Below are 109,919 nucleotides of genomic sequence, written 5' to 3'. Positions count from 1 at the left end.
GAGAACGCCAACCTGCTGATCGTCGCCGGCAACCGTGACGACATCGCCGACCTGGACAAGGGCGCGCGGGATGTCCTGACCGACCTGCTCCTGCGTATCGACCGCCACGACCTTTACGGCCAGGTGGCGTATCCCAAGCACCACGACTCCGAGGACGTGCCCGACCTCTACCGCCTGGTGGCCTCCAGCAAGGGGGTGTTCGTGAACCCGGCGCTGACCGAGCCCTTCGGCCTGACCCTGATCGAGGCGGCCGCCAGCGGCGCCCCGATCGTGGCCACCAACGACGGCGGGCCGGAGGAGATCATCTCGCGCTGCCACAACGGCCAGCTGATCGACCCGCTGGACCCGGAGGGGATTGCCGACGCCATCCAGGGCATCCTGGCCGACCGGCCACGCTGGCAGCGCTACTCGCGCGCCGGGCTCAAGGGCGTGCGCCAGCACTATTCCTGGGACGGCCACGCCGAGAAATACGTGAAGCTGGTGAAATCTCTGACCCGCGAGGTGCGCCAGGCGCGCCATCACGAGCGCCGGGTCTCCGGGCATCTGGCGCAGATGGATCGGGCCGTGATCACCGACATCGACAACACCCTGCTGGGCGACGACAAGGCCACCCGCGCGTTTGTCGCCTGGCTCAAGCGCAACCGCAAGCGGGTCGCCTTCGGCGTGGCCACCGGGCGGCGCATCGATTCCGCCGCGGCGATCCTCGAGGAGCACGGCGTGCCGACGCCGGATGTCTGGATTACCTCGGTGGGGAGCGAGATCCATTACGGCACCAAGCAGACCGAGGATCGCGGCTGGGCGCGTCACATCAGCCATCGCTGGGAGCCGGACCGGCTGCGCGACTGCCTGCGCCAGGAGAAGAATCTGGTCCTGCAGCCGGATGTGGACCAGCGGGCGTTCAAGGTCAGCTTCTTTGCCGAACCCCCCGGGAGTCTGGACGCGGAGACCGTGGCGACGCGGCTCTACCGCGAGGACCTGCACGCGCGGGTGATCTACTCCCACGACCGGTTCCTCGACCTGCTGCCGGTGCGGGCGTCGAAGGGACTGGCGGTGCGCTACCTGTCCGACAAGTGGGGCATTCCGCTGGAGCACGTGCTGGTCGCCGGCGATTCGGGAAACGACGAGGATATGCTGCGCGGCCGGCTGCTCGGCGTGGTGGTGGGCAATCACCAGCCCGAACTCGAGAGCCTGCGCGGCTTCCAGCGCATCTACTTCGCCGGGGCCACCCACGCCCGCGGCATCCTCGAGGGGATCGAACACTTCGATCTGCTCAACCGCTGCGAAATCCCCGGCGCCACCGAGCCCGACGAATAGACCGGCTTTTTCACCACGAAGCACACGAAGGCACGAAGAAGAGCAAGGTCAAAGGCTAGTTACCACAGAGGACACGGAGTTCACGGAGAAAATCGAAAGGCCGCCAGCAGCATAGATGACTTCAGCGGCATTCAACCCCGTTCCAGCGTGTGGCCGTGTCGCAGCGAATGTTTCGCCCGAACCATCCTTTCTCTGTGTCCTCTGTGTCCCCCGTGGTGATAAAGGTTTTTCGCCCTTGACCTTCTTCGTGCCTTCGTGTGCTTCGTGGTGATATTGATCAGGGGACCGGGAGGAGCAGGGCGATGCCGGTGAGGACGGTGACGACTTCGAAGGCGCGCTTGACCAGGCGGTTGCCGTAGCGCTGGGCCGCCCAGGCGCCGAGGTAGCCGCCGACGAAGCTCCCCACCAGAAGGGCCGGCAGCCAGTCCCACTGCACGGTGCCCAGCGTCCCGAGCATCAACGCCCCGGCGCCGTTCCAGACGAGGCCCACCAGGACCATGGTGTAGGCCACCGCCTGGGTGTAGCTCATGCCGTACCAGCGCACCAGCCACAGGGTGACCATCAGTCCGGTGCCCGAGGCGAGGGATCCGTTCAGCACGCCGATCAGGAACAGCCCGGCGGCCCCGATCAGGGCGTGGCCCCAGGAAAAGCCGATGGTGCGCACCGTCTGCCCCAGTTGCGGGCGGCGCCAGGAGTACCAGCCGAGGCCGATGGTCAGCAGGCCCAGGGCGATCTCGCCGGCCCGTGGCGGGATGCCGAGCACCAGCCAGGCACCGATTAACACCCCAGGCAGACCGGCCAGCAGGATAATGCCTAGGCGCGCGGGCTCGAATGTGCTTTTCTTGAGGTGGCGCAGACCGGCGCCGGCGCCCAGCGCCACCGAGGCGATCTTGTGGGTGGCCAGCGCCACGGGGTAGGGAAGCCCCAGAAAAATCAGGGCGGGCAGCTGCAGCAGGCCCGCCCCGCCACCCGCCAGGGCGGAGAAGCCGTTGGCGACGATGGCGATCAATGCGAGTCCGAGGTGTTCGAGAATGGTCATTTGGGGTGCGTGCAACCGGAAGCGGGAAGGCCTGTGGCAATCGTGGGTGGCCGCGGTGCTGCTGCTGGGGCTGGCGGTTCCGGTACAGGCCGACATCTACCGCTGGGTGGATGATGACGGGACCGTACACTACTCCAGCACCCCGCAGCCGGAGACCAGCCAGCGCGAGCGCCGGATTTACGACTCCGAGGGCCGCATGCGCGAGATCCTGCCGGCCCCGATGAGCGCCGAGGAACGAGCGCAGGCCGCCGCCGAGCGCGAGCAGGCGGAACGCGACCTGGAGGCGACCCAGCGCGCGCGCCAGGACCGTGCCGCGCGCGAGCAGCAGCTGCGCCGTGCCTATGCCTCGCTGGACGAGATCGAGGAGCTGCGCGAACGCCGCGAGCGCTCGATTGCCGGGAATATCCAGCGCAGCGAGGCGCAGGAAAAGACGCTGTTGCGCGAGCGCGAGCGTATCCGGCGGCAGCTGGACGGCGCGAACGAGGGTTCTCCGCTGGCCGACCGTTACCGCGCGGAACTGGAGGAGCTGGACGCCCGTATCGCCCGGGAGCGCCAGTACCGCCGAGGCCAGCGCGACCGGCTGTCCGCGATCCACGAACGCCTGGACCTGGATCGCCGCGACTTCCAGCAGCTGGTCATGAACGGCCGCGAATAGCGGTCGCAGGCATTAATCGTTCTCCTAGCGGCTGATCAGCGTTCCCACACCCTGGTCGGTCAGCAGCTCCAGCAGGACCGCGTGTTCCACGCGGCCGTCGACGATATGCGTGGCGTTCACCCCGCTGCGCACGGCATCCAGCGCGCAGCGGATCTTCGGGATCATCCCGCCGTGGATGGTCCCGTCGCGGATCATCTCGTCCACCTGCGGGGCCGACAGCTTGGGCAGGAGTTCCCCGTTGCCGTCCAGCACGCCCGGGGTGTTGGTCAGCAGGAAGAGCTTTTCCGCATCCAGCACCACCGCGAGCTTTTCCGCTGCGGTGTCGGCATTGATGTTGTAGGCCTTGCCCTCGCGGTCGAAGCCAATCGGCGCGATCACCGGGATGAAATCGCTCTCGTCCAGGGTATGCACGATCGCCGGGTCCACGCCTTCGACCTCGCCCACATGGCCGAGGTCCACGGTCGGCTGGCCCTCGGCCGCGCCATAGTCGCGTAGCGGGGTGGCGCGGATCATCTGGCCGTCCTTGCCGGTCAGCCCCACCGCGCGCCCGCCGAAGCGGTTGATCAGCGAGACGATCTCCTGGTTCACGATCCCGCCGAGCACCATCTGCACCACGTCCATGGTCTCGCGGTCGGTCACCCGCAGGCCGTTGACGAACTCCGTCTCCTTGCCCAGACGCTTGAGCAGCTCGCCGATCTGCGGGCCTCCGCCGTGGACGACCACCGGGTTCACGCCGACCTGCTTGAGCAGCACAACATCGCGCGCGAACGAGGCCTTCAGGTGGTCCTCGGTCATGGCGTTGCCGCCGTACTTGATCACGATGGTCTTGCCCGCGAAGCGCTGGATATAGGGCAGCGCCTCGATCAGGACATGGGCTACGGAATGGGCCGTTTGGGTATCCATGCTGGGTCCGGTTGTCGATCTTTGCAGCGCGGCAGTTTAGCACTGTGCCCAAGAACCGCGGAGGGCGCGCCTTAAAAGATCCGTACCATCAGTATGATTTGACCGGCCGCTAGTACGAGGGTATAAAGCTGCGCGTCATATATATCAACTGAGGCGACACATGCTATCCACCGAGCAAAAAGCGATCATTCAGCAGACCGTACCCATTCTGGAGGCCGGAGGTGAGGCCCTGACCGGGCACTTCTACCGGATCATGCTGCGCGACCACCCGGAGGTTCGGCCCCTGTTCAATCAGGCCCATCAGGCCAGTGGCGAACAGTCCCGTGCGCTGGCGAATGCCGTCTTGAACTATGCCCGCCACATCGATCAGCTGGAGTCGCTGGGCCCGCTGGTGGGGCAGATCGTCAACAAGCATGTATCGCTGCAGGTGCAGCCGGAGCACTATCCGATCGTTGGCGGCTGCCTGCTGCAGGCGATGCGCGAGGTGCTGGGCGAAGCGGTGGCGACCGATGCCGTGCTGGACGCCTGGGCCGCGGCGTACCAGCAGCTGGCGGATATCCTGATCGCCGCGGAGGAGCAGGCCAACGCCGCGAACGAACAGCAGCCCGGGGGCTGGCGTGGCGCGCGCCCGTTCCGTGTCCAGCGCAAGGTTCCGGAGAGCGAGGAGATCACCTCGTTCTATCTGCAGCCGGTCGACGGGCAACCGGTTCCGCCGCACCAGGCGGGACAGTATCTCGGCCTGCGTCTGATGATCGAGGGCGAGGAGCTCCGGCGGAACTACTCGCTGTCGGCCGCCGCGAATGGCGAGACCCTGCGCATCAGCGTCAAGCGCGAGCCGGGCGGCGTCGCCTCGACCTTCCTGCATGACCGGGTGGATGCGGGCGACATCCTTGACGTGTTCCCGCCTGCCGGAGACTTCGTGCTGCGGCCCGCGGACCGGCCGGTGGCCTTCGTGACCGCGGGCGTGGGTATCACCCCGGCGGTCGCGATGACCGAGGCGGCGCTGGCACAGGGCCGCGAAGTCCACTTCGTGCACTGCGCGCGCCACGGCGGCGTGCACGCGTTTCGTGACTGGCTGAATGCTCAGGCCGAGCGCACCGCGAAGCTGACGCAGCGCTACTGCTATAGCGAGCCGCGCCCCAGCGATGCACCGCACGCGGAGGGCTTTCTAAGCCGCGAGCAGCTCGCCGAGTGGCTGCCGGACAGCCGCGAGGTAGACGTGTATTTCCTTGGGCCCAGACCCTTCATGCAGCAGGTGCGCGCCCATCTGCGCAGGATGGGTATTCCCGACGCGCAGCTGAACTACGAGTTCTTCGGCCCCGCCTCGGCCCTGGAGTAGCGCCTCCGTCAGCCCCGGCCCGAGGAGCCGAAGCCGCCCGCGCCGCGGGCGGTCGCCTCGAAGTCCTCGACGACGCGGAATTTCGGTTGGGCGACCGGGACGATGACCAGCTGCGCCAGGCGTTCGCCGACCTCCAGGGTGTAGGCGTTCGCGCCCCGGTTCCAGCAGGAGACCATCAGCGGCCCCTGGTAGTCGGCGTCGATCAGGCCGACCAGGTTGCCCAGCACCAGGCCGTGCTTGTGGCCCAGCCCGGAGCGCGGGAGGATCATCCCGGCATAGCCCGGGTCCTCGATATGGATCGCGAGCCCGGTCGGGATCAGTTCGGCGGCGCCCGGCTCCAGCGTCAGCGGGGCCTCGATCATCGCACGCAGGTCGACGCCGGCCGAGCCGTCGGTGGCCGGGGCGGGCAGCGGGAAGTCCGCGCCCATGCGCGGGTCCAGGATCTTCAGGTCAATCTCGGGGACGGGCATGCGGGGTTCCTTGTCCGTTTCGCATTCGATCAGCGGTGTTCCAGGCGCTCGACGATCAGGTCGATCAGCGCCCGGGCCAGCTGGGTCTTCGGCTGGCTGGGGAGTTGGCGCTCGCCGCCCTCCCAGAGACACAGCAGTTCGTTGTCGGGCGTGCCGAAGGCGCGGCCCTCGCCGACCCGGTTGGCGGCGATCAGGTCGAGCCCCTTGGCGCGGCGCTTGGCCTCCGCATGTTCGCGCAGGTGTTCGGTCTCGGCCGCGAAGCCGACCAGGAACGGGCGTCGGGGGAGCGAGGCCGCCTGTGTTGCCGCCTCGGCCAGGATGTCCCGGGTGCGCTCCAGCGCCAGGTGCATCACCGGATCGGATTTCTTGATCTTCTGTGCTTGCGGTTCGGCCGGGCGGTAGTCGGCCACGGCCGCAGCCGCGATCAGGATGTCGGCCTCGGGCAGGCGTTCCATCACCGCGGCGTGCATGGCGGCGGCCGTCTCCGTGGCGATGCCCGCGACGCCCGTGGGTACGGCCTCGGCTGTCGGGCCATGCACCAGAGTCACGTGTGCGCCCGCGTCGCGCGCCGCCGCGGCTAGGGCAAAGCCCATCCGCCCGGAGCTGCGGTTGCCGATAAAGCGCACGGGATCGATCGGCTCGAAGGTGGGACCGGCGGTGATCAGTACGTGGCGCCCGGCCAGCGGGGCGTGTGCCGGTTGCAGCAGCTCCCGCGCGATCGCGGCGGGCTCGCGCATGCGGCCCTCGCCCTGCTCGCCACAGGCCTGGTCGCCGCTGTCCGGCCCGATCAGGGCCACGCCACGCTCGATCAGGGTTGAGACGTTCGCCTGCGTGGCCGGGTGGGCCCACATCCGATGGTTCATCGCCGGTGCCAGCGCGACCGGCGCGGTGGTGGCCAGCAGCAGCGTACTCAGCAGCTCGTCCGCCAGGCCCTGGGCGTAGCGGGCGATCAGGCTGGCGCTGGCCGGGGCGACCACGATGCGGTCGGCCCAGCGCGCCAGGGCGATGTGGTCCATGCCGGATTCCGCCTCGGCGTCCAGCAGCTCGGTGCGTACCGGCGCGCCGGAGAGGGCCTGGAAGGTCAGCGGGGTTACGAAGGCGCGGGCGCCGGCCGTCATCACCACGCGCACCTCGCAGTCGGCGCGCTTCAGCTCGCGCACCAGCTCGCAGGCCTTGTAGGCGGCGATGCCGCCACTGACACCGACGAGGATCCTTGGCTTGGAATCGTGTTCCGTCATGCGGCGGATTCTACCCGTTCAGCTCTTTTCCTGGCGCGCGGAGACGCCGGCGGTCAGGGCATAGCGCATCGCGTCCTCCAGCGACAGCTCCAGCGGTTCGATGCGTTCGCGCGGGAGCATCAGGGTGTAGCCGCCGATCTGGTAACTCATGGGCATGTAGACCGCGACTGTGTCGGGGCCGCCGAGACTATCCGGAAGACCCGCGAAATCTTCGCGGGTGACGAAGCCGACCAGCTTGAAGTCGGTGCCGGGCAGCTGCACCAGCACGGCCTGGCCGAATTGCTCGTGGATGTCGCCGGAGACCAGGCGCGTGACGTCGCGCACGGTCCCGTGGATGGTCTTGACCACCGGGATGCGCTGCATCAGCCCTTCCAGCCAGTCGAACAGCCAGCGGACCACGTAGGCCTGGAGCAGTACCCCCACGCCGAAGAGCAGGCCGATGCCGGCCAGGATCCCCATGCCCGGGAAGTACAGCAGATCGGGCAGGATGGCCTGCAACAGTCCTCCCAGCACCTCCTCGGCGGTGCTCCCCAGCCACCACAGCAAGGCCAGCGTGATGGCGGCCGGGAGGATGGCGGCCAGGCCGGTCAGGAAGGTGCGAGAGATTCGGCGCACAGCGGGCTCCGTGCAGGGGTATGCTCGGATGCTAACGCATTCGTGCTCGTGGCACGTCGACGACGGGAGCGGGGCGGGGGCGGCACTTTGGCACGTCCGCGCAGTCTATCGAGCGAGGCCGCCGGCACGTCGCCGGGTATGGGGAGTGACGAGATGCAGCGATGGAAGGGAATGAGCCTTTGGCCCCTGGTCCTGGCGATGATGGTGATGCCGCAGGTGGGGCTCGCCGGGTCCTCGGCCGCGGCTGCACCCGGGGACTACGCGATGACCCCGGAGGAGGTGGCGCCCGGGGTCTATGCGGTGATGACGCCGGCGCGGGATTTCCCCAGTCGCGAGAACCTGGGCTGGAACGCGAACATGGCGTTCGTGGTGACCGGTGACGGGGTGCTGGTGTTCGACACCGGCTCCTCCGAGACGATGGGTGTGGCCCTGCGCGAAGCGATCGCCGGGGTCACCGACGAGCCGGTGCGCTGGATCGTGAACAGCCACAGCCATGGCGACCACTGGCTGGGCAATGCGGCCTTTGCCGCGGAGGCGGAGATCATGGCCGGCTCGGCGGCGATTGCGCGCATGGAGGACGAAGGCGAGGGCTGGGTCGAGAACTTCCGCGAGATGACCGAAGGGGCGACTGGCGATACCACGCTGCGGTTGCCCGATACCGCAGTCGATGAGCGCATTACCCGCGACCTCGGCGGGACCGAGGTCGAGATCATCCCGTCCGGGGGCGCCCATTCGCCGGGTGATCTGAGTGTCTGGCTGCCACGGCAGCGCGTCCTGCTGGCCGGGGATGTGGTCTACAGTGATCGCGCGCCTTCTGTGTGGGATGGCGATGTCGCGCAGTGGATCGATCTTCTGGACGAGCTGATCGCACTGGAACCCGCCGTGGTCGTCCCCGGGCATGGCCGTCTCGAGGATGCCGCGACCCTGGAGCGGCTGCAGCGCTATCTGGTCACGCTGTGGGATGCCATTGAGGAAGGCGTGGAACAGGGACTGGCCGACTTCGAGACCGTGCCCCTGGTGCGCGAGCGGATGGGCGATCTGGTCGAGGCCTATCCGGGGTTCGAGGACAAGATCGACCGTTCGGTGGCGACCACCTACCCGGATGTCGAGGCGGCGGTGTTCTGAGACTGCCCGCGGGCGGCTTCAGAACTGCCAGGTGGCATGCAGCGACCCGAACTCGGCCGCGCCCTTGGCCTGGCCGCTGAATTCGCGCGAACGCCACACGTGGGTGTAGCCGATCCGCACGCCGCCCACATGAAAGACCGCGCCGGCGGTGAGTTCGCCAACCAGCGGGTGCTTGTCCACCGAGGGGCCGTCGCGGAACAGCGGGCCGTCGAGGAACAGGTCGTAGGCCATCAGGCGGGTGTCGACCCCGGCGAAGAAATAGCCGCCAAGCCTGCCGGTCGGTTCGAAGGTATGCGACCCGGACAGGGCGGGGTTGATCCGTGTCGGGCCGTAGTCGCGCGGGAGGTTGCGCCCGGCCCGCATGATCGCCCCGGCGTTGGCGAAGGTGAACGGGCTGCCGACGGTTGCGCCCCAGTGCGGGGTCAGATCCCAGCCCCAACCGCTCGCGGCATGCCGCGTGTAGCCCCGTAGCTGACGCTCGTAGCCCACCATCAGGGTCGGTTCGTTGCCAATCTGGTCGTCCCAGCCCCGGGGTTGCGGAGCGCTGGACCAGCTGTGGACCTCTTTCTGGGTGCGATCCGCCAGGGAGGCCGGCCCCACGGTGCCGAGGGTGACCTGCAGTCGGTCCAGGCGGTCGCCGTGCTCCTCGGCCAGGCTGAAGTTCAGGTACAGCCAGCCCGCGTAGGGGCGGTCTTCCGGGTCCGCGGGCGAGCGTTCGATGTCCTCCGGTGTGTACATGTTCTGGCCCAGGTGGATGGCGGATTTCAGCCTTCCACGCTCCTCGCGCTCCACAAAATAGGGCAGGAAGTCGGCCACGCTTCGCAGCCACGAGGGGACCTTTTCCCCGCTGCGGGTCCAGCCGATGCGCACGCCGTTGGTGTAGTAGCGGTCCTCGCCGGCAAACAGGTCGTTCTCGAACTCGAAGTGCAGCGCATCCACGCCGGTTTCCGCGCCGGCGGTCGGGCCTGCGGCCGCCAAGCCAAGAGCCGTCGCAGCCAGCAACGCCCGCATACTGCGGTCGGGTGACCGTCCTCGAGGGGCAATGGCGTTCCGGTATGATTGGCGCATGGACCTCTCCAACCAGATCATCTTCCTGGCCGCGATCGTGTTGCTGGGGAGCATCCTGTCGAGCGTGATCACCTCGCGGCTGGGGGTGCCCCTGCTGCTGGTGTTCCTCGTGATCGGGATGCTGCTGGGCCCGGAAGGCCCGGGCGGTCTGGTCTTCGAGAATATCACCCTTGCGTATCTGGTCGGCTCGGCCGCCCTGGCGATCATCCTGTTCGACGGCGGGATGCGCACACCGGCCCGCAATTTCCGGATCGGGCTGAAGCCGGCGCTGGGGCTGGCCACCGTCGGAGTGCTCGTGACCTCCGGCCTGACCGGGCTGTTCGCCGTGTGGTGGCTGGGCCTGTCCTGGCTGGAGGGCCTGCTGCTGGGGGCGATCGTGGGCTCCACCGATGCCGCCGCCGTGTTCTCCCTGCTGCGCTCGCGCGGGCTGGAGCTGAAAAGCCGCGTCGGGGCCACGCTGGAGATCGAGTCCGGCTCCAACGATCCGATGGCGATCTTCCTGACCATCGTGCTGATCGAACTGCTGCTGATGCCCGATCAGCAGTTCGGTCTGGTGGTACTGGTCGAGTTCATCCAGCAGATGGGCCTGGGTGCGGTGCTCGGCGTCGGGGGCGGCCTGGCCCTGCTGGCCCTGATCAACCGGGTGCCCATGGCCGCCGGGCTTTATCCGCTGTTCGCGATGGCCGGGGCGCTGGCCATCTTCGGGCTTACCGGCCTGGTCGGCGGCTCCGGGTTCCTCGCGGTGTACCTCGCCGGCCTGCTGCTGGGTAACCGCCCGCTGGAGGCCTCGCAGAACATCAAGCGCTTCCACGACGGCATCGCCTCGCTGGCGCAGATCGGCATGTTCCTGATGCTGGGCATGCTGGTGACCCCCTCGGGGCTGCCGCCGGTGGCGCTGGACGCGGGGCTGGTGGCGGCCGTGCTCATCCTGGTCGCGCGCCCGCTGGCGGTCTGGATCTGCCTGTATCCATTCCACTTTCCCTGGCGCGAGCAGGTCTTCATCGCCTGGGTCGGCCTGCGCGGGGCGGTGCCCATCATCCTCGCCCTGTTCCCGTTGCTGGCCGGGCTGGAACTGGCCGGCCACTTCTTCCATGTCGTCTTCTTCGTGGTGCTGATCTCGCTGCTGGTGCAGGGCTGGACCGTCGCGCCCTCGGCGCGCTGGCTGGGCCTGGAGCTGCCACCCACCACGGCGCGGGTGCAGCGTACCGAGCTGGATATTCCCGGCCAGCAGGAGATGGAACTGGTTGGTTATCGCCTGGCAGAGACCACGCCGGTGGTGCGCGAGGCGTGGTCGAACTTCCGCCTGCCGGGCACCGCGCGGGTGGTGGCCCACCTGCGTGACGGCAAGCTGCTGGAGACGCTCGAGTTGCTGGACCTGCACGCCGGTGACCACCTCTACATCATGGTCGCGCCGGCGGACCTGCCGGACCTCGACCGCCTGTTCGTGCCCAAGGACGAGGTGCCGGAGCGTCTCACCGAGCGCAGCGTGTTCGGCGAGTTCGCGCTCAATGGCGATGCCCAGCTGGGCGCGGTGGGCATGGCCTACGGCGCCCCGGTCCCGCCCGAGCGCCAGGGCGACACCCTCGAGGCCTATCTGCGCCGTGAACTCCAGGCCGAGCCGGTCGTCGGCGACGCCGTCGATCTCGGCCCGATGCGCCTGGTCATCCGCGAAATGGACGGCCCCCGCATTACCCGCGTTGGCCTGAAACTGCTGAAGTAAGCAGGGCCCGGGTGGGCTACTTCTCCAGCATGGCCTTGAGGCCGGCGAGGTGGGCACGGGCGGTGAGTTGCTGGGTCTCGGGGTCCGGTGGCTTGGCGTCCGGCCAGTCGAGGTGTTCCTCGGGGAGTTCGTCGAGGAAGCGCGAGGGTTCGCAGTCGATGGTCTCGCCGTAACGGCTGCGTTGCTGGGCGTAGGTGATCAGCAGGGTCTGCTGGGCGCGGGTCAGGCCGACGTAGGCGAGCCGCCGTTCCTCCTCGATGGAGTCGTCCTCGACGCTGACCCGGTGCGGCAGCAGTTCTTCCTCGAAGCCGACCAGGCAGACATGCGGAAACTCCAGGCCCTTGGCGGTGTGCAGGGTCAGGAGCTGCACGGATTCGTTACCGTCCTGGGAATCGCGGTTGCGGTCGAGGATGTCCATCAGGCTGATGCGGTTGACGATATCGGCCAGGTCCATGGTCCGCTCATCTTCGGCCTCGTCGTCACCGTATTCGGCGCTGGTGTTGCCGCCGCCCATGCGCCCGACCCAGTCGATGAATTCGCGCACGTTGTCCATGCGCCGGGTGGCGGCACGCGGGTTGGGGCTGTTCTCCAGTAGCCAGGACTCGTAGTCGATATCCTCGATCAGGGCGCGCAGCAGGGCGTCCGGGGCCTCCTCCGCGCCACGGCGCTGGAAGCCGTCCACCCAGTCGGTGAAGCGTTCCAGCCGCGCCTGTGCGCGGGCATCCATGTATTCGGACAGACCGGCGCCGCGTGCGGCCTGCAGCAGCGAGGCCCCGCGCTGGTTGGCGTAGTGGCCGAGCTTTTCCAGGGTCGCCGGGCCGATCTCGCGGCGCGGCACGTTGACCACGCGCAGGAAGGCGGTGTTGTCGTCCGGGTTGGCCAGCAGGCGCAGGTAGGCGACCAGGTCCTTGATCTCGGCCTTCTCGAAGAACGACTGCCCGCCGCTCAGGCGGTAGGGGATGCCCTGTTCGCGCAGGAGCTTCTCGAACAGCCTGGACTGGTGGTTGCTGCGGTAGAGGATGGCGAAGTCGCCCCAGGTCGCATTCAGGCGAAAGCGCCGGCGCATCAGTTCGGAGACCACGCGCGCGGCCTCGGTGTCGGCGTCGGAGCAGCCGATCACCTCGATCTTCTCGCCCTCGCCCAGCGCGCTCCACAGGCGCTTCTCGAACACGTGCGGGTTGTTGCCGATCAGCGCGTTCGCGGTATGCAGGATGCGGTTGGTGGAGCGGTAGTTCTGCTCCAGCTTGATCACCTCCAGGCGCGGGAAGTCCTGCTGCAGGCGCGCGAGGTTCTCCGGGCGCGCGCCGCGCCAGGCGTAGATCGACTGGTCGTCGTCACCGACCACCGTCAGGCCGTCACTGACCCCGATCAGCAGGCGCACCAGCTGGTACTGCGCGGAGTTGGTGTCCTGGTATTCGTCCACCAGCAGGTGGCGGATGCGGTCCTGCCAGCGGTTGCGCAGTTCCGGGTCGTCGCGCAGGCAGTCCACCGGGCGCTTGATCAGGTCGTCGAAGTCCACTGCGTTGTAGGCGCGCAGGGCGTCTTCGTAGCGCGGGTAGAGGTTGGCCGCGGCGATCGCCTCCGGGGCGTCGCTCATCTGGCTGGCTTCATGCAGTGCCTCTTCCGGCGTCATCAGGTCGTTCTTCCAGCGGCTGATGTGGCCAATCAGGGCGTCGACCTCGGAGCCGGTATCGTCGCGGTAGGTAATCTCGCGCAGCAGCTGCCGGCAGTCACCGGGGTCGAGGATGGAGAAGCCGGGGCGCAGCCCCGCCGCCTGCAGCTCGCGACGCAGGAAGTTGAGCCCGAAGGTGTGGAAGGTGGAGACGTTCAAGCCCCGGGCCTGTTCGCGTGACAGTCGCCCCTGGACACGTTCGCGCATCTCGCGCGCGGCCTTGTTGGTAAAGGTGATCGCCACGATCTGGCGTGCGGCGAGGCCGCGCCGCTCGATCAAGTGAGCGATCTTCTCGGTGATCACGCGGGTCTTGCCGGAACCCGCCCCGGCCAGGACCAGCAGGGGGCGGTCCGTGGTGGTCACGGCGGCCTGTTGTTGGGGATTCAGTTCGGACACCGGGGCGGTCGATTCCTTCGCAGCGGGGCGCGTAAACTAACCCACGATCCCCGATTCATAAAGACAGCAGCGGTGAGGGTAATCCATTGACCAACGGACCGCGTGCCGCGGCATCCGCCGCGGGCCGGGAGTCGCTCCCGATATTGACCCAGTTCGACTTTCATCAGCACCTGATGGATGTCCCGGGGCCGGCGGTCATCCTGTTCACGCGCCAGGGCTGCGGGGCCTGCAAGGTCATGGGGCGGGTCCTGGCGGAATGGCAGGCGGCGGGGGATGCGCCGGCGCTGTTCGAGGTGGATGCCGAGACCGATACCGCCCTGGTGCGGGAGTTCGAGGTCTTCCATCTGCCGGCACTGTTCGTGTTTCAGGCGGGGGCCTATCACGGTCGCCTGGAAGCCCCGCCGCGCCTGCCCCTGTTGCGCGAGGGGCTGGCGGCCGTACTGGCCCAACCGCCCGAGGAGGCGCCGTGAAATCCCCGCACGCCGAAACCGTCACGCCGGACCGGGACTGGTACCCGCCAGCGCAGCGCCTCGACAGCCCGAACCAGGATGAGCGTCCCCCCGGTCAGCAACCGGAACTGATCGTGGTGCACGCGATCAGCCTGCCGCCGGGCGAGTTCGGTGGAGGGCACGTCGCCGAGCTGTTCCAGAATCGTCTGGATCCGGATGCCCACCCCTACTTTGCCGAGGTCGGCGGCCTGCGCGTCTCCGCCCATGTGCTGATCGACCGCGAGGGCCAGGCGACCCAGTTCGTGCCGTTCTCCCGACGCGCCTGGCATGCCGGGGTGTCGCGGTGGCAGGGGCGCGAGCGCTGCAACGACTTCTCCATCGGGATCGAACTGGAGGGGACCGACGAGGACCCCTTTACCCCGGCGCAGTACGCCGCGCTTGCGCAAATGATTGGCTGGGTCCGCGCCCGCTGGCCGGGTATCGGGCCGCATGCGCTGGCCGGCCACAGCGATATCGCCCCGGGACGCAAGACGGATCCGGGCCCCCATTTCGACTGGGCGCGCCTGCGGCAGGAACTGCACGAGGTGAGCGCATGATTGTGGACCTGCTGCGTCACGGCGAGCCGGAGGGCGGCCAGCGTTACCGCGGCCATGGCTGCGACGACCCGCTGAGCGCGCGCGGCTGGAGCCAGATGGAGCGGGCGGTCCGGGGCGAGGAGGAGTGGCAGTATGTGGTCAGCTCGCCAATGCAGCGCTGCCGCGCGTTTGCCGAGCACTACGCCTCCACACAGGACCTTCCGTTGATCCTGGAGCCGCACCTGCGCGAGATCGGTTTTGGCGACTGGGAGGGGCGTACGCGGGTCGACCTGCAGAGGGATCGACCGGAGGAATACCGCGCCTTCTATGCCGACCCGGTGCACGCGCGCCCGGCCGGTGCGGAGCCGCTAACGGCCTTTCGCCGCCGGGTCGAGGCCGGTTTCGATGGGGCCTTGCGGCCGCTGCAGTCGGAACGGGTGCTGATGGTGGTGCATGCGGGGGTGATACGCGCGCTGGTCGGCTGGGTGCTGGGCGTGCCGGACGACCGCCTGTACCAGCTAGAGTGCGACTACGCCAGCCGCACCCGCCTGCATCGGCATCCGACCCGGGGCTGGCGGCTGCTTTACGCCAACCGGGTCTAAGCCCGGTTGTTAGCCGGCCTGGCTGCCGCGCTTGGGGACGGCCTTCACCGACAGGTAGTAGTCGTTGTTCAGGACGTCGATCAGCCGGTCGATGTTCGGATGCTTGCCCGGGTTGGCGCGGGCGTCGTCGGCGTGGCTGCCGTACAGCAGCAGGCCCGAGTTGGCCGCCTTGGGCCCGATGCCGCCGTAATCCAGCGCCAGCTGGTAGTAGATCTGCAGCGACAGACTCTGGCCGTCCACGTTCTCGATGGTCGCGGTGGGGTTGTAGTCCTCGCCAAACAACTCCAGGCGTTCGATATTGCTGACGTCGGGCAGCTTCTTGGACATGTTCCGGCTCCTCGAAAGAATCGCGGCATTATCGGGGCATGACCCGGCGGCGACAACCAACCCGCGAAGGCGGCAGGGTCGCCCCGGGTCAGCGGCGAATAGGGCGCATGTTAAGCTATGGCCTTTTTTCGAGGGGACACGAACATGTCGCGAAGCGCGTTCATGGAGGCCGCCCAGGCCGCCGCTGATGCCGCCGAGAAGGTGATCCGCCACTACTACGAGGCGGGTGTCGACGTCGAAACCAAACCCGACGACACCCCGGTGACTCGGGCCGACGTGGAGAGCGAAAAGGCGATCCGCCAGGTGATCCGCGAGCACTTTCCGGACCACGGCTTCTATGGCGAGGAGACCGGGCAGTCGGACATGGACTCCGACTATGTCTGGCTGATCGACCCGATCGACGGGACCAAGAGCTTCGTGCGGCGCTACCCGTTCTTCTCAACCCAGATTGCGCTCATGTACAAGGGCGAGCTGATCCTGGGGCTGTCCAACGGCATCCAGTTCGGCGAACGGGCCTGGGCGGAGAAGGGCCAGGGCGCCTTCCTGAACGGCAACCCGATCGCGGTCGAGAAGACCGTCGATCTCGGGCGCGCCTCGCTGTCCACCGGCAACCTCAAGTCCCTGGCGCAGAGCCCCGAGGGGTGGACCGCGCTGGGCGGCATTATGGCCGAGGTCAACCGCACCCGCGGCTACGGGGATTTCTACCACTACCACCTGCTGGCACGTGGCAGCATCGACCTGATCATCGAGTCCGACGTCAACATCCTGGACATCGCCGCATTGGCGGTGATCGTGCGCGAGGCGGGCGGCGTGTTCACCAACCTCTCCGGTGGCGAGCTCGACCTGAAGACCGCGAACGTCCTGGCCGCGGCCACTTCGGAATTGCACCGGACGGCCCTGAACCGTCTCGCCTGGAAGGACTAGCGGCGGGCTGATTGAACCACTGAGGACACAGGGGACACCGAGAAGGGCGGTCTACAGGAAGACGGGAAGATTGGAAGGGGAAAGCAGCGATTGGCTGCAGGCTGGCTGGTGATGCCGCGTATTTCGGGGCGATCATTGGCCAGGCCCTGCATCAGTAACCTGTTGGTTTTTCCAGCTGGCCGTAAATGGTATCCGTCTCGGAAACCGAAGTCATTCTTCCGGCCTTCCTGGCTTCCTGTGACCAGAACCGAACGTCAGGTCGCGGCGCCGTTCCCGTTGCCGTTCCCGTTGGCCTCCACCAGCCCGTGGGCGCGCAGCTTCTTGCGCAGGGTGGCGCGGTTGAGCCCGAGCAGGGCGGCGGCGCGGCTCTGGTTGCCCCCGCAGCGCTCCAGCACACTGGCCAGCAGGGGGCGCTCCACCTCGTTCATGACCAGTGCGTAAAGGTCGTGGCTGCTTTGCCCGTCCAGGGTCTCGAAATACTGATCCAGCGCTCGCCGGACCGAGTCCGCCAGCACACAGTCGGACGGGAGTGTGGCCGCAACCGATGCTTCCTGGACGTCCGGGTCCTGTTCGAGTGGCATGTTCACGCTCATGCAGCCTCGCTTGCGATTCCCGTCAGGTGGGCGCGCAGGCGCCGCAGTTGTTCGCTGGCCGTGGGGGCGGCGAGAAGGTCAGCCCGGGCCGCCCGGGTGCGGGCCTCGTCGAGACCCAGACCAAGAAGATACCAGCCCAGGTGCTTGCGCGCGATACGCACACCCTGCGGTTCGCCGTACTGGGTGTGCAGGCCGGTGACGTGTTCCTCGATCAGGGCCAGGCGCGCGGCCAGGGCCGGTGCCGGCGGGATCGCTTCGCCGGCCAGCGCGGCGCGGATCTGACCCGGCAGCCAGGGCTGACCCTGGGCGGCGCGTCCGATCATCACCCCCGCCGCGCCGGTGGTATCCAGTACCCGCATCGCCGTGTCCGGGTCCGTGATGTCGCCATTGGCGAGCACCGGGATGGAGACCGACCGGACGATGCGCGCGATCGCGGTATGGTCCGCCTGCCCGCGGTAGGCATCGGCCCGGGTGCGTCCGTGCACGGTCAGCATCGCGATGCCGCAGGCCTCGGCAATGGATGCGATCTCTTCGCCGTTCATTCGCTCGCGGTCCAGGCCCAGGCGCATCTTCAGCGTGACCGGCACGGTGACGGCCTCCGTGAGCGCCTGGAGCAGTTCGCGCACCCGCTCCGGCTCGCCCAGCAGGGCCGATCCCGCGGCCTTGCTGCAGACCTTCTTCGCGGGGCAGCCCAGGTTCAGGTCGATCACGTCGGCGCCCCGGCGCACGTTCTCCCGCGCCGCCTCGGCCAGCGGCTCGGGTTCGTTGCCCAGCAGCTGGACGATGCGCGGGCGCGGCTCCTGACGGTGGTCCAGCCGGTGGCGGCTCTTGTCGCTGGCCCACAGCCGGGTGTTGGAGGTGACCATCTCGGATACCGCCGCGCTGGCGCCCAGGCGGCGGGCCAGCAACCGGAACGGGCGATCGCTCACGCCGGCCATGGGGGCCAGGAACACGACGGGGTCCGCGAAGTGATGGATTCCGAGCTGCATCTGGGGCTGACGATTGAATCGGGGAAGCCGGGGAGTCTAGCACCTCGAGGCGCCCGCCGCCGGTGGTCAGCGTGCTCGCGCCCCCGGGGTGTGCATGAATCCGTGCTGCCCTTGAACGAGTTGCGGGTCCGGGGTGTCGGGCATAGGTCAGCGGGGCTGGATCTGGATGCCCGTGATGCGGGCATGGGGGCTGGCGAGGCTCAGGCGCAGGGTGGCGGGTTTGTGGGGGGGCATCGGGGCGTCCGCGTCGGTGTAGTCGTTCGGGGTCAGGCGCAGAGCGCCATGGCGCGTGTCCAGCTGGTCGCTCAGATGGATGTCGAGGACGGGCCAGGCCTGCCGCACCGGGCTTTCCAGCTGGAACTGGACGTGCAATGTGCCATCGATACTGGCGAAGAAGTCCGGTGTCGATACCCGGATGCGCTCGGGCGCGCGCAGCGGGTTCCAGACCGGGCAGGGGAGGGTGGCGCACAGCTGGGCGCGAGTCTGGTCCAGGTAATGGTTATGACCCGGTGCCACGGGCGGGAAGGCCAGCAGTTGTGCGCCCAGCAGAACGCTCAGGCCGGCGGCCACGAACACCCCTGGCCAGACACGGCGTCGGGCGGTGGCGGCCAGGTCCAGAGGGCACGGGTGGCGTTCGATGTCGATGGCGGTGGCGATGACCGGAGCACTCTCGATCGCGGGGGTGCGAACGGGCTGCGCGGGAAGGAGCCCCTCCCCCAGGACGCGTTCGCCGGCGCCGCCGATCTCGAGGGCCGGGAACAGATCGAACTCGGCGCCGCAGTGGGTGCAGTGCACCCGCCGCTGGCGGATCTTGGACCCGCGGGCGAGGGCGTGGGTGACGCCGCATTGCGGGCAGCGGGCGAGCATGTCAGCGTCCGGATGGCCGTAGCTGCGTCCGGTCGAGCGAGAAGGACGGTACCGGCGCGACGATGCCCATGGGTTGGCGTGTTCCTAGGGAAACACTGATCAATGTACACATTCGCGCTCGAGTCGCTTTTGCGTGCGAACAAGGCGCGGTGACTGCCGTGCAGTCATTCTGCACAAGGGAGCCGCAACGCTGTGCGCGCGCAAAAGCGGCCGAGCCCCTGCTTTCAATGGCTTGTGGGGTTGGCACCCCAGGTTCCCCGATCCTGCGTTGCGCCGCTTGCGGGTAGAACCACTACCCGCTGCACGACGCGCCTTGTCTCGGAAAACCTGGGGTGCCAACGCGAGTGTGTACATTGATCAGTGTTTCCCTAGCGCCGGCGCCCGCCGAGCAGGGCCCAGCCTTCGCGGCAGTCCTCGACGCCAATGTCAAAGGCATCGGAATAGGCCGCGATGACCTCGTCCGCCTGGCGTTCCAGCAGACCGGCCAGCAGGATACGCGCGCCGGGTTTCGCGGCCCGCGCGAGCTCCGGGGCCAGGTCGATCAGCGGCTTGGCCAGGATGTTGGCCAGCACCAGATCGTATTCCGCCGTCGGGACCGGGTGGTCCGTCAGACCGGTTTCCAGTCGCTCGGGCGGGATGGCGTTGGCATCGGCATTGCTGCGCGTGGCCTGCACCGCCTGCTCGTCGATGTCGATGCCCAGCGCATGCCGGGCGCCCAGCTTCAGGGCCGCGATGGCGAGGATGCCGGAGCCACAGCCGTAGTCCAGCACCTCCTGATCCCGCGGCGGCTGCTGGGCCAGCGCGGCCAGGCACATCGCGGTGGTCGGGTGGTTGCCGGTGCCGAAGGCGAGGCCGGGGTCCAGGCGCACGAAGGTGCCCTCCTCGATGGCCGGCTCGTCCTCCCAGGACGGCACGATCCACAGCGAACTGCCGCAGTGAATGGCGCCGAGGCCGTCGAGGCCGGCGCGCACCCAGTCCTGGTCTTCGATGGGCTGGACCTGGATCGCCTCGGGGGCCTGTGCCTGGCGCTCCAGCGCGGCGGCGGCGAGGTCCGCCTGGGTGGTGTCCGGGAATACCGCCTTCAGGCGCACAGTGGACCACAGTGGGTGGGTGCCCAGTGGGGGTTCGAACAGCGGCTCGTCGGCGGCGTCGAACAGCTCGACGCTGACCGCGCCGAGTTCAAACAGCGTGTCCTCCAGCGGCTCGGCCTGTTCCGGGCTGATCTGGCATTCGAGTTCGGCAAGGCTCATGGCGTCAGGCTCGTGGCGCGAGGGGGAAGGGTCAGGCCTGCGCCTTCAGCTTCTTCTCGAGGTAGTGGATGTCGGTCTCGCCGCGCTGGAAGTTGGCGTCGATCATCAGGTCGTGATGCAGGGCGACGTTGGTCTGGATGCCGTCTACGACGATCTCGCCCAGGGCCCCGCGCATGCGGGCCAGCGCGATCTCGCGGCTGTTCCCGTGGGCGATCAGCTTGCCGATCATCGAGTCGTAGTAGGGCGGCACGGCGTACCCGTTGTAGATGTGGGTATCCATGCGGATGCCCGGCCCGCCCGGGGCGTGGTACTGCTGGATGGTGCCGGGGCTGGGCATGAAGGTGCCGGGGTCTTCGGCATTGATGCGGCACTCGATCGCATGGCCGCTGATGTGCACATCGTCCTGGGTGTAGCCCAGTGGCTCGCCGGCGGCGATGCGGATCTGCTCGCGCACCAGGTCGATGCCGGTGACCTGCTCGGTGACCGTGTGTTCGACCTGCAGGCGGGTATTCATCTCGATGAAGTAGAACGCCCCGTTCTCGTACAGGAACTCGAAGGTGCCGGCGCCGCGGTAGCCGATGTCCTGGCAGGCGCGGATCAGGCGTTCCGCCATGGTCTGGCGCTGTTCGTCGCTGATCCCGGGGGCCGGGGCCTCCTCGATTACCTTCTGGTGGCGGCGCTGCATGGAGCAGTCGCGCTCGCCCAGGCATACGGCGTTGCCGTGGGTGTCGGCCAGGATCTGGAACTCCACGTGGCGCGGGTGTTCCAGGTATTTCTCCATATACAGGGTGTCGTTGCCGAAGCCCTGCTGGGCCTCGTTGCGGGTCAGCGAGATCGCGTTCAGCAGCGCGCCCTCGGTATGCACCACGCGCATGCCGCGACCGCCGCCACCGGCGGCGGCCTTGATGATGACCGGGTAGCCGATCTCGCGCGCCAGGGCCAGGTTGGTGTCCGGGTCGTCGCCCAGGGCGCCGCCGGAGCCGGGTACGCAGGGCACGTTGGCCTCCAGCATTGCCTGCTTGGCGGAGACCTTGTCGCCCATCAGGCGGATGGTCTCGGCGCGCGGACCGATGAAGGAGAAGCCGGAGGACTCCACCCGCTCGGCGAAGTCCGCGTTCTCCGACAGGAAGCCGTAGCCGGGGTGGATCGCGCCGGCATCGGTGACTTCGGCCGCGGCGATCAACGCGGGGATGTTCAGGTAGCTTTCGCCGGAGGCCGCGGGGCCGATGCAGACGGATTCGTCCGCCAGGCGGACATGCTTCAGGTCGCGATCGGCGCTGGAGTGTGCGGCGACGGTGGCGATACCCATCTCGCGGCAGGCGCGCAGGACCCGCAGGGCGATCTCGCCGCGGTTGGCGATCAGAATCTTTTCAAACATGCTCGGACCTGTTGGCAGGGAATCGGAGGGTTCAGCCGATGATGAACAGCGGCTGGCCGTATTCCACCGGGTTGCCGTTCTCGACCAGGATGTCGCGGACCGTCCCCGCCTGGTCGGCCTCGATCGGGTTGAGCATCTTCATCGCCTCGATGATGCACAGGGTCTCGCCGACCTCCACGGTCTGCCCGACCTCGACGAACGGCTTCGAGCCCGGGCTGGGTGCGCGGTAGAAGGTGCCGACCATGGGGGCGGTGACCCGGTGACCGTCCATCTCCGGGGTCGCGTCCGCCGCGTCGGCCGGGGCGGCTGCGGGCGGTGCGCCGGCTGGTGCCGGTGCCGCGGCGGGCAGAGGGGCCGGGGCCGGTGCGGCGACGGCGGTGCCGCTGGCCGAGCGGGTGATGCGGACCGACTCCTCGCCTTCGTGGATCTCGATCTCGTGGATGCCGCTCTCGTCGAGCAGGTCGATCAGTTTCTTGACCTTGCGAATGTCCATGGAAGCCTCTTATTCCTTGATAGCCGCGAGCGCCGCATCGAGCGCCAGCCGGTAGCCAATGACGCCGAAGCCACTGACCAGACCGGCGGCGACATCGCTCAGACGCGAGGTCTGGCGAAAGGGCTCGCGGGCGTGGATGTTGCTGATATGGATCTCGTAGAACGGGATGGCAACACCCAGCAGGGCATCGCGCAGGCTGACACTGGTGTGGGTCAGGCCACCCGGATTGATCAGGATGCGTTGCACGCCCTCGCCGGGGGCGGCATGGATGCGGTCGATCAGGTCGCCTTCATGGTTGCTCTGGAAGCAGTCGAAGGAGGTGTCGGCCTGTTCCGCCCGAGCCCTCAGGTCGGTCTCGATATCCGCCAGGGTCTGCGCGCCGTAGCGCTCCGGCTCCCGCTGTCCCAGCAGGTTCAGATTGGGGCCGTTGAGCAGCAGTATGGACGCCATGGCAGGGGGAATCGGTAGCGATCCTGTCGAGAATGGACGCGATTGCACCGAAAAATGACGGTGCGACGAATGTTCGGGATTTTGCCGCAGGAGGGGTGGGGGTGTCCAGCGCGGAGGGTGCCTTGGGCGCGCCGGTACCGCGCCCGGCGCGGTGCCGGCGTGCGGGTTTCGATCAGTCGGCGGTCAGCGGGAACAGGGTCAGTTCCACCCGGCGGTTCTGCTGGCGGCCCGCCTCGGTGTCGTTGGTGGCGACCGGCTGGTGCGGTCCGAAGCCGATGGTGTGCACGCGCACCGGCTGCACACCGCGGCGGATCAGGGCCTGCCCCACGCTCTGGGCGCGGCGCTCGGAGAGGTCCATGTTGTATTCGACGCGACCGGTGCTGTCGGTGTGGCCGGCGACTTCGATGCCGGTCTGGTCGAACTCCTCCAGGACCAGGGCCACCGAGTCCAGTACATCCTGGAATTCCGGCTTGATGTCGCTGCGGTCGAAATCGAAGGTGATGTTGCTCGGCATGTTGAGGATGATGTTGTCGCCGTCGCGGGTCACGCTGACGCCGGTCCCGCGCAGCTGCTCGCGCAGGGCATCCTCCTGACGATCCATGTAGTTGCCGATGGCGCCGCCGGCCAGGGCGCCGATGCCGGCCCCGATCATCGCGCGCTGGGTGCGGTTGCGGCTGCTGGTGACGCTGCCGAGCACGGCACCGGTGGCCGCGCCGATGCCGGCCCCGATGGTGGCGCGCGAGACGCGTTCTTCCCCGGTGTATGGATCGGTGGTGGTGCAGCCCATCACCAGGACCAGGGCACTGGTGGCGGCCAGGGCGAGGATGCGTTGCATGGCGGTTCTCCCGTGTTCGTGTGATCCGCAAGGCAGCGGACGTGATGAATCCCAGCTTGCGGTCCGCGGGGTGAACCGTCCATGAATCCGGAGAATGGGTGGGCTATTGGCCGTCGATTTCGTGACGCAGTTCGCGGAGCACCGGGGCGGTTTCGGGGTGCACCCCGCGCCAGATCGCGAAGGCCTCGGCCGCCTGTTCCACCAGCATGCCGAGCCCGTCGCTGCCGTTGCTGCAGCCCGCCGCCTCGGCCCAGCCAAGGAAGCGCTGGGCGCCGGCCCCATAGACCAGGTCATAGGCCAGGCTGTCCGCTTGAACCAGATGGGCGGGGAGGTCCAGCGCGTCCTCGCCGAGGCCGGTGGCCGTGGCGTTGACCACCAGATCGAAGGGGCCCTGCGGCAGCGTGTCCAGGCCGCAGGCGGCCAGCCGGGTGGCCGGGGCGATATCGCGAAAGGCCTCGACCAGCCCCTCCGCGCGGGCGACGGTGCGGTTGGCGATGACCAGGGCCTCGGGCCCCCCCTCCAGCAGTGGCTGCAGCAGGCCGCGGGTGGCGCCCCCGGCACCCAGGATCAGGATGCGGCGGCTGCGCACGTTGAAGTTCAGGCGGTCGAGGTCACGGCAGAAGCCGACGCCGTCCGTGTTGTCGCCATGGATGCGGCGCTCGTCGTCGCGCCACAGGGTGTTCACGGCACCGGCGTGTCGGGCGCGATCCGTGAGGACACGGGCCAGGGCGAAGGCCTCTTCCTTGAACGGGACGGTCACGTTCAGGCCCCGGAACCCGGAGGAGAGCCACGCCCAGACCTCCTCGGCGAACTGACCCGGGGTGCCCAGCAGGGCCTCGTAGGTCAGGTGCTGCCCGGTTTGTTCGGCGAACAGGGCATGGATGCGCGGCGACAGCGAATGGCGGATCGGGTTGCCGACCACCGCGTAGCGATCCGGGCGCGGCTCGCTCATCGGGCCGCGTCCTCCGCCAGCCATTCGGCCACGGTGCGGGCGTAGTAGGTGAGAATGCCGTCGGCCCCGGCGCGCTTCATGCCGGTCAGGGCCTCCAGCACGCAGGCGCGCTCGTCCAGCCAGCCGCGTTCGGCGGCGGCCTTGAGCATCGCGTACTCGCCGGAGACGTGATAGACGAAGGTCGGGCGCTGGAACTCGTCGCGGATGCGGCGGACCACATCCAGATACGGCATCCCCGGTTTGACCATCACCATGTCGGCGCCTTCGGCCAGGTCGAGCGCGACCTCGTGCAGGGCCTCGTCGCCGTTGGCCGGGTCCATCTGGTAGGTCTCCTTGCCGCCCTTGCCCAGATTGCCGGCCGAGCCCACCGCATCGCGGAACGGCCCGTAGAAGGCCGAGGCGTACTTGGCGGAGTAGGCGAGGATGCGCGTGTGCACGTGCCCGCCGTCCTCCAGCACGGTGCGGATCGCGCCGATGCGTCCGTCCATCATGTCGGAGGGGGCGACCACGTCGGCGCCGGCCGCGGCATGCGACAGCGCCTGCTTCACCAGGGCCTCGACGGTGATGTCGTTCACAACAAAGCCGTCGTCGTCGATGATGCCGTCCTGGCCGTGGGTGGTGAACGGGTCCAGGGCGACATCGGTGATCACGCCGAGCTCGGGGTGGGCCTGCTTCAGTGCGCGTACCGCGCGCTGGGCCAGGCCCTCGGGGTTCCAGGCCTCGGCGGCATCCAGGCTCTTCTTCTCGCCCGGGACCACCGGGAACAGGGCCAGGGCCGGGATGCCGAGGCGCACGGCCGCGGCCGCCTCCTCCAGCAGCAGGTCGATGCTGACGCGCTCCACGCCGGGCATCGACGGCACCGCCTCGCGTACCCCCTCGCCCTCGGTGACGAAGACCGGCAGGATCAGGTCGTCCGCGCGCAGGTGGTGCTCGCGCATCAGGCGGCGGGAGAAGGCGTCGCGGCGCATGCGGCGCGGGCGGCCGGCGGGATAGGGGGCGATCGGTGCGGTCATGCGGGTCATCCTTGTTGGCGTAGTCAGCCAGCGGACTCGGTCAGCCAGTCGCGCGGCTTCAGATAGCGCTCGTAGAGTTCGGCCTCGGGCGTACCGGCTTCCGGCTGGTAGTTGTATTCCCAGCGCACCAGCGGCGGCAGCGACATCAGGATCGACTCGGTGCGCCCGCCCGACTGCAGGCCGAACAGGGTACCGCGGTCGTAGACCAGGTTGAACTCGACATAGCGCCCGCGCCGGTAGAGCTGGAACTGGCGCTCGCGCTCGCCGTATTCGGTCGCGTGGCGGCGTTCGACGATCGGGCCATAGGCATCCAGGTAGGCGTTGCCGACGCTCTGCATGTAACCGAAGGCGTGCTCGAAGCCGCCCTCGCTGAAGTCGTCGAAGAACAGCCCGCCGACGCCGCGCGGCTCGTCACGGTGCTTGAGGTGGAAGTACTCGTCGCACCACTTCTTGTGCGCCGGGTAGAGGTGCTCGCCAAACGGGCGACAGGCAGCCTCGGCCGTGCGGTGCCAGTGGATGCAGTCCTCGTCAAAACCGTAGTACGGGGTCAGGTCGAAGCCGCCGCCGAACCACCAGATCGGCGCCTCGCCGGGCTTCTCCGCGATGAAGAAGCGCACGTTCGCGTGCGAGGTCGGTACATACGGGTTGTGCGGGTGGATTACCAGCGACACGCCGGTGGCCTGGAACGAGCGCCCGGCCATCTCCGGACGGTGCGCGGTGGCCGAGGCCGGGAGGTTGTCGCCCATCACATGGGAGAAGTTGACCCCGGCCTGTTCGAAGACCCGCCCCTCGCGCAGCACGCGGGTACGGCCGCCGCCGCCGGCGGGGCGCTTCCAGGCGTCCTCTTCGAAGCGGGCCTGGCCGTCCAGGCCCTCGAGGCCCTGGCAGATGCGGTCCTGCAGGCCCTGCAGGTAGTCGATCACGCGGTCGATGGAGACGTTGTCCTGGCTCATGCTGCGTCCCGGTTGATCAGTTGTCGGTATGGGTGTCGGGTTCCGGCGCGCCCCGGAGCCAGGCCCCGGTGCGGGCGTCGCGGATCGCGCTGGGTGCGGTGCGCCCGCCACATTCTGCCTGCAGGATTGCATCGATGCCGGCCCCGAGTTGTGAGGCAACGCAATCCCAGCTGCGGCAGGGCTCCGCGCCCGCGCGGTTGGCGCTGGTGGAGACCAGCGCGCTTTCGGCGGCCGCGCACAGCGCGCGCGTCCCCGGATGGGCGGTGACGCGTACCGCGAGGCTGTCGTGTTCACCGCGCAGTAGCGGCGGGCAGGCATCGGTGACGGGCAGCAGCCAGGTGGTCGGCCCCGGCCAGCTGGCGTCGATCTCGGCGTGGTGCTCGGCCGGCAGCGGCGCCAGCCAGGGCGCGAGGCGCTCCAGCCGGTCGGTGATCACGATCAGCCCCTTGGCGGCCGGGCGGCCCTTGATCTCGAGGATGCGATCGATCGCCCGGGGGTCATCCGGGCGGCAACCGAGGCCGAAGACCGCCTCGGTGGGGTAGGCGATCACGCCGCCGTCGCGCACGCACTGCGCGACGGGTTCGATCTCGGTGCTGAGCAGTGGGGCCTTATTCGGATCCACGGTCGCCGGAGGGCTGGGCACTCAGGCGGCTGTCGCCATCGCCGGATTTCGCGCTGCCGGATTTGGCGGTCGAAGCCTTCTTCGCCGGGGCCTTCTTCGATGTGCTCTTCTTGGCGGCGGTCTTTTTCGTGCCCGTCTTGCTGGCGGCCTTCTTGGTGGTGGCCGCCTTTTTCGTGGTCGTCTTCTTCGCGGTCGACGATTTGGATGCGGTCTTCCCGGAAGATTTGGCGGTCGACTTGGACGCCCCCTTGCGGCCGCGGCCCTTGCGTTCCGGGGCGGCGGCGATCAGTTCCTGGCACTGCGCAAGTGTCAGGGACTTGGGATCGGTTTCCTTGGGGATCTTGGCGTTCTTGTTGCCGTCGGTCACATACGGTCCGTAGCGGCCGTTGAGGACCTGGATGCCTTCCTCGTCGAAGCTCTTGATGAAGCGCTCGGCGTCCTTTCGCTTCTTCTCGGCGACGATCTCCAGCGCGCGCGGCAGCTCGATGGTCCAGACGTCGTCGTCCGGGCCGAGGGAGGCGTACTTGGAGCCGTACTTCACGTACGGTCCGAAGCGGCCGATGTTCACCATCACCGGCTCGCCCTCGGGCGTCTCGCCGAGGTCGCGCGGCAGCTTGAACAGCTCCAGGGCCTCATCGAGAGTGATCTTGTCCATCTTCTGCCCGGGCAGCAGGCCGGCGAAGCGCGGCTTCTCCTCGTCGTCCTTGGTACCGATCTGCACGATCGGGCCGAAACGACCCAGGCGCACGCTGACCGGGCGCCCGCTCTGCGGATCGGGGCCCAGCTCGCGTGACTGCACGGCCTCGGCGCGGGTGACGTTCTCTTCCTTTTCCTTCACCCGGTCGCGGAAGTCGCCCCAGAAATCCTCCAGCACCGGGACCCAGTCCTTCTCGCCGCGCGAGATGGCGTCCAGCTCGTCCTCGAGCTTCGCGGTGAAGTCGTAGTCCACGTAGCGGTCGAAGTGCTGGGTCAGGAAGCTGTTCACGATCCGGCCGGTGTCGGTCGGGATGAAGCGCTTGCCGTCCATCTCCACGTACTCGCGTGACTGCAGCGTGGAGATGATGCTGGCGTAGGTCGACGGACGGCCGATGCCGTATTCCTCCAGCGTCTTCACCAGGCTGGCCTCGGTATAGCGCGGCGGCGGCTCGGTGAAGTGCTGGTCGGCGGTGACCTCTTCGAGTTGGACCGTGTCGCCCTCGGCCATTTCCGGCAGGCGCTTGTCCTCGTCGTCATCCTGCGCGTCGTCGCGGCCCTCCTGGTAGACCGCGATGAAGCCGGGGTCGACCAGGGTGGAGCCGGTGGCGCGGAACTGGTGCTGGCTGTCGCCCGGGACCAGGTCGGCGGCCACGGTGTCGAAGGTCGCGTGGATCATCTGGCAGGCGACGGTGCGCTTCCAGATCAGGTCGTACAGCCGGGCCTGGTCGCTGCTCAGGCGCTCGCGGACCTCGTTCGGCAGACGGCGCACAGAGGTTGGGCGGATGGCCTCGTGGGCCTCCTGCGCGTTCTTCGACTTGGTCTTGTACTGGCGCGGGCTGTCGGGGACGTTGTTGGCCCCGTAGCGCTCCTCGATCAGGCCGCGGATCTCGCCGATCGCCTCGCCGGCCAGGGCCACCGAGTCGGTACGCATGTAGGTGATCAGGCCGATCGCGCCGGATCCCAGATCGATGCCTTCATATAGTTGCTGCGCGGTGCGCATGGTGCGCGATGCGGTGAAGCCCAGCTTGCGCGAGGCCTCCTGCTGCAGGGTCGAGGTGGTGAACGGCGCCGCCGGGTTGCGGCGGCGCTGCTTCTTTTCGACCTTGGCGACGCGCAGCTCGCCATTCGCGGCGTCGGTCAGACGCTTCTGGGCATCGTGCGCGAGCTCGGCGCTGTTCAGGTCGAACTGGTCCAGCTTGTTGCCGTCCAGGTGGGTCAGGCGCGCGGTGAACGGCTGGCTCTGGCGCTCGACCTTCGCATCCAGGGTCCAGTATTCGCGAGGGACGAAGGCCTCGATCTCGTTCTCGCGCTCGCAGATCATGCGCAGCGCCGGGCTCTGCACGCGCCCGGCGGACAGGCCGCGCTTGATCTTGCGCCACAGCAGCGGGGAGAGGTTGAAGCCGACCAGGTAGTCCAGCGCGCGGCGCGCCTGCTGGGCATCGATCAGTGGCTTGGCCAGGTCGCGCGGTTCCTCGATCGCCTGCTGGATCGCCTTCTTGGTGATCTCGTGAAACACGACGCGATGCACGCCGCGATCGTCCAGCAGGCCGCGGTCACGCAACACCTCGTAGAGATGCCAGGAGATCGCCTCGCCTTCACGGTCAGGGTCAGTCGCAAGGATCAGGTCGTCGGATTTCTTCAGCGCCTTGGCGATCGCCTCGATCTGTTTCTCGCTGCGCTCGATCACGTCGTACTTCATGCGGAACCCGTTCTCCGGGTCCACCGCGCCCTCCTTGGGCACCAGGTCGCGCACATGGCCATAGGAGGCCATGACCTGGTAGTCCGGGCCGAGATACTTCTCGATGGTCTTGCCCTTGGCGGGCGACTCTACGATGACGAGGTGCTTGCTCATGTCGCTCGGGACCGTCTCCGTGGCAGCGGGTTCCGTATCGGGGCGATCGCGGTCGCATGGCAGCGACCGGGTTCACGGGCGCTAAAGACTAGAGGAGGAAATGCCCGTTGGCTACCGCGCGCCTTTCGCAAGACGGAGAAATCAGTGCAGATAATCCACGGCCGCGGGGCCGGCATCGTCGCGCATGACCTCTTCCAGGCGGGAATAGGCGATCGCGTCGTCGGGCTGGTTGAACAGCACCATCAGCACCACCCAGCGCAGCTGGTCGAGGTCGATCTCCTCGGCGTCCAGCTCCATTACGCGGTCCAGCACCAGCTCGCGGGTGCCGGCGGTCAGCAGGCCGTTTTGCTCCAGGTGCAGCAGGAAGCCATGGGCCTCGGTATCCAGGCGTTTTTGCTCTTCCGGGGCATAGATCCGCTGGGCGGCGCCGTCGCCGCCGCGCCCGGCCAGGGGGGCCTCGCTCATCAGGCGGTCCAGCCAGCCCAGAGCGCGGTCGATCTCGCGGCGGGCAAAGCCGGCCTCCACCAGGTGGCGTTCCAGCTCCGAGCGGTCCGGCTCCTCGTCGGATTCCTCGTCGATGGTGTGCTCGAAGAGATACATGAGCACATCCAGCACATTCTCGTTCATGATTCGGGGGATCCTGCGTCGAGGCGCTGGTAACGCCCGTGGTCGAGGGCGGCCACACGGCCATGGAGTTCAAGCAAAACCAGCATGGATGAAAGCTGTTCGATGGTCAATTTGGTGCGTTCGCGCAGGGTTTCCAGCGGGACCGGGTCGAATCCCATCGCGTTCAGTACGCGTTCCTGCTCCGGATCCAGCGGGTCGGAGGCGGGTTCGGCCGCGGCCGGAGGCGCATCGGGCGCGACGCCCAGCCAGTCCGCGAGGTCATCCAGGATCTCCTCGGCCGACTCCACCAGCTGGGCGCCATCGCGGATCAGCCGGTGGCAGCCGCGGCTGGTCGGGCTCAGCACCGAACCGGGGACGGCATAGACCTGGCGCCCCTGTTCGGCAGCCAGCCGTGCGGTGATCAGGGATCCGCTCTTCAGCGCCGCCTCGACGACCAGGGTCGCCAGTGACAGGCCGCTGATCACGCGGTTGCGCTGCGGGAAGTTCCGCGCCAGCGGCCGGGTATCGGTGGGCCACAGCGAGACCACCAAGCCATGGTCCGCGATGCGGTGCGCCAGGCGCCGGTGCTGGGCGGGGTAGATGCGGTCGGGCCCGGTGGCCACGACCGCGATGGTGCGCCCGCCGGGCGCGGCCAGGGCGCCTTCGTGGGCGGCGCCGTCGATGCCCCGGGCCAGGCCGCTGGTGACCGTCAGCCCGGCCCCGGCCAGCTCGCGGGCGAATTCCGTGGCGAGGCGCTCGCCCTGCGGGGTGGCCTCGCGGCTGCCGACGATGCCCACCTGCGGGCTGCGCAGCAGCTCGCGCGCGCCGTTCAGGTACAGCACCGGGGGCGGGTCGGGGAGTTCCGCCAGCAGGGGCGGGTAGTCGGGGTCGTCCAGACACAGCAATGTGTGCCGGGGGTCGGCATCCAGCCAGGCCTGGTCGGCCTGCGCCCCGGCCTCGCGGGCTTTATGGGCGGTGGTGTCCAGCTTGAGGTCGACGCCCGCGCGCTGCCATTCGGCCGCGGGGGCGGCCAGGGCGTTGCCCGGGGAGCCGAAGGCCTCGACCAGTTGCAGCAGGCGCCGCGGGCCGAGGCCTGGGGTGTTGATCAGTTGCAGCCAGTCCTCGTGCGGGGCGGCTGTCGCGCCGGCATCACGCATGCAGCCTGGCCGCAGGCCCGGTCAGGGGGTGCGAACCTTGTCGCCCTCGCGCAGGGTGCGCTCGGCCTCGGTCACCAGCACGTAGGACACCTTCTCGAAGGTCTGGAAGACCATGACGGTGCCGACTTCCTCTTCCGGCAGGGTGACCACCTCGTTGGCGCGATCGCTGATCGGGTCGCGGACCTCGCGCCCGGCGGTAAAGGCGGTCAAGACCTGGCCGTTTTCGATGCCGTCGCGTTCACCACGGTTGATGATGGCGGCCTGCAGCTGGCCGATCTGGCTGAGGGCGTCGAACAGCGAGATGATCGTGCCCTCGGTACCAGCCGGCGGGCGCCCGATGTCGAACAGCATGTCCTGCTCTTCGGCGTAGGGGACCAGGCGGTCACCGCGGATGGCCTCGCGCTCGCCCTTGCGGATGTCGGCGCGGGCGACGTTGCCCGGCTCGATGATCTCGGCCTCGCCCACCGGCAGGGTGGCGACGCCCAGGTCCTCTCCGGTGTCCGGATCGGTCAGTGCGCCGTCGTGGCGAACGATGTGATAGAGCTCGTAGCGTTCGGTGTCCTCGGCGTTGCGCACATACACCCGGTCGCCTGGGCCGAAGATCACGCGCTCGTCCTGCGAGGCGAGGATGTAGGGGGCGTTTTCCAGGGTTTCCTCGTCCAGCACCTGTGGACGGAACATGAACGACTGCAGGGTGGAGATCGGGGAGACGTCCTCGTCGCGCTCCACCACCCGTGCTTCCGGTGACAGGCGATGCGTCGGGCGCACCCGCGGCCCGCCGTCGACCGTGATGCGCGGCCGGCCGTCCACGTAGTGGATGCTCAGCACGTCACCCGGATAGATCAGGTGGGGGTTCTCGATCTCCGGGTTGACCAGCCAGATCTCCGGCCAGTACCACGGGTCCTGCAGGAACATCGCGGAGATGTCCCAGAGGGTGTCGCCTTTCTTCACGACGTAGCGTTCGGGCGCGGATTCGCGGATCTCCGGCTCGGCCTCGGGGGGCGAGCGTTCATCCTGGGCTTCGCGCGCCGGGCGGGCTTCGGCCTGCGCCGTGCCGGAATCGGAGGCGGTCGTTTCGCCGCCGCCGTTCTCGGGTGTGGCCGCGCAGGCGCCCAGCAACAGCGTTACACTGAACAGAATGCCCGGCAGAACGAAGGTCGTGGTGGCCCTGGTCTTGTACATTTGGTGTCCCCTGTCAGGTCCGCGCGCTCCCCGAGCCTTCCTGTGGCCCGGCCCCCAATCGGATGACGCAATTCCGCGGATATTGCGGTCCAACGTTAGCAGAATTGCGACATCTGTACAGTACAAAGTTTGAGGTTTTTTCATGGCCAAGCGTGAAATCCTGCACTTCCCCGACCCCCGGCTGCGGCTGAAGGCCGAGCCGGTCGCCGAGGTGGACGACGAAATCCGCACCCTGGTGGACGACATGTTCGAGACCATGTACGCCGCGCCCGGCATTGGTCTGGCCGCCACCCAGATCAACGTGCAAAAGCGTGTGCTGGTCGCGGATGTCTCCGAGGACCAGAGCGAGCCGCATGCCTTGATCAACCCGGAGATCCTCGAGACCTCCGGTGAGGAGGAAATGGACGAGGGCTGTCTGTCCGTGCCCGGCTTCTACGAGAAGGTGCAGCGCGCCGACCGGATTCGCGTGCGTGCCCTGGGGCGTGACGGCCAGCCCTTCGAGCTGGACATCGATGGCCTGCTGGCGGTGTGCATCCAGCACGAGATTGACCACCTCGACGGCAAGCTGTTTGTCGATTACCTGTCCAGCCTGAAGCGCAGCCGCATCCGAAAGAAGCTGGAGAAGCAGGGCGGGCGCTCCGGAGCCGGTGACAAGACCGCGGTCCCCGCGGTCTGATGGGAGTGGCCGACACGGACGTCGAGTCCCTGCGCATTGTCTATGCCGGGACGCCGGATTTCGCGGTTCCCGCGCTGCAGGCCCTGATCGACGGCGGGCATGCCCCGGTCGCGGTCTATACCCAGCCGGACCGACCGGCGGGGCGTGGGCGCAAGCTGCGTCCGGGCCCGGTCAAGCAGGTCGCCGAGGCCGCCGGCCTGCCGGTGGTGCAGCCGGAGAGCCTGAAGTCCGCCGAGGCCCAAGCCGAACTTGCCGCCTGGCGCCCGGACATCCTGATTGTCGCAGCCTACGGGCTGATCCTGCCCCGCGCCGTACTCGCGATCCCGCCGCTGGGCGGGCTCAATATCCATGCCTCGCTGCTGCCGCGCTGGCGCGGCGCGGCGCCGATCCATCGCGCGATTCTCGCGGGGGACGAAGAGACCGGTGTCTGCCTGATGCAGATGGCCCCGGGGCTGGATGCCGGCCCGGTGCACGCCTGCCGTCGCGTCCCGATTACACCGGAGACCACCACCGGTGAGCTGCACGATGTCCTCGCCCGCGAGGGGGCGGAGCTGCTGGTGGAGCAGCTCCCGACGATTGCCGCGGGTGCCTCCGCACCGTGGCCCCAGGATGATGCGCAGGCCAGCTACGCCCGAAAACTGGAGAAACAGGAGGCCTGGATGGACTGGTCGCAGCCGGCCGCGGCCCTGGATCGACAGGTGCGGGCCTTCAACCCCTGGCCGGTGGCGCAGGCCGGCTGGCAGGGGCAGGCGCTGCGGGTCTACGCGGCGACCCCGCTGGAGGTCGCGGCGAATGCAACGCCCGGAACGATCATGGATGCCTGCCCGGAGGGCGTGGATGTGGCCACCGGCGACGGCATCCTGCGCCTGCGGACCGTTCAGCTGCCCGGCCGCCGCCCGGTCGCGGCGGCGGACTGGGCCCGCAATGCGGACCTGCCCGGCCAAACCCTGACCGGGGCGGTCTGATGGCGGGCAAGCCGAAACGCGTGGTGCCCTCGCGGGTGGATTCGCGCTCGCCGCGTCAGCGCGCGCTGGAGGCGGTGGAGCGCGTAGTGCTGCAGGGGCAGTCGCTGACCCGGGCGGTGGAGCTGGTGACCGAAGGGCTGGCGGCGCGCGATGCCGCCTGGGTGCAGGCGCTCGCCTACACCACCTTGCGCTGGTACCCGCAGCTGGCGGGGCTGGTCGATGGCTTTCTGGATCGGCCGCTGCGCAAGAAGGATGCCGTGATTGGTGTGCTGCTGGCGCAGGGACTGGCCGAGGTGCTGCATTTCGGGACGCGCGATCACGCGGCGGTGCGGGAGACCGCCGAGCTGGCGCGCGAGATCCATCGCCCTGGCGCGGTGGGCCTGATCAACGCGGTACTGCGCCGCGCCCTGCGCGAGCAGGACGAACTGGCGAGCCGGATCGAGGGCGACCCGGTGCTGCGCTATGCGGTCCCGGAATGGCTGCTGGAGGCGATTCGCGATGCCTGGCCGGAGGACTGGGAGACGCTGCTGGAGGCCTCGACCCGCCCCGCGCCGATGACCCTGCGGGTCAACCTGCACCGTGGCAGTCGCGAAGCGGCGCTGGAGGCCCTGTCCGCCGCCGGTATCCCGGGGCGCGCGTACCCGGCGCTGGCCAGCGCGCTGACGCTGGATGACCCGGTCGATGTGGCCGCCCTGCCGGGGTTCGCTGACGGGGCGCTTTCGGTCCAGGACGCCTCGGCGCAATGGGCCGGGCCGTTGCTGGGGCCGCGGCCCGGCGAACGGGTGCTGGACGCCTGTGCGGCACCCGGCGGCAAGACCGGGCATTTGCTGGAACACGCGGGTGGCGATCTGGATCTCACCGCGCTGGACAACGACCCCGAACGCCTGGAACAGGTACGCGAGAACCTCGACCGGCTGGGCTATGACGCCCGCCTGGTCGCGGCGGATCTGGACGCCACCGATGACTGGTGGGACGGCGAGCCCTTCGACGCGATCCTGCTGGATGTTCCCTGTTCCGCCACCGGCGTGATCCGGCGTCATCCGGACATCAAGACCCTGCGCCGGGCCGATGACATCCCGCGCCTGGCGGCGGAGCAGGCCCGCCTGCTGGCCGGCGCCTGGAAGCTGCTCCGCCCGGGCGGCCGGTTGCTGTATGCCACCTGTTCGCTGCTGTCGGCGGAGAACGAGGCGGTGGTCGCCCCGTTCGTCGCGGCGACCGCGGATGCCCGCGCCCGGCCGCTGGAGGGCGAGTACGCTATCCCCGGCAGCAAGCCCCGCGCGGCAGGTGTAACGCTGCCGCTGGGGCTCGAGGACGGGGACGGCTTCTATTACGCGCTGCTGGAGAAGCAGGCCCCCTGATGCCGGGGCGTTCATCGTGGCGGGGCGGGCCCCTGACGGCGCTGTGCGGGCTACTGGCCCTGCTGGCGCTGCCGGTGACGGCGAGCGCGGTGGAGATCCGCGCCGCGAATCACATGTGGCTGGATGATGCCACCGTGCTGGTGCGCCTCGATATCGACATGCGCCTGCCCGCGGTGCTGGAGGACGCCCTGGCCAACGGCGTGACGCTGGAGTTCGAGGCGCAGACGCGGCTGGAACGCGGCCGGCGGGTCGGGCGCGATACCCTTGCCAGCGAGACGCGTCGCGTCCAGCTGCAATACTTCGCCCTGAATCGGCACTATCTGGTAACCGCGGTGACCGACGAGCGCATGGACCTGAAACCGACCCTGGGGGATGCCCTGGACCTGGTCGCCCGGCGGCTGGGGCGGCTGCGTCTGGACGAGGTTCCGGACGCGGTGCGCGAGAATCCCGGCGAGTTCGATCTCGCGGCGCGGCTGACGCTGGTGTATTCCGCGCTGCCGCTGCCCCTGCAGCTGGATGCCGGTTTGCGCGGTGATCTGACGACCCGACAGGAGTGGCGGCGATGGTCGCTGGATTAGGGAAGCGCTGGTCAACGTACACGCTCGCGCTCGAGTCGCTTTTGCGCGCGCGAAAGCGGCCGAGCCCCTTGGGGTTGGTACCCCGGGTTCCCCGATCCGGCGTTGCGGCCCTTGCCGGTAGAATGGCTACCGGCTGCGGACCGCGCCTTGTTTCGGAAAATCTGGGATACCAACGCGAGGGTGTACGTTGACCAGCGTTTCCCTAAGAGGCTTCCCGTGGGGGCTCCTCGGCATCGGGCTCCTGTTCGCGCTGCTGCTGACCTCGCTGGTGGTGATGGGCGATGCGGCCCAGAACCAGGCGCGCTTCGAACAGGTGTTCCTGTGGCTGCTGGTGTTCCATGTGGCCGTGCTGGTGGTGCTGGGCGGGCTGATTATCTATCAGCTCGTGCGCATGGCGATCCAGTATCGCCGCGGGGTGCCCGGCAGCCGCCTGACGCTGCGCCTGGTGGCGGTGTTCATGCTGGTGGCCGTGCTGCCGGTGTCGGTCGTCTACTACTTCTCCTTCAAGTTCCTGAACGAGGGCGTGGATTCCTGGTTCGACGTGCGCGTGGAGTCGGCGCTGGAGGATGCGCTGGAGCTGTCGCGCTCGTCGCTGGATCTGCGGGTGCGCCAGCTGGCGACCGAGACCCAGGAACTGATGAGCGACCTCGAGGGGGTCTCGGAAGGCCTGGTTCCGCTGGCGCTGAACGACTATCGCCGCCAGGTCGGGGCGCAGGAGTTGACGCTGGTCGGTTCGAACAACCGCATCATCGCCTCCAGTACCGACAGCCCGATCCGCCGTCTGCCGACCCCGCCGGGCTCCGACATCCTGATGCGGGTGCGCCCGGAGCAGCCGTATTCGCGCCTGGAGCCGCAGTCCGACGGCTCGCTGATCATCCGCGTGGTGGCCACCACCAGCAGTCGCCGCCCGGGCTCGGAGAATCGCATCCTGCAGGGCATCTACCCGGTGGATCCGCGCATGAGTGCGCTGTCGCTGCGGGTTCAGGACGCCTTCGCCGATTACCGCGAGTTCGCTTACCTGCGCGGGCCGATGATTCAGGGCTTTGTGTTTACCCTGTCACTGGCGCTGGCGATCTCGCTGATGGCCGCGCTGTGGGCCGGTCTGCTGGTGGCGCGGCGCATGGTGCGCCCGATCTCCGATCTGGTGCAGGGCACGCGCATGGTGGCGCAGGGCGACTACAGCACGCGCCTCGCGGTGCAGCGCGCCGACGAGCTGGGCTTCCTGGTGCAGTCGTTCAACACCATGACTCGCACCCTGAACGAGGCGCGCGACGAGGCCGAGCGCAACCGCCGCCTGCTGGACGCCGAGCGCGCCTATCTGGAGAGCGTGCTGCAGCATCTGCGCTCCGGCGTACTGGCGCTGGATGGCAGCCTGCGCCTGCGCACGGCGAATGCCGCGGCCAGCGAGATCCTGGAATGCGACCTGCAGGGCGCGCGCACCCGGGTGATGTCCGAGCTGGGTGACGAGTGCCCGTTGGTCGCACAGTTCTTCGAGGCGATCAGCGACGCCCTGGTGCGCCAGGAGGCCGAATGGTCGCGTCAGGTGGTCGTCTTTACCCGCAGCGGGCGCAAGGTACTGATGACCCGCGCGGTGTGGTTGCCGACCTCGGGCTCCAGCCGCGGCCTGCACGCCATCGTGTTCGACGATATGACCGAGTTCCTGAAGGCCCAGCGCGACGCGGCCTGGGGCGAGGTGGCGCGGCGTCTGGCACACGAGATCAAGAACCCGCTGACGCCGATCCAGCTCTCCGCCGAGCGCCTCTCGAGGCGCCTGGGCAAGGTGCTGGAGGGAGCCGACCGCGAGGTGCTGGACCGTGCCACCGGCACCATCGTGCAGCAGGTGGAGGCGATGAAGACCCTGGTCAACGCCTTCCGCGACTATGCCCAGGCGCCGCAGCTGGAGCGCGCCTCGGTGGACCTGAACCAGCTGATCCGCGATGTCTGCGAGCTGTACCTCGACCAGGACGGCCGCTCGCGCGTGGATGTCACGCTGGATGCGGAACTGCCGCGGATCCATGGCGACGCCGGGCGCCTGCGCCAGCTGCTGCACAACCTGATCAAGAACGCGCTGGAGGCGGGCAAGGGCCACGAGGACATGGAGGTGCATGTGGCCACTGCCTACCTCGACGACCCGGCGGGTCCGCACATCGAGCTGCGGGTGACCGACACCGGTCCCGGCATCAAGCCGGAGTTCCTCGAACGCATCTTCGAGCCCTACACCACCGACAAACCGCGTGGAACCGGTCTCGGTCTGGCGGTCGCACAGAAGATCGTGGAGGAGCATGGCGGCATGATTGAGTGCCATAATGCGGAATCCGGGCGGCATGGGGCGGTCTTCCGCATCCGCATTCCGGTGGAGCATGGTCCGGTGGTTCACGAGGAGCCCGAATGAGCGAAGCCTACATACTCGTGGTCGACGACGAGCCGGACATCCGCATGCTGCTGCAGGATGTGCTGGAGGACGAGGGCTACCAGGTAGCCCTTGCCGGCTCCGTGGCCGAGGCCAAGGCCCAGCGCCGCAGCCGCCGTCCTGATCTGATCCTGCTGGATGTCTGGATGCCGGACGGCGACGGCATCTCGCTGCTGAAGGAGTGGAGCGACGACGAGGGCCTGCCCTGCCCGGTGGTGATGATCTCCGGCCATGGCAATGTCGAGACCGCCGTGGACGCCACGCGACTCGGGGCCTACGACTTCATCGAGAAGCCGCTGTCCATCGACAAGCTGCTGATCACCCTGAACAACGCCCTGGAGGCCGCGCGCCTGCAGCGCGAGAACGTGGGCCTGAAACGCCATGCCGGCACCGTGCACGACCCGGTCGGCAGCAGCGCCACCATGGTGAACCTGCGCGACCAGGTGCAGCGCATGGCGCAGCACGATACCTGGGTGCTGATCACCGGCGAGCCGGGGGTGGGCAAGCAGACCTTCGCGCGCTTGCTGCATGCGCGCAGCGCGCGGCGCGAGAGCCCGTTCATCGTGGTCTCAGTGGGTTCGCTGTCCGGCGAGGAGGCGATTGCCGAGTTGTTCGGCAGCGAGCAGGGCGAGCATGTGCGCTATGGCCTGCTGGAGCAGGCGGCGGGCGGCGTGCTGTTCCTCGACGAGGTCGCGGAGATGGACCTGCAGACCCAGGGGCGGCTGCTGCACGCGCTGGACACCCAGCGCATCACGCGCATTGGCGGCAACCAGCCGATCAGCGTGAATGTGCGCGTGATCGCGGCCAGCCAGTACGACCTGGCCGAGGCGGTGGAGCAGGGCCACTTCCGCGAGGACCTCTATTACCGGCTCAACGTACTGCCGCTGGCGATCCCGCCACTGCGCGAGCACCCGGAGGATATCCCCGAACTGCTGGAATGCCACATGCGCCACCTGCACCAGCAGGAGGGCCTGCCGGTGCGCGCCTTCCAGCGCCCGGCACTGGAGCGGCTGCAGCAGTACCACTGGCCCGGCAATGTGCGCGAACTGCGCAATCTGGTGCAGCGGCTGATGATCCTGGGCTCCGGCGACGAGATTACCCGCGACGAGGTGGAACGCACCCTCAGCGGGCAGCCGCAGCGCGCGGAGGAGGCTGGCGAGGGCACAGTGGCCATCCCCGACCTGCCGTTGCGCGAGGCGCGCGAGCAGTTCGAGCGCGAGTATCTGCAGCAGCAGCTGGAGCGTTCCGAGGGCAACATGACGCGCCTGGCGGAACGGGTGGGACTGGAGCGCACCCATCTGTACCGCAAGTTCAAGGCGCTGGGGATCGACCCCAAGCGTGTGAAATCCGATAGCTGAATCCGCTCCGGGACGGGAGACGCATGAAGCACATCATCATCCTCGGGGCCGGGCAGGTCGGCCAGTCGCTGGCCGAGGCGCTGAGCGCCGACGGGATCGACATCACCGTGGTCGACTATCGCTCCGAGATGCTGGCGGACCTGGAAGACCGCTACGACATAAAAACGGTACACGGCTTCGCTGCGCACCCGTCGGTGCTGGAGGCGGCCGGGGCGCGGGACGCGTCCATGCTGATCGCGGTGACCAATTCCGACGAGACCAACATGGTGGCCTGCCAGGTGGCCTCCACGCTGTTCAACGTCGAGACCAAGATCGCCCGGGTACGGGCGCGCGACTATCACGAGACCCCGGCGCTGTTCGCCCAGGATGCGATGCCGGTGGACATGCTGATCTCGCCCGAGGCGATCGTGACCAGCCATATCCAGCGGCTGATCGAGCACCCCGGCTCGCTGCAGGTGCTGGAATTCGCCGAGGGGCGGGTATCCCTGGTCGGCGTGCGGGCCTACTACGGCGGGCCGCTGGTCGGCCACGAACTGAAGAACCTGCAAAGCGACATGCCCGGGATCCATACCCGGGTGGCCGCGATCTTCCGCAAGGACCGGCCGATTCAGCCGGATGGTTCCACGGTGATCGAGGCGGACGACGAGGTCTTCTTTGTCGCGGCGAAGAAGAACATCCGCGCGGTGACGTCCGAGCTGCGCAAGCTGGAGAAGCCCTACAAGCGCATCCTGATCGCGGGCGGCGGCAACATCGGCGAGCGGCTCGCCGAGACGCTCAGCAAGCGCTACCGGGTCAAGGTGATCGAGCGTGACTCCGAGCGCGCCGACCACCTGGCGCGGACGCTGCCCAGCAATGTGCTGGTGCTGCACGGGGACAGCTCGGATGACCGCTTCCTCGAGTCCATCAACGTTGAGCACAGCGATGTGTTCTGCGCGGTCACCAACGACGACCAGGCGAATATCTTTGCCGGGATGCTGGCCAAGCGCTGGGGCGTGCGCAAGGTGATGTCGCTGATCAATCGTCCCAGCTACGTGGACCTGCTGCAGAGCGGGACCATCGATGTCGCGATCTCGCCGCAGCAGGCGACCATCGGGGCCCTGCTGGCGCGGGTGCGCGAGGGTGGTACTGCCACCGTGCATACCCTGCGGCGCGGGGCGGCGGAGGCGATCGAGACGGTGGTCAACGGCGATGCGCGCACCTCGCAGGTGGTCGGGCGGCGGGTCGACGAGATCGACTTCCCCGAGGGTACGAGCCTGGGCGCGGTGGTCCGCGAGGAGGAGGTCATCATCCCGCACCGGGACACGGTCATCGAGGCCGGCGACCATGTGATCCTGTTCGTGACCGACCGGCGCAAGGTGAAGCAGGTCCAGCGCCTGTTCCAGCCCACGGCACTGTTCTTCTAGGCGGGAGGCGCAGATGCTTCATCTTGCCTCCACCGCCCGGTTGCTGGGTGTTCTGCTGACGCTGTTCAGTCTGGCGATGCTCCCGCCGGCGGCCATCGGCTTCCTGTACGGGGAGGCCACCGCGCTGGTGTTCCTGCAGGCCTTTGCCCTGCTCCTGCTGATTGGCGGGCTGCTGTGGGCCCCGTTGTACCGGATGCGTCGGGAACTGCAGGCGCGCGACGGCTTCATCCTGGTGGTGCTGTTCTGGCTGGGGCTGGGCATCGCCGGGGCGACGCCCCTGTTCCTCGATCCGAGTCTGCAGATCTCCTTTACCGATGCGGCCTTCGAGTCGATGTCCGGGCTGACCACCACCGGGGCCACGGTACTGACCGGGCTGGATGACCTGCCGCGGGCGCTCCTGTGGTATCGCCAGCAACTCCAGTGGATGGGGGGCATGGGCATCATCGTGCTGGCGGTGGCCATCCTCCCGCTGCTGGGCGTCGGCGGCATGCAGCTGTTCAAGGCCGAGACCCCGGGGCCGATCCGCGACAATAAACTCACCCCGCGCATCGCCGAGACCGCGCGCAACCTCTGGTACATCTACCTGGGCCTGACCGTGGCCTGCGCGCTGGCCTACTGGGCCGCCGGCATGGATGCCTTCGACGCGGTGGCGCATTCGTTTACCACGGTCGCCATTGGCGGATTCTCGACCTATGACGCCAGCATCGGTCATTTCGATTCGGTGGCCATCGAGATCGTCGCCATTGCCTTCATGGTGCTGGCCGGGATGAACTTCGCCCTGCATTTCCTGGTACTGCATCGGGCGACCTGGAAGCCCTACCGGCGCGACGAGGAGCTGCGCGCCTATCTGCTGGTGCTGGGTTCCGCAACGGTGCTGGTGGTTGCCTTCATGCTCTGGAGCGGGTTTACCGATCAGCTCGGGGATGCGCTGCGGCGCGGGATCTTCCATGTCGTGTCCATCGCGACCACCACGGGCTATGCCACGGATGCCTTCTATCTGTGGCCCGGTTTCCTCCCGGTACTGCTGATCTTCCTGTCGTTCATCGGCGGCTGTACCGGCTCCACCGGCGGCGGCATGAAGGTGGTGCGCGTGCTGTTGCTGGCCAAGCAGGGCCTGCGCGAGATCAAGCGGCTGATCCATCCGCATGCGCGGATCACGGTCAAGGTGAACGGCAAGGAGGCACCGGACCGCGTCGTGCAGGCGGTGTGGGGCTTTCTCGCGGCCTACGTGATGGTATTCGTGGTGATGATGCTGGCGCTAATGGCGTCGGGGCTCGATCAGGTCACGTCGTTTTCCGCGGTCGCGGCCACGCTGAACAACCTCGGCCCCGGGCTGGGTGAGGTCGGGCCCAATTTCCAGTCAATCAACGATTTCAGCAAATGGGTTCTCGTGCTCGCCATGCTGATGGGGCGGCTGGAAATCTTTACCGTGCTGGTGCTTCTGTCGCCCGCCTTCTGGCGGCGTTAGCCTGAACGCATCGTTTGACCGGCGGCGCGGGAGGTGCCCCATGAGCGACATGATCGAACGTTTCCAGAACATGCTCGATGGCGGACAGGACTCCGCCATGTTGCGTTTCTCGCTGGGCAACGCCCTGGCGACCGACGGTCAGCTCGAGGCCGCCGTTCCGCACCTCGAGCGCGCATTGGAACTGGACGGCGGGTACTCCGCGGCGTGGAAACTGCTGGCGAAGACGCTGGTCCAGCTCGAGCGCCCCGAGGCGGCGCTGTCCACCTGCGAGCGCGGCATTCGCGTGGCCACGGAGAAGGGCGACCTGCAGGCGGTGAAGGAGATGGAGGTCTTCGCCAAGCGCGCCCGCAAGCAGCAGGCCGCCACGGACGGGCCGGGCGACGGCTCCGGGGGCGCATGAGCGCAGCCGACGACGATCGAAGCCGGAGCGAGGACGCCGGCGCCTACCAGGCCCCGCTGACCGCGGCCCACTTCGCCCCGCGCTACTGGGGCAGCTGGCTGCTGCTGGGCCTGGCGTGGGTGCTGCAGGAATTGCCGCGCCCGGCCGTGCGTGGCCTGGCCCGTGGCCTGGGCCGGCTGATCCGGCGCTTTGCCGGGCGCAGCCGCGCGGTGGCCGAACGCAACCTGGAGCTGTGCTTCCCGCAGCTGAGCCCCGCCGAACGCATGCAACGCCTGGAGGCCTATTACCGCTACCAGGCACAGACCGTGCTGGACTATGGCCTGTTGTGGTTCGGCAAGCCGGGGCAGCATGCCGCGCGTATCCGCATCGAGGGCCTGGAACATTACGAGCGCCTGAGCTCGGCCGGCATCCCGGTGATCATCCTCGCGCCGCATTCACTGGCGCTGGACTACGGCGGCGTGCGCATGAGCCAGATGTTCGATGGCGTGTCCTTCGCCAAGCCGATGAAGAACCCGGTGCTGGAGTGGATCAACCACCGCAGCAGGACGCGCTACTCCGGCGACATCTTCGCCCGCGATCAGGGCCTGCGCCCGGCAATCCGCCAGCTCAAGCGCGGGCGGTTCTTCTATTACCTGCCGGACGAGGACCTGGGCGCCGAGGGCGCCGTCTTCGTCGACTTCTTCGGTGTGAAGAAGGCCACGCTGACCGCGCTGGCGCGCCTGACGCGCATGTCGAAGGCCGCGGTGCTCCCCAGCTTCGCCTGGTACGACCCCGCGGCGGATCAGTACGTGATGCGCCTGTGGCCGCCGCTGGAGGACTATCCCGCCGGCGACGACGAGGCGGATGCCCGACATATGAACGCAGCCGTGGAACGCGGCATCGAACAGGCCCCGGCGCAGTATCTGTGGTCCATGCGCCTGTTCCGCACCCGCCCCGCCGGCGAGCCGCGCCTGTACCCCGACCGCAAGCGCTGATCAGCCACCGCCTTCATGCGCTATTGGGTGGTGTCAGGGAGTCGCAGGCGTCGGGCGCGGGCAAACACTTCTCAGACCGTCGATGTGTTCGTGCAGGTCTGGGCGGATGGTTGCCCACATGGGGTCGAGGATGAAATCGATCCCTTCCCGTCGTGCCAGTTTGGCGGCTGGAACGAAATCGGAGTCGCCCGAGACCAGGATGATCTGATTCACCTGTTGCTTGAACGACAATGCGGCGATATCAATGCCCAATCGCATATCCACGCCCTTTTGGCGCAGGTCGAGGTGGAAATCGGCGTCGGTGATGTCCGTCCAGTCGCGCGCTCCCTGGCAGAGTGCATGCAGCGCGTGTTGCTTCAGGCGCCAGTGGACATGGTTGGTCGGCAGCTCCCCGAGCCGCAAAGCGACCTTTCGCTGGCTGCGAAGTGCGTCATGGAATGCCCGCCGCCATACGGCGACCTCGCTTCTGCCCCAGGGAAACACTGATCAATGTACACACTCGCGTTGGTACCCCAGGTTTTCCGAGACAAGGCGCGTTGTGCAACAGGTAGTGGTTCTACCTGTAAGCGGCGCAACGCAGGATCGGGGAACCTGGGGTGCCAACCCCAGGAGGCTCGGCCGCTTTTGCGCGCGCACGGCGTTGCGGCTCCCTTGTGCAGAATGACTGCACGGCAGTCACCGCGCCTTGTTCGCACGCAAAAGCGACTCGAGCGCGAGCGTGTACATTGATCAGTGTTCCCCTGGTCGACAGGCTCTTGCCTAGTGGGGTGTGTCCTTTCCAGTTCGACGGGTGGGCGTCGTAGACAAATATGCGATAGAGGCGGGAAACCCGCGGCCCATTGCGTGGGGCGTTGAGATGATCAAGGGCGAGACCGTGGAGGGTTTTCGCGGTTTCTTCCGGGCCTTGCTTGCCGAAAATGCGTCGGCTTCGAACCAGAAAGAAGCCGGCGTCGACCAGCACCGCAGTCACGGCAGGACTTGCGTGGCGCAGAAACAAAGAGCCCTCGGGGTCGGCCTTCCCTGAATCATTGAGAGAAGGCTTACTGCCGAGGGCGGATCTATCTTTCATTCTAGGTACCTCCCTGTACCTTGACAAGTTTTCCGAATTTGGCCCAAGAGTGCCAATCATTCAAGGGGGGCGGCCTCAGCGTTCCCGATTGCATTCGTTTGATCCGGATGCGGCTCAAGGAGATGGGGTGCCATGCCCGAGGGCGATACGATCCACAAGCTGGCGGCGGCGCTGCGGCCCGTGCTCGAGGGGGTGGCGCTGAGCCGGGTCGCCACCCGTGTGCGCCGCGGAGATCCGTTACTGGAACACGGCGCGATGACCGCGGAGGCCGTGCAGGCCCGGGGCAAGCACCTGCTGCTGGACCTGGAGGCGGCGGACGGGCGGCGCTGGCAGTTGCGCAGCCATCTTGGGATGTACGGGACCTGGCACCAGTATGCGCCGGGCGCGGCGTGGCACAAGCCGGCGGCCGGGGCGTGGGCGGTGCTGGGCCTGCCGGATCGCGTGCTGGTCTGTTTCCACCCGCGTGAGCTGCAGTGGCGTCCGCGCGCGGACGGCGCACGGGACGTTCCCCGGCTGGATGCGCGGGTGGGCCCCGACCTGCTGGACCCGGCGATTGACCTGGATGCGGTTGTTGCCCGGGTACGCGATCGTGCCGATTCAGCCCGCCCGATCGTGGATGTGCTGCTGGATCAGTCCCTGGCGGCGGGGATCGGCAACATCTACAAGTCCGAGGTGCTGTTCCTGCAGGGGTGCCATCCACTGCGCCCTCTGGCACAGGTGCCGGAGGCCATGCTGTGCGGGTTGTACCGCGATGCCGAGCGCCTGCTGCGGCGCAATGTGAAGCCGGGGCCGCGGATTACCCGTGAGCGTGCGGAGGCGGGGGCGTTTCTGAACGTCTACGGTCGTCGGGGTGAGCCCTGTCACCAGTGCGGGGCACCGGTCGAATATGCCCGACTGGGCGAGCACCTGCGTGCGACCTACTGGTGTCCGGTCTGCCAGCCGGGGAACCCGTAGGCCCCCGCGGCATCCCAAAAGGATATGAATGATGCACGGCTCCTGGCCGTGCCGCCCAAGTCTCCAGCGGTATCCCGCCCCGCAGGCATCGCATTTTCCAAGGAGGTGAACCATGCAGACGCGCACGATGAAGACGAGCCGCCTCACCCTGGCGCCCGTGCTGGCCGGTCTGGTGATGGCCTGTACCGGATCCTCCGGGGTCTCGGCCGAGGGGCTCGGTGCCGGGGAGCACGGCCTGCAAGCCAGTGTGCTGCATGAGGGGCTTAATCACCCCTGGGCCATTGCGTTTCTGCCGGAGGGCGGGGCCCTGATCAGCGAGCGCCCGGGCACCCTGCGCTGGTTCGAGGACGCCGGGTCCTTCGACGGCCGGGGCGAGTTGGTGTCCGGTGTTCCGGGCGACCTGCAGGCGCGCAACCAGGGCGGCCTGCTGGACCTCGCGCTGCATCCCGACTTCGCCGAGAACCGCTGGCTGTACTTCACCTATTCCGCAGCCGTGGATGGCGGGCTCACCACACGCCTGGCGCGCGCACGTTTCCAGGACGGTGAGCTTCAGGGTGTGGAGACGCTGTTCACGGCCGAGCCGGGCGTCTCCGGGGGGCGGCACTTTGGCAGCCGCATCGTGTTCGATGACACGGGTTATGTGTACATCAGCGTGGGTGACCGCGGCCAGCGCGATCATGCCCAGGACACCTCCACCCATATCGGCAGCATCATCCGGCTGCATGACGACGGGCGCGTCCCGGACGACAATCCGCTGGTGGATGATGCCGATGCCCGCCCCGAGATCTGGGCCTGGGGGGTGCGCAACCCGCAGGGCATGGTGATGGACCCCGAGACCGGCACCTTCTGGCAGAACGAGCACGGACCGCGCGGGGGCGACGAGGTGAACATCATCGAGCCCGGGCTGAACTACGGCTGGCCGGTCATTACCCACGGCCGGGAGTATGCCGGCGGGCAGGTCGGCGAAGGCCTGACCGAGAAGGAGGGGATGGAATCGCCCCTGTATCACTGGACGCCCTCCATCGCCCCTTCGGGTATGGCGATCCTCCGCGATCCCGCCTTTGCCGACTGGGACGGCGATCTGCTCGTGGGCGGCCTGGCGCATCAGACCCTTCGCCGGCTGACCTTCGAGGGGCGCGAGCTGGTCAACGAGAGCGAGGTGCTGCCGGATCTCGACCGCCGCGTGCGGGACGTGCGCGTCCATGACGGGGCCATCTATATCCTGACCGACCACAATCCGGGGGAGCTGATCCGGCTCGTCCCGGCCGACTGACGGAGCCGCCGATGTTCGCCTTTTCCGAGCCGCGCATGCCGACCCCCGAACAGGCCCTGCCCGGGCGCGAAGAGCCGATGCCGGTCCCCGAGCGCCACATGGTCCTGGGGACGCCGCTGGCCCCGCCGTACCCCGAGGGCATGCAGGTGATCCATTTCGGCATGGGCTGTTTCTGGGGTGCCGAGCGGTTGTTCTGGCAGCAGGAGGGCGTGTACTCCACCAGCGTGGGCTACGGCGGCGGCTATACCCCGAACCCGACCTATCGCGAGGTCTGTAGCGGCCAGACCGGGCACACCGAACTGGTGCGGGTGGTGCTCGATCCGCAACGGGTCGGGCTGGAGGCGCTGCTGCGTACCTTCTGGGAAGGACACGACCCGACCCAGGGCATGCGCCAGGGCAACGACGTCGGTACCCAGTACCGCTCCGCGATCTACACCACCGACGCGGACCAAATGGCGGCTGCCGAGGCCAGCCGCGAGCGTTTCCAGGCTGCGCTGGACGCCGCCGGGCGCGGGGCGATCACCACCGAGATCGCCGAGGGCCCGGCGTACTACTTCGCCGAGGACTACCACCAGCAATACCTCGCCAAGGTCCCCAACGGCTACTGCGGCCTCGGCGGCCTGGACGTGCCCTATCCCACCTAGGTCGAAAGGCGTTTTTTACCACGAAGCCCACGAAGGCACGAAGAAGGGCAGGTCAAAAGCGATTCACAGGAAGGTTTTAAGACCGGAAGAAGGCTGATGCGACGGCCTCCAGCAGCACGTTGATATGGTGCCTTGAGCGACCGTCACGCACTCGACCCTTCACCTGCAAACCTTCTCTTCTTCCAGACTTCCTGTGAATCGCCTTTCTTCGTGCCTTCGTGGTGAATCAGTCTTTTAGCCGTTTTGGGTGGCGGCTTGGACGAGGGCGCGGAACAGGAGCTGGTGGCGGCGTTTCTGTGGGAGGTATTCGGGGTGCCACTGCACGCCGATGCACCAGTCGTGTTCGGCCTCGATGGCCTGGACCACGCCGGTCGATTCGCGGCCCGCGATCTTGAGGTCCCGCCCCAGGTCATTGACGGCGTGGTTGTGGAGCGCGTTCACGTGGAGCGTCGTGTCGCCCAGGATGTTGGCCAGAAGGCTGCGCGGGTCCAGCTCCACCGGCTTGACTGGCAGCAGGCTGCGGGCCTGCGGGGTTTCCACGTAGAACTCGGCCAGGTCGCGGTGCAGGGTGCCGCCGCGTACCACGTTGACCAGTTGCATCCCGCGACAGATGCCGAGGATCGGGCGGTGCTCGTCCAGCGCGCGATGGATCAGGGCCTTTTCCAGCCGGTCGCGGTCGGTGTCCAGTACGCCGCCATGGGACTGGAATAACCGGCGCAGTAACCACAGGGCCGGGTAGAAGAGATAGCCGATCAGGCGCTGCGACAGGCGTCGCTCCGCCTGGCGGATGGCGGCCGCATCCGGCCCCTCGGGGAGCGTCTCGCCGTAGAGCTCAGGATCCACATCCGCCCCGCCGCCCACCACCAGACCATCGAAGCGCCGGTGACTGCGGGGTTTTCCCGGGCGCAGCCGCAGCGGACGGCCGCCGGCGCGCCACACCGCGAGCGCGGTAAACAGCCAGGCGGGCCCGCCGCCCTGGTCGGGTCCGGTAATGGCGATCACCGGGCGGCGTGGACGCGGCGGCGCGGTATCGGCCACGGTATCGGTGGTCGTGCGGTCGGGCTCAGAACCAGTCACGGAGGCGCTGGCTCCAGTCGTCGGCCCAGCGGCCCAGGGCCTGGCCGGGGCGTTCCAGATATTCCCGCGACAGGCGCTCCAGGCGTTCCGGGTCCGCCGCCAGGCGCTCGACCTCGACCCAGCCGTTGAACGGCCGCGCGAGGCTCCAGTCCGGGTCGTCGATCTCGCAGTTCGGCAGGCGATAGTGGAAGGCCGGCCGCGGCTTGATCAGTTCGTGCTCCACGGGGGCCGCGTCGATCCGCCCGGGGTCCAGGTGGGCGAACAGCGGCAACAGGTCCAGCGGGCGGTTGCGGGTCGGGTTGTGCGCCAGGTAGGCGTCGATCAGGCCCTCCCGGTCGGGACGAAAGTCCGGGTCCAGCACGTAGCGTACAAACGGGCCGGGGAAAGACCGAATGTAGGGCGACAGGCGCCGCGCCAGGTCGATGGCGCCCGCCGCAGTGAGCACTTCCACCATCAGCAGGAAACTGCGTAGGATTGCCAGAAGCCACTCGGCATCGGTGCGGTGCACCTCGATATTGATCTGCAGCCCGAAGGCATAGAGAAACGAGCGTTCGGTACCCAGTGCGCCGGCCTGCTGCAGGGCGGCGCGCACCCGGTCCAGGCGGGGAAGGTCAGCCGTCGCGATCGGCGGCGCCACGATCTCGTGCGGGACCAGGCGGCCCGCGGCGTCCGCGAGCCAGCGCTCCAGCGCGGCCTCGTCGGAGTCGTCCAGCTCGATGCCCAGGCGCGCGAGGTGTTCGCGGTAGCCGCGGTCCTTCAGTACCCGGGCGTCCAGCTCCAGTTGGAAGTCGCCGACGTCCGTGTCGCGTACGTGGAAGACGAAGGCGTTGTCCGATTCGACGTGGCCCCCGAACTCGCCTTTCACGGTCTCGGCCATCGTCTCCAGCGACACCCCGGCCATCTCGATCTCCACGCCGATGCGTCGGGGCTCGCCATCCGGGTTGGCGGGCCAGGGGAGTTCGTGAAAGGGCTCGCTCATGCGTGTCTCGTAGTAATCGGGAGGCGCCATGATAGCGGCTCGGTGTACCTCGTGTGGCCCGGGCAGTAGGATAGGCGCCGACCTACAGGAGCCCGCCGACCCCATGGATCGAATCTATCTGCGCGACCTCGAGATTGACGCCGTTGTTGGCGTCTACGACTGGGAACAGCGCATCCAGCGCCGCCTGCGATTCGATATCGAACTGGCGGCCGATACCCGCATCGCCGCCTACTCCGGCGAGATCGGCGACACCGTCGACTACGAGGCGGTGGCCAACGCCGTGCGTGCCATCGTCACGCGCGAACCGCATGCCTTGCTGGAATCCTTGGCCGAAGAGATCGCCGAGGCCCTGATGGCCCAGTTCGGCACGCCCTGGCTGCGCATCAAACTCGGCAAGCCCGGTGCCGTGCCCGGCGTGCGCGAGGTCGGCATCGAGATCGAACGCGGTAGCCTTTCCTCGTAAACCCGCGCCGGCGACGGGGCGCTGCCCCGGTCGGCGCCACCCCCCCCCTGCCGTGCTGTGTCATCGCGGGTCGCGAGGCGACGTGGCGATCTGCAGGGCAGGGAGGTGTTCGCCGTACGTCCCGCATGGCCGCGTGTGCGTTGGTCGCGCCTGTCCCCGCCTCGATTTGCCTCTCCGACTCCGCCGCTTGCCGAAGGACTGAACCTTCCGGAATCCCGAACATGGTTCAGGTCCTCGGTCTCCGCACGTTTTTGGTGCGTGTGCACTTTTAGTGCGCACCAAATAAAGGCAAAAGCCCGTGGTTGGGCCGCAACAGGTGTTGCGAAAAGCCGATTTTTGCTCCCTTTCGATACTTGGCACAGCCCATGCAAGGACCGGGTGTCGACTACGCGACACTCGATCAACCAGAGGGAGATCCATCCAATGAAGAAATTCAAGCGTTCCATCCTGGCTTCCGCAGTTCTGGCGATGAGCGGTACTGGCGCCATGCTTGCCACCTCTACCGCCGCCGCCGAATTCTCCGGAAATATCACGATCGCATCGGATTATGAACTCCGGGGTTTCTCGGAGACGGGCGGTGACGCCGCGATCCAGGGTGGGTTCGATTACAACCACGGGTCCGGCTTCTACGTTGGGACGTGGGCCTCCAACCTCGCGGGTGATGGCGCCCCCGACCCCAGTTATGAGCTCGACCTTTACGCCGGATTCGCTGGCGAAGCCGCTAATGGTCTCGGCTACGACGTTGGCTATGTCTACTACCTCTATCCGGATGCCGAGTTGGACGTCGGCTTTGGTGAGATCTACGGCGAACTCTCATACGACATGTTTTACGGTGGTGTGAAGGTCGTAGTGAACGAAGAAAGCGATCAAGACCTGTTTGAGAGCGGCAGTGCCTATTACTACGCGGGTCTTGATGTCCCGTTCGCGGATGTCTGGAGCACCGGGTTTATGATCGGCCACCAGACTTTCGATGGTGATGCCGACAGCTATGAGCACTATCACGCCAATCTGACGCGGCATACCGAGAGCATGGGTTCCTTTAGCATGAATCTGGCGTATGCCGATGTGTCTGGCGAGGATGTTCGCGCCTACGTAGCCTGGTCGCTCGATTTCTGAGCCGGTCATTGATCCAAAACCCCAATGGCGGGCTTGCGGTGAGCGGGCCCGCCCCAAGGAGTGAACCATGAAAATGATTACCGCCGTGATCAAGCCCTTCAAGCTTGATGATGTCCGCGAGGCGATCTCGGAGATTGGGGTGCAAGGCATCACCATGACCGAAGTAAAGGGATTCGGCCGACAGCGCGGTCACACCGAGCTTTACCGTGGAGCTGAGTATGTTGTCGATTTTCTTCCCAAGGTGAAGCTAGAGGTTGCTGTGGACGACTCGCTCGTGGATCGCGTGGTCGAAGCCGTCTCGAAGGCCGCCAGTACGGGAAAGATCGGCGACGGAAAAATCTTTATCGCCCCGATCGAGCAGGTGGTCCGTATTCGTACGGGCGAAACCGGAACCGAAGCGCTTTAATGCGAACCCCGGGTCCCTTAAAGAGGAATTCCAATCATGGAAATTGAACAGCAAGTTGTCGAACTCGCCTACGCAATGGACACCTTTTACTTTCTGGTGGCCGGCGCGCTGGTGATGTGGATGGCCGCGGGCTTTACGATGCTCGAGGCCGGGATGGTTCGCACCAAGAGTGTGGCCGAAATTGCAACCAAGAATATCGCCCTGTATTCGATTGCCAGCATCATGTACATGCTGATCGGTTACAACATCATGTACAGCGACGGCCTGAGCTCCATCATCCCGGGCCTGGGCTTCCTGATCTCGGGCGACAACGCGGTCGCGGACGTACTGGGTAGTGGTGGCGACATCTACTACTCCGATCGTGCCGACTTCTTCTTCCAGGTCGTGTTCGTGGCCACCGCGATGTCCATCGTCTCGGGGGCCGTGGCCGAGCGCATGAAGCTGTGGGCCTTCCTGGCCTTCGCGGTCATCCTGACCGGCTTCATCTACCCGATCCAGGGCTTCTGGAGCTGGGGTGGCGGGATCCTCGACCAGATCGGCTATCTGGACTACGCCGGTTCCGGCATCGTCCACTTCACGGGTGCCGCTGCCGCGCTGGCCGGTGTGCTGCTCCTCGGGGCGCGCAAGGGCAAGTACGGCAAGGATGGCCAGATCAACGCGATCCCGGGCTCCAGCATGCCGCTGGCCACCCTGGGTGTGCTGATCCTGTGGCTGGGCTGGTTCGGCTTCAACGGTGGTTCCGAGCTGAAGGTCTCGGACATCGAGTCGGCCAATGCCGTGGCCGCCGTGTTCGCCAATACCAACCTGGCCGCGGCCGGGGGTGTGGTCGCCGCTCTGATCACCACCCGTCTGGTGTTCGGCAAGGCCGATCTGACCATGGCGCTGAACGGCGCGGTCGCGGGCCTGGTGTCCATCACCGCCGAGCCGCTGATGCCCAGCCCGTTCCTGGCGATGATCATCGGTGCCATCGGTGGCGTGATCGTGGTCTTCTCGATCGTCGCGCTGGACAAGCTGAAGATCGACGACCCGGTCGGCGCGATCTCCGCGCACGGTACCGCCGGTATCTGGGGTGTGTTCGCGGTGCTGCTGTCCAACCCGGATGCGACCTTCGTCGCTCAGCTGGTGGGCCTCCTCGCCATCTTCGTCTTCGTCTTCGTGGCCAGCCTGATCGTCTGGGCCATCCTCAAGGCGGTAATGGGCATCCGCCTGAGCGAAGAGGACGAGGATGTGGGCGCCGACATCGCCGAGTGCGGTCTCGAGGCCTACCCGGAGTTCACCGGGAAGCAATAAACCCTCGTTAACCTGAACCGGGGTCGGGCCACAGGCCCGGCCCCGACATCGTCTCCTCCGACGCCGACAAGACAGTCTCCCAGGACTTGGATGTTGGCCTTTGGGCGCCCCTTCCCGGGCGCCCTTTTTTTGTTTCCAGAGCTATGGGAGCGGGCTCGCCCGCGAAGCCCCTGCCTGCGCCCGATAGTGCGATCGACATCCGCAGAGGCACCCCTCACGGCGGACCGTTCGTCTCGCAGCAAGCAGCGCCTGCCCGTCCGGCCATTCATCCCGCCGCCCCGGCTTCGGTTACGATCGCCATTTCGCCGCACCGGAACCCTGTCGCATGGATCGCCTGCTGGATGTTCGCCAACTGAAAACCGCCCATCTGGGCCCGCTGGATCTGGCGCTTCAGCCCGGGGAGCTGGTGCAGGTCACGGGCGCCTCCGGTTCCGGAAAATCCCTGCTGCTGCGGGCCCTGGCCGACCTTGACCCCAATACGGGGGAGGTGATGCTGAACGGGCAACCGCGGGACGCCATGGCGCCGGTCGACTGGCGCCGGCGCGTGGCGTACGTACCGGCGGAGACTGCCTGGTGGGGCGAGCGCGTGGACGAGCACCTGCCAGTGGACTTCGCGCGCGCGGCGGCCCTGCACCTGCTGGAGCAGGTCGCGTTGCCGGAGGCCTCTCTAGGCTGGGAGGTCGAGCGCCTCTCCAGCGGCGAGAAGCAGCGCCTGGGGCTGGTGCGCGCGCTGCTGAACCAGCCGCGCGTCCTGTTGCTGGACGAGCCCACCGCCAATCTGGATCTGGAAAACACCAAACGCATCGAACGCGCGGTACGGGGGTATCTCGCCGAGGAAGACGCGGCAGCGCTTTGGGTCAGTCACGACACCCTGCAGCGTCAGCGCCTGGGCGGCCGCATCCTGACCATCGCCAACGGCAAGCTGGAGGTGACCGCGTGGAACTGATCTCGCTTTCCGCGCTGGACCTGTCGCTGGCGGCCTTGCTGGTCGTCGCGCTGGCAGGGCTGACCGTCTGGGCACGTATGGGGCTGGGGCGCAGCCTGCTGATCGCCGGGGCGCGCACCGTGATCCAGCTGCTGCTGGTCGGGCTGATCCTGCAGACGCTGTTCGACCATGCGCAGCTCGGTTGGGTAGCCTTGATGGCGGTGATCATGCTCGCTGTGGCCGGCTACGAGGTGATGGCGCGCCAGCAGCGCCGCTTCGCCGGGCTGTGGGGCTACGGCATTGGTGCCGTGACCATGTTCATCTCGGCGTTCGCGGTCACCGTGCTGGCGCTGACCACCATGGTCGGCCCGACCCCCTGGTGGGAGCCGCAGTACGCGATCCCGCTCTTGGGCATGCTGCTCGGCAACACCATGACCGGCATTGCGCTGGGGCTGGACCGCCTGACGCAGACGGTCTGGCGCGAGCGCCGCACCATTGAGGGCCGGCTGGCGATGGGGGCCTCCTGGAGCGAGGCGGTCACGACCATGCGCCGCGAGGCCGCGCGCTCCGGCCTGATGCCGACCATCAACGCCATGGCCGCCGCCGGCATCGTCAGCCTGCCGGGCATGATGACCGGCCAGATCCTGGCCGGCGCCCCGCCGGTGGAGGCCGTGAAGTACCAGATCCTGATCATGTTCCTGATCACCGCCGGTACCGGCTTGGGCACCCTGGGTGCGGTCTGGTTCGCCTCCCGCCGCCTGTTCGACACCCGCGAGCGCCTGCGCCTCGACCGCCTCAAAGCAGGCCGCCACAGCTGACGGCCCGGATGGAACGAAGGTGATCGCTAGTGGAGGGTATGATCGCTCCAGAAGTCGTTCAGGAGCGAAATTCTCGAACGGAAAGGTGTTTCCCTACTAGTGTCCGAGCATCCAGGGGCGGGCGGTTTTTTTGGTTTGTTTTTTCAGTGGTGGGTGTTGGGTTTCTGCTGACTTGGTCTCTTGGGCTTTCTGTGTTCCGCAGGTGTGTGTCCCGCTACAGCCACATGAGCTGCGTCGGACCTTCTTGGGGGCGTGCCGGCTTTGTTCGTTGCGTGCCCATCGCTCCCGGTTGGACGGATCCATCAGGGAGAGTCGAGGGGCGCTGATCAAGCGGGGGGCTTCAGTTCCGCACTCCGGGCAGCACTGCGGTGAAGAGGACTCGGTCATCCGACCGAACTCCGTGAAGTCGCCACAATTCGGGCAGCGATAGTCGTACAGGGGCATGACGGGCTCCGAAAAGAGGGCCCCGGCAATTGGCCGGGGCCGCCTGCAAGCGGTGGACTCGGCTCAGGTTGCGGTTGCGGTATCGACGTCGTCGCCGATTTCGATGGTTGGGCCCGAGTCGGAGATATGAATATCAAATTCGAAAATCTCCGAGGGTAGCCACAGCGTCGCGCAAACATTGGGGATGTCGACGATTCCGCTGATGTGGCCTTCTACCGGAGCGGTGCCCAGGATCGAATACGCCTGTGCGCCCGAGTAGCCGAAGTTCTTGAGGTAGTCAATGGCATTGAGGCAGGCCTGCCGGTACGCGACATGTGCATCCAGGTAGTGCTGTTTGCCTTGTTCGTCCACCGAGATCCCTTCAAAGATCAGGTAATCACGGAAATGCGGGTCGATCTGGCTGGGTTGAAACACCGGGCTGCTGATGTTGTATTTCTCCATCCCGCCCTTGATCAGTCCCACCTTCAGGTCGATTACACCGGCCATCTCGATTGCGCCGCAGAAGGTGATCTCGCCATCGCCCTGCGAGAAGTGGAGATCGCCCACCGACAGGCCGGCGCCCTTCACGTAGACCGGGAAGTACACGCGCGAGCCGCGCGACAGGTTCTTGATGTCGCAGTTTCCGCCGTGTTCTCTGGGGGGGACGGTCCGCGCGGCTTCGCATGCCGCGCGTTTGGCCTCGTCACCCTGCATGCCGCCCATGAGCGCGGTTTCTTCGTAGGGAAGGGTCGCCAGCGGCGGTACGCGATCCGGGTCGGTGTCGACCAGTGCCTTCTCGCGCTTGTTCCACTTGTCCAGCAGATCATGCGAGGGCAGCGTTCCGATTAGCCCCGGGTGGATCGTCCCGGGGAAGCGAACCTTCGGGATGTGCCGGGAGCTGGTATAGATCCCGTGAAAATCCCAGATCGCCTTGCGTGCTTCAGGGTAGTGTTCAGTCAGGAACCCGCCGCCGTTTTCGCGTGCGAACAGTCCATTGAACCCCCACAGCTGATCAGGGCGAGGGCCCACGTCAAGGATGTCCACCACCAGCAGGTCGCCGGGTTCAGCGCCTTCCACCGAGACAGGCCCGGTCAGATAGTGAACTTTGGTCAAGTCCACATCCCGGATGTCGTTGGCGGAGTCGTTATTGCCGATCTGGCCGCCGGTCCAGTCGCAGCATTCAAGACGGAACTCGTCGCCGGGTTTGACGTGGACCGCCATCGGAATGTCCGGATGCCAGCGGTTGTGTGGTTTGATGTCCTGCTCTTCGGGGGACTTGTCGATATCGTAAGAAATCAGGGTTTCCGCCATGAGTCTCTCCAGTATGGTGATTCCGGCAGGAACCGGCGGGCTGTCGCTTCGCCGGTTCCTGGCTCAGGCGTCACGACTTGTGGAAGCCCGACGCGTGCTGATGCAGTCGATAACTAGCGAGAATCGTGCCAGTGGGCGCGTTGAAACGGCGGGCGCCAGTGTCGTGAATGTGAAGTAATGGCAGAGGCAGGATTGTTCGACAATGACTGCCATTGCGCGCCATTTGGAACGGGAGACCTCTGCTCTGGCTTACGATTGGCTGGGATGTAAGCAGGTTTATCGACGCGGAACCTCCAGCCCCAGCTTTTCGATCCGATACCGCAACTGGCGTATGGATAGGTTCAGCAGGCGTGCTGCTCGCGACTGGTTCCCGCTGCACTGATTCAGGGCGTTGACGATGTCTTCCGCCTCCTCTTGGCGCACCCATTGATAGCGGCCCACCTCGGTATCCGCGGATCCTTCGCCGTGGTTCGCCAGGAATCGTCGGCCATCCGTTTGAGAAGGCGAGCCGGTCGCCGTTTCGGGTACTTGAACTGTTGCCTGTTCCGTAAGGATCTGCTGGATCTGAGCGGGCCGAATACGGTCACTTTCCGCCATCAGCACCGCGCGTTCCACCACGTTCTGTAATTGGCGAACATTGCCGGGCCAGCCATAGCGCTCCAGTGCGGTGAGGGCATCCGGGTGGAGGGCAATATTGCGCTGGTAGCGGTGGTTGAGCTCGTTGAGGAAATGCAGCGTCAAGGGGCGGATATCACCCTGGCGGGCGCGCAGGGGAGGCAGATATACCGGTACAACGTTGATCCGGTAGAAGAGGTCGAGCCTGAAACCACCGGAGTTGACGTGCGCCTGCATGTCCTCGTGGGTGGCGCTTATCAGTCGAAAGTTGACCGGGATCGGCTGGGCTGCACCAATAGGGTCAACCTGCCGTTCCTGGAGCACCCGTAGCAGCTTGGATTGAAGCTGCAGGGGCATGTCGCCGATCTCATCCAGGAAGAGGGTCCCGCCATCGGCCTGGAGGATCTTACCTTTCTTGCGTCCGGACGCGCCGGTGAAGCTCCCTTTCTCGTGACCAAAGAGCTCTGATTCAAGGAGGTCGGGGGGGATGGCTGCGCAGTTGATGCAGATAAACGGACGATCGCTGCGGTCCGTCTGTTGGTGGATCATCCGGGCAAATTTTTCCTTGCCGGTGCCGGATTCCCCAAGGAGCATCACCGGGGCGTCACTGGGCGCTACCTGAATGCATTGCTTGACCGCATCGAGCAGGGCTTCCGACGAACCGATGATCCCGTGAGCCAGGCTCTTCTGGAGCATGCCCTCCATGGTGACTGAGTTCCGCAGGCTCTGGTTTTCGTGCAGAAGGTGTTCCGTTTCCTGCCGGATGAACGCACCGATTCGCATCACCTGGCCAATTGCGGACGCGGCAACCTTGAGGGTTGCGATATCCGCTTCGAACGGCGTCTCGTGACCCCCTTCCTTTTGTACCGACAAGACCCCGACCGGCTTGCCGGATTCCAGAATGGGTACGGCTATAAAGGCCAGGCGCGTTAAGTCGTCGCCGGGCCGCTCGGTAATGCGTTGCAGATACAAAGGCTCGCGGTCGATATCGGGTACCAGACCTGTGGAACCGGTACGCATGACCAATCCGGTCACACCTTCATCGTAGCCAACCGAGAACGCCCCCTCCCTGAGTCGGGCATGGGTCAAGCCGTAGGAATAGCGAACCTCCAGAAGCTGCCCGTCGCCATCCGGAGCCAGTACCCGCCCGCAGTTGAGACCCAGCATCTGCGACAGCAAACGCAGGATACCGCGCACCGTGTGGGGAGGATCGAGGGGCCGGTCCAGCAGCTTTGCGATTTCCTGCAGGACCGAAAGCTGAAGACGCAGCGTGTCGGTCGTCCCTCCTTGTCGGCTCTCGTTCATGGGGTTGCGCGCACGTTCGTGGTTTGGCTTGTGGTGAGTCCGCATGCAGGAATCGCGCCTTGTATGCCGTGGATCAACCGCGCGTTGAGCGTTTGCGGTTGTGCACTCCCTTCGCCCCATCGAGCGCACTGTTCCAGTGCAAAAGGGGTATTAACGCCCCCAAGTTGCGCGTGCTTGGGTGTGGCCGGCCGCTCCCCCGAGGCGCTCGGTGGTCATCTCTTACTAGGCTTTTGTTGGCCAATCTGGATGGTGGCATGCGTCTTGCTGCAGTCCCGTTGCGTTCACGCAGGCAGCGGCCCACGTGCGCCCTTCATCTAGGTTCAACCGAGGTATATGACAATGACCGACAGCAAGAAGCCTTCTTTCACCCGCCGTCGACTGCTGAAATCGATGGCCGCTCTCCCCATTATGGCGACCGGTATTGCGGGGTCCGGTTCACTGTTTGCCAAGCCGGCCACCTCCGAGATCAACACCACCGGCCTGGCCGTGACCGATGACACGGTCAAGGTCGGCATCCTGCACTCGCTGACCGGCACCATGGCGATCTCCGAGACCGGGTCGGTCGAGGCCGAGACCCTGGCCATCGAACAGATCAACGAGATGGGCGGCATCCTCGGCCGCAAGCTCGAGATCATCACCGAAGACGGCGCCAGTGACTGGCCGACCTTCGCCCAGCGTGCGCGCAAACTGCTGCGCGAGGACAATGTCGCCTCGATCATGGGTTGCTGGACGTCTGCCTCTCGCAAGGCGGTGCTGCCGGTTCTCGAACGCGAGAACGGCCTGCTGTACTACCCGACCTTCTACGAGGGCCTCGAGCAGTCCCCGAACGTGATCTATACGGGCCAGGAGGCCACTCAGCAGGTCCTTGCCAGCCTGAACTGGCTGTACAACGAGAAGGGTGTGCGCACCTTCTATCTGGTGGGCTCCGACTACATCTGGCCGCGCACCACCATGAAGATCGCGCGCATCCATATCGAACAGCACCTCGACGGGGCCTCGGTGGTGGGCGAGGACTATGCGCCGCTGGGCCATACCTCGTTCGGCTCCATGATCAACCGCATTCGCCTGCGGCGTCCGGATGCGATCTACGGCGCGGTGGTCGGCGGTTCCAACGTCGCGTTCTTCCGCCAGCTCGTTTCCGCCGGCCTGGACGGCAGCAACCAGACCCTGCTGAACCTGGCGACCACCGAGGACGAGGTGCTGGGCATCGGCGGCGAGAATGTCGAGGGATTCTACTCCAGCATGAAGTACTTCCAGAGCCTGGATAACGAGAACAACCAGGAGTTCGTGCGCGCGTTCAAGGAACGCTGGGGCGAGGACAGCGTGATCGGCGACGTGACCCAGGCTGCCTATCTCGGCCCGTGGCTGTGGAAGGAAGCGGTCGAACGCGCTGGAAGTTTCGATGTGGCCAAGGTGACTGCCCACTCGCCGGGGATCGAGCTCAACCAGGCACCGGAAGGCTACGTGAAGGTCCACGACAACCACCACCTGTGGAGCAAGACCCGGATCGGTCAGTGGCGCCGCGATGGTCAGGCCGATGTGGTGTGGGAATCCGATCTGATCGAGCCGGATCCGTTCCCCGAAGGCTATCAGTAAGCCGTACCGCGGGGGTGTCGGCCGCTGGCCGGTCCGGCGCCCCCTCCTGAATCCCGTAACGAGCCACCCGGCTCCCGCTTCAGGGAATACCGTTCATGGATTACTCAATGCAGGACCTGATGGCGATCACCGCCATGCAGGGCTTCGCGGGGCTGAGCTTCTTCTCGGTCCTGCTTCTGATGGCCCTGGGGCTGGCGATCATCTTCGGCCAGATGCGGGTCATCAACATGGCCCATGGCGAATTCATGGTGCTCGGGGCCTACACCACCTACATGGTGTCTACCCTGGCCTCCGGCCTGGGCCCCTGGGCGACCGAATACTACATTCTGCTGGCGATCCCGCTGGCGTTTCTCTCGGCCTTCCTGTTCGGAATGCTGATCGAGGTGCTGATGATCCGGCACCTGTATCACCGTCCGCTGGATACGCTGCTGGCGACGTGGGGGCTGGCGCTGGTCATGCAGCAGGGTTTCCGCTCGATCTTCGGCGCGCGCGAGGTGAGTCCTTCCACCCCTTCATGGCTGGAGGGCTCCTGGCGCCCGACGCCGATGATCGACATCCCGATCAACGGCATGGCGATCATGGTGCTGACCGTGATCGTCACTCTCGGCGTGGTCTGGCTGATGTATCGCTCGCGCTGGGGCCTGCGAGTGCGCTCGACCATGGCCAGCCGCGAGATGAGTGCGGCGGTCGGGATCAATACCCGCTGGGTGGATCGCCTGACGTTTGCGCTCGGCTGCGGCGTGGCGGGGATCGCCGGCGCGGCGTTCACGATGATCTCCTCCACCGGGCCCACGAGCGGCACGCTCTACATCGTCGACACCTTCCTGGTGGTCGTGTTCGGCGGGGCCGGCAGCATCTCCGGAACCGTGGTTTCCGCCTTCCTCATTGCCCAGGGTCAGTCGATCCTCGAGTTCTTCCTGGGCAGTTCCATGGCCAAGGTGACCACGCTGCTCGTCATCATCGCGATCCTGATGATGCGCCCCGAAGGTCTGTTCAAGAGCAAGGTCCGCCGCTAGGCGGGCCTCTTCCGGGAGTCACAGAGAAATGAATAACGCATTGCAGATGTTACTGGGCAAGAAGGGCCTGCCAGGGCTGCTGATCCTGGCCTTCATCCTGCTGGTCGTGTTCCCGCTGACCATGGACGTGGATGGCCTGAACCTCACGGGGCGCTTCCTGGCCTTTGCCTTCGTCGCGGTCGGGCTGGTCCTGGCCTGGGGGTACGGCGGCCTGCTGAGCCTCGGCCAGGGGTTGTTCTTCGGGATCGGCGGGTACGCGATGGCGATGTACCTCAAGCTGGAGGCCTCGACGCCTGAGGCCACCGCCATCCAGACCACGCCGGGGATCCCGGACTTCATGGACTGGAACCAGATCACCTCGCTGCCCTGGTTCTGGGAACCCTTCCACAGCCTGACCTTCACGGTGCTGGCGATCCTGACCCTGCCCGCGCTGTTTGCGGCCTTTATCGGCTTCGCACTGTTCACCCGACGGGTCAGCGGGGTGTTCTTCGCGATCATCACCCAGGCCATCGTGACCATTGCCACCATCCTGGTGATCGGTCAGCAAGGCTACACCGGCGGTGTTAACGGCATCACCGACCTGCGCACGCTGAAGGGATGGGATATCCACACGGACCAGGCGCTGGTTGTCTTCTACTTCGCCACGGTCGTGCTGCTGTTCGCGATGATCGCGCTCGGGATGTGGGTGCTCTCCACCAAGTATGGCCGGATCCTGATGGCCACGCGTGACCAGGAGAACCGGATCCGCTACTCCGGGTATAGCGTGGCCTACTTCAAGATCTTCATCTTCGCCCTGGCCGGCTTCATGTCCGGTATCGGCGGGGCGATGTTCACCCTGCAGGTCGGCTTCATGTCCCCGAGCATCATCGGGATCATCCCGTCGATCGAGTTCGTGATCTTCGCCGCGGTGGGTGGCCGGCTGTCGCTACTGGGTGCCGTTTATGGCTCGTTGCTGGTGGGCTATGCCCGGGTGACCTTTGCCGAGGCCTTCCCGCAGTTGTGGCTGTTCCTGATCGGTGCCGTGTTTATCGCGGTGGTGATGTTCGCGCCCTACGGGCTGGCGGGGCTTTACAACACCCATGTCCGCCCGCGCGTGGAGGCCTTCCTGGTGCGCATGGGCTGGCGTCCGGGCGCGCCCCCTTCCGATACCCCCCGTGCCATTGATCCCCAGGCTGCCCAGGAGGCCCGCAAATGACGACCCATACCCCCTTGTTGCTCGCCGTCGAGGATCTGACCGTCTCGTTTGACGGGTTCAAGGCGATCGAGGGCCTCAACTTCTATGTCGACACCGGGGAGCTGCGGGTGGTCATCGGTCCCAATGGCGCCGGCAAGACGACGCTGCTGGACCTGATCTGCGGCAAGACCAAGCCCACCGAGGGTTCGATCAAGTTCCGTGACACCGAACTGACCCGCCTGCGCGAACACCAGATCGTCTGGAAGGGGGTGGGCCGCAAGTTCCAGACGCCCTCGGTCTACGAGGGACTCACGGTCTACGAGAACCTCGAGGTCTCGTATCCGGAGGGCAAGACCGTGTTCGGGGCGCTGCTGTTCAAGAACACGCCGAAGGTCGACCGCAAGATTCGCGAGACGGCTGAGGCCATCTTCCTCACCGACATGCTGGAGCGCCCCGCCTCGGAGCTGAGTCACGGGCAGAAGCAGTGGCTGGAGATCGGGATGCTGCTGATCCAGGACCCGGAACTCCTGCTGCTGGACGAGCCGGTGGCGGGCATGAGCGTGCGCGAACGCGAGCTGACCGCGGACCTGCTCAACCGGATCACCGAGGGACGTTCGGTGATCGTGATCGAACACGACATGAACTTCGTCAAGCAGATCGCCCGGAAGGTCACCGTCATGCACCAGGGCAAGGTGCTGGCCGAAGGGGATATGGAAACGGTGCAGTCCGATCCCCGGGTGATCGAGGTCTACCTGGGCCACTGACGCAGATTCTGCAGAGGACAAAACGACATGTTTCAAGTAACAGGATTGCGTTCCGGCTATGGAGAGATCGGAGTCATCAAGGGGCTCGACATCTCGGTCGGGGACAACGAGACCCTGGCCGTCATGGGCCGCAATGGCATGGGCAAGACGACCCTGTTCAAGACCTTGATGGGCCTGATCCAGTCGAAAGACGGGCAGGTCAACCTGGATGGGCAGGATCTCTCCAGTATGCCTACTCACAAACGGGTGGCGGCTGGTCTGGCCTATGTCCCCCAGGGACGGATGATCTTTCCCGGCCTGACCGTGCAGGAGAACATCGCCACCGGTCTGGAAACGGTCAAAAGCCGCCGTATTCCGTCCGAGATCTTCGACCTGTTTCCGGTGCTGCACGAGATGCGGCACCGCAAGGGCGGCAATCTCTCTGGCGGCCAGCAGCAGCAGCTCGCGATCGCGCGGGCCCTGGTCTCCAACCCCAAGGTGTTGCTGCTGGATGAACCCACGGAAGGCATCCAGCCGTCGGTGATCAAGGACATCGCCAGCACCCTGAACGAGATCAGCCGCTCGCGCGAGATCACCATCGTGGTCTCCGAGCAGATCCTGAGTTTCACGATGGCGATTGCCGACCGCCTGCTGGTGATCGAGTCCGGCGAGATCGTGCACGAAACCGATCGCGCCAGTTGCGACGAACAGACCATCAGCGGGTATCTGTCGATCTGATCCGGCCCCGTGGGCCGGTACACCTATTAGCTAGAGGAGCAAACATCCATGCGACACGGCGACATTTCCAGCAGCCCCGATACCGTGGGCGTGGCGGTGGTGAATTACAAGATGCCCCGCCTCCACACCAAAGGCGAAGTCCTCGACAACGCGCAGAAGATTGCCGACATGATCCTGGGCATGAAGCAGGGTCTGCCCGGCATGGATCTGGTCATCTTCCCCGAGTACAGCACCATGGGGATCATGTACGACCATGACGAGATGATGGAGACCGCTGCCACCATCCCGGGCGACGAGACCGAGATCTTCGCGGCGGCCTGCCGCAAGGCCAATGTCTGGGGGGTGTTCTCGCTTACCGGCGAGCGGCACGAGGAGCACCCGAACAAGGCGCCCTACAACACCCTGATCCTGATGAACAACAAGGGTGAAATCGTCCAGAAGTACCGCAAGTGCATCCCTTGGTGCCCGATCGAGGGCTGGTATCCAGGCGATCGCACCTACGTCTCCGAGGGCCCGAAGGGGCTGAAGCTCAGCCTGATCATCTGTGACGACGGCAACTATCCCGAGATCTGGCGCGACTGCGCGATGAAGGGCGCCGAACTGATCGTGCGCTGCCAGGGCTACATGTACCCCGCCAAGGAACAGCAGGTGAACATGTCCAAGTGCATGGCCTGGGCCAACAACACCTATGTTGCGGTGGCCAACGCCACCGGGTTCGACGGCGTCTACAGCTACTTCGGCCACTCTGCGGTGGTCGGCTTCGACGGCCGCACCCTGGGCGAATGCGGGACCGAGGAAAATGGTATCCAGTATGCGCAGCTCTCGATCCCGGAGATCCGGGATGCGCGCGCCAATGACCAGTCGCAGAACCACCTGTTCAAGCTGCTGCATCGCGGCTACACCGGGATGCACGACTCGGGCGATGGCGACAAGGGCGTCGCGGATTGTCCGTTCGAGTTCTACCGCACCTGGGTCAACGACGCCGAAAAGGCCCGCGAGGACGTCGAAAAGATCACCCGCGACCAGGTCGGGGTTGCCAGTGCGCCAGTGCGCGATCTTCCCTACGCCGCAAAGACCAAAGAGACGGGATCGTAGTCGCAGGATTTCCCGCTTGTACAGGCAGTGTGATGGATGCCGGTCCTCCCCGAGGAGGACCGGTAATCTTTTGTATAGCCTGAAAGGCTGAGGTAATGCCATTTATTAATGACCGTCTTGCGGATACCGAACGCCGACTGATGGAGACAGAGCGCCGGATCGATGCGGGAAGGGATCGCAGCGGCGCCTCCGTGGCCACAGGAGAGGGCGGCGGGATCGAAAGCCGCTATCGCTTCGACGTGGACGCGATCATGTCTGCGATTCGCCGGGAGATCCTGGGCCAGGACGATGCCGTCGCGGCTGTCGAACGCATGCTCCGGATCGTGCGGGCCGATATCTCCGACCCGCACCGGCCGTTGCATACCGCGTTGTTCCTGGGCCCGACAGGGGTCGGCAAGACCGAAATCGTGCGCGCGCTTGCGCGGGCTCTGCACGGTGATGCCGAGGCGTTCTGTCGGGTCGACATGAACACCCTTTCTCAGGAGCACTACGCGGCTGCTTTGACTGGGGCCCCACCGGGTTACGTAGGTAGCAGGGAGGGCACGACGCTGCTCGACCAGGAACTTATCGAGGGCAGCTTGCGCAAGCCCGGTATTGTCCTGTTCGACGAACTGGAGAAGGCCTCCGACGAGGTCGTGGAGGCGTTGCTCAACGTGTTCGACAACGGCCTTCTGACTACGGCGTCAGGGGAGCGTACCTACAGCTTCCGCAACACACTGGTGTTTATGACCAGCAACCTCGGCGCCCGCCGCCTGCAGCAGGACGCGGAACGGCGTCAGGGCTGGCTCGGGCGCTGGCGTTCGCGCGGCCCACAGCGGCAGCGCCAGTACCGGCTGGTTGAGCGCGAACTGCTGGGCCGCTTCGCGCCGGAGTTCGTCAACCGCATCGACAGTATCTCGGTGTTCCAGTGGCTGGATGGCGATACCCTGAACGAGCTGGTGGACCTCGAGTTGGCGCGCCTGAATCGACGTCTGGAGAAACACCGGGTGGAGCTGCGGCTGACCGAGGCGGTGCATCGCCAGGTGCGCGAGGCGGGATACGACCGCAAATTCGGGGCTCGGGCCATGCGTCGCGCCATGCGCCATGTCGTCGAGGCCCCGCTAGCGGAATATCTGCTGGTCACGCCCAATCCTGACTCAGAGCCACGGGTCCTGGAGGCGATGCCCGGTCGCGACACGGTCAGCTTCCGTCGCCTCGGACACGCGCCCGCCAACGCGTAGGAGGCGAGCCCTCTCGCCGATCGGGCATTGCCAACTCCTCGCCGCTTGGGGGGCTGCGTGATCTAACCCCCCATAGAGACTGCCTCGCAGGCGAAGCGGAGCTGTCTCGTTTGGGCGCTGCGGGGCGCGCCTCAGCCGGCGCGTGCCGGGCGCTCCAGCATCCCGCGTTCGACAATGAAATCGGCGACCGCCTCCAGGCCCTCCCCGGTCTTCAGGTTGGTGAACACGAACGGGCGATCCCCGCGCATGCGCCGGCTGTCGCGGTCCATCACCTCCAGCGAGGCGCCAACCCCGTCGGCCAGATCGATCTTGTTGATTACCAGAAGATCGGAGCGGGTCACGCCCGGCCCGCCCTTGCGCGGGATCTTGTCGCCGGCGCAGACGTCGATCACATAGATCGTCAGGTCCGACAGTTCCGGGCTGAAGGTCGCGGAAAGGTTGTCTCCGCCGCTCTCCACGAATACGACTTCCAGATCCGGGAAGCGCGCGCCCAGGTCGGCCAGCGCCGACAGGTTCATCGACGCATCCTCGCGGATCGCAGTGTGCGGGCAGCCGCCCGTTTCCACGCCGACGATGCGCGAAGCCTCCAGGGCATCGTGCCGGGTCAGGAACTCCGCGTCCTCGCGGGTGTAGATGTCGTTGGTGACTACGGCAATGCTGTAGGTGTCGCGCAGACGCTGGCACAGCGCCTGCAGCAGGGCGGTCTTGCCGGAGCCGACTGGCCCGCCGATGCCGACGCGCAGTACGCGGGGATTCAGTGACATGGGATTCTCCTGATGATGGGTTCCTAGCTGCGGAACAGGCGTGAATACTGGGTTTCGTGCAGTGCGCTGGCGATTGCGACACCCGGGGCGGTGCCGCCGATCCCGAAGTCCTCGCGGTCGAGCCCGGCACGAGCCGCTGCGCCGATCGTCGAGGCCAGTTGGTAGAGCAGCCGCTGACCGGCGGTCTGGCCCAGCGGGACCAGCTTGATGGCGGCCGCCACCTGGTTCTCGCACCAGGCCCAGAGGCAGGCCTCGGCGCCCTCCCCGATGGCGATATCCCAGCGCGCGAGCGCCAGCGCCAGCAGCGTGGCCCAGGTCGCCTCGGGATCGCGGGTCCAGGGCTCGGCTTCGGGCAGCTCCAGTTCGGTCAGCAGGCGCGCCAGCGCCTGACCCAGCTGGCGATCCTCGTCCCGCAGTTCGCGGGTCTCGCGACTGGCGCTCAGCCAGGCGCTCAGCCGGGCGACTGCGTCGAGGTCCTGGGTCTGCCATGCTTGGTGGAGGCGTTGCAGCATGGGGATGTCGACCCGACTCAGGGTGTGGTCGAGCTGGCCTTGCAGCCAGTCGGCGACCGCGGCCTCGTCTTGTACCCAGCCGGCCTCGATGGCCCATTCCAGTCCGCCGGAGTAGCTGTACGCACCGACCGGAAGCGCGGGGCTGAGGAGTTGCCAGAGCCGTCGCCGGGCCAGACCGGGGTCTGTCAGGCCCGGGTCCGTCAGGCCTAGATCAGTGCGAGTGGCCATGGCCGTGGCCACCGTGCGCATGGCCGTGCCCGTAGGCACCCGCCTCCGGCTCGAACGGGGCGTTTTCGAACATCGGATCGAGTCCGATGCCCCGCAGCATGTCGTCCAGCACGTGATCGTGCAGGTAACGCAGCAGGCCCGGGCCAATCTGCAGGGCTACATGCCGGTTGCCCAGGTGATAGGCGGCGCGGGACAGCAGCAGGGGATCCTCGCAATGCACGGTGCTGACCGGTTCCGGAGCGGCGCGCACCGCAACCCACTCGCCACTGTCCGCGCGCAGGGCACTGCCGTCGCGCAGCATGCCGCCGCGCTCCAGGAAGACCCCCACCTCGGTCCCATTGTCGAGCGTAGCGCGAAAGCGGCTTTTCACGCGTGTCTCGATCGGCAGGTTCAGGGTGCCGATCACGGGTGCGCCGGCGGTTTCTGCATGTTCGGTCAGGTGCAGCATGGCGGGCCTCAGAACAGGAAATAGCGTTGTGACAGGGGTAGTTCGGTGGCCGGCTCGCAGGTCAGGAGTTCGCCGTCCGCACGCACCTCGTAGGTCTCCGGGTCCACCTCCATCTCCGGCAGCCAGTCGTTCAGCAGCATGTCGCGCTTGCTGATCTCGCGGCAGCCGCTGACCGCGACCAGGCGCCGCTGCAGCCCGAGCCGATCGCCGATCCCGGCGTTGAGTGAAGCCTGCGAGACAAAGCTGACCGAGGTGCCGGAGCGGGCGCGCCCGAAGCTGCCGAACATCGGTCGGTAGTGCACCGGCTGCGGGGTCGGAATCGAGGCGTTCGGGTCGCCCATCGGGGCCGCGGCGATCATCCCGCCCTTCAGGATCAGTGCCGGCTTCACGCCGAAGAAGGCCGGATCCCACAGCACCAGGTCGGCCAGCTTGCCTGGCTCCACCGAGCCCACCTCGTGGGCGATGCCGTGCGCCCGCGCCGGGTTGATGGTGTATTTGGCGACATAGCGGCGGGCACGGAAGTTGTCGTGCGTGGCCGGGTCCTGGGGCAGGGCGCCGCGCTGCACCTTCATCTTGTGCGCGGTCTGCCAGGTGCGCAGGATCACCTCGCCCACCCGGCCCATGGCCTGCGAGTCCGATGCGATCACCGAGAACGCGCCGAGGTCGTGCAGGATGTCCTCCGCGGCAATGGTCTCGCGCCGGATACGGCTCTCGGCGAATGCCACGTCCTCGGGGATCTGCGGATCCAGGTGGTGGCACACCATCAGCATGTCCAGGTGTTCGTCGATGGTGTTGACCGTGAATGGCCGCGTGGGATTGGTACTGGAGGGCAGCACGTGCGGCTGACCGCAGGCCTTGATGATGTCCGGGGCGTGGCCGCCGCCGGCACCCTCGGTGTGATAGGTGTGGATAGTGCGTCCCTTGAACGCGGCCAGGGTGTCCTCGACAAAGCCGGATTCGTTCAGGGTGTCGGTGTGGATGCAGACCTGGACATCATGGGCGTCGGCGACTGACAGCGCGCAGTCGATGGTGGCCGGGGTGGTGCCCCAGTCCTCGTGCAGCTTCAGACCCAGTGCCCCGGCCTCGATCTGCGCATGCAGTCCTGCGGGCTGACTGGCATTGCCCTTGCCAAGAAAGCCCAGGTTCATCGCAAACGCCTCGGACGCCTGCAGCATGTGGTGGATGTGCCAGGGGCCGGGGGTGCAGGTGGTGGCATTGGTGCCGGTGGCCGGTCCGGTCCCGCCGCCGAGCATGGTGGTGATGCCCGAGCTCAGGGCCTCCTCGATCTGCTGCGGACAGATGAAGTGGATGTGGGTATCCACCCCGCCGGCTGTCAGGATGCGCCCCTCCCCGGCGATCACCTCGGTGCCGGGTCCGATCACGATGTCCACCCCGGGCTGGGTGTCCGGATTGCCGGCCTTGCCGACCGCCTGAATACGACCGTCCTTCAGGCCTACGTCGGCCTTCACCACCCCCCAGTGATCGAGGATCACGGCGTTGGTGATGACGGTGTCCGCGACCGAGGCATCGCAACGCTGGCTCTGGCCCATGCCGTCGCGGATCACCTTGCCGCCGCCGAACTTCACCTCGTCGCCGTACACGGTGCAGTCGCGTTCGACCTGGATCAGCAGTTCGGTATCGCCCAGTCGCAGCCGGTCACCAGTGGTCGGGCCGAACATCTCGGCATACGCGCGGTGTGTGAGGGTGTGGCTCATGTCGCAGCTCCGTCCAGTGGCCCGCTGACCCGGCCCTGGAAGCCGAATACCCGGCGCTCGCCCGTATAGGCCGCCAGCCGTACGGTCCGGCTCTGGCCGGGCTCGAAGCGCACGGCGGTGCCGGCCGGGATGTCCAGGCGAAAGCCGCGCGCCGCTGCGCGGTCAAAGTGCAGGGCGTTGTTGGTCTCGAAGAAGTGATAGTGGGAGCCGACCTGGATCGGCCGGTCACCACTGTTCGTCACCTCCAGGGTGAGGGTGTCGCGGTCGGCGTTCAGGGTGATGTCGCCGTCTGCGGGCAGCAGTTCGCCGGGGATCATGCTTGTTCCTTGTTCTAGCGGATCGGTTCGTGGACGGTGACCAGCTTCACGCCGTCCGGGAAGGTCGCCTCGACCTGGACCTCCGGGATCATCTCTGGCACACCGTCCAGCACGTCGTCACGGGTCAGGACCTCGCCGCCCAGGCTCATCAGCTCGGCCACCGAACGTCCGTCGCGCGCGCCTTCCAGCAACGTGGCCGAGATCAGCGCCATGGCCTCCGGGTAGTTGAGCTTCAGTCCGCGCGCCTGACGCCGTTCAGCCAGCAGGGCGGCGGTAAACAGGAGCAGCTTGTCCTTTTCGCGTGGGGTCAGTTCCATGGTTCTCTCGATGATTCAGGTGGTCCAGATCCGGGGGTCGCAGGGCGCGCGCCCGATCACCGGCTCGCGCAGGAAGCGCCAGGCGCGCTGCAGCAGCATGCGTATGGCCTCTGCCCCGGGGCCCAGGCAGCGCAGCACCAGCACGTCCCCGATTCGCGAGACGCCGACGCGCAGGCTCTCCAGGGTGCCGAGGTGGTCGCGCAGGGCCTGCTCGATCCCATCCGGCGCCGGGGTCGCGACCAGGTTGCCGAGGACCGGATGTCCGTCCAGGCCCCAGGGGCGGGTCAGCAGCGGGTCGCCATGCTCCAGGTTCAGGCGGTCGTGCAGCAGCGGTGCGCCGTCGCGTTCGATCCACAGATCCTGGAGGCAGGCACCCCCCGCGTAGTGGTCGCCGTGTCCCGGGCGGCCCAGGCACAGCACATCCCAGGTGCACAGGCGGGCACTGCGTGCCAGATGGAAGCGGTTATGCAGCCGGACCCGGGACTGTCCGTGCAGGATGGTCTCCATCGGCAGGAATTCCAGGCTCGCCCCGGGGCCCACCGTGAACCCCTGTTCCTGGCGGGCGCTGGCCTGGCGGGTACGGTAGAACTTCGCGGCTGCCGGGGTCGTCAGCAGGGCCTGGCTGTCGGGCGCCAGGGTCACCTCCATCTGCAGTCGGTCGCCACCCGCCACGCCTCCGGGCGGGTGGATCACATAGCTGTGGCAGACCGGCCCCTCCGGGTGAAAGCTGCGTTGCACCAGCAACGGCCCCTGGTGCCGCCGGCGCGCCAGGATGGTGCGGCCGCCACGCGGGGCGTACCCCAGTTCCAGGCGTCCGAGCCAGCCGCTATCCGGCGCGGCCTGGTGTGCGCCGGTCAGATCGACGGGGGCGATGTCCACCCGGTCACACCACGATCAGAAGGTACACGCTGGCCACGACCAGGACGCCGCCAGCGGCCCGGCGGGTCGGGCGTTCCAGCGCCGCACCGCGCGTCAGTACCGCAAGCCCGGCACCGGCGGCGAGAAGTATGCTGCTGGCCACCAGGAAACCGCTCAGAAACGCGACCGCCGACAAGCCGGCCGCCATCTCGGCGCCATGCGCAAACCCGTGCAGCACGGCAAACCCGGCCGCGATGGCCGCGGTGAACGCGACCGGCAGGCGGGCGCCGAAGAACACCAGCAGTCCGGTCAGTAGTACCGAGGCCACGATCCCGAACTCGATCACCGGCAGCGGGCCCTGCGCGAGTCCAAGGGCAAACCCGCCCGCCAGTGCCGCCAGCACCGCGGCCCCGGCCGCCAGGCTGCCGCGGGCAAGGCCGGAGCGCGCGGCCCAGAAGCCGATGCCGAGCAGCACCAGCAGATGGTCCAGACCCGACAGCGGGTGCAGGAAACCGGCACCCAGCCCGGCGTGGTCGTGGCCGGGATGGGCCAAGGCAATCGAGGGGGTAAAAAACAGGATCAATAACGCAATCCAGCGGCCATACATCATGGGGCTCCTTGTTCAGGGACTGGCAGAACGCAATAACAGCGAGGCTTGTATCAAGCCGGAGCAGGATCCGTGCCATCAGGTGGGACAGCGGTTTGCGGGGCTGGGGCCGGATGGAGGCAGTGCGGGTGGATCCGTGGATGCCTCAGCATGGTGCGCCAGGCCTGCGTGGGCGCACAAAGACAGGGCGGCCGCCCCATGCTGGAGCATCGGGCGGATTGGGGCGCGCGGACTGCGGGCTGACTTATGGCCCGCATTTCAGATCCCGGTAGAAGTTCTCGTGTGTGCCCAGCAGGAGCAGGTGGCGCGTGCGGGGATCGTACTCATAGGCGAGCAGCATCAGTTGCCCGCGTGACTTGAACTTGTAAACCATGACCCCCGCCAGATCCCCTTTCTCGCTGGTGCCCAGCTCGGGGTCGCGGATGATCTCGGCGACTGCATCGTCCACGTCGGCCTTCTGGGCGGGGTGCAGGCGCTTGTAAGCCCGTCGGAATTGGGTGCTTTGCAGCACCTCCACGCCTGTAGTCATCAGTCGCGCTGGCCCTCGGGAGTAAATGGCGTGGCCAGCTCCCGGCCCTCGGCCCGCGCGATCAGGAGTTCACAGATGAAGTCGATGGGCAGGTCGGGGTTGTCCATGGCGGTACGCCCGACCTCGGCCCAGAACTCGATCTGGCCGGCGATGGTTCGGTGCTCGGCCTTCGCGTGGGCGCGAGCCTGCTGGTAGAGCGTTTCATCAATGCGGACGGGCAAACTCATCGCCTGCTCCTTTTGCTACAAATGTAGCAATGGTGGCGCGCGTCCGAATTGCCAGCAAGCAAACGCCCGGATGGGTACATTCTGCATGCGCTCAATGCACCCTGCGGCGTTTGTGGTGCCCGTCATCGCGAGGCGCGCAGCGCCGTGACGATCTCTGTAGGTGGCCCCGGCGCTGGCGCGCGATCAGGCGAACAGCTTGCGACGGAAGAACTCCGGGGTGGCACCAGCGGCGCGGTGGATCGCGGCGTTGTAGTAGTGCGTGATAAACGGCAGCTCTTCGGCGGCCTCTTCGCGCAGGAAGGACACCGGGCAGTCCTTCGCGGCGATGGTGCAGGTCCACCAGCCGGAGGGGTAGGTGGCCTGGGGGAAGTGCAGGGTCAGGGCGTCGATGAAGTTCGCCGCGCGCAGGCTGTCGTGCATCGGGCGGATGATGCTGTCGGTGTGCAGTAGCGGCGATTCGCTTTGCTGCACCAGCAGGCCGTCCGGGCCCAGGGCCTTCACGCAGTCCTTGTAGAACGCGGTGGAGAACAGGCCCTCGGCCGGGCCGACCGGATCGGTGGAGTCGACAATGATCACGTCGATGGAGCCGGGGGCGGCGTCCTTCAGGTACTGCACGCCGTCGTCGAACAGCAGTTCGGCGCGCGGGTCGTTGTTGGCGTCGCACAGCTCCGGGAAGTACTGCTCGGACAGGCGGGTGACGCGCTCGTCGATATCCACCTGTACGGCGTGCTCGACTTCGTCGTGCTTGAGCACCTCGCGCAGGGTGCCGCAATCGCCGCCGCCGATGATGACCACGTTCTTCGGGGCGCTGTGCGAGTACAGCACCGGGTGCGACATCATCTCGTGGTAGATAAAGTTGTCGCGGCCGGTGAGCATCACGCAGTCGTCGATCACCATCAGGTTGCCGAAGGCCTCGGTCTCGTAGATCTCGATCTTCTGGTACGGGGTCTGTTCCTCGTGCAGCTTCTGTTTGATGCGCAGGGACAGCGCCATGTCTTCGTGCGGTTCGCTGAACCAGTTGTTGTCGAGTGCCATTGGGCGGCTCCCCTTGCCGGTGCGGTGGACGGTATGATGCGCCGCTATGATAGTGCCCTGTATCCTGCGGGCAACTCTGTTCTTCTCGTCATTGCGAGGAGCCGTAGGCGACGACGTACAAAAGCAGCGAAGCTGCGTTGAACGGCCGCCGGCCGGCCCGAAGGGCGAGCGTAGCGAGTAATCTCCTGAACGAGGGCAGTGCGCTTGGTTGCCCTGATCGCCCCTGGTGTTCGGGTGGAGATGAAGGCGATTGCCACGTCGCTTCGCTCCTCGCAATGACGGGGCTTTCCTAGCTTTTGAAATCCGGGAACACCATGACCGTCACGCCCTGGAATCTGGATGAGGCCCGCACTACCTACGGGATCGACCACTGGAACGGTGGCTTCTTCGAGGTGAACGCCGCGGGCAACGTGGCGATGCGCCGCGCGGACTGGCCGGAGCACCCCGGCGTGGATCTGTACGAGCTGGCGGGCCGCCTGCGCGAGGAGCATGTGGGTCCGCCGGTGCTGGTGCGGTTCCAGGATGTGCTGGACGGGCGCGTACGCCGCCTGGCGCGGGCCTTCGATACCGCCGCGCGCGAGCTGGAGTACGAAGGCGCGTTCACCGCGATCTACCCGATCAAGGTCAACCAGCAGCGCAGCGTGGTGGACCAGATCCTGGCGGCCGGCGATCAGCCGGATGCCGAGGGACTGACCCCGCGTGTGGGACTGGAGGCCGGCAGCAAGCCGGAGCTGATGGCCGTGCTGGCGCAGTCGCGCCCGGGTGCGGCGATCATCTGCAACGGTTACAAGGACCGCGAATACGTGCGCCTGGCGCTGATCGGGAGGCAACTCGGGCACCGCGTGTACATCGTGATCGAGAAGCCCTCCGAGCTGGAGGAGGTGATCCGCCAGGCCGAGGCCATGCAGGTCGAGCCGCTGCTGGGCCTGCGCGTGCGCCTGGCCTCGATCGGCAAGGGCAAGTGGCAGAACACCGGCGGCGAGAAGGCCAAGTTCGGCCTGTCCGCGGCGGACGTGCTGGGCATCCTCGAGCGCCTGCGCGGCCTTGGCTGGCTGGACCGGCTGCAACTGCTGCACTTCCACATGGGCTCGCAGATCGCGAACATCCGCGACATCCAGAACGGCATGGGCGAGGCAGCCAGCTATTTCGCCGCGCTGACCGAGGCCGGTGCGGCCCTGCGGGTGGTGGATGTCGGCGGCGGGCTGGGGATCGACTACGAGGGCTCGCGTTCGCGCAACGAGTGCTCCATCAACTATTCGGTGGAGGAGTACGCGCTGAACATCCTGCGCCCGCTCAAGCGCATCTGCGAGGAGCAGGGTCTGGTCATGCCGGAGGTGTTCAGCGAGTCGGGCCGCGCCCTGACCGCACACCACGCAGTGCTGATCACCAACGTGATCGATTGCGAGCCGGCTCCGGGGGATGGCGATGTCCCGCCCGCGGAGGATGGCGAGCTGCCCGAGATCGCCGCCATGCGCGCCTTGCTGGAGGACGGCGAGCGCCCGGCCTCCGAGATCTATCACGATGCCGCCTATGGCCTGGCCGAGGTGCAGGCGCGCTTTGCCCGCGGGATGCTGTCGCTGGCCGACCGTGCCCGCGCCGAGGCAATCTACTTCGCCCTGTGCCAGCGCCTGCTGGCGCGACCGGAGGCCCTGCCGGCAGAGATCCACGCGGAACTGACCGACAAGCTGGCGGACAAGGTGTTCTGCAACTTCTCCGTGTTCCAGTCGATCCCGGACACCTGGGCGATCAACCAGATCTTCCCGATCATGCCGCTGCACCGGCTGGACGAGCGGCCGACCCGGCGCGCGGTATTGCAGGACCTGACCTGCGACTCCGATGGCCACATCGAGCACTACGTGGAGCGCGAGGGCACGCACACCACGCTTGCCCTGCACCCGTGGAACGACCGCGAGCCGTACTATCTCGGCATCTTCCTGGTCGGCGCTTACCAGGAGATCCTGGGCGATCTGCACAACCTGTTCGGGGACACCGACACCGTGAACGTGGAACTGCTGCCCGAGGGTGGCTACCGTCTGGTGGACCCGGAGCGTGGCGATACCGTCGACGAGCTGCTCTCCTATGTGCACTTTGCCCCGGATGACCTGCGCCGCACCTTCCGCGCCAAGATCGACGCCGCCGGCCTGCGTGGCGAGGCTGCCGGGCGGCTGCTGGCCGAGCTGGAACAGGGCCTGACCGGCTACACCTATCTCGAGGACTGAACCCATGCAGTGCTACGTCTACCGCGCAACCCGTCGCGCCGACACCTATGTCTACTTCCCGGAGAAGGACGATTTCTCCGACCTGCCCGAAGGCGTGATGCGCGCCCTCGGCACCCTGGAGTTCGCACTGGAGTTCGATCTGACACCCGAGCGCACCCTGGCTCAGGAAGATCCACAAAAGGTCCTCGCTAACCTCAAGGAGCAGGGCTTCCATCTCCAGTTCCCGCCCCCGGAAGACGAGTCCGGGTCCTGACCCTCCGCGCGGCCATCCGCACATGGCGCCGCCAAACTCCCAGAACCAGCGCCCTCTCGGTCATCCCGGAAACCGCGCAGCGGTTATCCGGGATCTCATGCGGTGGGGGCTGCCCGGGCTTCGGGTGCTGTCCAGCCTCGGTCATCCCGGCTCTTCGCTGCGCTGCGGCCGGGATGACCGGGGCGGGGTGGCTGCAGGCGGGGTGCGTTGAGCCAGCAGCGGATGGCGAGCTTCAATCTGGCCTCCACGGCGCCCATGGTGATACATTGTTATAACTTCGGCCGGTTTGTGGGGAGGCCATGAAAACAACTTTGCGACAGATCGGAAACTCCCGCGGCGTTCTGTTACCTGCGACACTGTTGCGCCAATGCGGGATCCGCGACGAGATCGACCTGCGGCTCGAGGGTCACCGGATCGTGATCGAACCGATTACCGAGCCGCGCGCCGGCTGGTTCGACCACTACGACATCGATCAGGACGATGCACCCGAATGGTCCGACGCGCCCTGGGCCGAGGATGCCGAGGAGTGGGAATGGTAGGGCGTCGCGCACCGGTTCGCCGCGGCGACGTCTACTGGGTCAACCTGGACCCTACCGTTGGAACGGAGATCCGCAAGACCCGTCCTGCATTGATTGTCTCCCCCGACGACATGAACGCAGCCTTGCCACGGGTTCTGGTGGCCCCGATCACCAGCAAGGGGCAGCCCCTTGGATGCCGGCCGGAGGTCGAGCTCGCGGGCCGCCCGGCCCGTATTCTTCTGGACCAGATCCGCAGTGTGGACAAGCGGCGTCTGGGGTCCACGCTTGGCTCGATCGAACACGCAAGCTGGCATCCGCAACTCCTGGAAATGTTCGTCTGACGTTTGTGAGCTGCCATCTGACCAGGCCCTGGGTCGTGCGCGTAGAACAGGACGTTGGTATAGACGAAGACCTTATCGCTCATGCAGCGCGTCCCGATCCGGGCGTTCGCCGCCGAAGTGGCAGCCCTTGTCCAGAGCGGGCAGCGCCGCGCGCTTGGAACGCTCATACCGTTCGGATCGTTCCACGATGTGCTCCAGTTCCTCCGTCAGCAGCCGGCTGACCTAAGGAGACGCTGATTGAATCGCACGTCCGCGTTGGTGCCCCCTGTTTTCCGAGGCAAGGCGCGTCGTGCAGCGGGTAGTGGTTCTACCCGCAAGCGGCGCAACGCAGGATCGCGGAACAGGGGGCACCAACCCCACAAGCCATTGAGAGCAGGGGCTCGGCCGCTTTTGCGTGGGAACGGCGTTGCGGCTCCTTTGTGCAGAATGACTGCACGGCAGTCACCGCGCATTAAACGCACGCAAAAGCGACTCGAGCGCGGACGTGCGATTCAATCAGCGTCTCCCTAAGTCGAACGACGGGCTGCGATGACCTTCAGTTCGGTCAGTACCTGCTTGTCGAGGGACAGGGTAATGTTCTGTTTCATGCTGAATCCTCATGGCTCACGTAAAAATGCGTAGCACGAAAACTACGTGCATTCAACGGAGGCCAGTGTGCTGTCAGCGATCAGGTCGGGGGGTGCCGTACTGGCTTGGCCACAGGGCTCAGGTGGCCGGTAGTTCCGGGGCGGAATCGCTTTGGCTGGGGGCCGCGGGGAGGCGCGAGGGCGGAGCCTGCGCATAAAACGCGGGAGTCGCAGCGCGGTCACGCATAAGTCTGTATAGTGTCCGCCCTTTTGCCAGTATCCAGAGTTTGTATTCCATGACCGAGAAGCTTCGCAACATCGCCATCATCGCCCACGTTGATCATGGCAAGACCACGCTGGTCGACCAGCTCCTGCGCCAGTCCGGCACCCTCGACAAGCGTGGCGATCACGGCGAGCGGATCATGGACTCCAACGCCATCGAGAAGGAACGCGGGATCACCATCCTGGCCAAGAACACGGCCATCGAATGGCAGGACTACCGCATCAACATCGTGGACACCCCCGGACACGCCGACTTCGGTGGCGAGGTCGAGCGCGTGCTGTCGATGGTCGACTCGGTGCTGCTGCTGGTGGACGCGGTGGATGGCCCGATGCCGCAGACCCGCTTCGTGACGCAGAAGGCCTTCGCGATGGGCTTCAAGCCGATCGTCGTGGTCAACAAGGTCGACCGCCCCGGCGCGCGCCCCGACTGGGCCGTGGATCAGGTGTTCGATCTGTTCGACCGCCTTGGTGCCACCGACGAGCAGCTCGACTTCCCCATTGTGTTCGCCTCCGCGCTGAACGGCTTTGCCGGGCTGGACTCCAGTGTCACCGAGGGCGACATGACCTGCCTGCTGGAGACCATCGTCAAGCATGTCGCGCCGCCGAACGTGGACGCGGATGGCCCGTTCCAGATGCAGGTCTCCTCGCTGGACTACAACTCCTACCAGGGCCTGATCGGCATCGGCCGCGTGAAGCGTGGGCGCATCAAGCCGAACACCCCGGTCAAGGTGGTGGACCGCGAAGGCGGCGTGCGCAACGGCCGCATGCTGCAGATCATGGGCTTCCACGGCCTGGAACGGGTGGAGGTTCAGGAGGCCCGGGCGGGCGACATCATCACCTTCACCGGGATGGACAAGCTGTTTATCTCCGACACCCTGTGCGATCCGAACCACGTGGAGGCGATGGAGCCGCTGACCGTCGACGAGCCGACCGTCAGCATGACCTTCCAGGTGAATACTTCGCCGTTCGCCGGGCGCGAGGGCAAGTACGTCACCTCGCGCGTGCTGCGCGACCGCCTGCAGGAAGAACTCAAGCACAACGTCGCCCTGCGCGTGGAAGAGGGCGAGGACCCGGACAAGTTCAAGGTCTCCGGCCGTGGCGAACTGCACCTGGGCATCCTGATCGAGAACATGCGTCGCGAGGGCTACGAGCTGGCCGTCGCGCGCCCCGAGGTGGTCATCAAGGAAGTCGACGGCGTGAAGCAGGAGCCGTACGAGTCGGTCACCGTGGACGTCGAGGAGCAGCACCAGGGCACGGTCATGGAGAAACTCGGCGAGCGCCGAGGCGAGATGACCAACATGGTTCCGGACGGCAAGGGCCGCGTGCGCCTGGACTTCATCGTGCCGTCGCGCGGCCTGATCGGCTTCCAGACCGAGTTCATGACCGCCACTTCCGGTACCGGCATCCTGCACCATATCTTCGACCACTACGGCCCGTATCAGTCCGGGGCGGTGGCCTCGCGCCAGAATGGCGTGCTGATCGCCAACGCCGCCGGCAAGGCCCTGGGCTTTGCCCTGTTCAACCTGCAGGACCGTGGCAAGCTGTTCATCGGCCCCGGTGAAGAAGTCTACGAAGGCATGGTGATCGGCCTGCACTCGCGCGAGAACGACCTGGTCGTCAACGCGCTCAAGGCCAAGCAGCTGACCAACATCCGTGCTGCCGGGACCGACGAGAACATCCAGCTGACCCCGCCGATCCGCATGACGCTGGAGCAGGCCATCGAGTTCATCGACGACGACGAACTCGTCGAGGTGACCCCGGAAAACCTGCGCATCCGCAAGAAGTTCCTGCTCGAGCACGAACGCAAGAAGGCCTCCCGCGCCGCCGCAACCGCCTGAAGCTAGACCCAAGGCGGAACCAAAAAGCGCCCGGCCGGATCGCATCCGCCGGGCGCTTTTTTTACGTCCTGCCCTCTGCCGCCATCCCCGAGCCCGCGCAACGGTTATCCGGGTTCCCCTGCGCCGGGGATTGCGCGGATCCCGGGGTATGTCCAGCGCCGGAGATCCCGGCTCATCGCTGCGCTGCAGCCGGGAGGACGGTGCGGCGTCTGGAAGCAGATGGGCGTCCCTTCCGTTGCCCGCCAGCTGTAGGAGGCGAGCCCTCTCGCCGATCAGGTGCGTCCAGCGCCCCATCGCCCAGAGGGCCGGGCTCCTGCGGGAGACGAGGGCTGCAGCGGCATGTGACCAGGAGGGCTGTTCGAGGAGACGGGTGTCCTCTTTCTTCCAGTTATCCGGGGTCTCCTCCGGCTGGATCGTGCTGCACGAGGTGATCTGGCCTCCGCTCTCATCCGGTGCTATGGTGTTTTGGTGTGCACGATTAAGCCCGTCAGGAGTGCTTCGATGAGCCGATTAACCATCACCCTGGACGACCAGCTGCATCAGGCCCTGAAAGAGGCGGCGGCGCGGCAGCACCGTTCCATCGCCTCGATTATCGAGGAGAGCCTGGTCTATCGCGGGATTCGTACCCGTAGCGAAGCGCGCAACTTAGTGGTCTCGGCTCGGAAGCGCGCAGCGCTAAGCGAAGAAGATGCCATGGCTCTAGCGCTGGAGGAGACTCGTTCCGAGCGCGGCCGATGAAGCCGTGGACGCTGGTGGTTGACACCAACGTCGTGGTGGCGGGGCTTCTGTCCAGTGCGCCACGCTCACCCGTATGCCGTGTCCTGGACGGGATGCTGGCGGGACATTTCCCTTTCCTGACTTCGCCTGCCCTGATATCCGAATATCGCAGGGTTCTCTTGCGGCCGTCGCTGGTTCGGCTGCATGGCCTTTCGGACTCGCATATCGATGACTTGGTGACCGAACTGGTCGCCAATGCGATCTGGCGTGAGCCGAGCCCCTCATCAATTTCGGCTCCGGATGCCGGAGATTCTCACCTGTGGGATCTGCTGGCTTGTCACCCGCGCAGCATCCTGGTGACGGGCGACAAGCTGCTGGTCCAACAGCCATTTGCGCCGGGGCGTGTCGTCACGCCCGAGGCGGGCCTTCAGCTGTTTGAAACGAGCTGATTAGGTGCGCGGGCGCGGTTGTCTGGGGCGCGAGCGGAGTTTGTTATTTTGGGTTCGTGATCTCGGATCCCCGGGCCACGCGATTCTAAACGGCGTCATCCTGGAAACAGTGGCGGGCCAGCCTCTCACGGAGTTTCAGGCAAAAGGCAAGGTTTGACCCCGAGGCTCCGCTAGGTTTGACCCCGAGGCTCCGCTCGTTACCAGCAACCGGCGACATCGCCGGTCCCAGTGACGCCACGTTCGCCGGCGTGATTCAGCTCCAGGGTGCCGCAGCGGGTGTCGCGTGTGGCCTGCACGCCCTGAGGGACGGCGGTCAGGTCGAAGCTGCTGCGCGACACGTTGTTCACGTTGAACTCGTAGAGATCATCCATCCGTCCTTCCGAGGCGCATCCCAAATCGGGGTCGGCGTTCTCGTAGGTGAGGTTGCTGGTGTGATAGCGCTCCATGAACTGGGCATGCTCAGTCAGGCAGGCCGTGGCGGCCGCGCGGTTCGAGGTGGTCACGTGGTTCTGGTAGGCCGGCCAAGCGATGGCCGCCAGAATGGCAATAATGGCGACCACGATCATGACTTCGATGAGGGTGAACCCCCGGTGCAGCCCGGGGGTGTGACCTGCTTTCCGCGTGCGTTGGTTCATGGTGTCATCCTGTTGGTTGCGTGGAGCATTCCTGTTGCGGGCGGAGCGCCACGCGCCCCGTCCGACGAGCTATTGCATGATGATCTCGCGCCAGGACATCCGTCCGGTATCGGTCCCCACGGTCTGTGTGCGGATGGATTCGATCTGGCCATCCTCGGTGCTGACCTGCATGGAATCACCCACGAAGGTCGGCTGAGTCGGGCTGCTGACCGTGCCGATGGCCGATACGGGGACCAGCTCGCCGTTCACTTCCATCATGTCGGCATCGGTAAATTCACCATCGCCATCCACATCGAAGAACGTAAACGGCAAGCGGGCACCGGTAAACGGGTTGATCGCGTAGATGAAGCCGCGGCCGGTGGGTTCGCAGGGGTCGCTACCGTCGGGGATGCGCGTTTGCCCCACCAGCACGTTCGCCCGGAACTGATTGGGGGTCACCATGCGTTCGCCTTCGGGGTTGCTGTTGGCGACCAGGTCGATGTACCAGCCGCGACGCTGTTCTCCAGTGGTGGCGTCTTCGAAGTCTGAGGCCGAACCCTCCTCGATAGTCCTCACTTCGCGTCCGCTGACTGTGGTTTGTGCTTCGATCTGGCGTTCTACCAGATCATCGCGGTCGTCGATTGTGGAGCCGTCGTCGATCAGGCCATACCAGGTTTGCACGCTGGTGTCGTCTAGATCGCTCTCGCCCAGATAGCGGCCGGTCCCCACGAACACCCAGGTGCGGCCGGTTTGCGGATCAATGCCGACCAGCGGGGCGGCGGTGATGGGTTGGCGGTTGTCACTGGCATCGCGGGCAACGAACAGCAGTTCCCGACTGTTGTTGTCCAGATCAAACCGCCAGACGTTGCCTTCCATGTCGCCGGCGTAAACGGTGTCGGTGAAGCCGTCGCCTTCGGCATCCCATGCCGCGATGCCGGCAAGCGCGTTGGAGCCACCGGTTTCCGCCAGGATGGTGGTGATGTCGCCATCCTCGATGCCGACCGATATCAGTCGGGCGCCTCCGTCGGAAGCGTTTGCCCCGTTGCCCATCAGGACGCGCCAATCACCATCGGCTACCTGCGCGATGATCGGCTTGCCGAGGTTTTGTCCCAGCTCTCCATCGAAGGCTTCTCCATCAAGTTCCCACAGGATCTCGACATCGTTGGGATCCGTTACATCGAGCGCGAACATCCCCGGGCCGCCACGTCCCAGGGTGCCCACGAGCACCGTGCGCCAGTCGCCCTGACCGGTACCGTAGTGAACGTCTGCGACAGTTAGTTCGCCATCTACGAAGTACTGGTGTTCGTACGCCGGGTCGGAGAGGGAAGCGAGGTCCTCATTTACGAGCATCCGCGGGATGAACGCGAAGAGTTCTTCCCCGGTGTCTGCGTGGAAGCCGTGGAGCATGCCGTCGTTGCCACCGATGTAGACCACCGGGGTGCGGTCGATATTGTCTTCCGCGAACTCCTGATAGTCATCCGCGCCGGAGAAGCCTGCACCGAGAAAACGCGTTAGTGGTGGTGCGCCGACAAATACTGGTTGCGAGTTGATCAGTGACCCAAGGACCGCCTCGCGATCGCGGAAGTCACCACCGTTTTGTTGTTCATTAGACTGGTCGCCTCGGAGATAATTCAGGATTTCCTCCGACCCCACGTCACTGGCGAAGTCCCCACCCTCGAAGGCCGCCAGGCTGAAGCTGGTATTCACGCCTTGTGTCTGAATCACCGTAGACAGAATGTTCCGGTTTTGCGCCTCAGGCAGCATGTCTGAGGCCGACCATACGGGGTTCTCGGATGCAATTCCGGTATCCGGGTTCAGGTCAAAGGCGCGCAGGTCGCCGGCCCAGGTGCCGCTGATGTACTGCGCCTGATAGATGCGGGAATCCGTTTCCAGTTCGGAGGAGTTCGCGGCCACCGACGAGCTCGCGCCCACGCGCTCGGTTGCGCGGCGAACGGATTCTCGGATGCCCTCCACAAACTCTTCTGGGCTTTGCGTGGCATAGAATTGCCCGCGGCTGTTGACGGCGGCATGGGCCAGATCGGTGATCGTGGTTGCTGTACCCGAGACCGGGGTGGGCCAGCCATCCTCGGGGAATTCGTCATTTTCATCGAGTATGGACGCGAAAATCCGGTCGACGTCCCAGCCGGCAGGCAACCCTGTCGGCTCTACCCCCAGGCCGAGGCCGATGGTGACCATGTGTTGCCAGAAAGCCGGGTTTTCTCGGTTGGTCGGAACGTTGTTGGTCAGGTCAGGCCTAAGGTCGCGCTTCCAGAAGTGCATCGCAATGTCGGCCAGCGTGTCGGCGTCATCAGCTGCGAAGGGAGGCCCGGGTTCGTACTGGAACGAACGCCCGGATGGGCCGGTGATCTCGTCTCCCCCCTCACTATCTACGTTTCCAAGCCCAGAGAAATTTCCATTCCAGAACCCATCCGTGTTTAGGATGGTGTACGACTGCCGGCAGGATACGCCATCGTCCCAGGCATTCTCTTCGTAGTATTCGCCCGCTTCATAAAGTGCGCGGCGTAAGGGGGTGAAGCCCGAAGCAGTTGTATCAAAGATCCACTGATAGAAATCCTGGCGGTGCGTGCCGCCGAACTGGGTCAAGTCTTCCTCCACGGATGGGCTCTGGTTGATTCTCCCCCATCCGAGCTGGATATCCTGCCCGATCTCTGTCGTGCCATCTGACGCTAGGCCAAATTCCGAAAAGGCGATCGTCATGCTGGCCTTGGAGGACATGAGTCGTGTCCGGTAATAGCTGTACCAGTTGGCGAAATTCGTCCGTTCGTCCGCGCCGCCGGGTCCGGATGTGGCGCTTACCTGAACTTTGCTGTAGCAGGCATCATCATTCACGTTGCCGCAGCTGGGAGCGTATTCGAAGTAGTAGGCGGGCTCCTCGGGGCCTGCATAGGCTTGGGCAGTCCAAGAGTAGTACCAGGTAGGCCGGAAGTCGGCACTTAAATCCACCGTACTGTTATCACGGTTTTCGGCATACCCATTCGTCCATGCGGCGGTGAAGTCGGCATCACCCAGGGATTCTCCGTCGGCATCAACCGGCGGCTGATACGTGTACTCAGGGTCGTAATACTGGGCATTGAATGTGGAAGACTTGGCGCGGTCCGTGGTACGGGCACCGAATATCCCATCCGGAATGAAAGACCATTGCATGGACCCAGAATCATCCAGGATAAACAGGATGTTCGGGGGAATCGCCGGAGCGACGATCAATGGTTGTTGTGCGACGTCGACATTCGCCTGAGCGGTAGTGCCCCAGGCGAAGGTCGCAATGGCCAGGGCCAAGGCCAAGAGGGCTTTTGTCTTGATGGTCGAGCGATGGATAGGTTTCATGATGTTGGCTCCGGGGCGGTTGGCCCGAGATCTAGTTCGCGACCTTGATGGTGCTCTGCAGGACCACATAGGAGCGATCTTCGTCCACGTTCGGTGCGCGGTTGCGCGCCGTTACGCGGAAGAAGTTGGCGATGGCGGTGCCATCGGTCGCGCCATACTGTTGGGCGCCAGCGCTGCGGTCCTGTCCGAGGTCGCTCTCGCCCGAACCGACCCCGAGAAACTGGATGTAATATTGAGCGGTGGTCTCCGTCAGGGCGGTGTTGACGGTGAAATCTCCATCGACGGTTTGCCAGACTCCGCCGGTGCCCGTGGGCACAACGTCGCAGAGTTCTCCGGGGCGACAGTCTTCGTGTGTCAGGAACTGCAGGTTCGGGTCGTTCCGGATGGCGTCCTCACCTGCACGGAGGGCGGCCTCGGCCGCCTGGAAGGCCAGGCTGCGATCGTACTGGTTGCCGCTCATTCGCTCCTGGAGGGTGACGCCTTGCATGCCGGCGACACCCACCAGTGTGATGATCACCAGCAAAACCAGGGTGACCACCAATGCCACGCCGCGTTGCTGGTGCCGAGCATGCAGCCTCCTGAGGGGGTGCAGACTTGTGTGGTCGTTCATGGCAGGCGGTTCCTGAGGGCAATTACGTGGGTCAGGTCGCGCGACAGGCGGCCATCGTCCTGGTTGAGATTGGTGGTGATCCGATCGGAGGCGCTCAGGAAGCTCAGGGTGAGCTCAAGGGCGTCGACCTGTTCCCAGGCCGTGGCATTGAGGGCGCTGGGGGCATCCCAGCCGCTCATGCCGGACCGGTGCGCGCGGATCGTCATGTCGCTGACACCTGCGACAACTTCCTCGCGGACGACATTTCCCTGGTTCACGCGCGCGCGATAAAGGGAGAATCCACCTTCTGCATCGCGACCGTTATGGCCGATGTACCAGGTGACGGATTTGAAATAGGCGACGGTGGCGTTGGTGTCATAGATGTAGGGTGTACCGGGGTTCTGACAAACCGTGGGATAGCCCTGGCCAGTCGAGCAGTTGCCCGGGTTGCCGGCCCCCGAATTGGCGACGACCGTGGTGTTTTGCGACTGGTAGTTGGTTACCTGGAAGATTGTGGCCTGGTTGGGGTCGCATACCATCAGGATGTCCCCGGCTTCGAACTCGTCGGTCGGGAGATTCAGGAACAGGTTGGCGGACTGCGCCGCTGACTGTCGCTCGGCGAGGCCTACGCCAAGACCGTCCGTACCCTGGATATGAACCGCGTGGGTACCCTGAACGCGATCGCCGGGGGCGGTGCCGAACGGCGCCATGCCGGTGGCTTCGCCACCTTCATAGGCCCGGATGCCCGCCCAGGTGGCCCATTCGTCGGTGCCTGCATTGTTAAGGACGTTGGCGACTCGCGTGGAATCTCCACAGGCGTTGCCAGCGGCCTGGCGGATCTCCCGACCAAGAATTTCGAATGATGTGCGGGCACTTTCCTGTATCTGCGAAAGGCCCTCATTGATCCGGTAGGTCTGCTGGTTGGACAGGAATACGCCGATGGTCGCGCCGACCACGAGCAGGCCCAGTACCATCGCGATCATGAGTTCTACCAAGGTGAAGCCTTGGGGTGCCCGGAACGGTATCCGTCTTGGACTGGGGTGCTTGTTCATATGCGGACCTCGATCGTCAGCGTCTGCAGTTCGTCGTCATCCGCGGTCTGTGTGGCGCGTGCCTGGTTCCAGCGGGTGGAGATGGTGCAGCGTTCGTCCTGGCAGTTGATCGACCCGGTCGCTTCTTCGCCCAGCAGGGTCTGGAGGTTTTGGCGCCAGGAGCTGACCGCCGTCGCCGCAAAGCTGGTACCTGTGGGGGCGTCATCGTCGATGCCGATCTCGAACGACGAGAGGGGCTGGCCCGCCGGGTTAGCTCGAAGCGCATCGGCAATCGAGTAGCTTTCCATCACCGCGACGCTGCGCTGGAAGGCCGTCTCGTTGTTGGCAAGGGCGCGGGTTTGCAGCGCGGCCAGACCCAGCAGACCGATGGAGAGCACAAGCACCGCGATCAGTATTTCAATGAGGCCGACCCCCCGAATGTGTGCGGGATTCAGCCGATGGCTGCGGTTAGCGGTCGAACTCATGAACAGTCCCCCGACTGGCGGGCGATGGAGATGCGGCTGCCGGCGCCAAGATTGATGCATCGAGTGTTCTCCGATGGACCGGTGCTGGACTGAACCTGGATGAAGCGATCCTGAATCAGGTTGTCACCGGAGTAGGTCAGGCCGTCACCGCGGATCAGCACTTCGTCGGAAGCCAGGTTCGAGGTGGTTGTGAAACGGTCCCCGAAATCCTCGACCGTCCCGCGACGGATGACTTCGGTCCCGCCGGAGGTGTCGGTGAACACCGCCCAGTTGGTCCATTCTCCGGAGCTCCCGGCACACTGGGTGGCAGTTTCGCTGCTGGTGCGGCAGAAGCGAACGCTGCGGTTGCGTTTGATGGCCTCGGAACGCGCGACGCTGACACCGGTGACCAGTTCGTTTGCCTGCGTAGTCAGGCCATTACTGATACGAAGATTCATGAAGTTGGGCACCGCGATTGCCATCAGGATGGCGGCCACGGCGATGGTGATCATCAGTTCGACGAGCGTGAATCCGTGGGGTCGGGTCATTGGGCGTCAGCCGTTCGGGGTTTCCGTGACTCTAGTGATAAGCACGGGGCGGTGGTACTGCAAGGCCCGATCAGTTTAGTGGTCGAATCGCGGCCACGAGCGGTGTCCTCCGCCGTGGCGTCGCCGCCATACTCAACCGGAAGTCCGCCGGGTGGAGCCCGGCCTCAGGTGCAGTCGGTAGTGGCGACTCGGGGGCGGCCGGCGCTACTGATGACGATGGCTCGGCCTTCGTCTCCGCTGGAGCATATCGAGACGGTGCCCATCAGAAGGGCACCCGACAGGCGTTCGGACTGGCCGAGGGCGTTGTAGGAGATGTGCTGGCTGACGGGCTGATTGCCGGACACGGTGACATCCGCTCCGGTCCAGGCATTGCCCACGCGCTGGATATGGTCCGGCGCGGTTGGCTGGTCGGTTCGGCCTGGATTGGCGAAGAGGATCCAGCCGGCGTCCCAGGGGGTGCCTGTGCAGGTGGCGCCATCCGTGGAGGTGCACAGCGTGACCAGGCCGCCGCGGCGGATGGCCTCGCTGCGGGTCATGTGCAGGGTGGTCAGGAACTGGTTGGTTGTGGTGGTGAGCCGGGTCTGTTCGACGAGGTTGCCGAAGGCGGGTGCCCCGAGACCGAGCAGGATCGAGGCCACCAGCAGGGTGACCATCAGCTCCACCAGCGTGAAGCCACGCGAGCAGGGCATGTTCGACTCCTCCCTGAGTCCAAACAAGGGGTGGAGCGTAAAATGCCTGTTTAACCGGTGCAAGCGGCACTGCGCGAGGGCGAACCTCGGGCGTTGGCGCTTGCCTACAGGATGGCGGCGCCGGTGTTGAGTGGTTCAGGCTGCCGGCTGATGAGGGGGCGTAGTGCCCGGGTACGGGCGGGAGATTACTTCGCTTCGCTCGCAATGACGAGTTTTGTGGGTGTCTGCCGGGCGCAGAAAGATCAGGAGGTCAGCAGGCTCATGGTGAAGGACGTGCAGCGGATGGATCAGGCGGATCTGCTGGATCTGCAGCAGCAGGCGGCGCGTGCGGCAAGGCTGGACGTCACGTTTCGCGACGAGGCCCGCTCTGGGGCGCCGACGCCGGAGCTGCAGGTGATCCCGCCCGGCGAGTTCGAGATGGGTTCGGATGCCTCGGAGTACGGCCATCAGCCGCACGAGGGGCCGCGCCGCTACGTGGCGCTGGAGCGGCCCTTCGCCCTGGGGCGCTACGCGATTACGCGCGAGGAGTGGGAGGCGTTCCAGGCGGCGACGGGCTGGGAGCCCTGGGAGTGGCTGGTGTGGCCGAGTACGCCGCGCATGCCAATCTTCAATATCAAGCCGGATAGTATCCAGCAGTACCTGGACTGGCTGAGCGAGGAGACGGGCAAGCGCTATCGTCTGCCGACCGAGGCGGAGTGGGAATACGCCTGCCGGGCCGGTACTCGCACGCCGTTTGCCTTTGGCGAAGTGGTGGGGTGTCGCGACGTGCACTTCAATTCGCTGTTTCCGTACGAGGAGCGACGCCAGCGGCGCAAGTGGTACATCCCGGCGTGTTTCCCGCTGTCGCGGCCGCTGGATGTGGGCAGCTTTCAGCCCAACCTCTGGGGGTTGTACGACATGCACGGCAATGTGCAGGAGTTTACTTCTACGCCATGGCACGACAGCCACGCGAACTGTCCCCGCGACGGTGTCTATCGCGCCGACCCGGACAACGAGTGGGTGGTCACCAAGGGCGGTTCCTGGTTCGATGCCGCCGTGAATACCCGCAGCGCCGCCCGGCGCCGCCGCAACATCGACGAGATGGATACCAACCTGGGCTTCCGCGTCCTGCGCGAGCTGGAGGCGTAGGCCCCGGGCTGGCGGTGGCAGGGGCTTCGCGCGTAAGGCGCGCCCCCTGCGGGGAACGGTTCGGCGCTGCGGCGAGGCTTGGGTCTTGTGTAGGAGCCCAGCCCTCTGGGCGATGGGGCGTAGGCCGGGCCCGATCGGCCAGAGGGCTGGCCTCCTACAGTGGGGCGCTGCCCTGTTCCGGTCGGAACAGGTGGATCTCCAGGCCCTCGATGTGCCGATAGTGCCGATCGTTGGCCGTGACGAGTGGCAAGCCCAGCTGTGTGGCGGTCGCCGCAATCAGCGCATCGGCCATCTGCATGTTGTGGCTGAGGGCGTAGGTCTCGACAAGGAAGGTTGCGCGGTTCGAGATGGCTTCGCTTACCGGTTGGATGCGGGCATCCCAGTACTGGACGGCTTGGCGCAGCGCGCGGAATTCGGACTGGTCGCGCAGCCCCTGGACGAGTTCCATGTAGGTGACTGCGGACACTGTGAATCCCGGCGAGCTGTCGAGCCATTCGCTGGCTCGCTGATTCCCGCGCAGATTCCAGATCAGGACATCCGTGTCCACTAGCATTACTTGAAGTTCCTGGGTTGCCGGATCCGGCGGATGTGTTCGTCGACCGGGTCGGTTTGGTCGCGCCAGAGCCCGAACAGCGGGTTATGTGCGGGGCGCGCCTGGGTCGCTTCACTGCGAGCCCGGTAGGGGACAAGTCGGGCGCGCAGCTGGCCCCGGTAGGTGATCTCGATCTCCTCCCCTCGGTCCACGGCGGCAAGCAACTCGCGGCTGTGCAGGCGCATGTCCTTGGTGGTAGCTTCCATGACGGCCTCCGTTGGTTACACTTTGAAGTGTAACTAAAGTGCGTTGGTGGTCAAGAAGCTGGGTTGCCGGCCACGATCATTTTGATGTGTTTCGCTGCGCTCAGCCGCATCCTACGAGGGGTTTCTTGAGCGTAGGGTGCACTGAGCGGAGCGAACTGCACCGTTCGCTTGGTCGCGAACGTTGGCGCATCCGATGCTTCCGGTCAGTAGTGGTAGCGGAGCTGCGCGATCAGCAGGGTTCCGTCGTCCACCTTGTATACGATGCGGTGTTCGCTATCGATCCGGCGGGACCAGTAGCCGGCAAGGTTGTGCTTGAGGGGGTCGGGCTTCCCGATGCCCGTAAACGGGTCGCGCTGGATGGCCTTGATGAGCTCGTTCACGCGGCGAAGGGTTTTCTTGTCGTGTCGTTGCCAGTAGAGATAGTCCTCCCAGGCAAGTTCAGCAAAGAGTAGCCTCACTCCTCCAGGCTCCGTTCCTTGCCTCCCCCTTGCTCCAGTTCGGCGACCGAGGCAAGCAGGCGCCGAGCATTCTCTGGTGCCCGAAGCAGGTAGGCCGTTTCCTGTAGCGCCTCAAAGTCTTCCAGTGACATCATGACCACGGAGGGGGCTTTGTTGCGGGTGATGATAATCGTGGAATGGTCTTCGCAGACCTGTTCCATCGTCTTGGCCAGATTGCTCCGCGCTGCGGTGTAGCTAATGGCGTCCATGGAGTACCCCTTGGGTCCGGATCTGTACATGTACGGGATAATGTACGATTCGGCGTGAGCCATAGCAAGCGAACGGACCATCGTTGATGGACGCTTATGGGAGCTGCTCGGTACCAGCCGGGGGCGCACGTTGGGGGGTAATGCGTGTCGCTCCGTTCAACCGCATCCTACGGTTGGATTGCGGCGCGTAGGGTGCACTGAGCGCAGCGAACTGCACCGTTTACTGGAGGCTGTTACAGCCAGCGGGCGAGCCAGAGGCGCAGGCGGAGTTCGAACGGGGGGGCGTAGCCCTGCTTGCGGAAGACGATGTCGCCGTCGGGGTTGATGATGAACGTGGCCGGCACGCCGCGGACGTTGTACTGCGCGGCCAGGGTGCCCTGCGGATCGTTGATCACGGCCAGTTCCCGCTCGCGTTCGTTCAGGTGGTCCAGCACCTCTTCTTCCACGCCCGATTGCATAGCGACCGTCAGCACCGGGTGGCTTTGGGACAGGCGCACGATCTCGCCTTCTTCCAGGCGGCAGATCGGGCACCAGGTGGCCCAGAAGTGGAGCAGCATGGGCTCGTCCGCGTAATCCGCGAGCGTTACCGGCGTGCCATCCAGTAGCTGGGCCTGGAACTCGGGGGCCGGGCCCTCGACCATGTCGCGCGCCATCCAGGCGCGCACGACCAGAAAGATCACCAGCGCCAGGCCGATCTGGATGCCCCAGGACAGCGCGCGGCGGCGGCCGGAGGGCTTCGGGCGTTTCGGTTTCTCGGGCGTGGTCTCGGTCAACGGATCATCTCGGCTTGTCCGGGGCGAGCGCGGGTGCCGCGTTTTTTCGGGCCCTTGCGCACCGCGATGCGTACCAGTTCGTCCTCGTCGTCCATCAGTCGTTCCCGCTGGGCCTCGGTGAGCAGCGGGTTGCGCGCGACGAAGTAGCGCAGGTTGGGGTCGCGATCGTTCACGCAGGCCTCGACCTGGTCCGGGGTCAGGTCCGGGCGTTTGGCGCAGTTCAGGCGTACGGTCTGGTTGGGGTCGGCCAGGAGCAGCGCGACTTCCTCCGGCGTCAGGTCCATACGCCGGGAGAAGTACGCCTTCACCTGGGCGTGCTGGTCGCGGACCAGCAACGGTCGCCAGCGCTCGTCAAGCGCTCCGGAGAGGGCCAGGTCCATGCGCTCTTCGAATGACAGCGCCTTGTATTGGCGGGTGAGCTCGTCCATCGGGAGGGCATTATAGGCGCGCTGCTTGGGTTACGCGGGCACGCCCCCACAATTTGCAGGAACGACAGCACGCCGGGGCCTGTCGTACCATAAGCAGACGATAATCTTCTCCGACTGCTTCGGAGAGCGAGGGATCATGAACGCACCCGTAGCCGACAAGCCGCTTTACCACGTGCCGAGCACGGCCCACGTGACGGCTTCGCTGCACGCGTTGACCGATGCCCAGCGCGACGAGCTGGTGCGCCGCATCAAGCGCCTGCTGATCGAACGCAACGCGGTGCTGGTGGCCCATTACTACGTGGACGAGTCGCTGCAGCGCCTGGCGGACGAGACCGGCGGCTGCGTGGCCGACTCCCTGGAGATGGCACGCTTCGGCAAGGAGCACCCGGCCGAGACGCTGGTGGTGGCCGGGGTGCGCTTCATGGGCGAGACGGCCAAGATCCTGAGCCCGGAGAAGCGCGTGCTGATGCCGACACTGGAGGCCGAGTGCTCGCTGGATCTCGGCTGTCCGGCGGACGAGTTCGCGAAGTTCCGCGCCCAGTATCCGGACCACACGGTGGTGGTGTACTCCAACACCTCGGTGGACGTGAAGGCGCAGGCCGACTACGTCGTCACCTCCAGCATTGCCGTGCCGCTGGTCGAGCACCTGCGCGATCAGGGCAAGAAGGTGCTGTGGGCCCCGGACAAGCACCTGGGCGACTACATCCGCCGCACCACCGGTGCCGACATGGTGCTGTGGGACGGCTCCTGCGTGGTCCACGACGAGTTCCGCTCCTGGGCCTTGGAGGACCTGCGCGGCCGCCACCCCGGTGCCGCGGTGCTGGTGCATCCGGAATCCCCGCGCGAGGTGATCCATCAGGCCGATGTGGTCGGCTCCACCAGCCAGCTGATCGCGGCGGTGAAGAACCGCCCGGAACAGGAGTTCATCGTCGCCACCGACAAGGGCATCTTCTACAAGATGCAGCAGGCGGCCCCGGGCAAGACCCTGATCGAGGCCCCCACCGGCGGCCATAGCGCCACCTGCACCAGTTGCGCCCACTGCCCGTGGATGGCCATGAACGACCTGGTCTCGCTGGCCGAGACGCTGGAAGACACCGCCGAACCCGCGAAGAATGAGATCTTCGTCGACGAGACCGCGCGCCAGAAGGCCCTGGTGGCCACGCAGCGCATGCTCGACTTCGCCGCCGAACACCGCAAGGCTACCGAAGGCGACGCCTGACGAGGTGTCTTGTAGGAGCCTGCTTGCAGGCGAAGCCCCTGCCCGCGCCCGACTCTGGCGAACATGATATGCGCGGACCCGTTTGCTCCAGCATTGGTCCGATAACGATACACTTCGTCGATACATTCTCTGGTCGTCTGCGCAGGAGGCCATCATGAGCGAGTTGCAACGCATCACCTTTGATCCGGAAATCTGCGGTGGACGCCCTTGCATCCGCGGCACCCGGATGCGAGTGCGGGATGTCCTTGACCTTCTGGCGGCAGGGGCCTCGCGGGAGGAAATTCTGGAGGACTACCCCTACCTGACGGGCGAAGACATTACCGAGGCGTTGCGGTTTGCCGCGCGTCAAACGGATCACCCTGTTCTTCACCTCGCCTGAATGCGCTTCCTGGTCGACGCTCAGCTGCCGCCGGCCCTTGCGCGTTGGCTCGTTGACCAGGGTGTTGCGGCCGAGCATGTTGCGGATGTTGGACTTCTTGAGGCTTCCGATAAAGAAATCTGGGCGGAAGCTCTCCGAACGGGGGCCGTCATCGTGACCAAGGATGAGGATTTCGCCGTGTGGCGCTCCGCGGACTCGGGGGCCTATCCAGCCGTCGTCTGGCTTCGAATCGGAAATACCCGGAAAGCGGCCTTGCTCGAATGGTTCAAGCCGCTTCTACCTCGCGTGCTCCGGGCGCTGGAGAACGGCGAATCGCTGATTGAAGTCGACTGAGCGAGCGGCCCCTCGCTGAGCGAGTCCTGACACCACGTCTACTCAGGTGGAGTTGAAGTTAGCGGTCGTTCAGCCAGGCGGCCCACTGGGAGTGGGTGGAGACGTCCACGCCGTCGGCCTTCGCCGCCTGTTGCAGGTGGGTCTGCAGGTCGGCCATCAGTTCGGAATCCATCAGATCGGGCTCCAGGGTGAGCTGCGCATGCAGCGTGCTGTAGACGAGCTTGAGTTCATTTACCGGGTACTGCGACCAGTCGAGGTGGGCCATGGCGTCCGTTCTCCGTTTCGATCATTTGGGTTATAGCCTGAGGGTGGCCTGCGGTGCCATTCAAAAGCACTTGCGCGGGTGCGGAGATGTTTAAGCGCCGTGCACGTCTGCTGGTGGCGTCGGAACGCCCGGACGGGCGTGCCGCGCGCGTGGCGGAGCTGGCCGCGGCGGCCGAGTTCGAGGACTGGATCGAGGTGCGTCCGGCGCGCGCGATGGGCGCGCTGACGGATGATCACCTGGCCTGGGCCGATTTGCTGGTGGCGGTCGACACCGCCGCCGCCCGCGCCATGCCCGAACATCGGCCCGCGACCTGCCGCCCGAAATACTGGCGCTTGCCCGCCGAGACCGGCGCGGAGCTGGATCTACAGGCCCTGGAGGCCTTGCGTTGCATGGTTGGCGGGATGCGTATGCTGGCGCGGGTGGATGCCGAAGACGCCTGAGGGGCATGTCGGCGCGTCCCGTCCAGTGTTCTTCAAGACGCGAGGCATTGCCTTGCGAATCCCGAGTCATCCCGGCCGCAGCAAAGCGGAGAGCCGGGATCTGCGGTGGTTACTTTGACCGGGCGTGTCAGATCCCGGATAACCGCTGCGCGGTTTCCGGGATGACGTCGAGAGGGGTGATCGGGGATACCCGGGCGTGATCGCGAGGGGCGCGCCCGGGTTGGTTCCGACCGATCGCCACGGCGCTGCGCGTCTCGCGATGACGATGCTTCTCGCAGTTCGCGTCATGGCGAGGCCCCGTCAGGGGCCGTGGCCATCTGCGGACGCAACCGCTGAGGGTTGCCTGGCTCGGCGTCGGGGCTGTCCACGCGGCTCGCTGCTGCACGTCACGCGATGACGGGTCAGTTTTCCCTGTGGCCTCCTAGTCGGGGGTGTAGGGCGTCGGTGCGCGAGCGTGCAGCTGGGCCAGGTGGTCTTCGTAGAGGGTCCAGATGCGCGGCGCGATGGCGCCGCGTGTACCGGGGTAGGTGAGGCGGTCGGGGTTGAAGCTGATCAGGCGTTCGATCTCGGTGCAGCGCAGTTCGTCGTTGATCACGTTGAAGATCAGGATCTGCGTGCCCTGGTCGGCGATGGGCAACAGGGCGCCGATGATGCCGGTGTCGTTCAATCCGGGCTCGCCGCGGGCGTCGCCGAGCTCGGCTGGGGGGCGCACCAGCGTCCCCAGCAGTTCCTGGTAGGCCTGATCACAGGCGTAGCAGATCTCGGGCGCGCGCAGCCCCTGCACCCGGGCGCAGGCCTGTTGCACGGTAGTGTCGGGCAGGGCCATGCGCTCCGGTGGAATCGGGATGCGGTTCGATTCGCCATTCGGCAGCAGGCGCGGTACCGCCTCCTGACAGGACGGGCATCGCCAGGTGGCGATGCGGGGGCCGTCGATTACGTTGCTGGGAGGCATCTGGCGACCCTCATCCGGGGGTTCGGGGCGGCATGCGGCGCGCGGTAGCGAACGCCTGGGTTGCTGGCTGATGAGGGCGGGGCCATTCGCGGGCAGGCTCGCTACCACAGGGGCGGGCCCACCGGTCCTGCCCCCTGGGTCGTCCTCGTTTCAAGCGAGCCTCCTGTTCAGCCGAAGTAGTCCGGTTCGTTACCGGGGCGCCACTTGATATTGCAACCGAGGCTGGGATGCTGCGGCTCCGGTGCCGGCTGGCCGGCGAGCAGGGCATCGCTGGCGGCGCGCAGGTCGCGGCCGGTGACCGGGGTGTCGGAACCGGGGCGGGTCTCGTCGAACTGGCCCCGGTAGTACAGCTTGCGATCGGCATCGAACAGGTACAGGTCCGGGGTGCAGGCCGCGTGGTAGGCCTTGGCGACGGACTGGTCCTCGTCGAGGCAGTACGGGAAGTTGTAGCCGAAGCGGCGGGCGTCGTCCTTCATCTTGTCCGGGGCGTCGTCCGGCACCGCCTGGATGTCGTTCGAGTTGATCGCGATTACCGCGATGCCCTTGTTCGAGTATTCGCGGCCATAGCGCGCGAATTCGTGGCGGATCAGCTGCACGAACGGGCAGTGATTGCAGATGAAGGCGATCATGTAGCCTTTCGCGTCGGGGAAGCTGTCGAGGCTGACGTTTTCGCCGGAGACGACGTCCGGCAGGGAGAAGTTGGGTGCCTCGGTACCGAGTTCGATCATCTGCGAGGGGGTGCGGGCCATGACTGCTCCAGTGGTCGGATTTGCGACAATTATACGGCGTTGGCCGGGGATGCTTGAAACCTTCCCGCCTCGCCCGCAATCTTTGAACAATACCTGAGTAATGGAGTAGGGAATATGGGCTGGGTGACCGGTGTCGTACGGGAGCGCAAGCAGTGGACGGACCGCCTGTTCTCGCTGCGCGTGGATGCCGAGGTCGAGCCGTTCAAGGCGGGGCAGTTCAACCGCCTGCGCCTGGAGATCGACGGGGAGATGGTGGGACGGCCGTATTCGTACGTGAACGCCCCGGGCGAGACCCCGCTGGATTTTTACCTGATCACCGTGCCGGACGGCCCATTGTCCAACCGCCTGGTGCAGCTGGAGCCGGGTGATCAGGTGGAGCTGATGCCGCGCGCGACCGGCTTCTTTACCTTGGACGAGCTCCCCGACAGCCGCGACCTGTGGTTGTTGTCCACCGGTACCGCGCTGGGTCCGTTCCTGTCCATCCTGAAGACGGACACCCCGTGGGAGCGCTTCGAGAATATCCGTCTGGTCCACGCGGTGCGCCAGGCGGAGGAACTTACCTACCAGGAAGCCATTCGGGAGTTTCAGGAGCGCGACGCGAAGCGGTTTCAGTACATCCCGTTCGTCAGTCGCGAGCCGTTCCCCGGGGGGCTCGAAGGGCGGGTGCCGGCCGCGATCGCCGAGGGCCGGCTGGAACACCACGCGGGCCTGAAGATTACCCCGGAGCATTCGCAGGTGATGCTGTGCGGCAACCCGGCCATGGTGCAGGACACGACCGCGATCCTGAAGGAGCGCGGCCTGGCGAAGAATCGCCGGCGCAAGCCGGGGCATATCACCACCGAGAACTATTGGTAGGCCCGGGGCTTTTTGGATTCGGGCCGGCCCTCTCGCCCTTCGCTCGCGAAGATCGCCCAAACTCGACAGGCTCCCGGGGCCATGTTGTAGGAGGCCAGCCCTCTGGCCGATGGGGTTTTGCCGGCGCCTGATCGGCCAGGGGGCTGGCCTCCTACGGGCTGTGGCTTGCGCTGGGGCTAGTCCAGCAGGTTCGCCGACCAGGCGCGGATCAGGCCCGCCACGTAGCGGGTGTGTTCCGGGCGCGAGAGCAGGTGGTCGGCCTGGTGCAGGGCGACGAAGCTCTTGGGGTGCTGCGCCTGCTGGAAGATCTTGCGGGCGTGATCCACGCTGACCACCGTGTCGCCCGGTGAGTGCAGCAGCAACAGCGGCCGCTGCAGCGTGTCGAGTGCGTGGTCCAGGGTCGGCTCCTCGATCGACTCGATGAAGGCGTGCCCGATCTCCACCGGGCGTCCGCCGATGCTGATCCGGGCGGAGCCCTCGCGCCGGATCTCGTCGGCCGTGTCCCCGAACAGGTGGGCGACGTGGCCGGGCCGGCTGGGGGCGGCAATGGTGACGACGCCGTCCAGCGTCTCGCGCTGCGCGCCGACATGGATCGCCATGGCCCCGCCGAAGCTGTGACCGACCAGCAGGTTGGTGTGCCGCCCGGTGAAGGTCTCCAGCGCCTCGAGCGCCGAGTGGAGGTCCTCGCAGTAGGTCTCCAGCGTGCTGTCGCGGAACTCGCCCTCCGAGTCACCCAGGCCCATGAAATCGAAACGCAGGGTGGCGATGCCTTCCTCGGCGAGGGCGCGCGCCAGCCGTACCGTCGCCGGGAAGTCCTTGGAACAGGCGAAGCAGTGCGCGATGCAGGCCTGACCGCGAATGGCATCGGCCTCGGGTGCGACCAGTACGCCGCCCAGACGGGGGCCGCGCGGGGTCTGGATGGTGAGCGGGGTGTTGTGGATCGCCATCGAGCAGGCTCCTGAAGGGCGGCTATGGTCCCGCCGGGGACGGTCTGCGATCATACGGGTTTGATGATCCGAATGGCCACGCGGGATTCTCCTGCCACGCGGCCACCACTTCACGGGACCACTGGGGGCCGGCTTGGAAACCGAGAGTCAGATTCGCGCACGCCTGGCCGAGCTGGAGGCCGAGCACCGGGCTCTGGATTCCGCTATCGGCGTGATGCACGAGCAGGCCGCACCCGACATCTTCGCCATCCAGCGCCTGAAGAAGCGCAAGCTGCAACTGAAGGACGCGATCCAGCGCCTGCGCAGCCGGCTGATCCCCGACCTCAACGCCTGACCCGCCTTATTCACCACGAAGCACACGAAGGCACGAAGAACGGCAAGGTCAAGATCGGTTAAACCACAGGGGACACAGAGCGCACAAAGAAGGGCAGGATTTTCAAGCTCTATCAGGCGAGTGGAATGTGTTGATTCAGGGGAAACGGACTCGGCTGAGCTGTTTCAAGTTACGGCTGCAATTTACAGCGCTCCGCCGAACCCACCCTTCGCTTTTAACATCATCACCGGTTTTCTCCGTGCCCTCTGTGGTGCACACGCCCTTGACCTTCTTCGTGCCTTCGTGTGCTTCGTGGTGAGCAAAAAAAACGGCGCCCGGAGGCGCCGTTCGAGTGCGTTCCGTGACGGAACGGCTGGGGTCAGCCCCAGATGTCGCGGGTGATCCCGGCGTACCAGGCCCGGGTGTACTGCGCCTCGCGGCTTCGGAAGCTGGAGCTGGCGCCCGACGGGCTGACGCCTCCGGCGCCGGAGACCCCGGCCATCGCGCCGTCCTGGTACTGGTAGACCGCGGCCACGCTGATCGCGTAGTCCGGGGTGACCAGGCTGTAGCAGGTGTTGGCGGAGGAGGGGTTGATCGGCTCCTGGCCGGACAGTTCGCGCACGACCGCGGCCGCGACGATCTTGCCCTGGTTGTTGGCCGAGTGGCCGGACTTCGGCATGGCGCCCGCCACGCTGGCATCCCCCAGGACGTAGATGTTGTCGTCCATCTCCGACTTGAAGGTGAGCTGATCCACCGGGACCCAGCCCTCGTCATTGGTCAGGCCCACGTCGTGGGCGATCTGGCCGGCGCGCTGGGCGGGGATGAAGTTCAGCACGTCGGCACGGACGCGTTCGAAGCCGCTGTCGGCCAGCACGGTCATGTTGTCGACATCGATTTCCTCGGCGCGACCGCCCTCCGAGCCGGCGCGCCATTCAATCATGTCGCCGTAGTGCTCGGCCCAGCCTTCCTCGAACAGGCCCTGCTTGGAGAAGCCATCCTTCGGATCCAGGATGATGATCTTGGAGCGCGGCTTCTCCTGCTTGAAGTAGTTCGCGACCAGTGACACCCGCTCGTACGGCCCCGGCGGGCAGCGGAACGGGTTCGGCGGGGCGACCATGACGAACACGCCGCCGTTCGGCATGTTTTGCAGCTGGGAACGCAGCAGCTCGGTCTGCGAACCGGCCTTCCAGGCGTGCGGGACACGGTCGGCGTCGGCCTCGGAGATGCCGGGCATGTCGTCGTAGCGGAAATCGATCCCCGGGGACATCACCAGCTTGTCGTAGCTCATGCTGTCGCCGCCGGCCAGGCGCACGCTGCGCGCGGAGGCGTCCACCGCGGTCACCCGGTCCTGGACGATCTCGATGCCGTAGTCATCCCGCAGGGTGTCGTAGCCGTGGGCGATGAAGTCCATGTCCGCGAAGCCGCCGATCACCCAGTTGCTGCCATAGCAGGTGTGGTAGGTGGCGTTCGGCTCGATCAGCGTCACGCGCATGTCGGGCGAGAACTGCTTGATGTATTTCGCGGCGGTCGCGCCGCCGGAGCCGCCGCCCACGACCACGACGTGAGCCTTGTCGGCCCCGCGCATGCCGTTGGCTGCACAGCCAATGCCAGCGAAGGCCGCGGCACTGCTGATGCCGGCGACCTTCAGGAAATTGCGTCGAGTAAAGTCATGCATGATGTGATTCCCCCTGATCAGAAGCGGCTGAAGTAGCCGGCCATCGCTTCGATTTCCTCGTCGGTGTAGCCCTTGGCGTGACGATCCATGATCGTCGCGTCACGGTCACCGTCGCGGAATGCCCTCATCTGGCTCTCGATGACATCAGCGGGAATCCGGCCCAGATCCGGTACACCCTCCTGAGCGCCGGCCGCGTTGTGGCAGGCCTTGCAGGAGGCGGCCATCAGCTGGCCCCGGGTGATTTCGTCGTCGGCAAGGGCCTGGGTAGCAGTGCCCGCCATCGCTAGCGAGGCGGCAAGCCCCACCAGGTACAAATGCGATTTCTTCATTGGAACGGACTCCTCCGTTAGAAGTGGCTTTTTGCGAGCGACAGCTGTGGAGTACTGCCTTCATCCTCGGGCCCGGTGTGGTGATCCGGGTTGTGATTTGCGCCACCGGGTTCGAGCCCGGTAGTTGCGCCTGATCGCGAAAACCAACGATCATGGAAATCGTATAGCACACAGAAAGCGCCTTTTCGATACATTGCAAAGGCATCTGCCACCAGGAGGAGTGCCATGACAGGGGAGCGGCGTCGTCATCCACGGATCCCGATGACGGTCGAGGTCGTGGCCGAGTGCGAAAGCGGGGACACGGTGACCCTGACCACCAACGACATCTCCGGCGGCGGAGCCTTCCTGCAGTGGGACGATCCGGAAAACGCCTGTGTGGGGCACCTGATGAAGCTCGCATCGGATGACGAGTTGATGCTCCAGGTCTTCGGCATGCTCGGGGATGGCGGCGAGGCGCCGCGGGTGAAGGCCCAGGTGGTGCGGGTGATGGACGGCGGCATCGCCGTGCGCTTCGATCCCGAGGAGCTCGAATAGGGGTTGCCCCGATACCCGAGGCGGCCGCGCTAGTCCTCGCGCTCGATCTGTTCCAGGCCCGCGGCCCACTCGTCGGCGATCATCGGGTTCGTCAGCAGCCAGTGCACGGTGTCCGCGCTCCAGTCGTCGCGGGCCTCCTGCAGTGCGGTATCCCAGTCCGTGACCGCGTAATCCCCGCGCCCGACGCCGCTGAGCGCCTGCAGTTCCGCCTGTTGTTCCGGGCCCAGGTCGCGCAGCGTGCCCTCCAGCTCCTGCAGGGTCAGGTCGCTGGCGTGGTCGGCCAGCACCTGCAGGGCCCAGTCGTCGTCACTGCCCTCGGCGCCGGTATCCGGGAAGACCACGTCCTCCTTGGCGTGGAACTCGCGGGCGGCCTGGATCAGCCGTTCCAGGGTCTCGCCGGGGATGCCAAGGGAGACGGCCATCGTCTAGTGGGACGGGGTCCGCTCCTGGGCGAGGACCCAGGGCGCAGCCACGATGGCGGTGAAGATCGGATCGTTCGCGGCCCAGCGCCGGGCATCGTCATCCGAGGCGCGGGCGACCTGGTCATTGGCTAGCCATTCGCTGACCTGATGCGTGGCGTCATCGCGGAAGGCGCGGGCCACCTCGATCAGGTCCAGTTCCGGTGCCACGCGGATCACCACGCCGCGGGCGAAATGCGGCATGAGCTCCTTCCACGGCAGCGGACCGGCCTCTTCTTCCAGGGGGGTCTCGGGTTGTTCGGCAGGGGCGTCTTGCATGACGGTTCCGGTCGGTTTCAGATAGGGTTCAGGCTAGGCCGATACCCTTGCATCTTCAAGACCTTTCCACGCAAATCCCCGGAGGATGCGCCACCATGCGACCCACGCCGGATCTCCAGCCCGGACACCGCGAGCGGCACCCGATGCGGCGTCGCTCGGGCCCGGTGCGGGCGCTGGCCATGCTGTTCCTGGTCGCGCTTCCGGCACAGGCGCAGTTCAATACCGACGACCCCGAGGCCGCGGTCTGGGACCTGGACGAGGCCGTCGCCCAGATCGAGGCACATTACCCGGGGCGGGTCCTGCATGCCCGCGAGGATGTCAGCCGCTACGGGGCGCGCCTGTTCGTGATCCGGATCCTGACCAACGACCAGCAAGTGCGTACCCTGCGCATCGAGGAAGGTACGGAAGTGGAGCTCCCGGAATGAATCTGCGCGTGGTACTGATCGAGGATGACGTTGCCCTGCGCAACCAGATCGGCGAGGAACTGGACCGCAGCGGCTGCCGCGTGGATACCGCCTCGGATGGCGAGACCGGATTGTACCTGCTGACCGAGTACCACTGCGATATCGCCGTGGTCGATCTTGGCCTGCCCGGCATGGATGGCCTCGACGTGATCCGCAAGGCGCGCGAGTCGAAGCCGCGCCTGCCGATCCTGATCCTGACCGCGCGCGACCGCTGGCAGGACAAGGTCGAGGGTCTGGAGGCCGGCGCCGACGACTACCTGGCCAAGCCCTTCCATATCCAGGAACTGCTGGCGCGCCTGCGCGCCCTGGCGCGCCGCAGCCTGCAGTCAGGCCAGGAGCGGCTGCACTTCGGCCCGCTGGTGATCGATACCGCCGGCGACGAGGTCTGGTTGAATGGCGAATCGGTGACCCTGACCACATTCGAGTACCGCCTGCTGATGACCCTGGTGCGCCAGCCCGGCCGGGTGCTGAGCAAGGACGCGCTGGCGGACTACCTGTACGACCACGACGAGGACCGCGAGAGCAACGTGATCGAGGTCCTGATCGGTCGCCTGCGGCGCAAGCTGGATGCCGATGGCAGCCTGGGGCTGATCGAGACCCTGCGCGGGCGCGGCTACCGCTTTGCCCGCGAACCCGACCCCGCCCCGGAAAACGAGTCGGACAGCGCCCGATGATCCACCCCGAGGCCGCCCGGTCCGCATGAAGGCGGCCCTGCGCAAGCTGCGCGGCAGCCTGGTGCTGCGCCTGGCGGGGGTCACGGCCGTCACCGTGCTGATCTTCTCGCTGCTGACGGCCTGGGTGCTGGAGGCGGCCTTTCGCGACAATGCGGCGGACGCGGTGGAGACCCGGCTGGAGGCGCAGGTGCTGCTGCTGATGGGGCTGGCCGAGGTGATCGGGCCCGCGGATGTACGGGTCCCCGAGATGCTCCCCGAAAGCCGGCTGCAACTGCCGGTCAGTGGTCTTTATGCGCGCATCCTCGGCGAGGAGGGCCAGACTCTCTGGCGGTCGCCCTCGACGGTGGGCGTCTCGCTGCGTGGCTGGTCGGAGGACGAGTACTTCAGCTTCAGCCTGCCCGTGCAGTGGGAGCTGGAGGGCGACCAGGTGGGACTGACCTTCCAGATGCTGGAGGACCGCGAGGCCTTCAATGAACAGGTCGAACAGTACCGCGTAAGCCTGTGGCAGGGGCTGGGCGCGATGACCCTGTCCATGATCCTGGTGCTGTCGCTGGCGCTGTGGTTCTGGGGGCTGCGCCCGCTGCGCCAGGTGCGGCGCGACCTGGACGCCCTGCGCCATGGCGACCACGCCCGTCTGGGCGGGTACTATCCCACCGAGGTCCGCGCCCTGACCGGCAGCATCAACGACCTGGTCGAGTTCGAGCGGGCCCGCCTGGCGCGCCAGCAGAATGCCCTGGCGGACCTGGCCCACAGCCTGAAGACCCCGATCTCCGCATTGCGCCTGAACCTCGAGAGCGCGCGACCGGACCCGGACGACATGCAGCACCAGGTCGACCGGTTGCAGGGGATCGTCCAGCACCAGCTGAATCAGGCGCAGCGGCTGGGGCCGGCCCCGTTCCAGGCTGCCGAGCCGCTGGCGCCGATCATCGAGCGAACCGGCCAGGCGCTGGGGCGGCTCGCCGCGCAGGAGGGGGTGACGCTGGAGACCGACCTGGCCCCGGGCTGTGCCCTGCGCATGGACGGTGGCGCCATCTTCGAGTTGTTGGGCAATACCCTGGACAACGCCATTCGCCATGCCACCAGCCGGGTGCGGGTCACGACGCGCTGCCAGCCCGGCGAGGTGATGCTGATCATCGACGATGACGGTCCGGGTATCCCGCCGGCCGACCGGGCCCGGGTGCTGGAGCGCGGCCAGCGCGCGGACACACGCGGCGGGCAGGATGCCGACCGGGATACCGGTCAGGGGCTCGGGCTCAGCATCATCCATACCCTGGTCACCGACCACCGCGGGACGCTGTTCATCGAACAGGCCCCGGATCTGCACGGGGCCCGCATCCGCATGGTGTTCCCGGGGGGCTGAATCGACTTACCGGGGTGCTATCCCGCAACAGCCGGTTCGCGCGGATCAGAGCCCCAGGCCTTCCATCGGCAGGCTCGGTGTTTCGCCCAGCACTCCGGCCCGCACCAGTGCCGCCGCCCCGCAGGCAAAGGTCCAGCCCAGGTGTCCGGATCCGGTGTTCAGGTGCAGGCCCGTGATGGCGGTGGGGCCGAGGATCGGTGTGCCGCGGGCGCTCATCGGGCGCAGGCCGGTCCAGGGGGCCATCGTCTGCGGGTCGAAGGTTGCGGGGAGGCCGGTCAGGGTGCGCCGGCACTGATCGAGAACATTGGCCGCGCGCTCGATGTTCAGGTGGCGGTCGCGGCCGGCAAATTCGGCGGTACCGGCCAGGCGCAGGCGCGCCCCCAGCGGGGTCATCACCACCTTGTTGGCGTCATCGATCAGCGGCAGGTTCAGCCGGCAGTCGGCGTCCATCGGCAGGGTCAGCGAATAGCCCTTTACCGGGGCGACGGGCAGATGAAGCCCCAGCGGGCGCAGGAGGTCCGGGGCGTGGTAGCCATTGGCGACCACGCAGGCATCCGCCGCGATCGGCCCTTCGGAGGTCTCCACCGCGTCGATGCGGCCACGGTGGGTGCGCAGGCGCCGTACGGTGACGTTCGGGTAGTAGCGGATGCCCCGGCGCTGGCCGATCGCGAGCAACTGCTCGGTGAACCGTGCCGCGTCGCCGATCGCATCCCCGGGGAAGAACAGCCCGCCGCACAGGCGGTCGCGGACCGGGGCCAGTGCCGGTTCCTCCGCGATGATCCGCTCCACGTCCCAGTCTTCGAAGCGCACGTCCTCATCCATCATCGCCTCGCTGGCGGCGCGATTGTGGGCCTGGCTGGCCGGGTCCTGGAACAGCTTCAGGATGCCGCAGCGGCGAAAGTCGAAATCCAGCCCCTCGGTCGCCAGTTCCCGCTGCAGGCGGTCGATCTCCCGGAGCGAGAACGCCGCCAGGCGGGCATTCAGGCGGGTGTGCTGCTCGAACAGTGAGCGCCGGCTGTGCCACAGGAAGCGCAGGCCCCAGCCGGCCAGCCCCGGCAGGGCGCGCGGACGAAGCAGCAGCGGCGACTCCGTGCGCCCGAGAAAGCGCAGCAGGTCCAGCCCGACGCCGGGGGTGTTCCAGGGCTCGGCATGGCTCGCATGCAGCATGCCGCCATTGGCCTGGCTGCAGCCGGTGGCGGGGGCGGGGCCGGCATCCACCAGCACGACCTCGGCCCCGGCCTCCCGCAGGTACCAGGCGGTGGTCACGCCGATCACGCCGGCCCCGATCACGACTACGCGCATCCGTTGCTTCCTCTGTCCAGATTGCTTATTGGCCGCTTGCCAGTCGTTGGATCACGTCGGTGTATTCGCGTTCCAGCCGTTTCGGCGACACCTTCTCGCGCGTGCCCAGTTCCTGGGCGAACTGCGAGACGCGAAACTCCTCGATGCGGTAGCGAAAGGCGAGAACGTCCGGGTGGTCCGATGCCCGTGCGATCAGCTCCTGTGCCTGCTGCCACAGCGGCTCGACCGCCACGCGTCGGGCGCGGTCCTTGTCCGGGGCCTGGGTCAGGCGTTCCAGGCGCTTGTCGATTGCCTGCAGGTAGCGCGGCAGCTCGGGCAGCACGGTGTGCGGGGTGCGCAGCAGGAAGTCGGCCGGGACCAGCGCCTCGAGCTGCCCGCGGATGTCGCGCGCGGCCTCGATCCAGGACAGCGGCAGATCCCCCTGCAGCCGGGTGCGCAGGTCGTGCCAGTGGCGCAGGATCTCGGCGGCCAGGCGCGAGAGCTCCATCACCGTGGGCGAGAACTCGGGCAGGCTGGCCTCCAGGCGCTCTTGAAAGTTCTCGGCATCGCGCGGCCACGGCTCGGCCAGGAACACCCGGTCGGCCGCGGCCTCCAGGATTTGGTCGCGCAGGGCCTCGCAGCTGCCGAGCGTCGAGTAGTTCAGGCAGGCGCGCTCGATCTCCGGGAGCTGGCGGCGCAGGTCGCGGGCGGTCTTGCGCACGCCCAGCAGGAACAGCCGGCGCAGCCCCGCTCGGTGGGCGCGTGCGGCCCGCGCCGGGTCCGGTTCCAGCTCCAGCGAGACCGCATCGCCGCGGTCGACCAGGATCGGGAAGGCGCGCAGCTGCGCCCCCTGGTGGTCGAATTCGACGCTCTCCGGCAATGCGCCGAAGTCCCACTCGGTGATCCCCCCGCGGGTGATCTCGTCCGGGCGGCTGGCGTCGAAGTGGGCCTCGGCGCTGTCGCCCAGCCGGCGCTTCAGCGCGGCCAGGTCGCGGCCGCTGGCCTGCTCGTGGCCTTCCGGGTCGAGGATGCGAAAGCGCATCACCAGGTGTGGCTCGAGGTTCTCCGGGCGCCAGGCATCCAGCGGGATCTCGGTGCCGGTCATCGCGCGCAGGGCCTCGGCCAGCGCCGGGATCAGCGGGCCCTGGCGGTGCTCGATGCGCGCGAGCGCGGCCTGCGCGAAGTCCGGCGCGGGCACGAACTGGCGGCGCAGGCCCTTGGGCAGGCTCTTCAACAGGGCGGTCACGCGCTCCTCCAAAAGCCCCGGCACCAGCCAGTCGCCCAGCCAGTCGGGTACCGCGTTCAGCGCGGCGATCGGGATGGTCACGGTCACGCCGTCGTCTGGCTGACCGGGCTCGAAGCGGTAGGCCAGCGGCAGGCGCAGGCCCTCGACCTCCAGATGGTCGGGGTAGGCCCCTTGCGGGAGCGCGGTGTCCGGCTCGTTCAGCAGTTCCGCACGGTCGATCCGCAGGGCGTCGGGGTCCCGCTTCTCGGCCTTGCGCGCCCAGGTCTCGAAGCTTGTGCCGTCGGTGATGTCTTCCGGCAGGCGGGCGTCATAGAAGTCGAACAGGCGATCCTCCTCCACCAGCAGGTCGCGCCGGCGCCCGCGCGCCTCCTGCTCGGCGATCTCGGCCACGGCCTCGCGGTTGGCCTGTACCCCCTTCGAGCGGGTGCGCAGCTCGCCGCCGACCAGGCCCTCGCGGATCATGATACGCCGCGCCTCGGCCGGGTCGTGTCTTGCGAAGTCCACCGGCTTTTTCGGGGCGACGACCAGGCCGTACAGGGTGATGCGGTCGAAGGCCCCGACGCGTCCGCTGCGACGCTGGAAGTGCGGCTCGAAGATATGGTGCTTGAGCAGATGCGCCGCCGCGGCCAGGATCCAGTCGGGCTCGATACGGGCATTGTCGCGGGCGTAGACACGGGTGGTCTCGGCGATCTCCGCACTCATCACCCAGGCGGGTTTCTTCTTTGCCAGGACCGAGCCGGGGTGGATCTGGAAGCGGCGGTTGCGCGCGCCGAGGTAGTCGCCGCGCTCGGTCTTCTGCCCGATCTGGCTGACCAGCCCGGTCAGCAGTGCGCGGTGCACGGGCTCGGCGTCGGCCGGTTGGTGGTTCGGCTTCAGGCCCATCTCGCGGGCTTGGCGCAGCAGCTGCACGCGCAGTTCCTGCCACTCGCGCATGCGCAGGAAATTCAGGAAGTGCTCGCGGCACCAGCGTTTGAGCGCATTCGAGCCGAGATCCTCGCGCGCGGTGTGCCAGGCCTCCCACAGCCGCAGCATGCCCATGAAGTCGGAGCCCTCGACCTGAAACTCCCGATGGGCCTGGTCCGCCGCCTGGGTGGCCTCGGCCGGGCGTTCGCGCGGGTCCTGCAGCGACAGGAACGCGGCGATAGTCGCGGTCTCGGTCACGCAGCCGTGGTCGGCCCCGGCCAGCAGCATTGCACCGTGGCGCGGGTCGATGGGCATGCGTGCCAGCTGGCGGCCGCGCGGGGTGATGCGCCCGCGCGCGTCCACCGCACCCAGCTCCTCCAGCAGGCGGTAGCCGTCCTTGACCAAGCGTGGATCGGGTGGATCCACGAACGGGAACTGGCGCGGCTGACCGAGCTTCAGCGCGGCCATCTGCAGGATCACCGAGGCGAGGTTGGAGCGCTGGATCTCCGGGTCGGTGAAGGGCGGGCGCAGGTGGTAGTCGTCCTCCGCGAACAGCCGGATGCAGATGCCGGGGCCCAGTCGTCCGCAGCGCCCGGCGCGCTGGTCGCAGGCAGCCTGCGAGATCGGCTCCAGGCTCAGGCGTTGGACCCGCGAGCGCCAGGAGTAGCGCGAGACGCGGGCCAGACCCGAGTCGATCACGAAGCGGATGCCGGGGACGGTCAGCGCGGTCTCGGCGACGTTGGTGGCCAGCACGATGCGCCGGCCGGCGTGCGACTGGAATACCCGCGACTGCTCGCGCGCGGACAGGCGCGCGTACAGTGCCAGGACCTCGGTGTCGGCGCGCACCTGGCCGCGCAGGGCCTTGTGGGCGTCGCGGATCTCGCGCTCGCCGGGCAGGAATACCAGGATGTCGCCGGGGCCGGCGCGCTCGCATTCGGCCACCGCCTCGCGGATGCCGTCGAACAGGTCGCGCTCGCCGCGACCGGCGTCTTCGTCCTCGTCGGCCGCGTCTTCCGGCTCGATCGGGCGGTAGCGCAGCTCCACCGGGTAGGTGCGTCCGGCCACGGTCAGGATCGGGGCGTCGTCGAAGAACGCGGACAGGCGCTCCGGGTCCAGCGTCGCGGAGGTGATGATGATGCGCAGCTCCGGGCGCTTCTTCGACAGGCGCTTGAGCACGCCCATCAGGAAGTCGATGTTCAGGCTGCGCTCGTGCGCCTCGTCGACAATCAGGGTGTCGTAGGCGCGCAGCTCCGGGTCATGCGCCAGCTCGGCAAGCAGCATGCCGTCGGTCATCAGCTTGACCCAGTTGTTCGGCCCGGTCTGGTCGGAAAAGCGCACCTTGAAGCCGACGGTGGAGGTCTTCTCACCCCCCAGCGTGGTGCCCAGTTCCTCGGCGATGCGGCTGGCGACCGAGCGCGCGGCGATGCGGCGCGGCTGGGTGTGGCCGATCAGCCCGGTCTCGCCGCGCCCGGCCTCCAGGCACAGCTTGGGCAGCTGGGTGGTCTTGCCGGAGCCGGTCTCGCCGCACAGCACCAGTACCGGGTGTTCGCGGATCGCGGCGACAATGCGCTCGCGCTCGGCGTGGATCGGCAGGTCGCCGGTGTAGACGGGCTGCGGGCGCAGACGGGCGCGCTCTTCAGTGCTTCCTTCGGCGTGGTCCAGGCGGTCGGCCAGGGTGCGAGCCAAGCGGTCGCAGGCCTGCCCGCGCTTCTGGCGCTGGCGGGCCCGGCGCAGCAGGTCCGCGAGGTGCTTGCGTTCGGGGCCGGCGGGCAGCGCCTCGATACGGGCGGCGAGGGCGTCGAGTTCCGGTGCGGGGGCCGGTTCCACGGTCAGCCCTGGTAGCGCAGACGCAGGGCCTCGATGTTCTCGGTGCGCAGGCGCTCCAGCGCCTGGCGCACGCGGTCCTCGTCACTGAACGGGCCGAGGTACACGCGGTACCAGGTATCACCCTGGATCTCGACCTCGTGCACCTGCGGGTCGAGGCCCAGCAGGGTCAGGCGGGCCTTCATCTCGTCGGCCTGGGCGAAGCGGCGGAACGACCCGGTCTGCAGGACCACCGGCTCCCCCTCGCTGGGGGATGCGGCGGGCGGCAGGGTCGGGGCCGGGGTGTCGCGCTCGGACTCGGGTACGCGGATCTCGTCCTCGGGCAGCAGCTCGTAGTAGCGAAACCGCGGTTCGTCGTCCGACGGTACGGTGTCGCGCTCCACGGGCGCCGGGGTCGGGGCCGGAGCGGCGGTCTCGGTCCCCGGGTC

General features: G+C 66.6%; 119 protein-coding genes (2 of these 119 running past the window's edge). 54 read left to right on the top strand and 65 right to left on the bottom strand.

Going from position 1 to position 109,919, the window contains the following annotated elements:
• Positions 1–1,314, top strand: the 3' portion of a protein-coding gene (locus D103_RS0109545) for an HAD-IIB family hydrolase (protein WP_018876632.1). It extends 870 nt beyond the left edge of the window; only the last 1,314 of its 2,184 coding nucleotides appear in the window; the start codon falls outside the window, past its left edge; its stop codon occupies positions 1,312–1,314.
• 277 nt (positions 1,315–1,591) lie between these two features.
• Here the strand turns inward: D103_RS0109545 and D103_RS0109540 are convergent, their stop codons facing one another.
• Positions 1,592–2,353, bottom strand: a complete 762-nt coding sequence (locus D103_RS0109540) for a sulfite exporter TauE/SafE family protein (RefSeq protein ID WP_018865447.1) — start codon at positions 2,351–2,353, stop codon at positions 1,592–1,594.
• Between D103_RS0109540 and D103_RS0109535 the strand changes: the two genes are divergently transcribed.
• Positions 2,346–3,008 (top strand): DUF4124 domain-containing protein, encoded by a 663-nt coding sequence (locus D103_RS0109535; RefSeq protein WP_196799339.1) that lies wholly within the window; start codon positions 2,346–2,348, stop codon positions 3,006–3,008. The two genes, D103_RS0109540 and D103_RS0109535, sit on opposite strands and share 8 nt — an antisense overlap.
• 24 nt (positions 3,009–3,032) lie before the next feature.
• On the opposite strand, the gene argB is transcribed toward D103_RS0109535, so the two are convergent.
• Positions 3,033–3,911, bottom strand: a complete 879-nt coding sequence (argB, locus tag D103_RS0109530) for an acetylglutamate kinase (RefSeq protein ID WP_018865449.1) — start codon at positions 3,909–3,911, stop codon at positions 3,033–3,035.
• Between the two features lie 160 nt (positions 3,912–4,071).
• On the opposite strand from argB, the gene hmpA reads away from it, so the two are divergent.
• A complete protein-coding gene (hmpA, locus tag D103_RS0109525) occupies positions 4,072–5,250 on the top strand; it encodes an NO-inducible flavohemoprotein (protein WP_018876631.1) in 1,179 nt (392 codons plus the stop codon).
• Positions 5,251–5,258: 8 nt separating this feature from the next.
• Here the strand turns inward: hmpA and dut are convergent, their stop codons facing one another.
• Genes dut through D103_RS0109510 form a run of 3 tightly spaced genes read right to left on the bottom strand, consistent with a single transcriptional unit; the run spans position 5,259 to position 7,573 of the window.
• The gene (dut, locus tag D103_RS0109520; RefSeq protein ID WP_018865451.1) at positions 5,259–5,720 is read right to left on the bottom strand and encodes a dUTP diphosphatase; all 462 of its coding nucleotides are present in this window, start codon (positions 5,718–5,720) and stop codon (positions 5,259–5,261) included.
• A gap of 29 nt (positions 5,721–5,749) precedes the next feature.
• A complete protein-coding gene (gene coaBC, locus D103_RS0109515) occupies positions 5,750–6,958 on the bottom strand; it encodes a bifunctional phosphopantothenoylcysteine decarboxylase/phosphopantothenate--cysteine ligase CoaBC (protein WP_018876630.1) in 1,209 nt (402 codons plus the stop codon).
• An 18-nt stretch (positions 6,959–6,976) separates the two neighbouring features.
• Positions 6,977–7,573: a DUF502 domain-containing protein gene (locus D103_RS0109510; protein ID WP_018865453.1), complete on the bottom strand. Its 597-nt coding sequence runs from the start codon at positions 7,571–7,573 to the stop codon at positions 6,977–6,979.
• A gap of 171 nt (positions 7,574–7,744) precedes the next feature.
• On the opposite strand from D103_RS0109510, the gene D103_RS0109505 reads away from it, so the two are divergent.
• Positions 7,745–8,698: an MBL fold metallo-hydrolase gene (locus tag D103_RS0109505; RefSeq protein ID WP_018876629.1), complete on the top strand. Its 954-nt coding sequence runs from the start codon at positions 7,745–7,747 to the stop codon at positions 8,696–8,698.
• A gap of 18 nt (positions 8,699–8,716) precedes the next feature.
• Here the strand turns inward: D103_RS0109505 and D103_RS0109500 are convergent, their stop codons facing one another.
• The gene (locus D103_RS0109500; protein ID WP_038028618.1) at positions 8,717–9,709 is read right to left on the bottom strand and encodes a lipid A deacylase LpxR family protein; all 993 of its coding nucleotides are present in this window, start codon (positions 9,707–9,709) and stop codon (positions 8,717–8,719) included.
• A gap of 55 nt (positions 9,710–9,764) precedes the next feature.
• On the opposite strand from D103_RS0109500, the gene D103_RS0109495 reads away from it, so the two are divergent.
• A complete protein-coding gene (locus tag D103_RS0109495) occupies positions 9,765–11,486 on the top strand; it encodes a potassium/proton antiporter (protein ID WP_026280333.1) in 1,722 nt (573 codons plus the stop codon).
• 16 nt (positions 11,487–11,502) lie between these two features.
• Here D103_RS0109495 and D103_RS0109490 read toward each other — a convergent pair whose 3' ends face one another.
• Positions 11,503–13,554: a UvrD-helicase domain-containing protein gene (locus D103_RS0109490; RefSeq protein WP_018876626.1), complete on the bottom strand. Its 2,052-nt coding sequence runs from the start codon at positions 13,552–13,554 to the stop codon at positions 11,503–11,505.
• Positions 13,555–13,697: 143 nt separating this feature from the next.
• On the opposite strand from D103_RS0109490, the gene D103_RS0109485 reads away from it, so the two are divergent.
• Genes D103_RS0109485 through D103_RS0109475 form a run of 3 tightly spaced genes read left to right on the top strand, consistent with a single transcriptional unit; the run spans position 13,698 to position 15,180 of the window.
• Entirely contained in the window at positions 13,698–14,024 is a 327-nt protein-coding gene (locus D103_RS0109485) for a thioredoxin family protein (RefSeq protein ID WP_018876625.1), read from the top strand.
• Positions 14,021–14,599: a 1,6-anhydro-N-acetylmuramyl-L-alanine amidase AmpD gene (gene ampD / locus D103_RS0109480; protein ID WP_018876624.1), complete on the top strand. Its 579-nt coding sequence runs from the start codon at positions 14,021–14,023 to the stop codon at positions 14,597–14,599. The genes D103_RS0109485 and ampD overlap by 4 nt, the downstream gene beginning before the upstream one ends.
• Positions 14,596–15,180, top strand: coding sequence for a histidine phosphatase family protein (locus D103_RS0109475; RefSeq protein ID WP_018876623.1), 585 nt, complete (start codon positions 14,596–14,598; stop codon positions 15,178–15,180). Before ampD ends, D103_RS0109475 begins: the two co-directional genes overlap by 4 nt.
• Before the next feature lie 9 nt (positions 15,181–15,189).
• Here D103_RS0109475 and D103_RS0109470 read toward each other — a convergent pair whose 3' ends face one another.
• The gene (locus D103_RS0109470) at positions 15,190–15,507 is read right to left on the bottom strand and encodes a DUF2322 family protein (protein ID WP_017942594.1); all 318 of its coding nucleotides are present in this window, start codon (positions 15,505–15,507) and stop codon (positions 15,190–15,192) included.
• 162 nt (positions 15,508–15,669) lie between these two features.
• On the opposite strand from D103_RS0109470, the gene D103_RS0109465 reads away from it, so the two are divergent.
• The gene (locus tag D103_RS0109465; RefSeq protein ID WP_018876622.1) at positions 15,670–16,431 is read left to right on the top strand and encodes an inositol monophosphatase family protein; all 762 of its coding nucleotides are present in this window, start codon (positions 15,670–15,672) and stop codon (positions 16,429–16,431) included.
• Positions 16,432–16,685: 254 nt separating this feature from the next.
• Here D103_RS0109465 and D103_RS0109460 read toward each other — a convergent pair whose 3' ends face one another.
• From D103_RS0109460 to D103_RS0109385, 16 genes are all read right to left on the bottom strand, one after another.
• Complete coding sequence (locus D103_RS0109460) at positions 16,686–17,024, bottom strand: helix-turn-helix domain-containing protein (protein WP_018158446.1); 339 nt, start codon at positions 17,022–17,024, stop codon at positions 16,686–16,688.
• Positions 17,021–18,013, bottom strand: a complete 993-nt coding sequence (gene dusB / locus D103_RS0109455) for a tRNA dihydrouridine synthase DusB (protein ID WP_018876621.1) — start codon at positions 18,011–18,013, stop codon at positions 17,021–17,023. The genes D103_RS0109460 and dusB overlap by 4 nt, the downstream gene beginning before the upstream one ends.
• Positions 18,014–18,160: 147 nt before the next feature.
• Entirely contained in the window at positions 18,161–18,880 is a 720-nt protein-coding gene (locus D103_RS0109450; protein ID WP_018876620.1) for a DUF3426 domain-containing protein, read from the bottom strand.
• 368 nt (positions 18,881–19,248) lie between these two features.
• On the bottom strand, positions 19,249–20,130 hold the full coding sequence (gene prmA / locus D103_RS0109445; RefSeq protein ID WP_018876619.1) for a 50S ribosomal protein L11 methyltransferase: 882 nt from the start codon (positions 20,128–20,130) through the stop codon (positions 19,249–19,251).
• A 31-nt stretch (positions 20,131–20,161) separates the two neighbouring features.
• Positions 20,162–21,508, bottom strand: a complete 1,347-nt coding sequence (accC, locus tag D103_RS0109440; protein WP_017942601.1) for an acetyl-CoA carboxylase biotin carboxylase subunit — start codon at positions 21,506–21,508, stop codon at positions 20,162–20,164.
• Positions 21,509–21,539: 31 nt separating this feature from the next.
• On the bottom strand, positions 21,540–22,001 hold the full coding sequence (gene accB, locus D103_RS0109435) for an acetyl-CoA carboxylase biotin carboxyl carrier protein (RefSeq protein ID WP_018865465.1): 462 nt from the start codon (positions 21,999–22,001) through the stop codon (positions 21,540–21,542).
• Positions 22,002–22,010: 9 nt separating this feature from the next.
• The gene (gene aroQ / locus D103_RS0109430; protein ID WP_018865466.1) at positions 22,011–22,451 is read right to left on the bottom strand and encodes a type II 3-dehydroquinate dehydratase; all 441 of its coding nucleotides are present in this window, start codon (positions 22,449–22,451) and stop codon (positions 22,011–22,013) included.
• 172 nt (positions 22,452–22,623) lie between these two features.
• Entirely contained in the window at positions 22,624–23,286 is a 663-nt protein-coding gene (locus D103_RS0109425) for an OmpA family protein (RefSeq protein ID WP_018865467.1), read from the bottom strand.
• 103 nt (positions 23,287–23,389) lie between these two features.
• A complete protein-coding gene (gene aroE / locus D103_RS0109420; protein WP_018876618.1) occupies positions 23,390–24,238 on the bottom strand; it encodes a shikimate dehydrogenase in 849 nt (282 codons plus the stop codon).
• A complete protein-coding gene (gene hemB, locus D103_RS0109415; RefSeq protein ID WP_018876617.1) occupies positions 24,235–25,251 on the bottom strand; it encodes a porphobilinogen synthase in 1,017 nt (338 codons plus the stop codon). Before hemB ends, aroE begins: the two co-directional genes overlap by 4 nt.
• A 23-nt stretch (positions 25,252–25,274) precedes the next feature.
• Positions 25,275–26,204 carry an oxygen-dependent coproporphyrinogen oxidase gene (gene hemF / locus D103_RS0109410; protein WP_018876616.1) on the bottom strand — a complete coding sequence of 310 codons (930 nt, stop codon included), beginning with the start codon at positions 26,202–26,204 and terminating at the stop codon, positions 25,275–25,277.
• Positions 26,205–26,220: 16 nt separating this feature from the next.
• Positions 26,221–26,826 carry an L-threonylcarbamoyladenylate synthase gene (locus D103_RS0109405; RefSeq protein ID WP_018876615.1) on the bottom strand — a complete coding sequence of 202 codons (606 nt, stop codon included), beginning with the start codon at positions 26,824–26,826 and terminating at the stop codon, positions 26,221–26,223.
• The gene (locus D103_RS0109400; protein WP_018876614.1) at positions 26,813–29,374 is read right to left on the bottom strand and encodes a DNA topoisomerase I; all 2,562 of its coding nucleotides are present in this window, start codon (positions 29,372–29,374) and stop codon (positions 26,813–26,815) included. Before D103_RS0109400 ends, D103_RS0109405 begins: the two co-directional genes overlap by 14 nt.
• A gap of 141 nt (positions 29,375–29,515) precedes the next feature.
• Positions 29,516–30,001, bottom strand: coding sequence for a DUF494 family protein (locus tag D103_RS0109395; RefSeq protein WP_018876613.1), 486 nt, complete (start codon positions 29,999–30,001; stop codon positions 29,516–29,518).
• Positions 29,998–31,137, bottom strand: coding sequence for a DNA-processing protein DprA (gene dprA, locus D103_RS0109390; RefSeq protein WP_018865474.1), 1,140 nt, complete (start codon positions 31,135–31,137; stop codon positions 29,998–30,000). The genes D103_RS0109395 and dprA overlap by 4 nt, the downstream gene beginning before the upstream one ends.
• 21 nt (positions 31,138–31,158) lie before the next feature.
• Positions 31,159–32,319 (bottom strand): LysM peptidoglycan-binding domain-containing protein, encoded by a 1,161-nt coding sequence (locus tag D103_RS0109385; protein ID WP_018876612.1) that lies wholly within the window; start codon positions 32,317–32,319, stop codon positions 31,159–31,161.
• Positions 32,320–32,461: 142 nt separating this feature from the next.
• Between D103_RS0109385 and def the strand changes: the two genes are divergently transcribed.
• The 10 genes from def to D103_RS0109335 all read left to right on the top strand — a co-directional run bounded on the left by def (position 32,462) and on the right by D103_RS0109335 (position 43,909).
• Positions 32,462–32,995: a peptide deformylase gene (def, locus tag D103_RS0109380; RefSeq protein ID WP_018865476.1), complete on the top strand. Its 534-nt coding sequence runs from the start codon at positions 32,462–32,464 to the stop codon at positions 32,993–32,995.
• Positions 32,995–33,960 (top strand): methionyl-tRNA formyltransferase, encoded by a 966-nt coding sequence (gene fmt, locus D103_RS0109375; RefSeq protein ID WP_018876611.1) that lies wholly within the window; start codon positions 32,995–32,997, stop codon positions 33,958–33,960. Before def ends, fmt begins: the two co-directional genes overlap by 1 nt.
• Positions 33,960–35,318 carry a 16S rRNA (cytosine(967)-C(5))-methyltransferase RsmB gene (gene rsmB, locus D103_RS0109370; protein WP_018876610.1) on the top strand — a complete coding sequence of 453 codons (1,359 nt, stop codon included), beginning with the start codon at positions 33,960–33,962 and terminating at the stop codon, positions 35,316–35,318. The genes fmt and rsmB overlap by 1 nt, the downstream gene beginning before the upstream one ends.
• Positions 35,318–35,896, top strand: coding sequence for a DUF4390 domain-containing protein (locus D103_RS0109365; protein ID WP_018865479.1), 579 nt, complete (start codon positions 35,318–35,320; stop codon positions 35,894–35,896). The genes rsmB and D103_RS0109365 overlap by 1 nt, the downstream gene beginning before the upstream one ends.
• Before the next feature lie 187 nt (positions 35,897–36,083).
• Positions 36,084–38,288: an ATP-binding protein gene (locus D103_RS0109360; protein WP_018865480.1), complete on the top strand. Its 2,205-nt coding sequence runs from the start codon at positions 36,084–36,086 to the stop codon at positions 38,286–38,288.
• The gene (locus D103_RS0109355) at positions 38,285–39,664 is read left to right on the top strand and encodes a sigma-54 dependent transcriptional regulator (RefSeq protein ID WP_018865481.1); all 1,380 of its coding nucleotides are present in this window, start codon (positions 38,285–38,287) and stop codon (positions 39,662–39,664) included. The genes D103_RS0109360 and D103_RS0109355 overlap by 4 nt, the downstream gene beginning before the upstream one ends.
• A 23-nt stretch (positions 39,665–39,687) precedes the next feature.
• A complete protein-coding gene (gene trkA / locus D103_RS0109350; protein WP_018876609.1) occupies positions 39,688–41,067 on the top strand; it encodes a Trk system potassium transporter TrkA in 1,380 nt (459 codons plus the stop codon).
• 13 nt (positions 41,068–41,080) lie between these two features.
• Positions 41,081–42,535 carry a TrkH family potassium uptake protein gene (locus D103_RS0109345; protein WP_018865483.1) on the top strand — a complete coding sequence of 485 codons (1,455 nt, stop codon included), beginning with the start codon at positions 41,081–41,083 and terminating at the stop codon, positions 42,533–42,535.
• Positions 42,536–42,575: 40 nt separating this feature from the next.
• Positions 42,576–42,935 carry a tetratricopeptide repeat protein gene (locus D103_RS0109340; RefSeq protein ID WP_018865484.1) on the top strand — a complete coding sequence of 120 codons (360 nt, stop codon included), beginning with the start codon at positions 42,576–42,578 and terminating at the stop codon, positions 42,933–42,935.
• Positions 42,932–43,909, top strand: coding sequence for a lysophospholipid acyltransferase family protein (locus tag D103_RS0109335; protein ID WP_018876608.1), 978 nt, complete (start codon positions 42,932–42,934; stop codon positions 43,907–43,909). Before D103_RS0109340 ends, D103_RS0109335 begins: the two co-directional genes overlap by 4 nt.
• A gap of 33 nt (positions 43,910–43,942) precedes the next feature.
• On the opposite strand, the gene D103_RS13460 is transcribed toward D103_RS0109335, so the two are convergent.
• The gene (locus tag D103_RS13460) at positions 43,943–44,311 is read right to left on the bottom strand and encodes an NYN domain-containing protein (protein WP_231366602.1); all 369 of its coding nucleotides are present in this window, start codon (positions 44,309–44,311) and stop codon (positions 43,943–43,945) included.
• Between the two features lie 454 nt (positions 44,312–44,765).
• Between D103_RS13460 and D103_RS14310 the strand changes: the two genes are divergently transcribed.
• From D103_RS14310 to msrA, 4 genes are all read left to right on the top strand, one after another.
• Positions 44,766–44,933, top strand: coding sequence for a hypothetical protein (locus D103_RS14310; protein ID WP_018876606.1), 168 nt, complete (start codon positions 44,766–44,768; stop codon positions 44,931–44,933).
• 177 nt (positions 44,934–45,110) lie between these two features.
• A complete protein-coding gene (locus tag D103_RS0109320; RefSeq protein ID WP_018876605.1) occupies positions 45,111–45,932 on the top strand; it encodes a DNA-formamidopyrimidine glycosylase family protein in 822 nt (273 codons plus the stop codon).
• Positions 45,933–46,044: 112 nt separating this feature from the next.
• Positions 46,045–47,205, top strand: coding sequence for a PQQ-dependent sugar dehydrogenase (locus D103_RS0109315; protein ID WP_018876604.1), 1,161 nt, complete (start codon positions 46,045–46,047; stop codon positions 47,203–47,205).
• Positions 47,206–47,216: 11 nt separating this feature from the next.
• Complete coding sequence (gene msrA, locus D103_RS0109310; RefSeq protein ID WP_018876603.1) at positions 47,217–47,849, top strand: peptide-methionine (S)-S-oxide reductase MsrA; 633 nt, start codon at positions 47,217–47,219, stop codon at positions 47,847–47,849.
• A gap of 234 nt (positions 47,850–48,083) precedes the next feature.
• On the opposite strand, the gene D103_RS0109305 is transcribed toward msrA, so the two are convergent.
• A complete protein-coding gene (locus tag D103_RS0109305) occupies positions 48,084–48,926 on the bottom strand; it encodes a gamma-glutamyl-gamma-aminobutyrate hydrolase family protein (RefSeq protein WP_018876602.1) in 843 nt (280 codons plus the stop codon).
• On the bottom strand, positions 48,913–49,935 hold the full coding sequence (locus tag D103_RS0109300; protein ID WP_018876601.1) for an amidoligase family protein: 1,023 nt from the start codon (positions 49,933–49,935) through the stop codon (positions 48,913–48,915). Before D103_RS0109300 ends, D103_RS0109305 begins: the two co-directional genes overlap by 14 nt.
• A gap of 73 nt (positions 49,936–50,008) precedes the next feature.
• Between D103_RS0109300 and folB the strand changes: the two genes are divergently transcribed.
• The 6 genes from folB (at position 50,009) to fetB (ending at position 54,923) form a co-directional block, all read left to right on the top strand.
• The gene (gene folB / locus D103_RS0109295) at positions 50,009–50,368 is read left to right on the top strand and encodes a dihydroneopterin aldolase (protein WP_018865492.1); all 360 of its coding nucleotides are present in this window, start codon (positions 50,009–50,011) and stop codon (positions 50,366–50,368) included.
• 423 nt (positions 50,369–50,791) lie between these two features.
• Positions 50,792–51,484, top strand: a complete 693-nt coding sequence (locus D103_RS0109290; RefSeq protein ID WP_018876600.1) for a TorF family putative porin — start codon at positions 50,792–50,794, stop codon at positions 51,482–51,484.
• Between the two features lie 67 nt (positions 51,485–51,551).
• The gene (gene glnK, locus D103_RS0109285; RefSeq protein ID WP_018876599.1) at positions 51,552–51,890 is read left to right on the top strand and encodes a P-II family nitrogen regulator; all 339 of its coding nucleotides are present in this window, start codon (positions 51,552–51,554) and stop codon (positions 51,888–51,890) included.
• A 36-nt stretch (positions 51,891–51,926) separates the two neighbouring features.
• The gene (locus D103_RS0109280) at positions 51,927–53,180 is read left to right on the top strand and encodes an ammonium transporter (RefSeq protein WP_018876598.1); all 1,254 of its coding nucleotides are present in this window, start codon (positions 51,927–51,929) and stop codon (positions 53,178–53,180) included.
• Positions 53,181–53,505: 325 nt separating this feature from the next.
• Positions 53,506–54,126, top strand: coding sequence for an ATP-binding cassette domain-containing protein (locus tag D103_RS0109275; RefSeq protein ID WP_018876597.1), 621 nt, complete (start codon positions 53,506–53,508; stop codon positions 54,124–54,126).
• Entirely contained in the window at positions 54,117–54,923 is an 807-nt protein-coding gene (gene fetB, locus D103_RS0109270; protein ID WP_018876596.1) for an iron export ABC transporter permease subunit FetB, read from the top strand. The genes D103_RS0109275 and fetB overlap by 10 nt, the downstream gene beginning before the upstream one ends.
• 96 nt (positions 54,924–55,019) lie before the next feature.
• Here fetB and D103_RS14025 read toward each other — a convergent pair whose 3' ends face one another.
• The 3 genes from D103_RS14025 to D103_RS0109255 form a co-directional block, all read right to left on the bottom strand.
• Complete coding sequence (locus D103_RS14025) at positions 55,020–55,367, bottom strand: FmdB family zinc ribbon protein (protein WP_026280332.1); 348 nt, start codon at positions 55,365–55,367, stop codon at positions 55,020–55,022.
• Between the two features lie 63 nt (positions 55,368–55,430).
• A complete protein-coding gene (fmdA, locus tag D103_RS0109260) occupies positions 55,431–56,657 on the bottom strand; it encodes a formamidase (RefSeq protein WP_018876595.1) in 1,227 nt (408 codons plus the stop codon).
• 276 nt (positions 56,658–56,933) lie between these two features.
• Positions 56,934–58,577, bottom strand: a complete 1,644-nt coding sequence (locus D103_RS0109255; RefSeq protein WP_018876594.1) for a sigma-54-dependent Fis family transcriptional regulator — start codon at positions 58,575–58,577, stop codon at positions 56,934–56,936.
• 339 nt (positions 58,578–58,916) lie between these two features.
• Here D103_RS0109255 and urtA point away from each other — a divergent pair, with 339 nt between their 5' ends.
• The 7 genes from urtA to D103_RS13455 all read left to right on the top strand — a co-directional run bounded on the left by urtA (position 58,917) and on the right by D103_RS13455 (position 66,159).
• Positions 58,917–60,173, top strand: a complete 1,257-nt coding sequence (urtA, locus tag D103_RS0109250; RefSeq protein ID WP_018876593.1) for an urea ABC transporter substrate-binding protein — start codon at positions 58,917–58,919, stop codon at positions 60,171–60,173.
• 95 nt (positions 60,174–60,268) lie between these two features.
• Positions 60,269–61,189 carry an urea ABC transporter permease subunit UrtB gene (gene urtB / locus D103_RS0109245; protein ID WP_038028601.1) on the top strand — a complete coding sequence of 307 codons (921 nt, stop codon included), beginning with the start codon at positions 60,269–60,271 and terminating at the stop codon, positions 61,187–61,189.
• 28 nt (positions 61,190–61,217) lie between these two features.
• Complete coding sequence (gene urtC, locus D103_RS0109240) at positions 61,218–62,384, top strand: urea ABC transporter permease subunit UrtC (RefSeq protein ID WP_231366601.1); 1,167 nt, start codon at positions 61,218–61,220, stop codon at positions 62,382–62,384.
• A complete protein-coding gene (gene urtD / locus D103_RS0109235) occupies positions 62,381–63,127 on the top strand; it encodes an urea ABC transporter ATP-binding protein UrtD (protein WP_018876590.1) in 747 nt (248 codons plus the stop codon). Before urtC ends, urtD begins: the two co-directional genes overlap by 4 nt.
• A gap of 27 nt (positions 63,128–63,154) precedes the next feature.
• Positions 63,155–63,844, top strand: coding sequence for an urea ABC transporter ATP-binding subunit UrtE (gene urtE / locus D103_RS0109230; RefSeq protein WP_026280331.1), 690 nt, complete (start codon positions 63,155–63,157; stop codon positions 63,842–63,844).
• Positions 63,845–63,892: 48 nt separating this feature from the next.
• A complete protein-coding gene (locus tag D103_RS0109225) occupies positions 63,893–64,939 on the top strand; it encodes an aliphatic amidase (protein WP_018876588.1) in 1,047 nt (348 codons plus the stop codon).
• Between the two features lie 95 nt (positions 64,940–65,034).
• Positions 65,035–66,159, top strand: coding sequence for an AAA family ATPase (locus D103_RS13455; protein ID WP_038028597.1), 1,125 nt, complete (start codon positions 65,035–65,037; stop codon positions 66,157–66,159).
• A gap of 131 nt (positions 66,160–66,290) precedes the next feature.
• On the opposite strand, the gene ureG is transcribed toward D103_RS13455, so the two are convergent.
• The 11 genes from ureG to speE form a co-directional block, all read right to left on the bottom strand.
• Positions 66,291–66,923 carry an urease accessory protein UreG gene (ureG, locus tag D103_RS0109215; protein WP_018876586.1) on the bottom strand — a complete coding sequence of 211 codons (633 nt, stop codon included), beginning with the start codon at positions 66,921–66,923 and terminating at the stop codon, positions 66,291–66,293.
• Between the two features lie 23 nt (positions 66,924–66,946).
• Positions 66,947–67,663 carry an urease accessory protein UreF gene (locus D103_RS0109210; RefSeq protein ID WP_026280330.1) on the bottom strand — a complete coding sequence of 239 codons (717 nt, stop codon included), beginning with the start codon at positions 67,661–67,663 and terminating at the stop codon, positions 66,947–66,949.
• Positions 67,647–68,111, bottom strand: coding sequence for an urease accessory protein UreE (ureE, locus tag D103_RS0109205; protein WP_018876584.1), 465 nt, complete (start codon positions 68,109–68,111; stop codon positions 67,647–67,649). Before ureE ends, D103_RS0109210 begins: the two co-directional genes overlap by 17 nt.
• Before the next feature lie 8 nt (positions 68,112–68,119).
• Positions 68,120–69,826, bottom strand: a complete 1,707-nt coding sequence (gene ureC / locus D103_RS0109200) for an urease subunit alpha (RefSeq protein WP_018876583.1) — start codon at positions 69,824–69,826, stop codon at positions 68,120–68,122.
• A complete protein-coding gene (locus D103_RS0109195; protein ID WP_018876582.1) occupies positions 69,823–70,143 on the bottom strand; it encodes an urease subunit beta in 321 nt (106 codons plus the stop codon). Before D103_RS0109195 ends, ureC begins: the two co-directional genes overlap by 4 nt.
• A gap of 14 nt (positions 70,144–70,157) precedes the next feature.
• Positions 70,158–70,460, bottom strand: a complete 303-nt coding sequence (locus tag D103_RS0109190) for an urease subunit gamma (RefSeq protein WP_018876581.1) — start codon at positions 70,458–70,460, stop codon at positions 70,158–70,160.
• Between the two features lie 15 nt (positions 70,461–70,475).
• A complete protein-coding gene (locus D103_RS0109185) occupies positions 70,476–71,339 on the bottom strand; it encodes an urease accessory protein UreD (protein WP_018876580.1) in 864 nt (287 codons plus the stop codon).
• 4 nt (positions 71,340–71,343) lie between these two features.
• The gene (locus D103_RS0109180) at positions 71,344–71,928 is read right to left on the bottom strand and encodes a HupE/UreJ family protein (protein ID WP_018876579.1); all 585 of its coding nucleotides are present in this window, start codon (positions 71,926–71,928) and stop codon (positions 71,344–71,346) included.
• A 241-nt stretch (positions 71,929–72,169) separates the two neighbouring features.
• On the bottom strand, positions 72,170–72,454 hold the full coding sequence (locus D103_RS0109175) for a type II toxin-antitoxin system RelE/ParE family toxin (RefSeq protein ID WP_026280328.1): 285 nt from the start codon (positions 72,452–72,454) through the stop codon (positions 72,170–72,172).
• Entirely contained in the window at positions 72,454–72,681 is a 228-nt protein-coding gene (locus tag D103_RS0109170; RefSeq protein WP_012981615.1) for a ParD-like family protein, read from the bottom strand. The genes D103_RS0109175 and D103_RS0109170 overlap by 1 nt, the downstream gene beginning before the upstream one ends.
• 183 nt (positions 72,682–72,864) lie before the next feature.
• Positions 72,865–73,716, bottom strand: a complete 852-nt coding sequence (gene speE / locus D103_RS0109165; RefSeq protein ID WP_018876577.1) for a polyamine aminopropyltransferase — start codon at positions 73,714–73,716, stop codon at positions 72,865–72,867.
• Positions 73,717–74,030: 314 nt separating this feature from the next.
• Here speE and speA point away from each other — a divergent pair, with 314 nt between their 5' ends.
• The 7 genes from speA (at position 74,031) to D103_RS0109120 (ending at position 80,899) form a co-directional block, all read left to right on the top strand.
• Positions 74,031–75,935 carry a biosynthetic arginine decarboxylase gene (speA, locus tag D103_RS0109160; RefSeq protein ID WP_018876576.1) on the top strand — a complete coding sequence of 635 codons (1,905 nt, stop codon included), beginning with the start codon at positions 74,031–74,033 and terminating at the stop codon, positions 75,933–75,935.
• Between the two features lie 4 nt (positions 75,936–75,939).
• Positions 75,940–76,188 carry a YcgL domain-containing protein gene (locus D103_RS0109155; RefSeq protein WP_018876575.1) on the top strand — a complete coding sequence of 83 codons (249 nt, stop codon included), beginning with the start codon at positions 75,940–75,942 and terminating at the stop codon, positions 76,186–76,188.
• A 311-nt stretch (positions 76,189–76,499) separates the two neighbouring features.
• Positions 76,500–76,727: an AbrB/MazE/SpoVT family DNA-binding domain-containing protein gene (locus tag D103_RS13450; protein ID WP_231366537.1), complete on the top strand. Its 228-nt coding sequence runs from the start codon at positions 76,500–76,502 to the stop codon at positions 76,725–76,727.
• The gene (locus D103_RS0109145; protein WP_018876574.1) at positions 76,721–77,047 is read left to right on the top strand and encodes a type II toxin-antitoxin system PemK/MazF family toxin; all 327 of its coding nucleotides are present in this window, start codon (positions 76,721–76,723) and stop codon (positions 77,045–77,047) included. The genes D103_RS13450 and D103_RS0109145 overlap by 7 nt, the downstream gene beginning before the upstream one ends.
• Positions 77,048–77,909: 862 nt before the next feature.
• Positions 77,910–79,733 (top strand): translational GTPase TypA, encoded by a 1,824-nt coding sequence (gene typA / locus D103_RS0109130; RefSeq protein WP_018876572.1) that lies wholly within the window; start codon positions 77,910–77,912, stop codon positions 79,731–79,733.
• 501 nt (positions 79,734–80,234) lie between these two features.
• Positions 80,235–80,471: a ribbon-helix-helix protein, CopG family gene (locus tag D103_RS0109125; protein WP_018876571.1), complete on the top strand. Its 237-nt coding sequence runs from the start codon at positions 80,235–80,237 to the stop codon at positions 80,469–80,471.
• On the top strand, positions 80,468–80,899 hold the full coding sequence (locus tag D103_RS0109120; RefSeq protein ID WP_018876570.1) for a putative toxin-antitoxin system toxin component, PIN family: 432 nt from the start codon (positions 80,468–80,470) through the stop codon (positions 80,897–80,899). The genes D103_RS0109125 and D103_RS0109120 overlap by 4 nt, the downstream gene beginning before the upstream one ends.
• A gap of 197 nt (positions 80,900–81,096) precedes the next feature.
• Here D103_RS0109120 and D103_RS0109115 read toward each other — a convergent pair whose 3' ends face one another.
• The 7 genes from D103_RS0109115 to D103_RS0109085 form a co-directional block, all read right to left on the bottom strand.
• Complete coding sequence (locus D103_RS0109115; RefSeq protein ID WP_018876569.1) at positions 81,097–81,534, bottom strand: type IV pilin protein; 438 nt, start codon at positions 81,532–81,534, stop codon at positions 81,097–81,099.
• 69 nt (positions 81,535–81,603) lie between these two features.
• On the bottom strand, positions 81,604–84,858 hold the full coding sequence (locus D103_RS0109110) for a pilus assembly protein (protein ID WP_026280327.1): 3,255 nt from the start codon (positions 84,856–84,858) through the stop codon (positions 81,604–81,606).
• A 31-nt stretch (positions 84,859–84,889) separates the two neighbouring features.
• The gene (locus D103_RS0109105) at positions 84,890–85,468 is read right to left on the bottom strand and encodes a PilX N-terminal domain-containing pilus assembly protein (protein ID WP_026280326.1); all 579 of its coding nucleotides are present in this window, start codon (positions 85,466–85,468) and stop codon (positions 84,890–84,892) included.
• A complete protein-coding gene (locus tag D103_RS0109100; protein ID WP_026280325.1) occupies positions 85,465–86,499 on the bottom strand; it encodes a PilW family protein in 1,035 nt (344 codons plus the stop codon). The genes D103_RS0109105 and D103_RS0109100 overlap by 4 nt, the downstream gene beginning before the upstream one ends.
• Positions 86,496–86,963: a type IV pilus modification protein PilV gene (gene pilV, locus D103_RS0109095; protein WP_026280324.1), complete on the bottom strand. Its 468-nt coding sequence runs from the start codon at positions 86,961–86,963 to the stop codon at positions 86,496–86,498. The genes D103_RS0109100 and pilV overlap by 4 nt, the downstream gene beginning before the upstream one ends.
• On the bottom strand, positions 86,960–87,490 hold the full coding sequence (locus D103_RS0109090; protein ID WP_018876564.1) for a GspH/FimT family pseudopilin: 531 nt from the start codon (positions 87,488–87,490) through the stop codon (positions 86,960–86,962). Before D103_RS0109090 ends, pilV begins: the two co-directional genes overlap by 4 nt.
• A 164-nt stretch (positions 87,491–87,654) precedes the next feature.
• Positions 87,655–88,179 (bottom strand): GspH/FimT family pseudopilin, encoded by a 525-nt coding sequence (locus D103_RS0109085; protein WP_018876563.1) that lies wholly within the window; start codon positions 88,177–88,179, stop codon positions 87,655–87,657.
• A gap of 261 nt (positions 88,180–88,440) precedes the next feature.
• Between D103_RS0109085 and D103_RS0109080 the strand changes: the two genes are divergently transcribed.
• On the top strand, positions 88,441–89,307 hold the full coding sequence (locus tag D103_RS0109080) for an SUMF1/EgtB/PvdO family nonheme iron enzyme (protein WP_018876562.1): 867 nt from the start codon (positions 88,441–88,443) through the stop codon (positions 89,305–89,307).
• Positions 89,308–89,461: 154 nt separating this feature from the next.
• Here D103_RS0109080 and D103_RS0109075 read toward each other — a convergent pair whose 3' ends face one another.
• The 6 genes from D103_RS0109075 to D103_RS0109050 all read right to left on the bottom strand — a co-directional run bounded on the left by D103_RS0109075 (position 89,462) and on the right by D103_RS0109050 (position 92,012).
• Positions 89,462–89,860, bottom strand: coding sequence for a type II toxin-antitoxin system VapC family toxin (locus D103_RS0109075; protein WP_018876561.1), 399 nt, complete (start codon positions 89,858–89,860; stop codon positions 89,462–89,464).
• Complete coding sequence (locus tag D103_RS0109070) at positions 89,860–90,105, bottom strand: type II toxin-antitoxin system Phd/YefM family antitoxin (protein ID WP_018876560.1); 246 nt, start codon at positions 90,103–90,105, stop codon at positions 89,860–89,862. Before D103_RS0109070 ends, D103_RS0109075 begins: the two co-directional genes overlap by 1 nt.
• Positions 90,106–90,308: 203 nt before the next feature.
• Positions 90,309–90,563, bottom strand: a complete 255-nt coding sequence (locus D103_RS0109065; RefSeq protein ID WP_018876559.1) for a Txe/YoeB family addiction module toxin — start codon at positions 90,561–90,563, stop codon at positions 90,309–90,311.
• Entirely contained in the window at positions 90,560–90,811 is a 252-nt protein-coding gene (locus tag D103_RS0109060) for a type II toxin-antitoxin system Phd/YefM family antitoxin (protein ID WP_018141477.1), read from the bottom strand. Before D103_RS0109060 ends, D103_RS0109065 begins: the two co-directional genes overlap by 4 nt.
• Positions 90,812–91,044: 233 nt before the next feature.
• Positions 91,045–91,584, bottom strand: coding sequence for a protein disulfide oxidoreductase (locus D103_RS0109055; RefSeq protein WP_018876558.1), 540 nt, complete (start codon positions 91,582–91,584; stop codon positions 91,045–91,047).
• Positions 91,581–92,012, bottom strand: coding sequence for a hypothetical protein (locus D103_RS0109050; RefSeq protein WP_018876557.1), 432 nt, complete (start codon positions 92,010–92,012; stop codon positions 91,581–91,583). Before D103_RS0109050 ends, D103_RS0109055 begins: the two co-directional genes overlap by 4 nt.
• 136 nt (positions 92,013–92,148) lie before the next feature.
• On the opposite strand from D103_RS0109050, the gene nadA reads away from it, so the two are divergent.
• The 3 genes from nadA (at position 92,149) to D103_RS0109035 (ending at position 93,943) form a co-directional block, all read left to right on the top strand.
• On the top strand, positions 92,149–93,231 hold the full coding sequence (gene nadA, locus D103_RS0109045; protein WP_018876556.1) for a quinolinate synthase NadA: 1,083 nt from the start codon (positions 92,149–92,151) through the stop codon (positions 93,229–93,231).
• Positions 93,232–93,385: 154 nt separating this feature from the next.
• Positions 93,386–93,610 carry a DUF433 domain-containing protein gene (locus tag D103_RS0109040; protein ID WP_018876555.1) on the top strand — a complete coding sequence of 75 codons (225 nt, stop codon included), beginning with the start codon at positions 93,386–93,388 and terminating at the stop codon, positions 93,608–93,610.
• The gene (locus D103_RS0109035) at positions 93,611–93,943 is read left to right on the top strand and encodes a DUF5615 family PIN-like protein (protein WP_018865526.1); all 333 of its coding nucleotides are present in this window, start codon (positions 93,611–93,613) and stop codon (positions 93,941–93,943) included.
• A gap of 58 nt (positions 93,944–94,001) precedes the next feature.
• Here D103_RS0109035 and D103_RS0109030 read toward each other — a convergent pair whose 3' ends face one another.
• The gene (locus D103_RS0109030) at positions 94,002–94,208 is read right to left on the bottom strand and encodes a hypothetical protein (protein ID WP_018865527.1); all 207 of its coding nucleotides are present in this window, start codon (positions 94,206–94,208) and stop codon (positions 94,002–94,004) included.
• Between the two features lie 86 nt (positions 94,209–94,294).
• Between D103_RS0109030 and D103_RS0109025 the strand changes: the two genes are divergently transcribed.
• Positions 94,295–94,648: a hypothetical protein gene (locus D103_RS0109025; protein ID WP_018876554.1), complete on the top strand. Its 354-nt coding sequence runs from the start codon at positions 94,295–94,297 to the stop codon at positions 94,646–94,648.
• 421 nt (positions 94,649–95,069) lie between these two features.
• Here D103_RS0109025 and D103_RS0109020 read toward each other — a convergent pair whose 3' ends face one another.
• Positions 95,070–95,600: a hypothetical protein gene (locus D103_RS0109020; RefSeq protein WP_018865529.1), complete on the bottom strand. Its 531-nt coding sequence runs from the start codon at positions 95,598–95,600 to the stop codon at positions 95,070–95,072.
• A gap of 167 nt (positions 95,601–95,767) precedes the next feature.
• Positions 95,768–96,349, bottom strand: a complete 582-nt coding sequence (locus D103_RS0109015; protein WP_018876553.1) for a thioredoxin family protein — start codon at positions 96,347–96,349, stop codon at positions 95,768–95,770.
• Positions 96,350–96,463: 114 nt separating this feature from the next.
• On the opposite strand from D103_RS0109015, the gene D103_RS0109010 reads away from it, so the two are divergent.
• Entirely contained in the window at positions 96,464–97,204 is a 741-nt protein-coding gene (locus D103_RS0109010) for a ferredoxin--NADP reductase (RefSeq protein WP_018876552.1), read from the top strand.
• A gap of 176 nt (positions 97,205–97,380) precedes the next feature.
• Here the strand turns inward: D103_RS0109010 and D103_RS0109005 are convergent, their stop codons facing one another.
• On the bottom strand, positions 97,381–98,151 hold the full coding sequence (locus tag D103_RS0109005) for a S9 family peptidase (RefSeq protein ID WP_018876551.1): 771 nt from the start codon (positions 98,149–98,151) through the stop codon (positions 97,381–97,383).
• A 133-nt stretch (positions 98,152–98,284) separates the two neighbouring features.
• Here D103_RS0109005 and D103_RS0109000 point away from each other — a divergent pair, with 133 nt between their 5' ends.
• On the top strand, positions 98,285–98,485 hold the full coding sequence (locus tag D103_RS0109000) for a YdcH family protein (RefSeq protein ID WP_017942660.1): 201 nt from the start codon (positions 98,285–98,287) through the stop codon (positions 98,483–98,485).
• Positions 98,486–98,843: 358 nt separating this feature from the next.
• On the opposite strand, the gene D103_RS0108995 is transcribed toward D103_RS0109000, so the two are convergent.
• Together D103_RS0108995 and D103_RS0108990 are read right to left on the bottom strand one after the other, a co-directional pair.
• The gene (locus tag D103_RS0108995; protein WP_018876550.1) at positions 98,844–100,139 is read right to left on the bottom strand and encodes an NAD(P)/FAD-dependent oxidoreductase; all 1,296 of its coding nucleotides are present in this window, start codon (positions 100,137–100,139) and stop codon (positions 98,844–98,846) included.
• Positions 100,140–100,156: 17 nt separating this feature from the next.
• The gene (locus D103_RS0108990; RefSeq protein WP_018865534.1) at positions 100,157–100,468 is read right to left on the bottom strand and encodes a c-type cytochrome; all 312 of its coding nucleotides are present in this window, start codon (positions 100,466–100,468) and stop codon (positions 100,157–100,159) included.
• A gap of 225 nt (positions 100,469–100,693) precedes the next feature.
• On the opposite strand from D103_RS0108990, the gene D103_RS0108985 reads away from it, so the two are divergent.
• Positions 100,694–101,002, top strand: a complete 309-nt coding sequence (locus tag D103_RS0108985; RefSeq protein WP_081618392.1) for a PilZ domain-containing protein — start codon at positions 100,694–100,696, stop codon at positions 101,000–101,002.
• 29 nt (positions 101,003–101,031) lie between these two features.
• Here D103_RS0108985 and D103_RS0108980 read toward each other — a convergent pair whose 3' ends face one another.
• The gene (locus tag D103_RS0108980) at positions 101,032–101,424 is read right to left on the bottom strand and encodes a DUF3775 domain-containing protein (RefSeq protein ID WP_018876549.1); all 393 of its coding nucleotides are present in this window, start codon (positions 101,422–101,424) and stop codon (positions 101,032–101,034) included.
• Positions 101,425–101,427: 3 nt separating this feature from the next.
• A complete protein-coding gene (locus D103_RS0108975; protein ID WP_018865537.1) occupies positions 101,428–101,739 on the bottom strand; it encodes a DUF2288 family protein in 312 nt (103 codons plus the stop codon).
• A gap of 95 nt (positions 101,740–101,834) precedes the next feature.
• Here D103_RS0108975 and D103_RS0108970 point away from each other — a divergent pair, with 95 nt between their 5' ends.
• Genes D103_RS0108970 through D103_RS0108960 form a run of 3 tightly spaced genes read left to right on the top strand, consistent with a single transcriptional unit; the run spans position 101,835 to position 104,237 of the window.
• Complete coding sequence (locus D103_RS0108970) at positions 101,835–102,164, top strand: PepSY domain-containing protein (protein ID WP_026279137.1); 330 nt, start codon at positions 101,835–101,837, stop codon at positions 102,162–102,164.
• Positions 102,161–102,877 (top strand): response regulator transcription factor, encoded by a 717-nt coding sequence (locus D103_RS0108965; RefSeq protein WP_018865539.1) that lies wholly within the window; start codon positions 102,161–102,163, stop codon positions 102,875–102,877. The genes D103_RS0108970 and D103_RS0108965 overlap by 4 nt, the downstream gene beginning before the upstream one ends.
• 25 nt (positions 102,878–102,902) lie before the next feature.
• Positions 102,903–104,237, top strand: a complete 1,335-nt coding sequence (locus D103_RS0108960) for a HAMP domain-containing sensor histidine kinase (protein WP_018865540.1) — start codon at positions 102,903–102,905, stop codon at positions 104,235–104,237.
• Positions 104,238–104,282: 45 nt separating this feature from the next.
• Here D103_RS0108960 and D103_RS0108955 read toward each other — a convergent pair whose 3' ends face one another.
• The 3 genes in view from D103_RS0108955 to D103_RS0108945 are tightly spaced (at most 25 nt apart) and all read right to left on the bottom strand, a layout consistent with a single transcriptional unit that may run on beyond the window.
• On the bottom strand, positions 104,283–105,539 hold the full coding sequence (locus tag D103_RS0108955) for an FAD-dependent oxidoreductase (protein ID WP_018876548.1): 1,257 nt from the start codon (positions 105,537–105,539) through the stop codon (positions 104,283–104,285).
• A gap of 25 nt (positions 105,540–105,564) precedes the next feature.
• A complete protein-coding gene (gene hrpA, locus D103_RS0108950) occupies positions 105,565–109,494 on the bottom strand; it encodes an ATP-dependent RNA helicase HrpA (protein ID WP_018876547.1) in 3,930 nt (1,309 codons plus the stop codon).
• Positions 109,495–109,496: 2 nt separating this feature from the next.
• On the bottom strand, positions 109,497–109,919 hold the 3' portion of the coding sequence (locus tag D103_RS0108945; RefSeq protein WP_018876546.1) for an SPOR domain-containing protein. The gene runs 168 nt beyond the window's last position; the window shows 423 of its 591 coding nt (coding positions 169–591); the start codon falls outside the window, past its right edge — the gene reads right to left on this strand; it ends in the stop codon at positions 109,497–109,499.

The organism is Thioalkalivibrio sp. ALE31, assembly GCF_000377405.1.
Lineage (GTDB): Bacteria > Pseudomonadota > Gammaproteobacteria > Ectothiorhodospirales > Ectothiorhodospiraceae > Thioalkalivibrio.
The sequence above is the reverse complement of the archived record's forward strand: the minus strand, read 5'-3'. Positions and strand labels throughout refer to the sequence as shown.

Bases quoted from the DNA above. Each gene is read 5' to 3' on its own strand.
- D103_RS0109170 (WP_012981615.1), bottom strand. From the start codon at position 72,681: ATGAGTTTGCCCGTCCGCATTGATGAAACGCTCTACCAGCAGGCTCGC.
- folB (WP_018865492.1), top strand. From the start codon at position 50,009: ATGGATCGAATCTATCTGCGCGACCTCGAGATTGACGCCGTTGTTGGC.
- urtE (WP_026280331.1), top strand. From the start codon at position 63,155: ATGTTTCAAGTAACAGGATTGCGTTCCGGCTATGGAGAGATCGGAGTC.
- hmpA (WP_018876631.1), top strand. From the start codon at position 4,072: ATGCTATCCACCGAGCAAAAAGCGATCATTCAGCAGACCGTACCCATT.
- D103_RS0109500 (WP_038028618.1), bottom strand. From the start codon at position 9,709: ATGCGGGCGTTGCTGGCTGCGACGGCTCTTGGCTTGGCGGCCGCAGGC.
- D103_RS0109075 (WP_018876561.1), bottom strand. From the start codon at position 89,860: ATGCTAGTGGACACGGATGTCCTGATCTGGAATCTGCGCGGGAATCAG.
- dprA (WP_018865474.1), bottom strand. From the start codon at position 31,137: ATGCGTGATGCCGGCGCGACAGCCGCCCCGCACGAGGACTGGCTGCAA.
- D103_RS0109115 (WP_018876569.1), bottom strand. From the start codon at position 81,534: ATGAACCAACGCACGCGGAAAGCAGGTCACACCCCCGGGCTGCACCGG.
- urtD (WP_018876590.1), top strand. From the start codon at position 62,381: ATGACGACCCATACCCCCTTGTTGCTCGCCGTCGAGGATCTGACCGTC.
- D103_RS0109040 (WP_018876555.1), top strand. From the start codon at position 93,386: ATGAGCGAGTTGCAACGCATCACCTTTGATCCGGAAATCTGCGGTGGA.
- accC (WP_017942601.1), bottom strand. From the start codon at position 21,508: ATGTTTGAAAAGATTCTGATCGCCAACCGCGGCGAGATCGCCCTGCGG.
- dusB (WP_018876621.1), bottom strand. From the start codon at position 18,013: ATGCAGCTCGGAATCCATCACTTCGCGGACCCCGTCGTGTTCCTGGCC.
- D103_RS0109335 (WP_018876608.1), top strand. From the start codon at position 42,932: ATGAGCGCAGCCGACGACGATCGAAGCCGGAGCGAGGACGCCGGCGCC.
- D103_RS0109495 (WP_026280333.1), top strand. From the start codon at position 9,765: ATGGACCTCTCCAACCAGATCATCTTCCTGGCCGCGATCGTGTTGCTG.
- D103_RS0109275 (WP_018876597.1), top strand. From the start codon at position 53,506: ATGGATCGCCTGCTGGATGTTCGCCAACTGAAAACCGCCCATCTGGGC.
- speE (WP_018876577.1), bottom strand. From the start codon at position 73,716: ATGGCACTCGACAACAACTGGTTCAGCGAACCGCACGAAGACATGGCG.
- hemF (WP_018876616.1), bottom strand. From the start codon at position 26,204: ATGAGCCAGGACAACGTCTCCATCGACCGCGTGATCGACTACCTGCAG.
- D103_RS0109465 (WP_018876622.1), top strand. From the start codon at position 15,670: ATGGAGGCCGCCCAGGCCGCCGCTGATGCCGCCGAGAAGGTGATCCGC.
- D103_RS0108970 (WP_026279137.1), top strand. From the start codon at position 101,835: ATGCGACCCACGCCGGATCTCCAGCCCGGACACCGCGAGCGGCACCCG.
- D103_RS0109385 (WP_018876612.1), bottom strand. From the start codon at position 32,319: ATGTACAAGACCAGGGCCACCACGACCTTCGTTCTGCCGGGCATTCTG.
- D103_RS0109035 (WP_018865526.1), top strand. From the start codon at position 93,611: ATGCGCTTCCTGGTCGACGCTCAGCTGCCGCCGGCCCTTGCGCGTTGG.
- def (WP_018865476.1), top strand. From the start codon at position 32,462: ATGGCCAAGCGTGAAATCCTGCACTTCCCCGACCCCCGGCTGCGGCTG.
- argB (WP_018865449.1), bottom strand. From the start codon at position 3,911: ATGGATACCCAAACGGCCCATTCCGTAGCCCATGTCCTGATCGAGGCG.
- D103_RS0109050 (WP_018876557.1), bottom strand. From the start codon at position 92,012: ATGGACGAGCTCACCCGCCAATACAAGGCGCTGTCATTCGAAGAGCGC.
- D103_RS0108965 (WP_018865539.1), top strand. From the start codon at position 102,161: ATGAATCTGCGCGTGGTACTGATCGAGGATGACGTTGCCCTGCGCAAC.
- rsmB (WP_018876610.1), top strand. From the start codon at position 33,960: ATGGCGGGCAAGCCGAAACGCGTGGTGCCCTCGCGGGTGGATTCGCGC.
- D103_RS0109225 (WP_018876588.1), top strand. From the start codon at position 63,893: ATGCGACACGGCGACATTTCCAGCAGCCCCGATACCGTGGGCGTGGCG.
- D103_RS0109090 (WP_018876564.1), bottom strand. From the start codon at position 87,490: ATGACCCGACCCCACGGATTCACGCTCGTCGAACTGATGATCACCATC.
- D103_RS0109340 (WP_018865484.1), top strand. From the start codon at position 42,576: ATGAGCGACATGATCGAACGTTTCCAGAACATGCTCGATGGCGGACAG.
- D103_RS0109450 (WP_018876620.1), bottom strand. From the start codon at position 18,880: ATGCTCGCCCGCTGCCCGCAATGCGGCGTCACCCACGCCCTCGCCCGC.
- D103_RS0109300 (WP_018876601.1), bottom strand. From the start codon at position 49,935: ATGGCGCCTCCCGATTACTACGAGACACGCATGAGCGAGCCCTTTCAC.
- D103_RS0109020 (WP_018865529.1), bottom strand. From the start codon at position 95,600: ATGCCTCCCAGCAACGTAATCGACGGCCCCCGCATCGCCACCTGGCGA.
- D103_RS0109110 (WP_026280327.1), bottom strand. From the start codon at position 84,858: ATGAAACCTATCCATCGCTCGACCATCAAGACAAAAGCCCTCTTGGCC.
- speA (WP_018876576.1), top strand. From the start codon at position 74,031: ATGACCGTCACGCCCTGGAATCTGGATGAGGCCCGCACTACCTACGGG.
- D103_RS0108980 (WP_018876549.1), bottom strand. From the start codon at position 101,424: ATGGCCGTCTCCCTTGGCATCCCCGGCGAGACCCTGGAACGGCTGATC.
- D103_RS13455 (WP_038028597.1), top strand. From the start codon at position 65,035: ATGCCATTTATTAATGACCGTCTTGCGGATACCGAACGCCGACTGATG.
- typA (WP_018876572.1), top strand. From the start codon at position 77,910: ATGACCGAGAAGCTTCGCAACATCGCCATCATCGCCCACGTTGATCAT.
- D103_RS0109475 (WP_018876623.1), top strand. From the start codon at position 14,596: ATGATTGTGGACCTGCTGCGTCACGGCGAGCCGGAGGGCGGCCAGCGT.
- D103_RS0109345 (WP_018865483.1), top strand. From the start codon at position 41,081: ATGCTTCATCTTGCCTCCACCGCCCGGTTGCTGGGTGTTCTGCTGACG.
- D103_RS0109180 (WP_018876579.1), bottom strand. From the start codon at position 71,928: ATGATGTATGGCCGCTGGATTGCGTTATTGATCCTGTTTTTTACCCCC.
- prmA (WP_018876619.1), bottom strand. From the start codon at position 20,130: ATGAGCCTTGCCGAACTCGAATGCCAGATCAGCCCGGAACAGGCCGAG.
- ureG (WP_018876586.1), bottom strand. From the start codon at position 66,923: ATGTCACTGAATCCCCGCGTACTGCGCGTCGGCATCGGCGGGCCAGTC.
- D103_RS0109470 (WP_017942594.1), bottom strand. From the start codon at position 15,507: ATGTCCAAGAAGCTGCCCGACGTCAGCAATATCGAACGCCTGGAGTTG.
- D103_RS0109015 (WP_018876553.1), bottom strand. From the start codon at position 96,349: ATGGCCCGCACCCCCTCGCAGATGATCGAACTCGGTACCGAGGCACCC.
- pilV (WP_026280324.1), bottom strand. From the start codon at position 86,963: ATGAGTTCGACCGCTAACCGCAGCCATCGGCTGAATCCCGCACACATT.
- D103_RS0108955 (WP_018876548.1), bottom strand. From the start codon at position 105,539: ATGCGCGTAGTCGTGATCGGGGCCGGCGTGATCGGCGTGACCACCGCC.
- D103_RS0109280 (WP_018876598.1), top strand. From the start codon at position 51,927: ATGGAAATTGAACAGCAAGTTGTCGAACTCGCCTACGCAATGGACACC.
- D103_RS0109425 (WP_018865467.1), bottom strand. From the start codon at position 23,286: ATGCAACGCATCCTCGCCCTGGCCGCCACCAGTGCCCTGGTCCTGGTG.
- D103_RS0108995 (WP_018876550.1), bottom strand. From the start codon at position 100,139: ATGCATGACTTTACTCGACGCAATTTCCTGAAGGTCGCCGGCATCAGC.
- D103_RS0109505 (WP_018876629.1), top strand. From the start codon at position 7,745: ATGAGCCTTTGGCCCCTGGTCCTGGCGATGATGGTGATGCCGCAGGTG.
- D103_RS0109025 (WP_018876554.1), top strand. From the start codon at position 94,295: ATGTTTAAGCGCCGTGCACGTCTGCTGGTGGCGTCGGAACGCCCGGAC.
- D103_RS0109400 (WP_018876614.1), bottom strand. From the start codon at position 29,374: ATGAGCAAGCACCTCGTCATCGTAGAGTCGCCCGCCAAGGGCAAGACC.
- D103_RS0109460 (WP_018158446.1), bottom strand. From the start codon at position 17,024: ATGAGCGTGAACATGCCACTCGAACAGGACCCGGACGTCCAGGAAGCA.
- D103_RS0109365 (WP_018865479.1), top strand. From the start codon at position 35,318: ATGCCGGGGCGTTCATCGTGGCGGGGCGGGCCCCTGACGGCGCTGTGC.
- aroE (WP_018876618.1), bottom strand. From the start codon at position 24,238: ATGAGCGAGCCGCGCCCGGATCGCTACGCGGTGGTCGGCAACCCGATC.
- fmdA (WP_018876595.1), bottom strand. From the start codon at position 56,657: ATGGCGGAAACCCTGATTTCTTACGATATCGACAAGTCCCCCGAAGAG.
- D103_RS0109120 (WP_018876570.1), top strand. From the start codon at position 80,468: ATGAAGCCGTGGACGCTGGTGGTTGACACCAACGTCGTGGTGGCGGGG.
- D103_RS0109535 (WP_196799339.1), top strand. From the start codon at position 2,346: ATGGTCATTTGGGGTGCGTGCAACCGGAAGCGGGAAGGCCTGTGGCAA.
- aroQ (WP_018865466.1), bottom strand. From the start codon at position 22,451: ATGGCGTCCATACTGCTGCTCAACGGCCCCAATCTGAACCTGCTGGGA.
- D103_RS0109105 (WP_026280326.1), bottom strand. From the start codon at position 85,468: ATGAACGACCACACAAGTCTGCACCCCCTCAGGAGGCTGCATGCTCGG.
- D103_RS0109175 (WP_026280328.1), bottom strand. From the start codon at position 72,454: ATGACTACAGGCGTGGAGGTGCTGCAAAGCACCCAATTCCGACGGGCT.
- D103_RS0109125 (WP_018876571.1), top strand. From the start codon at position 80,235: ATGAGCCGATTAACCATCACCCTGGACGACCAGCTGCATCAGGCCCTG.
- urtC (WP_231366601.1), top strand. From the start codon at position 61,218: ATGAATAACGCATTGCAGATGTTACTGGGCAAGAAGGGCCTGCCAGGG.
- D103_RS0109085 (WP_018876563.1), bottom strand. From the start codon at position 88,179: ATGCCCTGCTCGCGTGGCTTCACGCTGGTGGAGCTGATGGTCACCCTG.
- D103_RS0109255 (WP_018876594.1), bottom strand. From the start codon at position 58,577: ATGAACGAGAGCCGACAAGGAGGGACGACCGACACGCTGCGTCTTCAG.
- D103_RS0109060 (WP_018141477.1), bottom strand. From the start codon at position 90,811: ATGGACGCCATTAGCTACACCGCAGCGCGGAGCAATCTGGCCAAGACG.
- D103_RS0108975 (WP_018865537.1), bottom strand. From the start codon at position 101,739: ATGCAAGACGCCCCTGCCGAACAACCCGAGACCCCCCTGGAAGAAGAG.
- D103_RS0109145 (WP_018876574.1), top strand. From the start codon at position 76,721: ATGGTAGGGCGTCGCGCACCGGTTCGCCGCGGCGACGTCTACTGGGTC.
- glnK (WP_018876599.1), top strand. From the start codon at position 51,552: ATGAAAATGATTACCGCCGTGATCAAGCCCTTCAAGCTTGATGATGTC.
- accB (WP_018865465.1), bottom strand. From the start codon at position 22,001: ATGGACATTCGCAAGGTCAAGAAACTGATCGACCTGCTCGACGAGAGC.
- D103_RS14025 (WP_026280332.1), bottom strand. From the start codon at position 55,367: ATGCCCCTGTACGACTATCGCTGCCCGAATTGTGGCGACTTCACGGAG.
- D103_RS0109080 (WP_018876562.1), top strand. From the start codon at position 88,441: ATGGTGAAGGACGTGCAGCGGATGGATCAGGCGGATCTGCTGGATCTG.
- ureC (WP_018876583.1), bottom strand. From the start codon at position 69,826: ATGAGCCACACCCTCACACACCGCGCGTATGCCGAGATGTTCGGCCCG.
- D103_RS14310 (WP_018876606.1), top strand. From the start codon at position 44,766: ATGATCAAGGGCGAGACCGTGGAGGGTTTTCGCGGTTTCTTCCGGGCC.
- D103_RS0109395 (WP_018876613.1), bottom strand. From the start codon at position 30,001: ATGAACGAGAATGTGCTGGATGTGCTCATGTATCTCTTCGAGCACACC.
- D103_RS0109190 (WP_018876581.1), bottom strand. From the start codon at position 70,460: ATGGAACTGACCCCACGCGAAAAGGACAAGCTGCTCCTGTTTACCGCC.
- nadA (WP_018876556.1), top strand. From the start codon at position 92,149: ATGAACGCACCCGTAGCCGACAAGCCGCTTTACCACGTGCCGAGCACG.
- D103_RS0108960 (WP_018865540.1), top strand. From the start codon at position 102,903: ATGAAGGCGGCCCTGCGCAAGCTGCGCGGCAGCCTGGTGCTGCGCCTG.
- D103_RS0109005 (WP_018876551.1), bottom strand. From the start codon at position 98,151: ATGGCGATCCACAACACCCCGCTCACCATCCAGACCCCGCGCGGCCCC.
- D103_RS0109355 (WP_018865481.1), top strand. From the start codon at position 38,285: ATGAGCGAAGCCTACATACTCGTGGTCGACGACGAGCCGGACATCCGC.
- coaBC (WP_018876630.1), bottom strand. From the start codon at position 6,958: ATGACGGAACACGATTCCAAGCCAAGGATCCTCGTCGGTGTCAGTGGC.
- D103_RS0109195 (WP_018876582.1), bottom strand. From the start codon at position 70,143: ATGATCCCCGGCGAACTGCTGCCCGCAGACGGCGACATCACCCTGAAC.
- D103_RS0108985 (WP_081618392.1), top strand. From the start codon at position 100,694: ATGACAGGGGAGCGGCGTCGTCATCCACGGATCCCGATGACGGTCGAG.
- trkA (WP_018876609.1), top strand. From the start codon at position 39,688: ATGAAGCACATCATCATCCTCGGGGCCGGGCAGGTCGGCCAGTCGCTG.
- msrA (WP_018876603.1), top strand. From the start codon at position 47,217: ATGTTCGCCTTTTCCGAGCCGCGCATGCCGACCCCCGAACAGGCCCTG.
- D103_RS0109030 (WP_018865527.1), bottom strand. From the start codon at position 94,208: ATGGCCCACCTCGACTGGTCGCAGTACCCGGTAAATGAACTCAAGCTC.
- D103_RS0109210 (WP_026280330.1), bottom strand. From the start codon at position 67,663: ATGGCCACTCGCACTGATCTAGGCCTGACGGACCCGGGCCTGACAGAC.
- ureE (WP_018876584.1), bottom strand. From the start codon at position 68,111: ATGCTGCACCTGACCGAACATGCAGAAACCGCCGGCGCACCCGTGATC.
- D103_RS0109320 (WP_018876605.1), top strand. From the start codon at position 45,111: ATGCCCGAGGGCGATACGATCCACAAGCTGGCGGCGGCGCTGCGGCCC.
- D103_RS0109540 (WP_018865447.1), bottom strand. From the start codon at position 2,353: ATGACCATTCTCGAACACCTCGGACTCGCATTGATCGCCATCGTCGCC.
- D103_RS0109010 (WP_018876552.1), top strand. From the start codon at position 96,464: ATGGGCTGGGTGACCGGTGTCGTACGGGAGCGCAAGCAGTGGACGGAC.
- D103_RS0109155 (WP_018876575.1), top strand. From the start codon at position 75,940: ATGCAGTGCTACGTCTACCGCGCAACCCGTCGCGCCGACACCTATGTC.
- D103_RS0109315 (WP_018876604.1), top strand. From the start codon at position 46,045: ATGCAGACGCGCACGATGAAGACGAGCCGCCTCACCCTGGCGCCCGTG.
- urtA (WP_018876593.1), top strand. From the start codon at position 58,917: ATGACCGACAGCAAGAAGCCTTCTTTCACCCGCCGTCGACTGCTGAAA.
- dut (WP_018865451.1), bottom strand. From the start codon at position 5,720: ATGCCCGTCCCCGAGATTGACCTGAAGATCCTGGACCCGCGCATGGGC.
- urtB (WP_038028601.1), top strand. From the start codon at position 60,269: ATGGATTACTCAATGCAGGACCTGATGGCGATCACCGCCATGCAGGGC.
- D103_RS0109100 (WP_026280325.1), bottom strand. From the start codon at position 86,499: ATGAACAAGCACCCCAGTCCAAGACGGATACCGTTCCGGGCACCCCAA.
- D103_RS0109070 (WP_018876560.1), bottom strand. From the start codon at position 90,105: ATGGAAGCTACCACCAAGGACATGCGCCTGCACAGCCGCGAGTTGCTT.
- hemB (WP_018876617.1), bottom strand. From the start codon at position 25,251: ATGACCGCACCGATCGCCCCCTATCCCGCCGGCCGCCCGCGCCGCATG.
- fmt (WP_018876611.1), top strand. From the start codon at position 32,995: ATGGGAGTGGCCGACACGGACGTCGAGTCCCTGCGCATTGTCTATGCC.
- D103_RS0108990 (WP_018865534.1), bottom strand. From the start codon at position 100,468: ATGAAGAAATCGCATTTGTACCTGGTGGGGCTTGCCGCCTCGCTAGCG.
- D103_RS0109290 (WP_018876600.1), top strand. From the start codon at position 50,792: ATGAAGAAATTCAAGCGTTCCATCCTGGCTTCCGCAGTTCTGGCGATG.